General features: G+C 62.3%; 103 protein-coding genes, 4 tRNA genes and 3 pseudogenes (2 of these 110 cut by a window edge). 27 read left to right on the top strand and 83 right to left on the bottom strand.

Annotation, left to right across the window (positions count from 1 at the left end; all coding sequences use genetic code 11):
* Positions 1 to 294, bottom strand: the 5' portion of a protein-coding gene (locus C4K38_RS09190) for a GNAT family N-acetyltransferase (protein WP_053278078.1). It extends 186 nt beyond the left edge of the window; 294 of the gene's 480 nt are visible here — the first part of the coding sequence; it begins with the start codon at positions 292 to 294; its stop codon lies beyond the left edge, outside the window.
* 261 nt (positions 295 to 555) lie between these two features.
* On the opposite strand from C4K38_RS09190, the gene C4K38_RS09185 reads away from it, so the two are divergent.
* Positions 556 to 1,206, top strand: coding sequence for an HD domain-containing protein (locus C4K38_RS09185; protein WP_053278077.1), 651 nt, complete (start codon positions 556 to 558; stop codon positions 1,204 to 1,206).
* A 100-nt stretch (positions 1,207 to 1,306) separates the two neighbouring features.
* Here the strand turns inward: C4K38_RS09185 and C4K38_RS09180 are convergent, their stop codons facing one another.
* The 9 genes from C4K38_RS09180 to C4K38_RS09140 all read right to left on the bottom strand — a co-directional run bounded on the left by C4K38_RS09180 (position 1,307) and on the right by C4K38_RS09140 (position 10,080).
* Positions 1,307 to 2,287: a DUF3829 domain-containing protein gene (locus C4K38_RS09180; protein WP_053278076.1), complete on the bottom strand. Its 981-nt coding sequence runs from the start codon at positions 2,285 to 2,287 to the stop codon at positions 1,307 to 1,309.
* Positions 2,288 to 2,573: 286 nt separating this feature from the next.
* Positions 2,574 to 3,521, bottom strand: a complete 948-nt coding sequence (locus C4K38_RS09175) for a PfkB family carbohydrate kinase (protein ID WP_053278075.1) — start codon at positions 3,519 to 3,521, stop codon at positions 2,574 to 2,576.
* Entirely contained in the window at positions 3,514 to 4,980 is a 1,467-nt protein-coding gene (locus C4K38_RS09170; RefSeq protein ID WP_053278074.1) for a purine-cytosine permease family protein, read from the bottom strand. Before C4K38_RS09170 ends, C4K38_RS09175 begins: the two co-directional genes overlap by 8 nt.
* A gap of 160 nt (positions 4,981 to 5,140) precedes the next feature.
* Positions 5,141 to 6,139, bottom strand: coding sequence for an ADP-ribosylglycohydrolase family protein (locus C4K38_RS09165; RefSeq protein ID WP_053278073.1), 999 nt, complete (start codon positions 6,137 to 6,139; stop codon positions 5,141 to 5,143).
* Positions 6,136 to 6,849, bottom strand: a complete 714-nt coding sequence (locus tag C4K38_RS09160) for a GntR family transcriptional regulator (protein ID WP_053278072.1) — start codon at positions 6,847 to 6,849, stop codon at positions 6,136 to 6,138. The genes C4K38_RS09165 and C4K38_RS09160 overlap by 4 nt, the downstream gene beginning before the upstream one ends.
* A gap of 70 nt (positions 6,850 to 6,919) precedes the next feature.
* Entirely contained in the window at positions 6,920 to 7,483 is a 564-nt protein-coding gene (locus tag C4K38_RS09155) for a DUF1285 domain-containing protein (RefSeq protein ID WP_053278071.1), read from the bottom strand.
* 21 nt (positions 7,484 to 7,504) lie between these two features.
* Complete coding sequence (locus tag C4K38_RS09150; protein WP_009042857.1) at positions 7,505 to 8,107, bottom strand: DUF4823 domain-containing protein; 603 nt, start codon at positions 8,105 to 8,107, stop codon at positions 7,505 to 7,507.
* Positions 8,108 to 8,333: 226 nt separating this feature from the next.
* Positions 8,334 to 9,302 carry a GTP 3',8-cyclase MoaA gene (locus tag C4K38_RS09145; protein ID WP_025804332.1) on the bottom strand — a complete coding sequence of 323 codons (969 nt, stop codon included), beginning with the start codon at positions 9,300 to 9,302 and terminating at the stop codon, positions 8,334 to 8,336.
* Positions 9,303 to 9,441: 139 nt separating this feature from the next.
* Complete coding sequence (locus tag C4K38_RS09140) at positions 9,442 to 10,080, bottom strand: TetR/AcrR family transcriptional regulator (RefSeq protein ID WP_007928069.1); 639 nt, start codon at positions 10,078 to 10,080, stop codon at positions 9,442 to 9,444.
* Between the two features lie 78 nt (positions 10,081 to 10,158).
* On the opposite strand from C4K38_RS09140, the gene C4K38_RS09135 reads away from it, so the two are divergent.
* Complete coding sequence (locus C4K38_RS09135) at positions 10,159 to 11,292, top strand: aminotransferase class V-fold PLP-dependent enzyme (protein WP_053278070.1); 1,134 nt, start codon at positions 10,159 to 10,161, stop codon at positions 11,290 to 11,292.
* A 217-nt stretch (positions 11,293 to 11,509) separates the two neighbouring features.
* Here the strand turns inward: C4K38_RS09135 and C4K38_RS09130 are convergent, their stop codons facing one another.
* The 12 genes from C4K38_RS09130 to C4K38_RS09075 all read right to left on the bottom strand — a co-directional run bounded on the left by C4K38_RS09130 (position 11,510) and on the right by C4K38_RS09075 (position 21,395).
* Complete coding sequence (locus C4K38_RS09130; protein ID WP_053278069.1) at positions 11,510 to 12,295, bottom strand: TatD family hydrolase; 786 nt, start codon at positions 12,293 to 12,295, stop codon at positions 11,510 to 11,512.
* An 81-nt stretch (positions 12,296 to 12,376) separates the two neighbouring features.
* Entirely contained in the window at positions 12,377 to 13,363 is a 987-nt protein-coding gene (locus C4K38_RS09125) for a DNA polymerase III subunit delta' (RefSeq protein ID WP_053278068.1), read from the bottom strand.
* Entirely contained in the window at positions 13,356 to 13,988 is a 633-nt protein-coding gene (gene tmk / locus C4K38_RS09120) for a dTMP kinase (protein WP_053278067.1), read from the bottom strand. The genes C4K38_RS09125 and tmk overlap by 8 nt, the downstream gene beginning before the upstream one ends.
* A 19-nt stretch (positions 13,989 to 14,007) precedes the next feature.
* Positions 14,008 to 15,228, bottom strand: a complete 1,221-nt coding sequence (gene mltG, locus C4K38_RS09115; RefSeq protein WP_053278066.1) for an endolytic transglycosylase MltG — start codon at positions 15,226 to 15,228, stop codon at positions 14,008 to 14,010.
* A 3-nt stretch (positions 15,229 to 15,231) separates the two neighbouring features.
* The gene (pabC, locus tag C4K38_RS09110) at positions 15,232 to 16,047 is read right to left on the bottom strand and encodes an aminodeoxychorismate lyase (RefSeq protein ID WP_053278065.1); all 816 of its coding nucleotides are present in this window, start codon (positions 16,045 to 16,047) and stop codon (positions 15,232 to 15,234) included.
* Positions 16,047 to 17,291 carry a beta-ketoacyl-ACP synthase II gene (fabF, locus tag C4K38_RS09105; protein ID WP_053278064.1) on the bottom strand — a complete coding sequence of 415 codons (1,245 nt, stop codon included), beginning with the start codon at positions 17,289 to 17,291 and terminating at the stop codon, positions 16,047 to 16,049. The genes pabC and fabF overlap by 1 nt, the downstream gene beginning before the upstream one ends.
* A gap of 111 nt (positions 17,292 to 17,402) precedes the next feature.
* Entirely contained in the window at positions 17,403 to 17,639 is a 237-nt protein-coding gene (gene acpP / locus C4K38_RS09100) for an acyl carrier protein (protein WP_003175607.1), read from the bottom strand.
* A 196-nt stretch (positions 17,640 to 17,835) separates the two neighbouring features.
* The gene (gene fabG, locus C4K38_RS09095; RefSeq protein WP_053278063.1) at positions 17,836 to 18,576 is read right to left on the bottom strand and encodes a 3-oxoacyl-ACP reductase FabG; all 741 of its coding nucleotides are present in this window, start codon (positions 18,574 to 18,576) and stop codon (positions 17,836 to 17,838) included.
* A 16-nt stretch (positions 18,577 to 18,592) separates the two neighbouring features.
* Positions 18,593 to 19,531, bottom strand: a complete 939-nt coding sequence (gene fabD, locus C4K38_RS09090; protein ID WP_053278062.1) for an ACP S-malonyltransferase — start codon at positions 19,529 to 19,531, stop codon at positions 18,593 to 18,595.
* A gap of 126 nt (positions 19,532 to 19,657) precedes the next feature.
* Positions 19,658 to 20,668: a phosphate acyltransferase PlsX gene (gene plsX / locus C4K38_RS09085; RefSeq protein WP_081001446.1), complete on the bottom strand. Its 1,011-nt coding sequence runs from the start codon at positions 20,666 to 20,668 to the stop codon at positions 19,658 to 19,660.
* A gap of 3 nt (positions 20,669 to 20,671) precedes the next feature.
* Positions 20,672 to 20,854 carry a 50S ribosomal protein L32 gene (rpmF, locus tag C4K38_RS09080; RefSeq protein ID WP_003179396.1) on the bottom strand — a complete coding sequence of 61 codons (183 nt, stop codon included), beginning with the start codon at positions 20,852 to 20,854 and terminating at the stop codon, positions 20,672 to 20,674.
* Between the two features lie 13 nt (positions 20,855 to 20,867).
* On the bottom strand, positions 20,868 to 21,395 hold the full coding sequence (locus C4K38_RS09075) for a YceD family protein (protein WP_009047832.1): 528 nt from the start codon (positions 21,393 to 21,395) through the stop codon (positions 20,868 to 20,870).
* A gap of 105 nt (positions 21,396 to 21,500) precedes the next feature.
* On the opposite strand from C4K38_RS09075, the gene C4K38_RS09070 reads away from it, so the two are divergent.
* Positions 21,501 to 22,079 carry a Maf family protein gene (locus tag C4K38_RS09070; protein ID WP_053278060.1) on the top strand — a complete coding sequence of 193 codons (579 nt, stop codon included), beginning with the start codon at positions 21,501 to 21,503 and terminating at the stop codon, positions 22,077 to 22,079.
* A gap of 55 nt (positions 22,080 to 22,134) precedes the next feature.
* On the opposite strand, the gene sppA is transcribed toward C4K38_RS09070, so the two are convergent.
* The 3 genes from sppA to rluC are packed head-to-tail and all read right to left on the bottom strand — an operon-like array spanning position 22,135 to position 24,751.
* Entirely contained in the window at positions 22,135 to 23,124 is a 990-nt protein-coding gene (sppA, locus tag C4K38_RS09065; RefSeq protein ID WP_053278059.1) for a signal peptide peptidase SppA, read from the bottom strand.
* An 18-nt stretch (positions 23,125 to 23,142) separates the two neighbouring features.
* Positions 23,143 to 23,805: an HAD-IA family hydrolase gene (locus C4K38_RS09060; RefSeq protein ID WP_025804343.1), complete on the bottom strand. Its 663-nt coding sequence runs from the start codon at positions 23,803 to 23,805 to the stop codon at positions 23,143 to 23,145.
* Positions 23,795 to 24,751, bottom strand: a complete 957-nt coding sequence (rluC, locus tag C4K38_RS09055) for a 23S rRNA pseudouridine(955/2504/2580) synthase RluC (RefSeq protein WP_007928042.1) — start codon at positions 24,749 to 24,751, stop codon at positions 23,795 to 23,797. Before rluC ends, C4K38_RS09060 begins: the two co-directional genes overlap by 11 nt.
* A gap of 716 nt (positions 24,752 to 25,467) precedes the next feature.
* Between rluC and rne the strand changes: the two genes are divergently transcribed.
* On the top strand, positions 25,468 to 28,704 hold the full coding sequence (gene rne / locus C4K38_RS09050; RefSeq protein WP_053278058.1) for a ribonuclease E: 3,237 nt from the start codon (positions 25,468 to 25,470) through the stop codon (positions 28,702 to 28,704).
* Positions 28,705 to 28,807: 103 nt separating this feature from the next.
* On the opposite strand, the gene C4K38_RS09045 is transcribed toward rne, so the two are convergent.
* From C4K38_RS09045 to C4K38_RS08990, 12 genes are all read right to left on the bottom strand, one after another.
* Entirely contained in the window at positions 28,808 to 29,401 is a 594-nt protein-coding gene (locus C4K38_RS09045) for a nucleotidyltransferase family protein (RefSeq protein WP_053278057.1), read from the bottom strand.
* Positions 29,398 to 30,393 (bottom strand): XdhC family protein, encoded by a 996-nt coding sequence (locus tag C4K38_RS09040; protein ID WP_053278056.1) that lies wholly within the window; start codon positions 30,391 to 30,393, stop codon positions 29,398 to 29,400. The genes C4K38_RS09045 and C4K38_RS09040 overlap by 4 nt, the downstream gene beginning before the upstream one ends.
* On the bottom strand, positions 30,393 to 32,711 hold the full coding sequence (locus tag C4K38_RS09035) for a xanthine dehydrogenase family protein molybdopterin-binding subunit (protein WP_053278055.1): 2,319 nt from the start codon (positions 32,709 to 32,711) through the stop codon (positions 30,393 to 30,395). Before C4K38_RS09035 ends, C4K38_RS09040 begins: the two co-directional genes overlap by 1 nt.
* Positions 32,708 to 33,178: a (2Fe-2S)-binding protein gene (locus tag C4K38_RS09030; protein ID WP_016702177.1), complete on the bottom strand. Its 471-nt coding sequence runs from the start codon at positions 33,176 to 33,178 to the stop codon at positions 32,708 to 32,710. Before C4K38_RS09030 ends, C4K38_RS09035 begins: the two co-directional genes overlap by 4 nt.
* A gap of 253 nt (positions 33,179 to 33,431) precedes the next feature.
* Positions 33,432 to 34,451, bottom strand: coding sequence for a UDP-N-acetylmuramate dehydrogenase (gene murB / locus C4K38_RS09025; RefSeq protein ID WP_053278054.1), 1,020 nt, complete (start codon positions 34,449 to 34,451; stop codon positions 33,432 to 33,434).
* On the bottom strand, positions 34,448 to 34,912 hold the full coding sequence (locus C4K38_RS09020; protein WP_053278053.1) for a low molecular weight protein-tyrosine-phosphatase: 465 nt from the start codon (positions 34,910 to 34,912) through the stop codon (positions 34,448 to 34,450). Before C4K38_RS09020 ends, murB begins: the two co-directional genes overlap by 4 nt.
* Entirely contained in the window at positions 34,912 to 35,676 is a 765-nt protein-coding gene (kdsB, locus tag C4K38_RS09015) for a 3-deoxy-manno-octulosonate cytidylyltransferase (RefSeq protein ID WP_053278052.1), read from the bottom strand. The genes C4K38_RS09020 and kdsB overlap by 1 nt, the downstream gene beginning before the upstream one ends.
* A complete protein-coding gene (locus tag C4K38_RS09010) occupies positions 35,673 to 35,858 on the bottom strand; it encodes a Trm112 family protein (protein ID WP_007931663.1) in 186 nt (61 codons plus the stop codon). Before C4K38_RS09010 ends, kdsB begins: the two co-directional genes overlap by 4 nt.
* A 23-nt stretch (positions 35,859 to 35,881) precedes the next feature.
* The gene (lpxK, locus tag C4K38_RS09005) at positions 35,882 to 36,892 is read right to left on the bottom strand and encodes a tetraacyldisaccharide 4'-kinase (RefSeq protein WP_053278051.1); all 1,011 of its coding nucleotides are present in this window, start codon (positions 36,890 to 36,892) and stop codon (positions 35,882 to 35,884) included.
* The gene (locus C4K38_RS09000; RefSeq protein ID WP_009047818.1) at positions 36,892 to 37,320 is read right to left on the bottom strand and encodes a flagellar polar localization protein PocB; all 429 of its coding nucleotides are present in this window, start codon (positions 37,318 to 37,320) and stop codon (positions 36,892 to 36,894) included. Before C4K38_RS09000 ends, lpxK begins: the two co-directional genes overlap by 1 nt.
* The gene (locus tag C4K38_RS08995) at positions 37,317 to 37,952 is read right to left on the bottom strand and encodes a flagellar polar localization protein PocA (protein ID WP_025804353.1); all 636 of its coding nucleotides are present in this window, start codon (positions 37,950 to 37,952) and stop codon (positions 37,317 to 37,319) included. Before C4K38_RS08995 ends, C4K38_RS09000 begins: the two co-directional genes overlap by 4 nt.
* A gap of 102 nt (positions 37,953 to 38,054) precedes the next feature.
* The gene (locus tag C4K38_RS08990) at positions 38,055 to 40,286 is read right to left on the bottom strand and encodes a DNA internalization-related competence protein ComEC/Rec2 (RefSeq protein WP_053278050.1); all 2,232 of its coding nucleotides are present in this window, start codon (positions 40,284 to 40,286) and stop codon (positions 38,055 to 38,057) included.
* Positions 40,287 to 40,433: 147 nt separating this feature from the next.
* Here C4K38_RS08990 and C4K38_RS08985 point away from each other — a divergent pair, with 147 nt between their 5' ends.
* Positions 40,434 to 40,949 carry a DUF2062 domain-containing protein gene (locus C4K38_RS08985; protein WP_053278049.1) on the top strand — a complete coding sequence of 172 codons (516 nt, stop codon included), beginning with the start codon at positions 40,434 to 40,436 and terminating at the stop codon, positions 40,947 to 40,949.
* A 48-nt stretch (positions 40,950 to 40,997) separates the two neighbouring features.
* On the opposite strand, the gene C4K38_RS08980 is transcribed toward C4K38_RS08985, so the two are convergent.
* From C4K38_RS08980 to C4K38_RS08965, 4 genes are all read right to left on the bottom strand, one after another.
* Positions 40,998 to 41,777 carry an ABC transporter permease gene (locus tag C4K38_RS08980; protein ID WP_053278048.1) on the bottom strand — a complete coding sequence of 260 codons (780 nt, stop codon included), beginning with the start codon at positions 41,775 to 41,777 and terminating at the stop codon, positions 40,998 to 41,000.
* Positions 41,774 to 42,706 carry an ABC transporter ATP-binding protein gene (locus C4K38_RS08975; RefSeq protein ID WP_053278047.1) on the bottom strand — a complete coding sequence of 311 codons (933 nt, stop codon included), beginning with the start codon at positions 42,704 to 42,706 and terminating at the stop codon, positions 41,774 to 41,776. The genes C4K38_RS08980 and C4K38_RS08975 overlap by 4 nt, the downstream gene beginning before the upstream one ends.
* A gap of 132 nt (positions 42,707 to 42,838) precedes the next feature.
* Positions 42,839 to 43,462 carry a glutathione S-transferase family protein gene (locus C4K38_RS08970; RefSeq protein ID WP_053278046.1) on the bottom strand — a complete coding sequence of 208 codons (624 nt, stop codon included), beginning with the start codon at positions 43,460 to 43,462 and terminating at the stop codon, positions 42,839 to 42,841.
* Between the two features lie 42 nt (positions 43,463 to 43,504).
* Positions 43,505 to 44,164: a transglutaminase-like domain-containing protein gene (locus tag C4K38_RS08965; RefSeq protein ID WP_053278045.1), complete on the bottom strand. Its 660-nt coding sequence runs from the start codon at positions 44,162 to 44,164 to the stop codon at positions 43,505 to 43,507.
* A gap of 246 nt (positions 44,165 to 44,410) precedes the next feature.
* Here C4K38_RS08965 and C4K38_RS08960 point away from each other — a divergent pair, with 246 nt between their 5' ends.
* Positions 44,411 to 46,858 (top strand): acyl-CoA dehydrogenase, encoded by a 2,448-nt coding sequence (locus tag C4K38_RS08960; protein WP_053278044.1) that lies wholly within the window; start codon positions 44,411 to 44,413, stop codon positions 46,856 to 46,858.
* 84 nt (positions 46,859 to 46,942) lie between these two features.
* On the top strand, positions 46,943 to 47,350 hold the full coding sequence (locus C4K38_RS08955; protein WP_007931642.1) for a PA2817 family protein: 408 nt from the start codon (positions 46,943 to 46,945) through the stop codon (positions 47,348 to 47,350).
* A 76-nt stretch (positions 47,351 to 47,426) separates the two neighbouring features.
* On the opposite strand, the gene C4K38_RS08950 is transcribed toward C4K38_RS08955, so the two are convergent.
* The gene (locus tag C4K38_RS08950; protein WP_053278043.1) at positions 47,427 to 48,410 is read right to left on the bottom strand and encodes a LysR family transcriptional regulator; all 984 of its coding nucleotides are present in this window, start codon (positions 48,408 to 48,410) and stop codon (positions 47,427 to 47,429) included.
* 91 nt (positions 48,411 to 48,501) lie between these two features.
* On the opposite strand from C4K38_RS08950, the gene C4K38_RS08945 reads away from it, so the two are divergent.
* From C4K38_RS08945 to C4K38_RS08935, 3 genes are all read left to right on the top strand, one after another.
* Positions 48,502 to 49,128: a serine-tRNA(Ala) deacylase AlaX gene (locus C4K38_RS08945; protein WP_053278042.1), complete on the top strand. Its 627-nt coding sequence runs from the start codon at positions 48,502 to 48,504 to the stop codon at positions 49,126 to 49,128.
* A gap of 101 nt (positions 49,129 to 49,229) precedes the next feature.
* A complete protein-coding gene (locus tag C4K38_RS08940) occupies positions 49,230 to 50,000 on the top strand; it encodes a 2OG-Fe(II) oxygenase (RefSeq protein ID WP_053278041.1) in 771 nt (256 codons plus the stop codon).
* A gap of 1 nt (position 50,001) precedes the next feature.
* Positions 50,002 to 50,640, top strand: coding sequence for a LysE family translocator (locus C4K38_RS08935; RefSeq protein ID WP_016702183.1), 639 nt, complete (start codon positions 50,002 to 50,004; stop codon positions 50,638 to 50,640).
* Between the two features lie 76 nt (positions 50,641 to 50,716).
* Here the strand turns inward: C4K38_RS08935 and C4K38_RS08930 are convergent, their stop codons facing one another.
* Complete coding sequence (locus tag C4K38_RS08930) at positions 50,717 to 51,538, bottom strand: alpha/beta hydrolase (protein WP_053278040.1); 822 nt, start codon at positions 51,536 to 51,538, stop codon at positions 50,717 to 50,719.
* A 527-nt stretch (positions 51,539 to 52,065) separates the two neighbouring features.
* On the bottom strand, positions 52,066 to 54,942 hold the full coding sequence (locus tag C4K38_RS08925) for an ATP-binding protein (RefSeq protein ID WP_053278039.1): 2,877 nt from the start codon (positions 54,940 to 54,942) through the stop codon (positions 52,066 to 52,068).
* A 1,059-nt stretch (positions 54,943 to 56,001) separates the two neighbouring features.
* On the opposite strand from C4K38_RS08925, the gene C4K38_RS08920 reads away from it, so the two are divergent.
* On the top strand, positions 56,002 to 59,499 hold the full coding sequence (locus C4K38_RS08920) for a GLUG motif-containing protein (protein ID WP_053278038.1): 3,498 nt from the start codon (positions 56,002 to 56,004) through the stop codon (positions 59,497 to 59,499).
* Positions 59,500 to 59,631: 132 nt separating this feature from the next.
* Here C4K38_RS08920 and C4K38_RS08915 read toward each other — a convergent pair whose 3' ends face one another.
* The 5 genes from C4K38_RS08915 to C4K38_RS08895 form a co-directional block, all read right to left on the bottom strand.
* Positions 59,632 to 60,846: a sugar transporter gene (locus C4K38_RS08915; protein WP_053278037.1), complete on the bottom strand. Its 1,215-nt coding sequence runs from the start codon at positions 60,844 to 60,846 to the stop codon at positions 59,632 to 59,634.
* A gap of 279 nt (positions 60,847 to 61,125) precedes the next feature.
* Positions 61,126 to 61,201 (bottom strand) — tRNA-Gly (locus C4K38_RS08910).
* A 3-nt stretch (positions 61,202 to 61,204) separates the two neighbouring features.
* Positions 61,205 to 61,280, bottom strand: a tRNA-Glu gene (locus C4K38_RS08905).
* 104 nt (positions 61,281 to 61,384) lie between these two features.
* Positions 61,385 to 61,460, bottom strand: a tRNA-Gly gene (locus C4K38_RS08900).
* A gap of 2 nt (positions 61,461 to 61,462) precedes the next feature.
* A tRNA-Glu gene (locus C4K38_RS08895) sits at positions 61,463 to 61,538 on the bottom strand.
* 377 nt (positions 61,539 to 61,915) lie between these two features.
* Between C4K38_RS08895 and C4K38_RS08890 the strand changes: the two genes are divergently transcribed.
* Entirely contained in the window at positions 61,916 to 62,674 is a 759-nt protein-coding gene (locus C4K38_RS08890) for a hypothetical protein (RefSeq protein WP_053278036.1), read from the top strand.
* Positions 62,675 to 62,761: 87 nt separating this feature from the next.
* Here the strand turns inward: C4K38_RS08890 and C4K38_RS32875 are convergent, their stop codons facing one another.
* From C4K38_RS32875 to C4K38_RS08880, 3 genes and pseudogenes are all read right to left on the bottom strand, one after another.
* A complete protein-coding gene (locus C4K38_RS32875; RefSeq protein WP_371920939.1) occupies positions 62,762 to 63,466 on the bottom strand; it encodes a methyl-accepting chemotaxis protein in 705 nt (234 codons plus the stop codon).
* Between the two features lie 207 nt (positions 63,467 to 63,673).
* Positions 63,674 to 64,570, bottom strand: a pseudogene (locus C4K38_RS32870) (methyl-accepting chemotaxis protein); the annotation flags it as partial.
* A 363-nt stretch (positions 64,571 to 64,933) separates the two neighbouring features.
* Positions 64,934 to 65,695 (bottom strand): SDR family oxidoreductase, encoded by a 762-nt coding sequence (locus tag C4K38_RS08880; RefSeq protein ID WP_053278339.1) that lies wholly within the window; start codon positions 65,693 to 65,695, stop codon positions 64,934 to 64,936.
* Positions 65,696 to 65,928: 233 nt separating this feature from the next.
* On the opposite strand from C4K38_RS08880, the gene C4K38_RS08875 reads away from it, so the two are divergent.
* Complete coding sequence (locus C4K38_RS08875) at positions 65,929 to 66,936, top strand: NADP-dependent oxidoreductase (RefSeq protein WP_053278034.1); 1,008 nt, start codon at positions 65,929 to 65,931, stop codon at positions 66,934 to 66,936.
* A 91-nt stretch (positions 66,937 to 67,027) separates the two neighbouring features.
* On the opposite strand, the gene pyrF is transcribed toward C4K38_RS08875, so the two are convergent.
* A complete protein-coding gene (gene pyrF, locus C4K38_RS08870; protein WP_007931610.1) occupies positions 67,028 to 67,726 on the bottom strand; it encodes an orotidine-5'-phosphate decarboxylase in 699 nt (232 codons plus the stop codon).
* Positions 67,727 to 68,041: 315 nt separating this feature from the next.
* Between pyrF and C4K38_RS08865 the strand changes: the two genes are divergently transcribed.
* The 3 genes from C4K38_RS08865 (at position 68,042) to xopAW (ending at position 70,815) form a co-directional block, all read left to right on the top strand.
* Entirely contained in the window at positions 68,042 to 68,806 is a 765-nt protein-coding gene (locus C4K38_RS08865) for a response regulator (RefSeq protein WP_007931608.1), read from the top strand.
* A complete protein-coding gene (locus C4K38_RS08860) occupies positions 68,806 to 69,852 on the top strand; it encodes a sensor histidine kinase (protein ID WP_053278033.1) in 1,047 nt (348 codons plus the stop codon). The genes C4K38_RS08865 and C4K38_RS08860 overlap by 1 nt, the downstream gene beginning before the upstream one ends.
* A 114-nt stretch (positions 69,853 to 69,966) precedes the next feature.
* Complete coding sequence (gene xopAW / locus C4K38_RS08855; RefSeq protein WP_053278032.1) at positions 69,967 to 70,815, top strand: EF-hand domain-containing protein; 849 nt, start codon at positions 69,967 to 69,969, stop codon at positions 70,813 to 70,815.
* Between the two features lie 46 nt (positions 70,816 to 70,861).
* Here the strand turns inward: xopAW and C4K38_RS08850 are convergent, their stop codons facing one another.
* From C4K38_RS08850 to C4K38_RS08805, 10 genes are all read right to left on the bottom strand, one after another.
* Positions 70,862 to 71,914, bottom strand: coding sequence for an AI-2E family transporter (locus tag C4K38_RS08850; protein ID WP_053278031.1), 1,053 nt, complete (start codon positions 71,912 to 71,914; stop codon positions 70,862 to 70,864).
* An 83-nt stretch (positions 71,915 to 71,997) separates the two neighbouring features.
* Positions 71,998 to 72,819: a DUF4892 domain-containing protein gene (locus tag C4K38_RS08845; protein WP_172833181.1), complete on the bottom strand. Its 822-nt coding sequence runs from the start codon at positions 72,817 to 72,819 to the stop codon at positions 71,998 to 72,000.
* Positions 72,820 to 72,827: 8 nt separating this feature from the next.
* Positions 72,828 to 73,487 carry a glutathione S-transferase family protein gene (locus tag C4K38_RS08840; protein WP_053278029.1) on the bottom strand — a complete coding sequence of 220 codons (660 nt, stop codon included), beginning with the start codon at positions 73,485 to 73,487 and terminating at the stop codon, positions 72,828 to 72,830.
* A gap of 50 nt (positions 73,488 to 73,537) precedes the next feature.
* Positions 73,538 to 74,392 (bottom strand): alpha/beta hydrolase, encoded by an 855-nt coding sequence (locus C4K38_RS08835; protein WP_053278028.1) that lies wholly within the window; start codon positions 74,390 to 74,392, stop codon positions 73,538 to 73,540.
* Entirely contained in the window at positions 74,389 to 75,195 is an 807-nt protein-coding gene (locus C4K38_RS08830) for an alpha/beta fold hydrolase (RefSeq protein ID WP_053278027.1), read from the bottom strand. The genes C4K38_RS08835 and C4K38_RS08830 overlap by 4 nt, the downstream gene beginning before the upstream one ends.
* 114 nt (positions 75,196 to 75,309) lie before the next feature.
* A complete protein-coding gene (locus C4K38_RS08825; RefSeq protein WP_038580969.1) occupies positions 75,310 to 75,753 on the bottom strand; it encodes a hotdog fold thioesterase in 444 nt (147 codons plus the stop codon).
* A 30-nt stretch (positions 75,754 to 75,783) separates the two neighbouring features.
* Positions 75,784 to 77,451, bottom strand: coding sequence for an AMP-binding protein (locus C4K38_RS08820; RefSeq protein ID WP_053278026.1), 1,668 nt, complete (start codon positions 77,449 to 77,451; stop codon positions 75,784 to 75,786).
* Positions 77,452 to 77,676: 225 nt separating this feature from the next.
* Entirely contained in the window at positions 77,677 to 78,126 is a 450-nt protein-coding gene (sixA, locus tag C4K38_RS08815; RefSeq protein WP_038580975.1) for a phosphohistidine phosphatase SixA, read from the bottom strand.
* Positions 78,123 to 78,470, bottom strand: a complete 348-nt coding sequence (locus tag C4K38_RS08810; RefSeq protein ID WP_007931570.1) for a DUF4389 domain-containing protein — start codon at positions 78,468 to 78,470, stop codon at positions 78,123 to 78,125. Before C4K38_RS08810 ends, sixA begins: the two co-directional genes overlap by 4 nt.
* 18 nt (positions 78,471 to 78,488) lie before the next feature.
* The gene (locus tag C4K38_RS08805; protein ID WP_007931569.1) at positions 78,489 to 79,514 is read right to left on the bottom strand and encodes an NAD(P)H-dependent glycerol-3-phosphate dehydrogenase; all 1,026 of its coding nucleotides are present in this window, start codon (positions 79,512 to 79,514) and stop codon (positions 78,489 to 78,491) included.
* A gap of 194 nt (positions 79,515 to 79,708) precedes the next feature.
* On the opposite strand from C4K38_RS08805, the gene C4K38_RS08800 reads away from it, so the two are divergent.
* From C4K38_RS08800 to fabB, 5 genes are all read left to right on the top strand, one after another.
* Entirely contained in the window at positions 79,709 to 81,832 is a 2,124-nt protein-coding gene (locus C4K38_RS08800; RefSeq protein ID WP_053278025.1) for a TonB-dependent receptor plug domain-containing protein, read from the top strand.
* Positions 81,833 to 81,865: 33 nt separating this feature from the next.
* Positions 81,866 to 82,762 (top strand): ABC transporter substrate-binding protein, encoded by an 897-nt coding sequence (locus C4K38_RS08795; protein ID WP_053278024.1) that lies wholly within the window; start codon positions 81,866 to 81,868, stop codon positions 82,760 to 82,762.
* Positions 82,759 to 84,660, top strand: a complete 1,902-nt coding sequence (locus tag C4K38_RS08790) for an ATP-binding protein (protein ID WP_053278023.1) — start codon at positions 82,759 to 82,761, stop codon at positions 84,658 to 84,660. The genes C4K38_RS08795 and C4K38_RS08790 overlap by 4 nt, the downstream gene beginning before the upstream one ends.
* 248 nt (positions 84,661 to 84,908) lie before the next feature.
* On the top strand, positions 84,909 to 85,424 hold the full coding sequence (fabA, locus tag C4K38_RS08785; protein ID WP_053278022.1) for a 3-hydroxyacyl-[acyl-carrier-protein] dehydratase FabA: 516 nt from the start codon (positions 84,909 to 84,911) through the stop codon (positions 85,422 to 85,424).
* A gap of 11 nt (positions 85,425 to 85,435) precedes the next feature.
* Entirely contained in the window at positions 85,436 to 86,656 is a 1,221-nt protein-coding gene (gene fabB, locus C4K38_RS08780) for a beta-ketoacyl-ACP synthase I (protein ID WP_007931556.1), read from the top strand.
* A gap of 86 nt (positions 86,657 to 86,742) precedes the next feature.
* Here fabB and C4K38_RS32865 read toward each other — a convergent pair.
* The 3 genes and pseudogenes from C4K38_RS32865 to C4K38_RS08770 form a co-directional block, all read right to left on the bottom strand.
* Positions 86,743 to 87,339 (bottom strand): annotated as a pseudogene (locus C4K38_RS32865) (methyl-accepting chemotaxis protein); the annotation flags it as partial.
* 306 nt (positions 87,340 to 87,645) lie between these two features.
* A pseudogene (locus tag C4K38_RS32860) lies at positions 87,646 to 88,305 on the bottom strand (MCP four helix bundle domain-containing protein); the annotation flags it as partial.
* 200 nt (positions 88,306 to 88,505) lie between these two features.
* The gene (locus tag C4K38_RS08770; RefSeq protein WP_053278020.1) at positions 88,506 to 88,970 is read right to left on the bottom strand and encodes a DUF3859 domain-containing protein; all 465 of its coding nucleotides are present in this window, start codon (positions 88,968 to 88,970) and stop codon (positions 88,506 to 88,508) included.
* A 212-nt stretch (positions 88,971 to 89,182) separates the two neighbouring features.
* Between C4K38_RS08770 and C4K38_RS08765 the strand changes: the two genes are divergently transcribed.
* The 4 genes from C4K38_RS08765 (at position 89,183) to C4K38_RS08750 (ending at position 93,312) form a co-directional block, all read left to right on the top strand.
* Positions 89,183 to 89,599, top strand: a complete 417-nt coding sequence (locus C4K38_RS08765) for an OsmC family protein (protein ID WP_007931549.1) — start codon at positions 89,183 to 89,185, stop codon at positions 89,597 to 89,599.
* Positions 89,600 to 89,661: 62 nt separating this feature from the next.
* Positions 89,662 to 90,549, top strand: coding sequence for a pirin family protein (locus tag C4K38_RS08760; RefSeq protein ID WP_053278019.1), 888 nt, complete (start codon positions 89,662 to 89,664; stop codon positions 90,547 to 90,549).
* Positions 90,550 to 90,760: 211 nt separating this feature from the next.
* On the top strand, positions 90,761 to 92,137 hold the full coding sequence (locus tag C4K38_RS08755; RefSeq protein ID WP_053278338.1) for a pyridoxal-phosphate dependent enzyme: 1,377 nt from the start codon (positions 90,761 to 90,763) through the stop codon (positions 92,135 to 92,137).
* Complete coding sequence (locus tag C4K38_RS08750; RefSeq protein WP_053278018.1) at positions 92,134 to 93,312, top strand: trans-sulfuration enzyme family protein; 1,179 nt, start codon at positions 92,134 to 92,136, stop codon at positions 93,310 to 93,312. The genes C4K38_RS08755 and C4K38_RS08750 overlap by 4 nt, the downstream gene beginning before the upstream one ends.
* 93 nt (positions 93,313 to 93,405) lie before the next feature.
* On the opposite strand, the gene C4K38_RS08745 is transcribed toward C4K38_RS08750, so the two are convergent.
* The 4 genes from C4K38_RS08745 to C4K38_RS08730 form a co-directional block, all read right to left on the bottom strand.
* On the bottom strand, positions 93,406 to 94,134 hold the full coding sequence (locus C4K38_RS08745) for a dienelactone hydrolase family protein (RefSeq protein ID WP_053278017.1): 729 nt from the start codon (positions 94,132 to 94,134) through the stop codon (positions 93,406 to 93,408).
* Positions 94,135 to 94,201: 67 nt separating this feature from the next.
* Positions 94,202 to 96,106, bottom strand: a complete 1,905-nt coding sequence (gene htpG, locus C4K38_RS08740) for a molecular chaperone HtpG (protein ID WP_025805268.1) — start codon at positions 96,104 to 96,106, stop codon at positions 94,202 to 94,204.
* A gap of 88 nt (positions 96,107 to 96,194) precedes the next feature.
* On the bottom strand, positions 96,195 to 96,647 hold the full coding sequence (locus tag C4K38_RS08735; RefSeq protein ID WP_053278016.1) for a PaaI family thioesterase: 453 nt from the start codon (positions 96,645 to 96,647) through the stop codon (positions 96,195 to 96,197).
* Positions 96,644 to 97,120 carry a PaaI family thioesterase gene (locus C4K38_RS08730; RefSeq protein ID WP_053278015.1) on the bottom strand — a complete coding sequence of 159 codons (477 nt, stop codon included), beginning with the start codon at positions 97,118 to 97,120 and terminating at the stop codon, positions 96,644 to 96,646. The genes C4K38_RS08735 and C4K38_RS08730 overlap by 4 nt, the downstream gene beginning before the upstream one ends.
* Positions 97,121 to 97,278: 158 nt before the next feature.
* Here C4K38_RS08730 and C4K38_RS08725 point away from each other — a divergent pair, with 158 nt between their 5' ends.
* Positions 97,279 to 97,530 carry a hypothetical protein gene (locus C4K38_RS08725; protein WP_053278337.1) on the top strand — a complete coding sequence of 84 codons (252 nt, stop codon included), beginning with the start codon at positions 97,279 to 97,281 and terminating at the stop codon, positions 97,528 to 97,530.
* Positions 97,531 to 97,594: 64 nt separating this feature from the next.
* Here the strand turns inward: C4K38_RS08725 and C4K38_RS08720 are convergent, their stop codons facing one another.
* From C4K38_RS08720 to sdhC, 12 genes are all read right to left on the bottom strand, one after another.
* A complete protein-coding gene (locus C4K38_RS08720; protein WP_053278014.1) occupies positions 97,595 to 97,996 on the bottom strand; it encodes an MAPEG family protein in 402 nt (133 codons plus the stop codon).
* Entirely contained in the window at positions 97,996 to 98,733 is a 738-nt protein-coding gene (locus tag C4K38_RS08715) for a DUF599 domain-containing protein (RefSeq protein ID WP_053278013.1), read from the bottom strand. Before C4K38_RS08715 ends, C4K38_RS08720 begins: the two co-directional genes overlap by 1 nt.
* A gap of 174 nt (positions 98,734 to 98,907) precedes the next feature.
* Complete coding sequence (gene brnQ / locus C4K38_RS08710) at positions 98,908 to 100,221, bottom strand: branched-chain amino acid transport system II carrier protein (protein ID WP_053278012.1); 1,314 nt, start codon at positions 100,219 to 100,221, stop codon at positions 98,908 to 98,910.
* A 326-nt stretch (positions 100,222 to 100,547) separates the two neighbouring features.
* Positions 100,548 to 101,429: a succinate--CoA ligase subunit alpha gene (gene sucD, locus C4K38_RS08705; RefSeq protein ID WP_003223019.1), complete on the bottom strand. Its 882-nt coding sequence runs from the start codon at positions 101,427 to 101,429 to the stop codon at positions 100,548 to 100,550.
* Entirely contained in the window at positions 101,429 to 102,595 is a 1,167-nt protein-coding gene (sucC, locus tag C4K38_RS08700) for an ADP-forming succinate--CoA ligase subunit beta (RefSeq protein ID WP_007931510.1), read from the bottom strand. The genes sucD and sucC overlap by 1 nt, the downstream gene beginning before the upstream one ends.
* Positions 102,596 to 102,819: 224 nt before the next feature.
* Positions 102,820 to 104,256, bottom strand: a complete 1,437-nt coding sequence (gene lpdA / locus C4K38_RS08695; RefSeq protein ID WP_025805261.1) for a dihydrolipoyl dehydrogenase — start codon at positions 104,254 to 104,256, stop codon at positions 102,820 to 102,822.
* 112 nt (positions 104,257 to 104,368) lie between these two features.
* Positions 104,369 to 105,589, bottom strand: coding sequence for a 2-oxoglutarate dehydrogenase complex dihydrolipoyllysine-residue succinyltransferase (gene odhB / locus C4K38_RS08690; RefSeq protein WP_053278011.1), 1,221 nt, complete (start codon positions 105,587 to 105,589; stop codon positions 104,369 to 104,371).
* 42 nt (positions 105,590 to 105,631) lie between these two features.
* Entirely contained in the window at positions 105,632 to 108,463 is a 2,832-nt protein-coding gene (locus C4K38_RS08685; RefSeq protein WP_025805260.1) for a 2-oxoglutarate dehydrogenase E1 component, read from the bottom strand.
* Between the two features lie 276 nt (positions 108,464 to 108,739).
* The gene (locus tag C4K38_RS08680) at positions 108,740 to 109,444 is read right to left on the bottom strand and encodes a succinate dehydrogenase iron-sulfur subunit (protein WP_007931501.1); all 705 of its coding nucleotides are present in this window, start codon (positions 109,442 to 109,444) and stop codon (positions 108,740 to 108,742) included.
* A 12-nt stretch (positions 109,445 to 109,456) separates the two neighbouring features.
* Positions 109,457 to 111,229 (bottom strand): succinate dehydrogenase flavoprotein subunit, encoded by a 1,773-nt coding sequence (gene sdhA / locus C4K38_RS08675; RefSeq protein ID WP_053278010.1) that lies wholly within the window; start codon positions 111,227 to 111,229, stop codon positions 109,457 to 109,459.
* A gap of 3 nt (positions 111,230 to 111,232) precedes the next feature.
* On the bottom strand, positions 111,233 to 111,601 hold the full coding sequence (gene sdhD / locus C4K38_RS08670; RefSeq protein ID WP_007931497.1) for a succinate dehydrogenase, hydrophobic membrane anchor protein: 369 nt from the start codon (positions 111,599 to 111,601) through the stop codon (positions 111,233 to 111,235).
* Positions 111,595 to 111,981 (bottom strand): succinate dehydrogenase, cytochrome b556 subunit, encoded by a 387-nt coding sequence (sdhC, locus tag C4K38_RS08665; RefSeq protein WP_169915034.1) that lies wholly within the window; start codon positions 111,979 to 111,981, stop codon positions 111,595 to 111,597. The genes sdhD and sdhC overlap by 7 nt, the downstream gene beginning before the upstream one ends.
* Positions 111,982 to 112,332: 351 nt before the next feature.
* On the opposite strand from sdhC, the gene gltA reads away from it, so the two are divergent.
* Positions 112,333 to 113,622, top strand: coding sequence for a citrate synthase (gene gltA, locus C4K38_RS08660; protein WP_009047765.1), 1,290 nt, complete (start codon positions 112,333 to 112,335; stop codon positions 113,620 to 113,622).
* Positions 113,623 to 113,934: 312 nt separating this feature from the next.
* On the opposite strand, the gene C4K38_RS08655 is transcribed toward gltA, so the two are convergent.
* Positions 113,935 to 114,165 carry the 3' end of a cation acetate symporter gene (locus tag C4K38_RS08655; RefSeq protein ID WP_053278009.1) on the bottom strand. 1,428 nt of this gene lie beyond the right edge of the window, so the window shows 231 of its 1,659 coding nt (coding positions 1,429-1,659); its start codon lies off the right edge, out of view; it ends in the stop codon at positions 113,935 to 113,937.

Raw genomic sequence — 114,165 nt, 5'->3', positions numbered from 1 at the left:
GCCAGCGCCGCCGCCGCGCTGTGCAGGGGTGATGTAGAGGTCTTCCAGGTACAGGCAGTTGCTGCCCAGCCAGGTGGAATAGCTGAAGAAAAACACCGCGAAGCCGATCGGCATGCCGTCGCGCAGACAGATCAGGCCGTGGGCCGTGGCGCCCTCGCTGAACAGGCTGCGCTCGATGTCGGCGACGCTGGCGATGACCTCATGGCGCGCGCGTTCGTAATCGGCCAACTCCCTGATGAAGGCAAGGATTTGCGGTGCATCGCTGGGCACGGCTGGGCGGATTTCGACGGACATCGGCGGGTCTCGGTTGGAAGGCAGGCGGCCATATTAGATCGACAGGGGAAGGACATGCACGGGTATTTCACGGTGATGTGCCTGGAGGTCGTGGCGGGTGATTGTCCATGTCGGAATTGCCCGGCTCCTGTAACCCGTGCCGCAGACTTACCGGTCAGCCACCCAACAAAGGACGCTGGTGTGAGAGCTCCATGGGCTTTATCGCCGCCTTCGACAGCGGCTACAGTAGCGCGTTATTCACCCGCTGATGGCTCCCTCCAGATGACCGCCCACGCTTTTGCCCCCCTGCCCGATCTCGCCAACACCCTGCTGCCCCATGCGCTGGAGCCCGTCGACGACGGCGCCCACGACCTGTCGCACCTGCAGCGGGTATGGGCCAATGTGCGGCGCATCGCCAGGGAAGACGGCGGCGACTTGCAAGTGTTGCTGGCCGCTACCCTGCTGCACGATTGTGTCGCCGTGGAAAAGAGCTCACCGCTGCGCGCCCAGGCCTCGCGCCTGTCGGCGGAAAAGGCCTCGGCCCTGCTGCACCAGTTGGGCTGGCCCGAAGCGAAGATCGCCGCGGTGGCCCACGCCATCGAAGCCCACAGTTTTTCCGCCGCCATCCAGGCCGACACCCTGGAGGCGAAGATCCTGCAGGACGCCGACCGTCTCGACGCCCTGGGCGCTCTCGGCGTGGCCCGTACCTTCTATGTCGGCGGCCGGTTGAACCGAGCCTTCTACGATCCCCACGACCCGCATGCCGAGCACCGCGGCTACGACGACCTGAACTTCACCCTCGACCACTTCCACACCAAGCTGCTGCACCTGGCCGAGGGGTTTCAGACCCTGACCGGCGCGCGCCTGGCGCAGGTGCGGCATGCCCGCCTGAAGCGCTTCATGGACGAATTCATCGATGAGATCGGCGGCTGACTTACTCCGCCTCGCGCTAACTCCGAAGCCTGCAGGATCACAGCCGCCACGATCCTGGCCATGACCCTGTTGAATGCCGCAGGCCCCCTCAAGCACCGGCTCAGCAGGTCGGATGGTTGAAGCGATTGATCATATTGCCGTAGGTGCGGTTGTAGCGGTTGGCCGAGCGGACGATGCTCGAACTCTGCATCTGCGCCGACAGGTTCTTCATCGCGCCCTCGGGAGCGCGCTTGTACACCCCGTCCTTGACGTCGCGGATGATCGAACGCGACTGGCCGATGAACTCATTGATTTCCAGCATGCCACCACCGCACGACTTGCCGCTCTGCGCCGCTTGGGCGCTGACCTTGCCATTCCAGCCCGCGGCCGCGTCGGCCACCAGGGCCAGGGACTTCTCGAAGGCCGCCAGGGCCTGCGGATCGTTCGGCTCGGCGAACAGCGTCTCGGCATCCGCGGTGTTGAGTTTGCCGTAGTAGATCAAGCCGGCCCGGTAGTAGGCCGCGGTGTCTTTCGGCGCCTCATCGAAGGCCTGCTTGGTCAGCGCCAGGTCACGCGCCCCAAGGCCGGCGTAGAAGTCCTGCTCCTTGTCGCTGACCGCGGTCAGGGCGGCCAGATAGGCCTGGCTCTGCCGACGGGCCAAGTCGCCGTTGTCGCTCAGATAGCCCTTGGACGTCGCGTAGTTCTGCAGCTCATGACTCAGCGGCGAGAGGGTTTTCAGAGCCGCGGAAAAGGCCTGGGCCGCCTGATCCACTTCCGGGATCGGCGTACCGGCGGCCAGGGCGCTATCCAGGGCCCGGCTCAGGCGATCGATGAGGATATCGTTGCCGACGCTGAAAGCGGTGATCGGCGCCTTGCCTGCCAGGGCCGGCACCTCGTACTGCTGGTAACGCTGCAAGAACGTCTGGAAGGATTCGCTGATGCTGTTCGCCGCACCGACGTACTGGTTGTATTTGTCGATTTCCTGTTGCCGGGCATCGACCTGTGCCACAGGCTGGCTGACTTTCTCACTCTTATCGCCACAACCGGCCAGCAGTACGGTGCCACCCATCAGGGCCGCAGCCAAAAACATCCGAGTCTTCATTTTTTCATTCCTTGGAAAAGTGCACCGCGACCGCACGGCAACCGCAGCGGACCGGTAACAGCCTTGGGTTTGCGCGCAGGCATTGTGCGAGACTCCCCCCGCCCTGGCAAACCTCGGGCCGCCCTGGCCTGCCCCTTTTGCGCTGAATGCCGCGCTTCTGTGATAACGATCACAACCCTCTGGCGTCGATACCAAGAGCCCCATTCGTCCATTCCCGAGCACTTATCTGCTTTGTTCCCGCCCCAACACTCCGTGTAGGAGCGAACTTGCTCGAGATCACTCTCGTTCAGTCGGCAAATGCCTGCGCTGGAACACCATCCCCATTGACCAACGCATCCACCTCCGCCGTACCCGGCGCGGTGGCCGGCCCCCAGCGGGTCACCGCCAGGGCCGCCGCTGCGTTGGCACGGCGCGCCGCCTGCAGTGGCTCCAGCCCCTGCGCCAGGGCTGCGACAAAGACCCCGGCATGGGCATCGCCGGCACCGTTGCTGTCCACCGCCTGGACCTTGAAGCCCGGCACATGGGCGCTGTGGCGATGCTGGCTGACCCAGCAACCCTGCGGCCCGTCCCTGACCACCAGCAACACCTCCTGCGACAGCCCCTTATGCAGGCGCTGCAGGGCTTCGGCGATGGTCGAGGTCCCGGTGAAGCGCAAGGCCTCGATGCTGTTGCTGGTCCAGATATCGATACGCGGCAGTAGCCGGCGCATGGCCGCGGAGTCCGGCGAATCCACCAGCGGGCCCGGATCGAACGCCAGCCGGATCGCCCGCGGCAAGGCCAGCAGCCAGTCCAGCAAGGCCTCGGCCTTGCCGGCATGCAGCAGGCTGTAGCCGCTGACATAGACAGAGTCGTCGGCCTGCACCGCGACACCGGCCAGATCCTCGGCCGACAGCTGGCCTTCCGCCCCGATGTAGGAAATGAAGCTGCGTTCGGCCGAGGCTTCGGTCAGCGCCACACACAGACCTGTGTCCTCGGTGCGGCTGGCCTCGAGAGTGACCTGGATGCCCTCGGCACGCATCGCCTCACGCGCCAGATCACCGAAACGGCCGTTGCCGTGTCGCCCCAGGTACAGCACCGGCAAGCCGTTACGCTGGGCGGCGGCCATCACGTTGAAGCCGCCGCCGGCCTCGAAGCTGGCGGACTGCGCCAGTACGTCACCGCCGGAACTCGGCAAGCGGTCCACGGACATCACCAGATCGACGATGACCTGGCCGGTGTGCAGCATTCTAGGCATTGGCATTCTCGACAAAAGCGCCGCGGCGGTCCCTGGCCCCGCCCAGCACGGCATACACACCACCGGCCACCAGGAAGGTAACGATCCAGCCCAGGCCGTTATGGCCCAGCCAGGAGTCGGCCAGTGGCCCGGCGAACCAGATGTTGTCGGCAGTAGTGCCGATGGTGGTGAAACTGAAGCCCAGCACTATGGCCAGCGCCCAGGCACCGCAGGCCCGCCATTCGACACCACCGCGATACCAGTACGCACTGCTCGGGCTGACGTCCAGCAGGTCCTTGGGGCTGTAGTGGTGACGGTGGATCAGGTCGACCACGAAGATCCCGACCCAGGCGGTGAGAGGCACCGCCAGCAAGGAAATGAAGGTAATGAACGGCCCATAGAAACTCTCGGCGATCAGCATGAAGTAGATGGAGCCGGCGAAGATCGCCACGATGTCCACCACCACCGCATACACCCGCTTGACCTTGAGCCCCAGGGTCAGGGTGGTCAGGCCGGCCGAATACACCGAGAGGTTGTTCGACAGCAGCAGGCCGCCGAAAGCGGTGATCAGGTACGGCACCGCCATCCAGGTCGGCAGCATGTCGCGAATCGCCACGATCGGGTCGGTGGCCGAGGCCAGGTCGTCGTTGCCCACCGACAGCAGACCGCCCAGGGTAATCAGCAGCACCAGCGGAATGCCGGCACCAAAGGCCGCCGATGCCACCAGGCGCGAGGCCTTAACGCTGCTGTGCTGGTAACGCGACATGTCGGCGCCGGTATTGGCCCAGCCGATGCCGGTGCCCGCGGCCATGGTGCCGATACCGATGATCATCGCGCTCAACGGCGCCGGGGTCGCGTTGAATACCGCGCTCCAGTCGATGGTGGCGCAGAGGAAGCCGCCCACCAGCAGGTTCAGCGCGCCGAAGACATAGGTGGCCCACTTCTGGATCACCAAGAGGGTCGCATGGCCGAGGCCGGAGACGACCAGGGTCAGCAGCACGAAAATACCGATGAACACCAGGGTCAGCAGCGGCGCGCTCTTGGCTTCCACTGGCGAGCCGAACAGGATCGAACACAGTGACAGCAGGACGAAGGCGGCGGTGGTGGTGTTGACGGTTTCCCAGCCCACCCGCGACATCAGCGACACCAGGGTCGGGCCGATATTGCCGCGCACGCCGAAGATCGCCCGCGACAGTGTCAGGCTCGGCGCCCGCCCGCGACGCCCGGCGATGGAAATGATCCCCACCACCGCGAACGAACCGGCGGCGCCAAGGATGGCGACGATGATCGCCTGCCAGATCGACAGGCCGCGAAAGGCTACCAGGGTCGCCCCCAGCGGCAAGCCGAGGATGCTGATATTGGCGGCGAACCAGACCCAGAACAGTTGCAGCGGATGGCCGTTGCACTCGCCTTCCGGCACCGGCTCGATGCCACGGGTTTCCAGCTGCCCGGCGCTTTGCCCGGGGTTCGATGCACTCATGAAAAAGCTCCTGTTGCCTTTGTTGTGATTGTCGGCAATTTCGGAAGTCGATCAGACGTCCCGGCATTCCTCGCCGTATTCCTGCTATCCATGGCAAATAGGCCTCAGCGACGGCCCGCGCACAGGTGGTGGGAGCCTCGGTCATGCAGCCTCGCGGCCCTTAACGCAGGGCCAGCAGCCCCTGCACCAGAGGTTCGAGATCCAGGTCGTTGACCTGCTTGATCTGCTCGATCAAGGTGGCCGGCCAGCAATCCATCCCCTGGCAGGCACCGAGCATCGCGCCGAGGATGGCGGCAATGGTATCGGTGTCGCCCCCCAGGCTGGCGGCCATGCACAGCGCCTCGAACGCCTGCAGTTCGCCGATGGCCACCTGATGCGCCAGGGCAAAGGACACCACCACCGATTCCTGGGAAGCGACGGAAGTACCGATCAGGTCGTACAGCAGATCGGCCAGCAGCGCCTTGTCGCTTTCGACACTGAGGCTGCGCGCCCAACTGATGCGGGTGGCGATACGGCCGCCGGCCACCCAGTGGCCATGCCGCTCCGCCTCCTGGGCGATCTGCACGCCAATCTGCAAGGCATCGCCCAGCGGCACGCCATTGATCCCGGCGGACACCACCGCTGCTACCGCCGCCGCGCTGGAGATACCCAGCGTGGTGTTATGGGTCACCTGGCAAGCCTCCACCACCGCACGGATAAAGGCCTGGGCATCGTCGACATTCGCCGCGATGCCCACCGGGGTGACACGCATCGCCGCGCCATTGGTGGTGCCGTAGCGCCCGGCCTCTTCCGCGGTATGCCCGGCGAGGATCATTTCGATGGCACGTTTGGTCGACGGGCCCAACAGGTCCTGGGAGCCCTTGGCCTGCATCGCCGCTTCCCACTCGATCAGGCTGTGGGCCAACGCCGCCGGTTCGATCCGCCCCTTGCCCGCGACCAACAGGTCGCCGACCAGGATCGCCTGCTCGGTGTCGTCGGTGATCGAGCCCTTGGGCATGTTGGCGGCGATCGGCTGATCGGGGCCGGCGTCTTCCAGGCCCTTGATGGCCCCGAAGCGCTGCTTGATCTGCTGCCGGCTCAAGGATTGGGTCGGCATGCCCAGGGCGTCGCCCAGGGCCAGCCCGTAAAAAGCGCCCAGAGCGCGATCCAGGGGGATCATTTCTGCGCTCCGAATTCCAGGTGCAGGCGAAAGTGCAGCGGGTCGAGAAAACTTTCCACCTGTTCCATGAAACGCCCGCGGCGGTCATAGGTGGTCCGCAGGGCCTTGAGAAACACACTGCCGGCCGGACGCCCCAGCAGTCGTGCTTCTTCTTCACCCAGTGGCTCGGCGCCGATCCATTGATCGCCGCGCTCGCCGATGTAGCCGTAGGCGGCCAGGGTAATGGTCAGGGAATCATCGATCAGCCCTACTCGCGGCAGGCTCTCCAGGCCTCCAGTGGCGGGCATCAGGGAACGTTCAAGGGAAACCACGGTGCCGTCGGTAGAACGCCGGCGCCGGTCCAGGGCAATGAACTGGTCGGTGCCGAAATGGCTGAACAGGTCGGGACGTTGCACCGCCTCCAGACGCAGCACCTCGGTGTTGATCAGCGCCCCGCTGTCCGCCAGGGCCTGGGCCCAGCCGTTTTGCTGGTCCAACATCACACCGTCAAAGGTGACGATGGAGCCGACCCCGCTCTGGGTGGCGATGTAGTTGCGGCGTTTGAGTTCGGCCAGGGCCTCGCGCAAGGTGCCACGACTCACCGAGAATTCCTGGGCCAACTGATGCTCGCCCGGCAGCAGGAAACCGTCCTCCATGAGGCCGCTTTCGATGCGTCGGATCAGCTCATCGACCACGCGTTTTTTCTTGTCAAATCGAACATGTCTAATCATGTACAAATTGATACATGAAACAGAATCCTGGTCGCAAGATATTTATTCGATCAACAAGATGTTTCGGAACTCAGGGCTCCAGGCCGATCGGGAAGAACACCCCACCACTCCAGACGCCCAGCCAGTTCTGACCGTCGATCGGACGGCTCACCGCCAACTCCACCAGTTGGTAGAACACGTTGCGGTGCACCAGCGCTTCCAGGTTGCTGCGTACATGAACGTAAGGCGCCGGCTCCTGGGTCTGCGGATCGATCACCACCCGCAGCGGGTGTTCGCTACCGGCGCTGACCTGCTCGTCGACATTGGTGGTAAAGCGCAGGAGCTGGGCCTCGCCCTCCCCTTCGACTTCCAGGGTGACGGCGACAAAGGGCGCGTCATCGATCTTGATGCCGACCTTTTCCACCGGGGTGATCAGGAAGTAGTCGTCACCATCGCGGCGAATGATGGTGGAGAACAGCTTGACCATGGGTTTGCGGCCAATGGGGGTGCCCAGGTAGTACCAAGTGCCGTCGCGGGCGATACGCATGTCGATATCGCCACAGAAGTCGGGATTCCACAGGTGGACCGGCGGCAAGCCCTTCTCCGCCTTGGGAATCTGCGCCAACAGATCATTGGCTTTGCCCGGACCACTCATGCTGCTCTCCTCGTGCTTGGCTTAATCACTCAAGCCTAACAGGCTGCGGGCGTATTGTTCGAGCGGCGGGCCAAGCAGGTCTTCCGGCTTGTTGTCGTGGAACGTCAGTAAACCGCCACGACTGCGAATCCGCGCGGTGTCGATCAGGTATTGGGTACTGGTCTCGATCAGCATGATCTGAATCACGCCGTTGTCGATCCCCAGGCGATCCACGGCTTCCTGGTCGAACCATTCATCGGAGTTGCCGATGCGGTCGTCGGCCTTGGCGAAACGGGTGTACAGCAGGTAATGCGCCCCCACCTCACGGGCTTCGGCCATGGCCTGGTCCAGGCCTTCCGGCGCCCGGGCGCGGCGGACCATGGGGAAGTATTCGATAAAGCCCTTGAAGGCTTCCTCGGCCACCACGTTGGGACGCGGGTAGGCGCTGCCCGGCGGCGCAAAGGCGCCCTGGGCGATGAAAATGAACGAGTCCGGCTGAACGCGGAACGAGTTGGAGCGCTGGGTATTACTGTGATCGAGGAACCCCGCATCACTCATGTGATAGCGAACGCCCTCGCCCATATCGCTGACATTCATGCAGCCACCGAGCCCCAAAAAAGCCAGCAGCAAAACCAGGCTACGCATCCTTCCCTCCAGAAGCCGGTGACGGAAAACCGGCGAATGGCCACGAGATGCAGCTTCCGCGCCAGCTCGGGCGCCTGTAGCTGCTGCGGCAGATTACGCAGCAGCTGCAAACCCGCTGAATGCGATTGGTCTGAGAGAAATGGATTGTCTGGATTGGCGAGGGCTTCGCCCTCGATCGCAGCCTGCGGCAGCGGCTACAGGGGACGGGGATCAAGGAGATGGAGGTTTAGCCGCCGATGATTTTCATCACGGTCGCACCACCGGAGAACGCCACATCCTGCTTGTCGCCCAAGGCTTTGACCAGCAGGCGCTGCAAGGCCGGCAAGGCTTGATGGCGCGGCTTGTCCAGCAGGTCGCCGACGTAATGCCGGTTGCTCGACGACAGGCAACCGTGCAGCCAGCCGGTGGATGACAGCCGCAGGCGCGAGCAGGTCCGGCAGAACGGCACGCTTTCGTTGGCGATCACGCCGAAATGGCCCTGCCCCGGGATTTCATAACGCACCGCAGTGGCATCCACCGGTGCATCGGCCTGCAGGTATTCGTAGCGCTCGCCGATCAGGCTCAGCAACTGCTGCAGGCTGACGAACTGCTGCAGGAAGGCGTTGGAATCACTGGCCAGATGGCCCATGCGCATCAGCTCGATAAAGCGCAGTTCATAGCCACGCTCCAGGCAGTAGTCGAGCAGCGGCATTACCTGATCCAGGTTCTGCCCGCGCAGCGGCACCATGTTGACCTTGATTTTCATGCCCGCCGCGCGAGCCTGGTCCATGCCGTCGAGCACCGTCGCCAGATCGCCGCCACGCGCGATGCTGCGGAAGGCCGAGGCATCCAGGGTGTCGAGAGAAACGTTGATGCGCCGGATACCGGCATCCACCAGCAGCGGCAGCTTGCGTGCGAGCAACTGGCCGTTGGTGGTCAGGCTGATGTCTTCCAGGCCCATCTGCCCCACTGCCGCCATGAAGGCTTCGAGTTTCGGGCTGACCAGGGGCTCGCCGCCGGTGATGCGCAGGCGTTCGATGCCCGCCGCCTCGATCAGGTAGGCCACGCCGCGCGCCATGGCTTCGGCCGACAACTCGTCCTGGGCAGCCACCAGCCGCTTGCCATTGGGCACGCAGTAGGTACAGGCGTAGTTGCAGGCAGAAGTCAGGCTGATACGCAGATTGCGAAAACGCCTGCCTTGACGGTCAACGATCATGGATGACTCCGGCGAAGGAAGAGTGAACCGACCAAAACCTGACTCAAAAATCAGGTTTTGGCAAGTCCCATGCCTGAGTATATTCCTGGGACACTGCGCCATATAGAGAAATCATGGCGCCATAAGGCGACTGAATGAATCAGCTGCCGGAGCTATCGGGGTCGCGCTTGCGCTTGTTGCCCATGCGCACGCCGATGTCCATCAGGAACTGGAAGAAGCCTTCCTGGTCTTCCAGCACATTGCTCCAGAACGGCGAGTGGTACAGCGCCACCGCGCCGTGCACCAGCGCCCAGGCTGCGCAATAGTGGAAGTAAGGCGGCACGTCTTCGAGCTTGCCTTCGCTGATGCGGCCCTTGATCAACAAGGTCAGGCGTTCGAAGTTGGAAGCACGGATCTTGTGCAGCTCCTCGACCATTTCCGGAACCTGGTTGCCCTTGACCACCTTCTCTTCCAGGCGATCGAACAGCCGGTAACGCTGTGGATCACGCATGCGGAATTCGAAGTAGGCCCGGGACAAGGCTTCCTTATCCTTGTCGACATCGGCAGAGTGCAGCAGCTCGTTCAGGTCGCGCTCATAATCGAGCATCAGGCGCAGATAGATCTCCGCCTTGGACTTGAAGTGCTTGTAGATGGTCCCTTTGCCGATACCAACGGCATCAGCGATCATCTCGACGGTGACGCTGTCTTCACCTTGATCGAGGAACAGCTTGAGCGCGGTATCGAGAATTTCTTGCTCACGGCGACGAAACTCACGGACCTTACGAGGTTCTTTCTGCATAAGAAAAGGTCTGTCGGGGTCAAAATCGAAGCCGCGTATTATGCCTAAATTGCGCCAAAATGCACGGATCATCCGACCATGACTATGTTTCTTGATGAATTTGTACAGGCCCCGGGCCTGCGTTATTTAAACCATGCAGCTGTCGCACCCTGGCCGAATCGAGCCGCCGAAGCCGTGGCGCGCTTCGCCAAAGAGAACGTTTTACTGGGCGCGCGGGACTATCCGGACTGGATGGCCCTTGAACAACGCCTGCGCGAACGCCTGATGCGTCTGCTAAATGCACCGTCAACGGATGACATCGCGCTGGTCAAAAATACTTCGGAAGCGCTGTCATTCGTCGCCTTTGGCCTGTCCTGGGAAAAAGGTGACCAGATCGTCATCAGCGACGAAGAATTCCCCTCCAACCGTATTGTCTGGGAAGCCCTGGCCAGCCAGGGCGTGGAAGTGCTTCAGGTCAGCCTCAAGGGCGAGGATCCGGAAGGCGCGTTGCTGGCCGCCTGCGGGCCGCGCACCCGGCTGATGGCGATCAGCGCGGTGCAATTCGCCAGTGGCCTGCGCCTGGACCTGCAGCGCCTGGGCGCCGGCTGCAAACAGCAGAATGTGCTGTTCTGCATCGACGCCATCCAGCAGCTGGGTGCCCAACCCTTCGATGTCCAGGCCTATCAATGCGACTTCGCCATGGCCGACGGCCACAAATGGATGCTCGGGCCTGAAGGCCTCGGCGTGTTCTATTGCCGCAGCGAGCTGCGCGCGCAGCTCAAGCTCCATGAGTTCGGCTGGCACATGCTGGAACACATGGGCGATTACCGCCGCAGCGAATGGGAACCCGCCAAAAGCGCCCGACGCTTCGAGTGCGGCAGCCCGAACATGCTCGGCGCCATGGCCCTGGAAGCCAGCCTGTCGTTATTGGAAGAAGTGGGCATGGAGCATGTGGCGACATTGATCGCCGAACGGGTGCAGTGGCTTCAGGACGGCTTGAACGCTATCCCTGGCGTACGCCTGCACACCCCGCTCAACCCCGCTCGACGCGGCGGAATTTTTTCGTTCAGTATCGATGGCATCGATAATCAGGTGGTTTATGAGGCGCTGCAACAGCAGCAGGTGGTGTGCATCCCCCGCGGCCCCGGGGTTAGATTTTCACCGCATTTCTATACCGAAAAACGTGTGATCGACGAAACTCTCGCCATCGTGGCGGAAATCGCCCGGCAATGAGAACTCAAGCGAAGCGCTCGTATTCCAAATTTGTTTAAAAAACGAGCAAGGCCAACTGGACTGAATTCAATAGTGATCAATACTTGAAGTGTCGGCGTGACATCTCCCCCAAGTGAAGCGCCGATGAAGGTACCAAGGGATGGCGTGCCTTTGTTTTACTCCTAATGGTCTTAACCCGGATTCACCCCCCAGAACCCGGGTTTTTTTTGCCCGCAATTCAGCCCTTGACATGCGCCAGCGGGAACAGACGCTTGAAGTTCTCGGTGGTCTGCTCGGCAAAACGCTCGTAGGGCTCCCCACGCAGCATGGCCAGGAACTCGGCGACTTCGCGCACGTACTGCGGCAGGTTGGGCTTGCCGCGATAAGGAATCGGCGCCAGGTACGGCGAATCGGTTTCCACCAGCAAACGGTCGGCCGGCACCTGGCGCGCCACGTCCCGCAACGCGTCGGCATTGCGGAAGGTGACAATCCCGGACAGGGAAATATAGAACCCCAAATCCAGCGCGGCCTTGGCCATGTCCCAGTCTTCGGTGAAACAGTGCAGGACCCCGGCTTGCGGCAACGCCGCTTCGCGCAGCAGGGCCAGGGTATCGGCGCGCGCGCCACGGGTATGGACGATCACCGGCTTGCCGGTCTGCTGGGCGGCTTGCAGGTGCAGGCGGAAGGACTCCTGCTGCAACTGCGCCGCCTCCGGCTCGTAGTGGTAATCCAGGCCGGTCTCGCCGATGGCCACCACCCGCGGGTGGTTCAGCTCCTGCAGCAGCCAGTCGAGGGCTGGCGCGGCGCCGGGCTGGACATCCAGGGGATGGACACCGACCGAGCAATCGACATCGTCATAACGTTCGGCCAGGGCTTTGACGTCGGCCGCGTTGTCGGCACTGACGCCAATACACAGGAAATGCCCGACACCGCGCTGACGAGCCGCGTCCAGGGCGGCATCAAGGGAGCCGTCGTGCGCGGCGAGGTCGAGGCGATCGAGGTGACAATGGGAATCTACAAGCATAAGAAGCGACAACCACATTCGGTCAATGAACAAGCCGGCCCGAGCGGCAGCCGGCGATTCGGTTGGTTTCCAGGCGCCGCCTCAGTTGCGGGCAGGCAGTGCGGCCCACTGCACCAGCAAGGCTTCGAGCAACAGCACACGGTTGAGGTTGGCCTTGTTCAACACCTTCTGGCGTTGCGCAAGGATCCAGTCCTGGATCTCCAGAACCTTGGCCTGGGAGGATTTTTGCGCGAGGTACTGCACCACTTTGCGCATATCGGCCAACCCCAGCCCCTCCTCGTCCTGCGTCAGTTGATAACGCAGGATCAGGCTCGACCAGTCGCAGAACCAGTCGAACAACAGCAACAAGGGTATCGCATTCCAGCCTTCGGCCAGTTGGGTCGGCGATTGCTGCTGCTTGAGCAACTTCTTCACCCCATCGACCACCTGCGCCCGCTGCTCGCGCGCGCCCTGGGCTTGCAGGCTGACAGCCGCCAGAGGCGAACCGGCGGCCAGGGTCAACAGTTCGACCCGCTCCTCTTCCGAGCAATCCGGCAGGGCCTTGCTCAGCCATTGCAGGCTCATGGCCTCACTGGGCAGAGGACAGGCCTGCTGCACGCAACGACTCTTGATGGTCGGCAGCAAACGGCTCGGCTGGTGGCTGACCAGCAGCAACACCGTATCACCGGAGGGCTCTTCGAGGCTTTTCAGCAGCGCGTTGGAAGCGTTGATGTTCATCGACTCCACCGGCTCGATCAACACCACCTTGCGCCCACCCAACTGCGCGGTCTGCACCACGAAGCTGACCAGCTCGCGCACCTGGTCGACCTTGATCGCCTTGTCCGCTTCCTCCGGCTCCAGTACGTAGTTGTCCGGGTGGCTGCCGGCCTGCAGCAGCAGGCACGACTTGCACTGCCCGCAGGCATCCAGCCCGGCCGGGCGCTGGCACAGCAAGCACGCCATCAGGCGCTCGGCCAGCGCACGCTTGCCGATACCCGCCGGACCATGGAGCAGATAGGCATGGGCATGCTGGGCACGGCCCGCCAGTTGCTGCCAGAGCTCGTCCTGCCAGGGAAAGGCCTCAGCCACGGTGCAGCTCCAGCAATTTCGGCAACAGGGCGTCCAGCGCTTGCTGGACCTGGGACAGCGGTTGCGAGGCATCCACCAACAGGTAACGCGCCGGATCGGCCGCCGCACGCTTCAGGTAGGCCTGGCGTACCGCGTCGAAGAACACCCGGCCTTCCAGCTCGAAACGATCCAGGCGGCCACGGGCACTGGCGCGCGCCAGCCCCACTTCGACCGGCAGGTCGAACACCAGGGTCAGGTCAGGCCGCAGCTCACCCTGAACGAACTGCTCCAGGGTCGCGATGCGCTCGACGGACAAACCACGACCACCGCCCTGATAGGCGTAGGTGGAATCGGTAAAACGGTCGCACAACACCACTGCGCCACGGGCCAGTGCCGGGCGAATCACCTCGGCCAGATGCTGGGCGCGCGCGGCGAACACCAGCAACAGCTCGGTATCGGGATTCATGACCTCGTCACCGGGGGTCAGCAGCACCTCGCGGATCCGCTCGGCCAAAGGCGTGCCGCCCGGCTCGCGGGTCAGCAGCACCTCGATGCCGGCGGCGCGCAGGCGCTCGGCCAGGTATTCACGGTTGGTGCTTTTACCCGCGCCTTCCGGGCCTTCCAGAGTAATAAACAAGCCAGTCACAGGCAGTCCTTAATCAAAGTCATTGCGGGCTTTTCGGCTCGGGCTCGACGGGAGTTTCGACCGGTGCTTGCGGCGGTACTTTCGAGTTCACTTGGGGAGCCTCCTGAGAGGGCTCCTCAGGGGACTCCTGCGGAACCACCTCGGGCGCCGTATCGGGCGACGCCGCCGGAGTCGACTCCGGAGTCTCGGAAGCCGCCGGGCTGCCCGCCGGTGCCGGGCTGGAACGATAATCGGCGCGACGCTTGAGCTGGAACTCGCGCACGGCATTGTTGTGCGCATCCAGATCGTCGGAGAACACATGGCTGCCATCGCCACGCGCCACGAAATACAGACTGCTGCCCGGCACCGGGTTGAGCGCGGCATGGATCGCCTCGCGACCGACCATGGAGATCGGGGTCGGCGGCAAGCCACTGATCACGTAGGTGTTATAGGGGGTCGCTTCCTTCAACAGAGCGCGGGTCAACTTGCCGTTGTAACGCTCGCCCAGACCATAGATCACCGTCGGATCGGTTTGCAGCAACATGCCAACCTGCATGCGGCGCACGAATACCCCGGCAATCTGTCCGCGCTCCTGGGGCACGCCGGTTTCCTTCTCCACCAGCGAGGCCATGATCAACGCCTGATAAGGCTCGGTATAAGGCACATCGGCCGAGCGCTTGTTCCATTCCTTGGCCAGCACCTCGTCCAGGCGGCTGTAGGCTTTTTCCAGCAGCTCGGCATCGCTCATCCCGCGCACGAAACGATAGGTATCGGGAAAGAACCGGCCCTCGGGGAAAACGCCGCCATGACCGAGTTTTTCCATGACTTCGCTGTCACTCAACCCATTCAGGGTCTGTTCGAGCTTGTCATGCCTGGCCAGCGCGGCGCGCACCTGACGGAACGTCCAGCCTTCCACCAGGGTCAGGCTGTACTGCACCACTTCACCGCGCTGCCAGACCCCGATCAGGCCTCGCGCGGTCATCCCCGAGGTCATGCGGTATTCGCCGCTGTGCAGCGGCTGCCCTTCCATATTGAAGCGCCAGTACAGGCGCAGCCAGAACGCGTCCTTGAGAACGCCATTGGCTTCCATACGGTTGAAGGTACCGCCTGGCGTCGAGCCGGCTGGCACATCGAGCAATTGCTCTTGAGTCAGGTTGAGAGGCTGCTCCAGCGCCGAATTCAACTTCCAGGCCGAAGCGCCCAGCGCCAGACCTGCCAGAACCAGTCCGGTCTCCAGCAGAAGCAATAGTTTACGTCTCACAAATCAGGCATCCAGTAGCGTGCGGGCAATGCGTTGCAGTTTACGGGTGAGTCGTCCGGCCGACCAGCGCAGCGCGCCACAGGCAAGCACCGGCCAAATGCCATAAACGCTGTTGCAGACAAAGACTTCGTCAGCCTGTTGCAACTGTTCGAGACTGATGTCGGCGATTTCCGTGGGGATCCCCAACGACGCGGCCTGAAACAATATTTCAGCGCGCATCACTCCGGCGACGCCACAACGGCTCAAGTCGGCCGTGAACAAGGCACCGTCGCGCACCAGGAACAGATTGCTGAACACCCCCTCGATCACCCGTCCGGAAAGATCGAGCATCAAGCCTTCGGCATGCTCACTGTCCTGCCACTCGGAACGGGCGAGAACCTGTTCCAGTCGGTTGAGGTGCTTGAGGCCGGCGAGCAGGGGCTGCTCGGACAGGCGGGTGGTGCAAGGGAACAGTCGAATTCCCTGCTCGGCATGCGCCGCTGGGTAAGTGGCTGGCGCATTACCCTGGAGAATTCGCCGCGGCTGCGCCCGCGGGTCGGCGGCATAACCGCGCTGGCTGTCGCCACGGGTGAGGATCAGCTTGAGCACGCCCTCCCCCAGCAGCGAGGCGTAGGCCGTGAGTTCGCTGCGGATCAAGGCTTGATCGGCAGCGATGGCCAGGCGTGAACAGCCCTCGGCCAGACGCAGCAGATGCCGCTCCAGCAACAAGGGCTGGCCCGCCCTCACGGCGATGGTCTCGAACAGCCCATCGCCATAAGCCAGGCCGCGGTCCTTGAGCGACAGAACGTCAGCCGGCTGACCGTCGACCCAGCTGTCCATCAGCCGGCGAACCGGCGGAACACCAGGGAGCCGTTGGTACCGCCGAACCCGAAGGAGTTGGACAGCACCACGTCGATGTCCATGTTGCGCGCGGTGTGCGGCACGAAATCCAGGTCGCAACCTTCATCCGGCTCATCGAGGTTGATGGTCGGAGGCGCTGCCTGGCTGTTGATCGCCAGCACGCTGAAGATGGCCTCGATTGCGCCCGCCGCGCCCAGCAGGTGGCCAGTCATGGACTTGGTGGAGCTGACCGCCAGCTTGTAGGCGTGATCGCCGAACACGCTCTTGATCGCCTCGGCTTCCGCCAGGTCACCGGCAGGCGTGGAGGTGCCGTGGGCGTTGATGTACTGCACCTGCTCAACGTTCAGCTTGGCGTCGCGCAGCGCATTGGCGATGCAGCGCGCCGCGCCGGCGCCATCGGCGGGTGGCGAAGTCATGTGGTAGGCGTCGCCGCTCATGCCAAAACCGATCAGTTCGGCATAGATGGTCGCGCCACGGGCCTTGGCGTGCTCCAGTTCTTCGAGCACCAGCGCGCCGGCACCGTCGGACAGCACGAAGCCATCACGGCCTTTGTCCCAAGGGCGGCTGGCACGGGTCGGCTCGTCATTGCGGGTCGACAGCGCGCGGGATGCGCCAAAGCCGCCCATGCCCAGGCCGCAGGCGGCCATTTCAGCGCCACCAGCGATCATCACGTCGGCTTCGCCATAGGCAATGTTGCGGGCCGCCATGCCAATGCAGTGGGTACCGGTGGTACAGGCCGTGGAAATGGCGTAGTTCGGCCCCTGGGCACCCAGATGGATGGACAGGAATCCGGAAATCATATTGATGATCGAGCCAGGCACGAAGAACGGAGAAATTCGACGCGGGCCGGATTCATGCAGCGTGCGACTGGTTTCTTCGATATTGGTCAAACCACCAATACCCGAACCCATGGCAACGCCGATTCGCTCACGGTTGGCATCGGTCACTTCCAGGCCGGCATTACGCACCGCCTGAAAACCGGCCGCCAAGCCGTATTGAATGAACAGGTCGAGTTTGCGGGCCTCTTTGACCGACAGGTACTCCTCGACATTGAAGCCCTTTACCGAGCCGCCAAAACGGGTGGAATAGGCAGAAAGGTCGGTGTGTTCGATCAGACCAATGCCACTGCGGCCAGCCAGAATGCCCTGCCAACTGCTCGGAACATCCGTACCCAGTGGCGACAACATACCCATACCGGTGACTACGACGCGTCTACGCGACACAGCACTCTCCTTTTTTCTAATGACGACACTTTGCATCAGGCCTAAAGAAAAAACCGCACGCCGTTACGGCAGTGCGGTTTTTCCATGACAGCAAAAGACGACTAAATACGATTAAGCCTGGTGGCTGGTAACGTAGTCGATAGCTGCTTGAACGGTAGTGATCTTTTCAGCTTCTTCGTCAGGGATTTCGGTCTCGAATTCCTCTTCCAGAGCCATCACCAGCTCAACGGTGTCAAGGGAGTCGGCACCCAGGTCTTCAACGAAGGAAGCGGTGTTAACAACTTCTTCTTCTTTAACGCCCAGTTGCTCAGCAACGATTTTCTTGACGCGCTCTTCGATGGTGCTCATACCTTGTTTTCACTCCTAATGGACAAATTCAGGCAGCTGGCCAGTGGGTAAGTGTATAGAAAGGCTTTTCAGCTTTTCAACTGAAAGCTTCACTCCTCAAACCCTTTGGCCACCTGCCTATAAATTGATTGCAGCTTTATAACGGATTTTAGACAGCTCGTATGACATTTTTTTGAAGCAATCCGTCACATTTAACTCACATGTACATCCCGCCGTTCACCGGGATTGTAGCCCCGGTCACGTATGCCGCACCGTCGGACGCAAGAAAAGCGACCACTTGCGCGATCTCTTGAGCCTGCCCCAGACGACCCAGCGGAATTTGTGTTTGCAGCGCTTCACGCTGCGCGTCAGGCAAGTCGCGGGTCATGTCGGTATCGATGAAACCCGGGGTCACCGAGTTCACGGTAATCGACCGCGAGCCAACCTCACGCGCCAGAGCACGACTGAAACCTTCCAGACCTGCCTTGGCGGTGGCGTAGTTTACTTGGCCAGCGTTGCCCATGGCACCCACTACCGAACCGATACTGATGATTCGACCCCAGCGAGCCTTGGTCATGCCGCGCAGAACGCCCTTGGACAGGCGATACAGACTGTTCAGGTTGGTATCGATCACGTCGTACCACTCGTCGTCTTTCATGCGCATCATCAGGTTGTCACGGGTAATACCAGCGTTGTTCACCAGGATCGCCGGCGCGCCGAACTGCTCCTGAATGCTGGCCAGTACGGCAGCAACGGACTCGTCGCTGGTGACATTGAGCTCAAGGCCAGTGCCTTGAATGCCGTTTTCCTTCAACGTGGCAGCAATACCCTCGGCGCCCGAAGCGGAAGTTGCGGTGCCCACAACGATCGCGCCCAGGCGACCCAGCTCCAGCGCGATGGCCTGGCCAATACCGCGGCTGGCGCCGGTAACCAATGCAACTTTACCTTGCAGACTCATGCAGGCTTCTCCTAATTCAGGCCAACGCTGCGCGAGCGGCAGCGAAGGCATCTGGGGTATTCAGGTTAGAGGTCGATACGCCTTCGGCGCAGCGCTTGTTGAGACCCGCCAGGACCTTGCCCGGACCGCACTCGACCAGCTGGGTAGCGCCTTTGGCCGCCAGAGCCTGTACCGACTCCACCCAACGCACCGGCTTGTACAGCTGCTCCAGCAGGTCGCGCTTGAGGGTGTCGAGATCCGGCGCCACATCGGCGCTGACGTTCTGGACCAATGGAATCTGTGGTGCCTGCCAGTTGATGGCGGCAATCGACTCGGCGAAGCGCTCGGCGGCCGGACGCATCAGCTCGCAGTGCGATGGCACGCTGACCGGCAATGGCATGGCGCGCTTGGCGCCACGTGCCTTGCAACCCTCGATGGCGCGCTCGACAGCGGCCTTGGCGCCGGCGATCACCACCTGGCCCGGGGAGTTGAAGTTGACTGCACTGACCACTTCACCTTGCGCGGCTTCGGCACAAGCGGCCAGCACATCGGCATCTTCCAGGCCGAGAATCGCCGCCATGCCGCCCTGTCCTGCGGGAACGGCTTCTTGCATCAACTGGCCGCGACGCTCTACCAGCTTCACGGCTTCGCCCAGAGTCAGGCTGCCAGCGGCAACCAGCGCGCTGTATTCACCCAGGCTGTGGCCGGCAACGAATGCCGGGCGCGCGCCGCCTTCCGCCAGCCACAGACGCCACAGGGCGATGGAGGCGGTCAGAATGGCCGGCTGGGTTTTATCGGTTTGATTGAGCAGCTCTTCGGGACCCTCTTGGGTCAAGGCCCAGAGATCGTAGCCCAGAGCATCGGAAGCTTCTTTGAAGGTTTCGAGGATCAACGGGTACTGCGCGCCCAACTCGGCCAACATGCCGAGGGACTGCGAGCCCTGTCCTGGAAAGACGAATGCGAGGGATGCAGACATGTAACAAGCCCCTAATGATCTTGTCGTCGGAGAATTGACGCCACACCGCGGTGGACGCAAGAAACTGACAGTTGGATGGCCAATTGAACTGAGCGGTCACATTTAAGCATTTCCGAGCGCAAACGCCTAAAGCAACAGATCTTCGAGCCGGCCGTGCAGGCGCTCCGGGAGGTTTTCCTGGATCTCGATCAACGCCCGCTGAATCGCGCTCTGGAAGCCCTGAACCCCCGCCGAACCGTGGCTTTTCACGACTATTCCCTGCAAACCGAGAAAACTCGCACCATTGTGCCGCGCCGGCGCCAGATCGGCCTGCAGACGCCGCATCAGTGGCAACGCCAGGGCACCCACCACACGGGAAACCGCATTTTTCTTGAACAACGCCTCGATACGCGCCGCGATCATGGTCGCCAGCCCCTCGCTGGACTTGAGCAGGATATTGCCGACAAAACCGTCGCACACCACCACATCCGCCTCGCCGCGATACAAGCCGTCGCCCTCGACGAAACCGATGTAATTCAGACCCCGGGCATTCTGCAACAGGCTCGCCGCCAGCTTGACCTGCTGATTGCCCTTGATGTCTTCAGTGCCGATATTGAGCAATGCCACTCGCGGACGAACGATCCCCAGCGTCTCAGCCGCCACCGAACCCATGACAGCGAACTGGAACAGGTGCTCGGCGCTGCAATCGACGTTGGCCCCCAGATCCAGCAGCTGGCAATAGCCACGCTGGGTCGGAATAGCCGCCACCATCGCCGGACGATCGATGCCCGGAAGGGTTTTCAGCACATAACGCGACAACGCCATCAGCGCACCGGTATTGCCGGCACTGACACAGGCCTGGACCTTGCCATCGCGCAACAGCTCGAGCGCCACCCGCATGGAGGAATCCGGCTTGCCACGCAAAGCCTGGGAAGGTTTTTCATCCATGCCAATGACTTCAGCAGCGGGCACAACCGTCAGGCGCGCGCGATCCACAGTCGAATGACCGGAAATCAGTTCTTCTAGAAGGAAAGGTTGACCGACGAGGGCCAGGTGCAGCGAGGGGGTAGCAGACAGGCAAGCAAGGCTGGCCTGAACAATGCTGCGGGGACCGAAGTCCCCGCCCATTGCGTCAATCGCGATGACTTGAGCGGACAAGGATTACTCGTCAGCGCCCTTGTCGATCACTTTACGACCACGGTATACGCCTTCTGGCGATACGTGGTGACGCAGGTGAACTTCACCAGTGGTCTTTTCTACGGACAGGGTGCTAGCCTCGAGAGCGTCGTGCGAACGACGCATGTCACGGGCAGAGCGGGATTTTTTGTTCTGCTGAACAGCCATAATTGATTAACTCCTAAACGTTTGGGTCACGCTTTAACTGCGCCAATACACTGAACGGGTTGGACCGCGTTACCTCGTCCTCGCTCGGTTCGGGCTCATCGAGACCCGCCGGCTGCTGGCATTCTTCCGGATGATGAGCAGGCACGATGGGCAAGGCGAGCAAAAGCTCCTCCTCGATCAAAGCCTGCAGATCCAAAGGATCTTCGCCCAGTTCCAGCACGTCATAACCTTTCGGCAACGACTGGGTATTCGCACCCTCCTTCACCACAGCATAACTGCATTCGCTATGGATCGGCAGGGTGACCAGCTCAAGACAACGCTGGCAAACCATTTTGACTTCGACGTCGATGGAGCTGTGGATAACTACAGCTTTACGCTCGTCACGCTCGAAAACGAATTTAGCCTGCACCGTACCGACATTGTCGGAAAGCGGGTCGCAGAGTCTCTCCAAATCGGCCAGCAGCAGTTCACCTTGAAGGGTGGTGCCACGGTCAGCCAATTTGCGCGGGTCAACGTGAGGTGGAATCGGGTCATTCAACATAGGCGCAGCATTATAGGGATGCCCCCGGCCATGTCAAAGGAAATTCAGCCCTGTCCGTCACTTGCAAGCCCCGCTAGAATTCGCGGCCAGCCTCAGGAGATGCGCATGCTGCCTTTATTACTTGCCTCAAGCTCGGCCTACCGTCGCGAATTGCTCACCCGCCTGCGCCTGCCATTCACCTGCAGCTCACCGGATATCGACGAGAGCCACCGCCCCGGGGAATCCGCCACCGAGCTGGTCAAGCGCCTCGCCGAAGAGAAAGCCCGAGCGCTGGCCGCCACCCACCCAGGACACCTGATCATTGGCTCGGACCAGGTCGCGGTGCTCGGCGAGCGCATTATCGGCAAGCCCCACACTTTCGAAAAGGCGCGCGAACAGTTGCTCGCCGCCAGCGGCGCCAGCGTGACTTTTCTCACCGGCCTGGCCCTGCTCAACAGCAAGAGCGGCCGCTGCCAGGTCGAGTGCATCCCTTTCACCGTACACATGCGTGAGTTGAACCCCGCCCGCATCGAGCGCTACCTGCACGCCGAACAGCCTTATGACTGCGCCGGCAGCTTCAAGGCCGAGGGCCTGGGCATTAGCCTGTTCCGCAGCACCGAGGGCAGCGACGCCAGCAGCCTGATCGGCCTGCCACTGATCCGCCTGGTAGACATGCTGCTCGCCGAAGGCGTGGAAATCCCCTGACTGCCCACCCATAAAAAAGCCGGCCACAAGGCCGGCTTTTTTTGATGCAGCGCAATCAGCGCAGTGTCGGCCCCTGAAAGCCCATCCACATAGCCAGATGCTCGGCAACACTGGCACCCAGCTTTCTCGAGAAGCGATCGAAAGGCGACTCCTGAACAGTGAAATCCACCAACTCCTTCTCGCCGACCACATCCCGGGCAACCGAGCTGGCATTCCCCAGACCATCGACCAAACCCAGCTGCAGCGCCTGCTCGCCGGACCAGACCAGACCGGAGAACAGCTCCGGATGATCCTTGTCCTTGAGACGCTCGCCACGCCCTTGCTTGACGCTGGCGATGAACTGGCGATGAGTGGTATCCAGCACGCTCTGCCAGAACTGGGTTTCCTCGGGCTTCTGCGGCTGGAACGGGTCCAGGAACGACTTGTGCTCACCCGAGGTGTAGGTACGACGCTCCACACCCAGCTTTTCCATGGCGCCGACAAAACCATAACCGGCCGCCGTAACCCCGATGGAACCCACCAGGCTCGCCTTGTCGGCATAAATCTGGTCAGCAGCGCTGGCAATGTAGTAGGCGCCGGAAGCCCCCAGATCGGAAATCACCGCATAGACCTTGGTATCCGGATGCAGACCACGCAGGCGACGGATTTCGTCATAGACATAACCCGATTGCACCGGGCTACCGCCAGGACTGTTGATACGCAGCACAATGCCCTTGACTTTCGAATCCTCGAAAGCCGCACGCAAGCCGGTCACGATGTTGTCGGCGCTCGCCGACTCCTTGTCCGCGATCATGCCCGTCACCTCGATCAGCGCCGTGTAACCGGCACCGCGGGTAGCGGTTTTTTCCATATCCATCAACGGCGTAAACAGCGCCAGGGCCACAAGCAGATAAACAAAGGTCAGAAACTTGAAGAAAATCCCCCAGCGCCGTGAACGCCGCTGCTCTTGCACACCGGCCAGCAGGGTTTTTTCCAACAGTTTCCAGCTCTTGTCGTCAGCACTGTCGGCAGCCGATTTGCTCGGTGCTTTCCATTCGTCGCTCATGCCTTTACCCCAAAAGACTCAATTGCCCCGCTGGCTGAGCCAGGCATGCAATTGAGGAAAACTATCGATAGACAGGCGTGGCTCGTAAGCCTGCAAGGCCTCCAGCGATTGCGCGCCATAACTGACCGCAACCGATGCCATGCCTGCGTTGCGCGCCATCAGCAGGTCGAAGGAGGAATCCCCGACCATCAACGCCTGCTCGGGGCGCACCTCGCAATGTGCCAGGATCTGCTCGAGCATCAACGGATGAGGCTTGCTCGCGGTTTCGTCGGCAGCGCGGGTGATGTCGAAATAATCTTCCCAGCCATGAGCCTTCAACACTCGATCCAGGCCACGACGCGCCTTGCCGGTCGCTACCGCCAGATGATATCCCTCGCGCCGGAAAGCTTCGAGAGACTGCACCACCCCGGCAAACAACGGAGAAGGCTCAGCCTCGAGAGCGATGTAGTGATCGGCATAGTGCTGGCGGAAATCCACCAGCTCGGCATCGCTGATGTGCGGATACAGCGTACGGATCGCCTCCGGCAATCCCAGGCCGATGATGCCCTTGACCGCGAAATCATCGCACCGGGCAAACCCCGAGCGATCGGAGGCCACATGCATGGCCTCGACTATCCGACCAATGGAGTCGGCCAGGGTGCCGTCCCAGTCGAAGATCAGCAGCTTGTAATCAGGGTGCACTCAGGCGCTCCACAGTCTTGGCCCACATTTCATCCACCGGCGCCTGCAATTTCAGCTCGCCACCATCGGGCAGCGGCACGGTCAGCATGTAGGCATGCAGAAACAGACGCTTACCGCCCAGGTCACGAATTTCCTTGGTGAAATCGTCATCGCCGTACTTGCTGTCGCCAGCAATGCAATGCCCGGCATGCAAGGTATGCACACGAATCTGGTGGGTACGACCGGTCACCGGCTTGGCTTCGACCATGGTGGCGAAGTCACCGAAACGGCGCAGCACCTTGAATACGGTCAAGGCCTCCTTGCCCTCTTCGTTCACTTCGACCATGCGCTCGCCGGAACGCAGGTTGCTCTTGAGCAACGGCGCGCGGACCTGCTTGATCGAGGTCGCCCAGTTGCCGCGCACCAACGCCATGTAGCGCTTGTCGACACCATCGCCGCGCAAGGCTTCATGTAGATGGCGCAGCATGCTGCGCTTCTTGGCGATCATCAGCAGGCCGGAAGTATCGCGGTCGAGACGGTGAACCAGCTCCAGCTCCTTGGCGTCCGGGCGCAACTGACGAAAGGCTTCAATCACCCCGAAATTCAGACCACTGCCGCCATGCACGGCAATGCCAGCGGGCTTGTTGATCACGATCAGGGCTTTGTCTTCATAGACAATCGAAGCCTCCAGGCGCTGCAACAGCCCCTGCGCCACCGGCACAGGTTCGTCACGCTCCGGCACACGCACCGGCGGCACGCGCACGATATCGCCCGCCTGCAGCTTGTATTCGGGCTTGATCCGGCCCTTGTTCACTCGCACTTCGCCTTTGCGCAAAATGCGGTAAATCAAGGTCTTGGGCACGCCTTTGAGCCGAGCGAGGAGGAAATTGTCGATTCGTTGGCCGGCATATTCCGGCGAGACCTCAAGCAGTTGAACGCCTGGGGTCGAGGGGGCAGTAGTCGTCATGGCGCAAATGATAACAATTTTTTATGGAATTGAAGCACTTAATGATTACTGCTATAGTCGCGAACGCCGCCAAAAGCGGCCTGGACAGCGGACCAACGGCCAACAGCCGGCCCTGACCAACGCAATTCACCAGGATGCGAGGCCATCCTACGGGGCTTTCGCTACGAACGGTGGAGTTTTGCAGTTGTAACAAGCGCAGGTGACATGAGGCCTGAAGCACGCCGAAAAGCAGAGTTCCCACTCGCCTTTCGAGCAAATATTCACGGCCAGTTCACAAAGTGCAGTCAGCTACGAACGAACCCGAGCGAGCGCTTCGGAAACACCGCCTAAATTAGCCATGATGCGTGAGCTCCCCTTTCGGAGCTCACGGTAAATGCCAACCCGCTGCGGATTCTGCGCGCGGCAGCACCCGAATTATCAGGGATACGTGTAGGGTGGAGATGCACAACCGTCGGACTGTGTAGCATTAGGCTTTATCAAGACGCTTCATCTCGTCCACAGTCGCCGGTTGATTCCTCCTCCTGATTGAGCTTTTGCTTAAGAGGTGCCTTTTGTCACCCCAGCAAGCAGGACGCGTGAGTCGCGAGTTCGTCCCAACTGGTCGAGTCTCGCTAGACACTGGAGCGGCCAACCGCTCCTGACGCACCTGACACCGACCGTGAGAAGTCGTGTGTGCCGAACGCCGTTTCCGGCAGCCCGGAAACCGACGGTACTACATGAAAAGAATGCTGATTAACGCAACTCAACCCGAAGAGTTGCGTGTTGCACTGGTAGATGGCCAACGCCTCTACGACCTGGACATCGAATCCGGTGCACGCGAGCAGAAGAAGGCCAACATCTATAAAGGCCGTATCACTCGCATCGAACCAAGCCTCGAGGCTGCCTTTGTCGATTTCGGCTCTGAGCGCCACGGCTTCCTGCCCCTCAAAGAAATCTCCCGCGAATACTTCAAGAAAGCCCCCGAAGGTCGCGTCAATATCAAGGACGTCCTGAGCGAAGGCCAGGAAGTCATCGTTCAGGTCGAAAAAGAAGAACGTGGCAACAAGGGCGCCGCCCTGACCACCTTCATCAGCCTGGCCGGCCGTTACCTGGTGCTGATGCCGAACAACCCGCGTGCCGGCGGCATCTCCCGTCGCATCGAAGGCGAAGAGCGCAACGAACTGCGCGAAGCCCTGAACGGCCTGGTAGCCCCTGCCGACATGGGCCTGATCGTGCGCACTGCCGGCCTGGGCCGCAGCAGCGAAGAAATGCAGTGGGACCTCGACTACCTGCTGCAACTCTGGACCGCCATCAAAGAAGCCTCGCTGGACCGCGCAGCGCCTTTCCTGATCTACCAGGAAAGCAACGTGATCATCCGCGCCATCCGCGACTACCTGCGCCAGGACATCGGCGAAGTGCTGATCGACAGCGTTGAAGCCCAGGACGAAGCCCTGACCTTCATCCGCCAGGTGATGCCGCAGTACGCCAGCAAGATCAAGCTGTACGAAGACAGCGTTCCGCTGTTCAACCGTTTCCAGATCGAAAGCCAGATCGAAACCGCCTTCCAGCGCGTCGTCGAACTGCCTTCCGGCGGCTCCATCGTCATCGACCCAACCGAAGCCCTGGTGTCCATCGACATCAACTCGGCCCGCGCCACCAAAGGCAGCGACATCGAAGAAACCGCCCTGCAGACCAACCTGGAAGCAGCGGAAGAAATCGCTCGCCAGCTGCGCCTGCGTGACATCGGCGGCCTGATCGTCATCGACTTCATCGACATGACCCCGGCCAAGAACCAGCGTGCCGTGGAAGAGAAAGTCCGCGAATGCCTGGAAGCTGACCGCGCACGCGTCCAGGTCGGTCGCATCTCGCGCTTCGGCCTGCTGGAAATGTCCCGTCAGCGCCTGCGTCCATCCCTCGGCGAAAGCAGCGGCATCGTCTGCCCTCGCTGCAACGGCACCGGCATCATCCGCGACGTCGAATCGCTGTCGCTGGCGATCCTGCGCCTGATCGAAGAAGAAGCCCTGAAAGACCGCACTGCCGAAGTTCGCGCCCAAGTGCCGATTCCAGTCGCGGCCTTCCTGCTCAACGAAAAACGCAACTCGATCACCAAGATCGAACTGCGCACCCGTGCTCGTATCGTCATTCTGCCGAACGACCATCTCGAAACGCCGCACTTCGAAGTCCAGCGTCTGCGCGATGACAGCCCGGAAGCCAGCATCAGCCAGTCCAGCTACGAAATCGCCGCTGCCGCTGCCGAAGCCGAAGAAGTCCAGCCAGCCGCCGCGACCCGCACCCTGGTTCGCCAGGAAGCCGCCGTCAAGACCGCTCCAGCCCGCGCCAACGCACCGGTTCCAACCGAAGTTGCCGCTGCTCCTGTTGCCGCTCCGGCCGCCGTTGCCGAGCCAAGCCTGTTCAAGGGCCTGGTGAAGTCCCTGGTCAGCCTGTTCGCCACCAAGGAAGAGCCAGCCGCTCCGGTCGTGGTTGAAAAACCGGCCACCGAGCGTCCTGCGCGCAACGAAGAACGCCGCAACGGTCGTCAGCAGAGCCGCAACCGTAACGGTCGCCGCGACGAAGAGCGCAAGCCACGCGAAGAACGCGCCCCTCGTGAAGAGCGCGCACCGCGCGAAGCCCGCGAAGAGCGTCAGCCACGTGAAGTCCGCGAGGCTCGCGAGGAAGTCCAGGCCACCGCTCGCGAAGAGCGCGCGCCGCGTCCGCCACGGGAAGAGCGTCAACCACGCCCACTACGCGAAGACCGCAAGCCACGTGGCGAGCGTGAAGAGCGTGTGCGTGAACTGCGCGAACCGCTGGACGCCGCTCCTGCCGCTACCGCTGAAGAGCGCCCGGCTCGCCAGCCACGCGAAGAGCGTCAACCTCGCCCACCGCGTGAAGAGCGCCAACCTCGTGCCGAACAGGCCGCTGCCGTAGCTGAAGAAGAGCTGCTGCCGAACGAAGAACAACTGCAGGAAGAGGGTCAGGAGAACGCCGAGGGCGATCGTCCACGCCGCCGCTCCCGTGGCCAGCGTCGTCGCAGCAACCGTCGTGAGCGCCAGCGTGACGCCAACGGCAATGTGATCGAAGGTTCGGAAGAAAACAGCGAAGAGCCAAGCAGCGCCGATCTGGCCGCAGGCCTGGCGGTCACCGCCGCCGTTGCCAGCACCCTGATCAGCGCCCCGGCCGAAGCCCAGGCTCACGAGCAGGCCGAACGTGCGACCGCCGCTACCCAGGAAGCCGCACCGACCGTCGAAGCACCGGTAGTCGAGGCCACCACTGCGGTAGAGATCCCAGCAGCACCTGCTGTTGAAGTCGCCCAGGCCAGTGAAGAACAGCGCGAAGAACAGGCCGCGGAACCTGCAGTTGTTGCAGAACAACCTGCAGTAGTTGCCGAGCCTGTGGTCGAAGCACCAGTCGCTGAAGCACCAGCAGCAGAGCCAGCTCAGGAAGCACCTCGTGCCTTCGAGCGCGCCGCCGAGGCGATCGTTGCCGAAGCGCCTGCACCAGTCGCAGAAGTTGTGGCTGAAGCAGTCGTGGCTGCTGAACCTGTAGCTGTTGAACCCGTAGCTGCTGAAACTGTAGCCGCCGAGCCTGTGGTTGCCGCACCGGCAGCACCAGTTGAAGCACCTGCCGCCGAAGTGGCTGCGCCAGCTGTCGAGGCCGTACCGGTCAGCGCCCTGACCAGCACCGGTCGCGCGCCAAACGACCCGCGTGAAGTGCGTCGTCGCAAGCGCGAAGCCGAGCGTCTGCAGAAGGAAGCCGAACTGGCTGCCGCTGCCGCCGCTGAAGCTCCGGTAGAAGCCGTAGTGGCTGCCGAGCCTGCGCCGGTGGTTGCCGAGGTGGTCGAGGCAGCTCCTGCTGCCGAGCCAGCCATCGAGCAACCTGCCCCTGCCGCCGACGAAGCCCCGCGCTCCGTCGAAGAAGTGGTAGAGCACAAGCCCAAGGCCCTGGAAGAAGAGCACGAGCCTAAACCTCTCGTCTGATTCCTAGCCCGATAAAAAGCCCCGCCTAGTCACCCAGGCGGGGCTTTTTTATGCCTGCGATTCTTCGATCATCATGTTCGCTGCAAGAACGAGCACAGCGATCTCAACCGGTAAAAACCAACGCCTGCGGCATATCCACATCCCACAACACGCCCGCATCCGCCAGCGGCACCTCGACAACCTGCCCCGCGGCAAACAGCGGCCTGGCTCCTCGATCCCCGGACAGGCCCTGCAACGCCTGCCCAAAGGCCGCGCCAAAAGCCACCGGATGACCATAGGCACCGTCATGCACAGGTACCCGGATCATCTGCTCGCCCAACCCCCGCGCCACACTCTCGATACTCGACGGCAGGATAAAGGGCATATCCCCGAGCACCACCAGCCAGCCACTGGCATCGGCACAGGCCCCGACAGCGGTCGCGAGGCTGTCGCCCATGCCCGGCGAGTCCAGAAGCACCACTTGGCAACCATAGGCTTCAGCCAGGGCAATCACTTCAGGGCGATCCGGTGTTGCCACCAGGACTCTTCGGGCCAACAGCGCGGGCAAGTTCTTCAAGACCTGTTCGATTACCGGCCTGACCACGGCGTCTCGCCCCTGGCATGGAGCCAGCAACTTGTCCTGCTCGGCCCCAGCCGCCTGCCGATAACGACTGCCCTGCCCTGCGGCCAAGACCACCACGCACAGCGACTGACTCAAGCGCTCACCTGCGCAGTGACTTGAGACGGCTTTTTCTGCAGCAGGTCGATGCCGTTCTTGATGGCGACGATCTCCGACATCACCGACAAGGCAATTTCCGCTGGCGTATGGCTGCCGATATGCAGGCCGATGGGCCCGTGCAGGCGCTCGATGGCCTGCGGCTCCAGCCCCAGCTGGGCCAGATTCTCCCGACGTTTCTGACTGTTGACCCGAGAGCCCAGCGCCCCGACGTAAAACGCCCGGGAATTGAGTGCGGTCAACAGCGCCATGTCATCCAGCCTGGGATCATGGGTCAGCGCGACAATAGCGGTGCGCTCGTCGGTCTCTATGCTCAGCACCGCATCGTCCGGCATCCCCGGCACAAAACGCCCGTGCTGCTCTTCCCAGCCGTACACGAACTCCTTGCGCGGATCGCAGATCAGCACTTCGAAATCCAGCAGCCGCGCCATTTCCGCCACATACCGCGACAACTGCCCGGCGCCGATCAGCAACAACCGCCAGCGCGGGCCATAGATCGCCCGCAGGGTCGTCTCATCGAAGCTCAGCACGTCGGTCTTGCTGGCCGGTTTCAGCAGCACTTCGCCGCTGCCCAGGTTCAATTCCCGGGCGACAATCTCATGGGCCTCGCAACGGGCCAGCAGCTCGGCGACCCAGGCCGGATCGCCAACCCGCTCTTCGGTCAGGCGCAGGGTGCCGCCGCAAGGCAGGCCAAAACGCGCGGCCTCCTCACGGGTCACGCCATAGGTCACCCACTGCACCGGCGGCCCGTCCTGAGGCAGGCGGCCATCGTGCAGACGGGCGATCAGGTCGTCCTCGATACAACCGCCCGAGACCGAGCCGATCACCATGCCGTCTTCGCGCAAGGCCAGCATGGCCCCTGGCGGCCGTGGCGCGCTGCCCCAGGTCTGGACCACGCTGTACAAGGTCACGCCCTGCCCCGCGCGGCGCCATTCGAGCACGCTGCGCAGGACATTCAGGTCGACGCTGTCCATCAGGCCTTGCCCGCTTGTTGCCAGCCTTGCAGCTGGTAACGCACTGGCAGGTTGCGGATGCGCTTGCCGGTGGCTGCAAAGATCGCATTGCACAGGGCCGGCGCGATCGGCGGCACGCCCGGCTCACCGACACCGCCCAACGGCACATCGCCCGGCGGCGTCACCAGGTGCACGGCGACTTCCTTCGGCGCCAGGGACATGCGCGCCACTTCATACATATGGAAGTTGTCCTGCTGGACCTTGCCGTCCTTGAAGCTGATCTCGCCCACCACCGCATTGCCCAGGCCCATCACACAGGCGCCCTCGAACTGCGAGCGGATACGCTCGGGATTGATCTGCGGACCGCAGTCCACGGCGATATCGGCCTTGTGCACGATCAGGGTGCCGTCGTCCTTGACCTCGACCTCGATCACCGCCGCCACGTAGGTGACGAAGCTGTAGTGCACCGCCAGCCCCAGGCCGCGGCCCTTGGGCAGGCTGCGCCCCCAGCCCGCGGCCTTGGCGGCCGTCTCCAGCACGCCGCGCATGCGAGCGGTGTCGATCGGGTAACGCTCCGGCGACTCACCGTAGTTCCACTCTTCGCTCAGGGTCCGTGAATCGATCCGGCGATCCGGCCCCAGCAGTTTGAGCTGGTACTTCAATGGGTCCTGGCCCGCATTGTGCGCCAGCTCGTCGACAAAGCTCTGGATGGCGAAACCATGGGGGATGTTCGACACCGAGCGATACCAGCCAACCCGGGTATGCGCGGCGGCCTCGGGGTTTTCCAGGCGCACATTGGGAATCGCATAGGCCAGGTTGGTAAAGCCCATGCCCAGCTCAAAGGCGGCCTCATGGTTCATGCCCGGAGCGAACAGCGCAGTGATGCTCGGCGCCACGGTGCGATGCAACCAGCCGGACGGCATGCCGTCCTTGTTCAGGCTGGCCTTGAGGTATTCCGCCGACACGGTGTGGAAGTAGGAGTTGTGAATGTCGTCTTCGCGGGTCCATTGCACCCGCACCGCCTTGCCCGGCACTTCCTTGGCAAGGATTGCCGCCTCGATGATGAAGTCGGGCTTGGATTTACGGCCGAAGCCACCGCCGAGCAGGGTGATGTTGACCGTCACCTTGTCGAAGGGAATGCCCAGGCGCTCGGCGATACGTTCGCGGGTCACCTGTGGCGCCTGGCTCGGGGCCCAGGCTTCGCACTGGCCATCCTTGAAGCGCGCCACGGCGACCATTGGCTCCATCGGCGCCTGCGCCAGGTGCGGCAGGTAGTAGGAGGCCTCCAGGCTGCTGTCGGCGCTGCTCATGGCTTCATCGATGTTGCCGGTGCTGCGCACCACCTTGCCCGGCTTGAGCGCCGCGGCTTCCAGCTCCTTGCGGTAGGCAATCGAGTCGTAGCCGGCGTTGACGCCATCGTCCCATTCGATCTTCAGCGCCTCGCGACCCTTGATCGCCGCCCAGGTATTGCTGGCGATCACCGCCACGCCACCCAGCGGCTGGAACTCGGAAGGCAGCGGACGGCTGTCGATCTGCACCACCTTGATCACGCCCGGGACCTTCAGCGCCGCACTGCCATCGAAGGATTTGACCTTGCCGCCATAGACCCGTGGGCGCGCGACGGTAGCGAAGAGCATGCCGTCGAAATGCACGTCGGCACCATAGACCGCCTGACCGTTGACGATGTCCGCACCGTCGATGGCGCGGGTACCCTCCTTACCGATGTAACGGAATTCGCTCGGCTGCTTCAGGCGCAGACTATCGCGAGCCGGCACCGCCAGGGCGCTCGCCGCGGCGGCCAGGGCACCGTAGCCCAGTTCGCGGCCGCTCGGCTGGTGGACCACTTTATGCAACTGGGCCCGGCACTCGGCCAGTGGGACTTTCCACTGCTCTGCCGCCGCCTGCTCGAGCATGGTCCGGGCGGCCGCGCCGCAGCGTCGCATCGGCTCGTACCAATGGCGCATGCTGCGCGAGCCGTCGGTGTCCTGGTTACCGAAAAGCGCCTCGTCGCCCGGCGCCTGCTTGACCGTCACCAGCGCCCAGTCGGCCTCCAGTTCGTCGGCGACCACCATGCTCAGGCTGGTACGCACGCCCTGGCCCATTTCCGAACGGTTGCAAAGCACGGTCACGCTGCCATCGGCGGCGATGCTCACGTACACCTTGGGGTCGTCGACCCAACCGTTGGGCATGCCATCGGCACCGAACTTCTTCTCTTCGGCAAAGGCATCCTGCCAGCCCCAACTGGCCGCCAGCACCAGCGCACCGGTGGCACCGACGCCTTTGAGGAAACCGCGGCGGCTGAGGTTGCTCAAGGCAAAATCATTCGGCAACTGGCTCATGCCTTGGCCTCCTTCAGGTGGGTGGATGCCTGGCGGATGGCGGTCTTGATCCGGTTGTAGGTGCCGCAACGGCAGATGTTGCCGACCATGGCGGCTTCGATCTGTTCGTCACTGGGGTTGGGGTTGACCTTAAGCAAGGCGGTGGCCGACATGATCTGCCCGCCCTGGCAGTAGCCGCACTGGGCCACCGCGCTGTCCAGCCAGGCCTGCTGCACGACTTTGCCGACTGGGTCGCTGTGCAGGTTGTCGATGGTGCTGACGTTCTGCCCGACCACCGAGCCGATCGGCGTGATGCAACTGCGCGCCGGGGAGCCGTCGATATGGATGGTGCATGCGCCGCACAGGCCCATGCCGCAACCGAACTTGGTGCCGTTGTAGCCCGCCACGTCGCGGATAGCCCAGAGCAGCGGCATGTCCTCGGTGACATCCAGTTGGTGATCTTGACCGTTGAGTTTCAGGGTAATCATGGGCACGCCCGCATATTTTCCGTTTATGGGGTCGAGCAATCTGCCGTTGAGTACAACGACTTGCGGGAGCAGATCGACTCAGGCTAATGGGCTCTCTTATGAAGACGGGGAGTCTTCATCGGGCCTTTGGAGGTACAAATACTTGCATTGTTAGCAGGCTAAGTTAAGCCGCAATTAACAAAAAAGCCTTGCAGGGAGTGAACCCGTGCAAGGCTTTGGTGACGCGCTCTGAGCTTAGTTCAACTGAACGGGCTCAATAGAGATTGGGCTCCATCTCCAGCTGAACCTGGAAGCGCTCGACGATGTCCTGCTGGATCCTTCGCGCCAGGCTTAACAGCTGCAGGCCCGTGGCATGGCCATGGTTGACCAGCACCAGCGACTGCAAGCGATGGACGCCGGCATCGCCGTCACGAAAACCTTTCCAGCCCGCCTGCTCGATCAACCAGCCGGCCGCCAGTTTCACCTGCCCGTCCGGCTGTGGATAACCCACCAGCCCCGCGTGCCGCTGCCTGATCTCGGCTGCCAGCGCAGCGGACACCACCGGGTTCTTGAAGAAGCTGCCGGCATTGCCCAGCACGGCCGGGTCCGGGAGCTTCTCGCTGCGGATGCTGCAAATGGCGCGACTGACATCGCTGGCCGTCGGCTGCTCGATGCCCTGCTCGCTCAAGCGCTGGCGCACCGGGCCGTATTCCAGGTGCAGATGCTCGCTGCGGGCCAGGGCAAAACGCACCCGCAGAATCAGCCAGCGGCCAGCCTCTTGCTTGAACAGGCTATCGCGGTAGGCGAACTGGCATTGTTCCAGGCTGAAATCGCGCAGCTCGCCGCTCTGCCGATCCAGCGCGGTCAGGCCGGCGAACACATCCTTGATCTCGACCCCGTAGGCACCGATGTTCTGCATCGGTGCCGCGCCCACGGTCCCTGGAATCAGGCTGAGGTTTTCCAGGCCGGACAAGCCCTGCTCAAGGGTCCACTGCACGAACGGATGCCAGGTTTCGCCGGCCTCGGCCTCAACGACCACTTGCTGGCCATCGTCGCTCAGCAGGCGAATGCCCCGGGTACTCATGCGCAAGACCAGCGCCGGAATATCAGCGGTCAGCAGCAGATTGCTGCCGCCGCCAATCACCAGCAGCGGCAGTTGATGCTGCGCCGAATAGGCCAGCGCCTCGCGTACGTCGGCGTCGCTGTAGGCCTCGGCGAACAGCTGCGCCCGCACATCGACGCCGAAAGTGTTGAAGGGTTTGAGGGAAACCTGGGACTGCAGATGCAAGCTCATAGGCGCCCCTTCAGTTCGATCACCAGACGGTCGCTGGCGTATTCGATCTGGTCCAGTACCTGCTCGAAACCTTGCTCACCGTCGTAGTAAGGATCCGGCACCTCGTCCACCGCCGCCTCGTAGCGACGCAGGAACAGGTCCAGTTCGGCCTTGCCCTGGGCCGGCTGCAGCGCCTTGAGGTTGCGCAGATTGCTCTCGTCCATGGCCAGGATCAGGTCGTAGCGGGCAAAGTCCGCGCTGCTGACCTGCTGGGCACGCTGGGCCGACAGGTCGTAGCCGCGCAACAGCGCCGCGCGCTGGCTGCGCTTGTCCGGCGCCTTGCCGATGTGCCATTCGCCGGTCCCTGCGGACGCGACTTCGACCTGATCGGCCAGCCCCGCTTCGCGCAATTTGTGGCGCAACACGCCCTCCGCCGTCGGCGAACGGCAGATATTGCCCAGGCAGACAAACAGAACCCGCATCAGGCCTCCAGCAGGCGACGAACGCGCTCAAGGTCTTCGGCGGTATCGACACCACCAGGCGGCGCTTCCAGGGCATCGGCGACGTGGATACGCACGCCGTGCCACAAGGCCCGCAACTGCTCCAGTGACTCGGTGTTCTCCAGCCAGCACGGGCCCCAGCTGACGAAGTCATGCAGGAAGCAGGCGCGGTAGGCATAGATGCCGATGTGGCGGCGGTAAGGCACGCCTTCCGGCAGCAGGTCGCGGTTTTTCGCAAAGGCGTCGCGCGCCCAGGGCAAGGTGGCGCGACTGAAAGTCAGGGCCAAGCCATTGATGTCACTGACCACCTTGACCACGTTCGGGTTGAACAGGGTCTCGACGTCTTCGATCGGCTCGGCCAGGGTGGCCATGCTCGCCTCGGTGTGGGCGGCCAGGTTGGCGGCCACCTGGTCGATCACCGCTGGCGGGATCAACGGCTCGTCGCCCTGGACGTTGACCACGATGGCGTCCGCGGCCAGCCCCAATTGGCTGGCGACTTCCGCCAGGCGATCGGTCCCGGAGTTGTGGTCCTCGCGGGTCAGCACCGCTTCGGCGCCGAAGCCCTGGCAGGCCTCGACGATACGCACATCGTCGGTCGCCACTACCACGCGCTGGGCGGCGCTCTTGCAGGCCTGTTCCCAGACGTGCTGGATCATCGGCTTACCGGCGATCAACTGCAGCGGTTTACCCGGCAGGCGGGTGGAGGCGAATCGGGCTGGAATGACAACGGTAAAGGCTGTGGTCATTTATCCAGGCGCTCGTCGGTGCTGAGGGTGCGGGCTTCGCTTTCCAGCATGACCGGGATGCCATCGCGAATCGGATAGGCCAGGCCGGCGCCCTTGCTGATCAGCTCGGTCTTGTCGGCACTGAGCTTCAGCGGTCCCTTGCAGATCGGGCAAGCGAGGATATCGAGCAATTTGGTGTCCATGAGAATTCCCTGGATAGAAGCGTTTAAGGCAAAAGACGAGCGGGCAACAGGCGCATCAACTGTGTATCGAACCAGGCCACGAAGGCCGGGGATGGCACAGCATCCACCGCCAGGTACCACCAGTCGGCAGCCGCGAAGGCACGGCACTTCACCGCATCCTTTTCGGTCATGACCAGCGGCAGCGACGGGGTGAAACTCAGCGCCTGCGCGCTGTATTCGGCGTGGTCGGCGAAAGCATGCGGGACAGGCTGCCAGTGTAGCGTTTCAAGGGTAGTGAAGAAACGTTGCGGATTGCCGATGCCGGCCACCGCGTGCAGTGCCTGCCCCGGCGCGAAGTGCTCAAGCCCGCGGCGTTCGCCGCTTTGCAGATTGACCAGGGCGGTGGGCGCCAGGCGAAAGGCGAAGCCATCCTCGCGATCGTCGCTGGCGCCGTTGTAGAGCACCGCGTCGACGCTTTGCAGGCGCTCGACCGGCTCGCGCAGCGGCCCGGCCGGCAGGCAGCGTCGGTTGCCCAGCCCGCGCGCTGCGTCGATCAGCACCAGTTCGAGGTCGCGGGCCATGCGGTAATGCTGCATGCCGTCGTCGGAGAGAATCAGGTCCAGCGGCTCGGCGGCTAGCAAGGCCCGCACGGCGCGGCTGCGGTCGGGGTCGATCATCAGTGGCACGCCGGTGCGCTGGACGATCAGCAAGGGTTCGTCGCCAGCGACATCGGCGCTCTGCTCGGCGGCGACCCGCCATGGCAATTGCGGCGGCTTGGCGCCGTAACCCCGGCTGACCACGCCGACCCGCAGCCCGCTGCGCTGGCAATGCTCGATCATCCACAGGATCAACGGCGTCTTGCCAGTACCGCCGACGGTAATATTACCCACCACCACCAGCGGCACCGGCGGCTGGTAGACATTGCCCTCTCCGGCCAGGAAGCGTTCGCGCTTGCGCACCACCACCCGTCGGTAGAGCCATTCCAGGGGTCGCAGAAGGCTCAGCGCGGGGTGGCCGTTGTACCAGGCAGCGAGCAAACGATCGGACATGGCCATCAGGGTGCTGGCGCCGCCTCGACGGTGGTCATGCGCAGATGGCTGAAACCGAGCTTGCCGGCGGCATCCATCGCAGTAATGACGGCCTGGTGCTGGGTCTTGCCGTCGGCACTGATAGACAGCGGCAGGTTGGTGTCACCCGCCGACTCCTTCTGCAAGGCTTCGATCAGGCTGGCCAGGTCGCTCTTGGGCAGCACCTGGTTGTTCACCGAAAACACCCCGTCGGCGCTGATGGCAATATCCAGCTGTTTGGTCTGCTGGTCTTCGGCCGGCGAGCCGCTGACGGCCTCAGGCAACTCGACGCGCAACTGGGTTTCCCGGGTGAAGGTGGTGGTCACGACGAAAAACAGCAGCAGGATAAACACCACATCGATCAGCGACGCGAGGTTGATATCGATGGTTTCCCGTGGCTTGCGGCGGAATTTCACGCTTTGCCCTCGGCCAGATCGACGTCGCGGTCGCCTTGCACCACTTCGACCAGTTTGATGGCTTCCTGCTCCATACCCACCACCAGTTCATCGACCCGGCGTTGCAGGAAACGGTGGAAGAACACCGCCGGGATACCGACCATCAGGCCGGACGCGGTGGTAATCAGCGCCTTGGAGATACCACCGGCCAGCACCGCGGCGTTGGTGGTCATGCCCGACCCCATGAACGAGCTGAAAATATCGATCATGCCCAGCACCGTACCCAGCAAGCCCAGCAGCGGCGCCATGGCGGCGATGGTGCCGAGGGCATTGAGGTAGCGCTCCAGTTCATGAATGACCCGGGCGGCGGCTTCCTCGATGCACTCCTTCATGACCTCGCGGCCATGCTTGGAGTTGGCCAGGCCGGCCGCGAGGATTTCCCCCAGAGGAGAATGGGCGCGCAGTTCCTTGAGTTTGTCCTTATTGAGTTGCTTGTCCTTGATCCAGCGCCAGACCTGCCCCAGCAGATGCGGCGGAGTAACACGGCTGGCCCGCAGGGTCCACAGGCGCTCGGCAATGATGCCGACCGCGGCAATGGAACTCAGAATGATCGGCAACATCATCCAGCCGCCGGATATGACCAATTCCCACACAGTGACAGTCCCCTCGAAAAAGTGCGCCACTCTAACATAGGGGCCGAATGCACCGAAGAACCTGATGTCGCATGCCTTCAGGCTTTAATAACTCCCGGTTATTTAAGGAGATAGTGGCCATTTGCGCCAAAAGCGTCGCTGCGCCCGCAGGCTCGTCGGTTCGGTGTAGGTACCCAGCATCAACCGCAGCGCTCCTTGCTCCGCACTGTCGTAAATAACGGTCCCTTGCTGGCGATAACGCTCGACGACCTGCGGGTGCGGATGCCCGAAGCCATTGCCGTGCCCCCGGGAAATCAGCACCGCCGAAGGCGCAAGGGTCTTGAGCAAGGCCGGGGACGACGAACTGCGGCTGCCGTGGTGCGGCGCCTGTAACCAGTGGGTCTCGACAGCCAGCGGGGTATTCAACAGCGCACGTTCCGCCTGGGCATCGATATCCCCGGTCAGCAGCAATCGCTCGCCCTTAGCCTCGACCTGCATCACGCAGGACTTCTGGTTACCGTTCTGCGCACCCGCCCATTGCCACAGGGAAAAACGTACCCCGTCCCATTGCCACTGCTCGCCGCTGGCGCAAGGCTCTGCCGGCAAATAGGCCGGCAAGCCCTCGGGATCGCCGCTGACCAGCCTGGCCACTGGCAAGCCGCGCTGGATAGCGTCGGCGCCACCGGCATGATCGGCATCGGCGTGGCTGAGCAGCATCAGGTCAAGGTGCTCGACGCCCAGCTTGCGCAAGGACGGCAGCACCACCCGGGCGCCCAGATCGGAGTCGCCAAAACGCGGACCGGCGTCGTACAGCATTGCGTGCTCGCGAGTCCGCACCAGCACCGCCAGGCCCTGCCCGACATCCAGCTGCCAGACTTCCGCCTCGCCGTATGGCAGCGTGTTTCTCGGCGGGAACACCATCAACAGCAGCATCGACCATCCCAAGGGACGCAGCGGCACGCCCGCGGGCAGCAACAGCAGAAAGGCCCCCAGCGCGCTGATGCTCCAGGCCCAGAGCGGTATGGCCGGCGCTACCCACGCCGGCCATTGGGCAGCCAGCAGTGCCAGACCGCGAAACAGCACGTCCAGCAAACCACCGGCCAGCCAGAGCAGCCCTTCGCCCAGGTAAGGCACCGCCAGGAACAAGGTGCCGAGCAACGCCGGTGGCAATACCAGCAGGCTGATCCAGGGTTCCGCCAGCAAATTGGCCAGCGGCCCGCTGAGGCTGATGGGCAAACCCAGCGCCAACAGCACCGGGCATAGGCCGATGGCGATCAACCATTGGATGCGGGTCCAGGACTGCCACCAGCGCCAGCCTCCCAGGCGCCCGCCGAAGATCAGGATCAGCACCGCCACCGCGGTAAAGGACAGCCAGAATCCTGGCTGCAGACTGGCCAGCGGCTCGAACAACAGCACCGCATTCAACGCCAACAGGAACGGCCACCAGGCGCCCAGGTGACGAAAGCGCAGGCGCCAGATCAGCACCAGGGCAACCATCACGCAGGCACGACGCACCGGCACATCGAAGCCCGCCAGCAATCCGTACCCCAGGGCCGAAGCGAACGCCAACCCACAGGCCCAGGGCAGCCAGGGCCAACGTCCCGGCCACAGGCCGTAACGGGCCAGCCCCGCCACCAGGGCGTACATCACGGCGGCCAGCAAGCTGATGTGCTGCCCGGAAATCACCATCAGATGCACGGTCCCGGTGTCTTGCAGGACACGCCAGTCTTCCCGGCTCAGCCCCGAGCCGTCACCCAGTACCAGCGCCGCCAGGCCACCAGCGCGCCCATGGGCATCGACTTGCAGCAAGCGCTGGCGAATGCGCGCACGCCAACTCTCCTGCGTCGCGGCCAGCAGCTGCCCATCCTTGACCGTGCCCGTGGCGCCGATGCGCTGGGCCAGCAGCCAGGCTTCATGATCGAAGGCTTGCAGATTGACCAGGCCGACGGGCCGCTTGAGTTTCACCGCCAGGCGCCAGCGCTCGCCGCTGTGCACCGGTGGCCCGCCATACCAGGCCAGGCGCAAGCGTTGGGGGATCCGTCCGCGCCGCGCCCGTCCGCCTTCCAGCTCGAAACGCACCACGCCCTCAGCCTGCTGCGGCAGCCCCACCACCCGGCCTTCAAGCCATCGGGTCTGTCCGTCGAGCGGTTCCGCCAAACGATCGTCCAGCGCCCATTGCGCGCTGATGCAGGCCCACGCCAGGCCCAGCAGAAAAAAGGCCAATGGATAGGTGCGAAACGGCAGCAGCATCAAGGCCACCACCGGCAGTACGGCCAGCCATCCGATCGCTGGCAGCGCCGGCAAAAAGCGCAGGCTCAGCAGCCCCGCCGCCAACGCCAGCATCCCTGTGCGCATAAGCCCGTCCTTGAGCAGTTTTGAGTGTTCCCACTCTCTGGCTTAGCTCAGCGGACCGGGCGCCAGCTTTATCATTTGTCACAAAGTCTGAATGGGCGCCTTTTAGAATCCGGGCATACTTGCCGCCTGAACTGACCGAGAAGCCTTATGCCCCGGCGCCTATTCAAACGTTACATGCCAGATCCGACCAGCATCAGGGAACACAAGTCCTTACGCTTTCTTGGCACGTTGCTGCATGACCCCAACCTCTGGCACCTCAACCGGCACTCCGTGGCGCGCGCCATGGCGGTCGGCCTGTTCGCGGCCTTCATGCCGATCCCGGCGCAAATGCTGCTGGCCGCCGTGCTGGCCATTTCCGTGCGCGGCAACATGCCGATTGCCGTGAGCCTGGTCTGGCTGACCAATCCGATCACCATGCCGCCGGTGTTCTTCTGCACCTATCAGATCGGTGCCTGGCTGATGAACGTGCCCGCCAGGACCTTGCCCGACGAGCTGACCTGGGAATGGATCAGCGGCGAACTCTCGACCCTCTGGCAACCCTTCCTGCTGGGCTCGGTGGTGGCCGGCCTGGTGCTGGGCGCCCTCGCCTATTGCCTGACCATGCTGTACTGGCGCTGGTGGGTCGGCCGGCAATGGCGCCGTCGCAAGCAGAGCCGGCTGTAGAAACGCAAACGGCCTCCCGAGGGAGGCCGTTGTTATTTCTGTGCGAGCTTACTGGCGCATGCCGCGACCGCTGACCAGCAGGCGGGCACAACCGAAGTACAGGACCAGGGTGGCTACCAGCATGAAGGTAATGGCCACGCTGATCTGGATGTCGGAAACCCCCAGGATGCCGAAACGGAAAGCGTTGACCATATGCAGCACCGGGTTGGCCAGCGACACCGTCTGCCAGAACGGTGGCAGCAGGGTGATGGAGTAGAACACGCCGCCCAGGTAGGTCAGTGGCGTCAGCACGAAGGTCGGGATGATCGAGATATCGTCGAAGTTGCGTGCAAATACCGCGTTGATAAAGCCCAACAGCGAAAAGATGGTCGCGGTCAGGACCACCACCAGCAAGGTAATGCCCAGGTGATGCACTTGCAGGTGGGTGAAGAACAGCGACAGCAGCGTCACGATCACGCCCACCGCCAACCCCCGCAGCACACCACCCAGGGTGTAGCCGACGAGGATGGTGTGCGGCGACACCGGCGACACCATCAGTTCCTCGATGGAGCGCTGGAACTTGCTGCCAAAGAAACTCGAGACCACGTTGCCGTAGGAGTTGGTGATCACCGACATCATGATCAGGCCCGGGACTATGTACTCCATGTAGGTGAAACCGCCCATGTCGCCGATCTGCCGGCCGATCAGGTTGCCGAAGATCACGAAGTACAGAACCATGGTGATCGCCGGCGGCAGCAGAGTTTGCGGCCAGATCCGGGTAAAACGCCGGACCTCTCGGTAGACGATGGTGTTCAGCGCGACAAGGTTGGGCCGTAGCTCGGAACTCATACCGCCACCTTCGACAGGTTTTTCTCCACCAGGGACACGAACAACTCCTCAAGGCGATTGGTTTTGTTACGCAGGCTCAGCACTTCGATGTTCTGCTGGGCCAACTGGCTGAACAGCGCGGTGATGCCCACGGCCTTGTCGACCTGGACTTCCAGGGTGTGGCTGTCCACCAGTTTGCTCGGATAGCCGATCAATTGCGGCGCCACCTTCATGTCGGTCTTCAGGTCGAGCACGAAGGTTTCCACATGCAGCTGGCTGAGCAGCTGGCGCATGCTGGTGTTCTCGACGATGGTGCCGTGGTCGATGATGCCGATGTTGCGGCACAGCTGCTCAGCCTCCTCCAGGTAGTGGGTGGTGAGGATGATGGTGATGCCTTTCTGGTTCAGCTCGGTGAGGAAGGTCCACATCGAACGACGCAGCTCGATATCCACGCCGGCGGTTGGTTCGTCGAGGATCAACAGGCGCGGTTCGTGCACCAGGGCGCGGGCGATCATCAGCCGGCGCTTCATGCCGCCGGACAGCGAGCGCGACGGCACATCGCGCTTGTCCCACAGCCCGAGCTGGGTCAGGTACTGCTCGGCCCGCTCCTTGGCGACCTTGGTCGGGATACCGTAGTAACCGGCCTGGGTCACAACGATGTCGAAGGTCTTCTCGAACTGGTTGAAGTTAAATTCCTGCGGCACCACGCCGATGCAACGCTTGAGCGCGGCGGGCTCGCGGTCCAGGTCATGGCCGAAGACATTCACCGTGCCGCTGGTCTTGTTCACCAGGGTCGAGAGGATGCCGATGGTGGTGGATTTGCCGGCGCCGTTGGGGCCGAGCAAGGCGAAGAAGTCACCTTCAGCGACATCCAGATCGATACCACTCAGGGCCTGGAAACCGTTGCCGTAGGTTTTGGTTAGCTGCCGGATGGACAGAGCGGAACTCATATCGGATTTACGCACCAAGAAGGGAGAACATTATAGGTAAGGGCGGATCGCCTGCATTGCAACGGCGCCGGATACACCCAATGGTGCTTGCCGACGCCGCACAAGTACAGTCACCTGTATTGATAGTCAGTATTAAGTCAACGCGGTCATCACCGCCTTGCGATAGGCCGGACGCTGCTGCAGGCGTGTGTACCAGGCTTGCAGATTAGACAACGGCGGGCGCTCGATGGGCATTTCGAACCAGGCATAAATGAAGCTGCCCAGCGGGATATCGCCCATGCCGATTTCGTCACCGGACAGGTAGGGATGTTCGGCCAGGGCCTGGTCGACCACCGCCAGCAGTTCGCCGCAGCTGTTCAGCGCGGCATTGATCTTGTCCCAGTCCTGCTGCTCCGCCGGCGTGCGCAGCACTCCCCAGAACAGGTGGCGGAAGGGTTCGGCAAAGGTCGAGGTGGTCCAGTCCATCCACTTCTCGGCCGAGGCCCGCGCCCGCACATCGCTCGGGTACCAGGCCGTACCAGTGGCATGGCGCGCGGCGAGATAACGCACGATGGTGTTGGATTCCCACAGCACAAAGCCGTCGTCCTCGATCAGCGGAATCCGCCCATTGGGATTCAGCGCCCGATATTCCGGGGTATCCACCACGCCGAAAGCACCACCGGCATCCACCGCCTCGTAGGTCAGGCCGAGTTCTTCGGCGCACCACAATGCTTTCCTGACATTCGACGAGTTTTTCCGACCCCAGATCTTCAGCATGACCGCTCCTCAGTGATGAATGCCGAGGCAGTCTACGCCGGATCAGGCCTGACTCAAATCACCCTGCATGTCGCCCAGCAGCAGCGGCATCTGCTCGGCGAACAGATGCGGATAGCAGGTTTCCAGGTGTTTGAAGAAGAAGGTCTCGGGGACGTCGGCGAATTGTCCGTGGTCCAGCACGTACTCCATCATCTGCTCGCCCTGGCGGTTGAAGGGGTGGAATACGCTGTCATGGCGACCATCGAACTCCAGGGGCGCCACATCGTACATCTCACAGAGTTTCCGGTTGAACGCCGGCGTGGCCTTGACCCAGCGCCCTTGCAGGTACAGCTCGGTATAACCGTGCATGGCAAAAACGTCACTGCGCAGCAATTCCAGTAAACGCGGGGTCGACAGGTGATTGCGCACGTCCGCCAGGCCGATCCGCGCGGCGATCCCGCAATGCCGCGCACAGCCGGCGAGCAGTGTGGCCTTGGGCACGCAGTAACTTTCACCAATGGCCAGGGCATGGCTGCCACGCAGGGTCTCGGGGTCGCGACTGAAGGTGTAGGGGTTGTAGCGCACGGTTTCGCGCACCGCGTAATAGAGGCTCACCGCCTGCTCCAGCGGATCGCTGCTGGCGCCACGATGAGTTTCCGCGAACTCCACCACCGCGGGGTGGTCACTATCGATGAAGCGGCTGGGACTCAAGTACTCGTGCATGAGGATGATCTCCGAGTGAAGTCCCGAGTCTAACGACGGCCTGGCCACAGCGATAACGACGTTTCGGCCAAACATCAGAGGCTGCCGCCTCGAGCCTGACAAGATCGACAAGCTGCTGACCCGATGCCTGACGCGCTGCGTCCGCTTCTTCTTACCGCTTCAAGCGCACTGCCCTGTCACCCCATTTGTCGGATGCCGACTAAGCTCTTTGGGTGATTTTGCCCCTGGCTTCACGGAGGATTAAATATGCTGTTGTTGTGGATACTGGTTCTGCTGGTCGGTATTGCCTATCTGGCCCACCGCCGCATCGCGCCCCTGCCCGCCTTGGGCGTGGTGGCCGTCTACCTGCTGGCCATGGGCGCCTTCAGCCGTGCACCGGGTTGGTTGCTGCTGATCTTCTGGGTACTGCTGGCCGCGGTGGCGGCGCCCTTGCTACTGCCCGACCTGCGCCGCAAGTACTTCAGCGCCCCGCTGTTCAGCTGGTTCCAGAAAGTCCTGCCGCCGATGTCACAAACCGAACGCGACGCCATCGATGCCGGCACGGTCTGGTGGGACGGTGAACTGTTCAGCGGCCGTCCGGACTGGGACAAACTGCTGGCCTACCCGAAAGCGCAACTGAGCGAAGAGGAACAGGCCTTCATCGATGGCCCCACCGAAGAGCTGTGCGCCATGGTCAGCGACTGGCAGATCGGCCAGTCCATGGACCTGCCGCCCGCGGCCTGGGAGCACATCAAGCAACACGGCTTCTTTGCCCTGATCATCCCCAAGGAGTTCGGCGGTAAGGGCTTCTCCGCCTATGCCCACTCGCAAGTGGCGATGAAACTGGCGACCCGCAGCGGCGACCTGGCGTCCACCGTGATGGTCCCCAACTCCCTTGGCCCGGCCGAATTGCTGCTGCATTACGGCACCGACGAACAGCGTAACCACTACCTGCCGCGGCTGGCCCGTGGCGACGATATCCCCTGTTTCGCCCTCACCGGCCCGCTGGCCGGTTCCGACGCCGGCGCCATGCCCGATACCGGGGTGATCTGCAAAGGCCAGTGGCAAGGCGAGGAAACCATTGGCCTGCGCCTGAACTGGGAAAAGCGCTACATCACCCTGGGCCCGGTCGCCACCCTCCTCGGCCTGGCCTTCAAGGCCTACGACCCGGACCACCTGCTGGGCGAGGATGAAGACCTGGGGATCAGCCTGGCGCTGGTTCCGACCGACACCCCCGGGGTGGAAATCGGCCGCCGCCACCTGCCGCTCGGCGCCGCCTTCATGAACGGCCCGAACTCGGGCAAGGACGTGTTCATCCCCCTGGACTTCCTTATCGGTGGCCAGGAAATGCTCGGCAAGGGCTGGATGATGCTGATGAACTGCCTGTCGGTCGGCCGCTCCATTTCTCTGCCGGCCGTCGGCACCGGCGCGGCCAAGTTCACCAGCCTGGTGACCGGCCAATATGCCCAGGTGCGCGAGCAGTTCAACGTCCCGCTCAACGCCTTCGAAGGTATCCAGGAAGCCCTGGCCCGCATCAGCGGCAACGCCTGGCTGATGGACAGCGCGCGCATGCTCACGGCCAACGCCGTCGACCTGGGGGAAAAACCCTCGGTGCTGTCGGCGATTCTCAAGTACCACCTGACCGAACGCGGCCGCGAGTGCATCAGCCATGCCATGGACGTGCACGGCGGCAAGGCCATCATCATGGGCCCGAACAACTACCTGGGCCGCAGCTGGCAAGGCGCGCCGATCTTCATCACCGTGGAAGGCGCGAACATCCTCTCGCGCAACCTGATGATCTTCGGCCAGGGCGCCATTCGCTGCCATCCATTCGTGCTCAAGGAAATGGCCCTGGCCGGTCGCGAAGACCACGATCAAGCGCTGGTCGAATTCGACGGCCTGCTGCTCAAGCACATCGGCTTTGCCGTGAGCAACGCGGCCAGCACCCTGGTGCTGAACCTGGGCCTGGGGCACTTGGAACAGGCCCCGGGGGACAAGCTCAGCCAGGGTTATTTCCGCGCCCTCAACCGCCAGGCCGCGGCCTTCGCCCTGCTGGCCGACCTGAGCATGATGCTGCTGGGCGGCGAACTGAAGCGTCGCGAACGCCTGTCGGCACGCCTCGGCGATGTGCTCAGCCACCTGTACCTGGCCTCCGCCGCCCTCAAGCGTTACCACGACCTGGATTCGCCGGAGCACCTGCGGCCACTGTTCACCTGGGCCATGGAAGAAAGCCTCGGCCACTCGGAACGGGCGCTGGACGAACTGCTCGACAACTTCCCCAACCGAGTGCTGGGCTGCCTGCTGCGGGTGGTGGTATTCCCGTTCGGCCGCCGCCACAAAGGCCCGTCCGACCAGCTGGACGCCGAGGTCGCCGCGGTCATCGGTCGGGCCAAGGGCGACCCGACCCTGGAAGAACTGCTGGCTGGCTGCTACCGCCCACAATCGGCAGAGGACCCGGTCGGCGCCCTGCAACAGGCCTTCGACTTGTTGAGTGCCAGCCATCCCCTGCAGAAAAAACTGCACGAGGCGCTGAAAAGCGGCCAGGTCAAACCGGTCGCCGGCGAACATGCCATCGACGCCGCGATGGAAGCCGGCGTGCTGCAGCCGGTGGAAGCCCAGACCCTGCGCGAGGCTGAAGCCGCCCGCCGCAAAGTCATCGATGTCGATGACTTCACCAAGGAAGAGCTGACCCTGAGCGAAGGGAAAACCCGCTAAGGCGCAAGACCGTCAGGCGGATTATGAAACCGGGCGCGGGGGCTATATACTCCCGCGCCCGTTTTGCTGTTGAGGACTCATGTCATGTCCAACGTCGTCGCCGATCATCTCGTCCTGCTCGACCATTTGCGCAGTATCCTGGTCGCCGTGGGTGAAGCCGAGCAGGTTCCCGAAGAAAGCCATGCCTTGTTCCTGGAACGCTTCGACGAACTGCGCGCCTCGCTGCCGATCGATCCGATCGAAAGCCAGTACCTGGGCCAGGATCTGCTGTGCCAGGTAATGCAGCGTTATCCACAGGTCGCCCATCTGGTACCGCGCGACCTGCTGTGGTTCTTCGCCGGAGATTGCCTGCACTACATGCCCGACGAAGAAATCGACCTGTACCAGGCGCTTGAAGAGCGCCGCTACGAGGCCGAACAGAACGATGAGCCGTTCGACTGGAACCAGGAAAAGCAGTTGCTGGCGCTCTCCGCCCAGGACAGCAAGCACTGAGTCCGGCCCGGACACTACAAAGGCCCGCACGGTTGAACCGGCGGGCCTTTTGTTTTTCTGCCCATGAGCGGCTGGCTCAACCGGCGCCATCGCCTTCGGGCTGTTCGTAGCCTTTGGCCTCCTGCTTGCCCTGCCGGCTCAAGGTCGGCTCCTTGGCCAGGCACTCCACCAGGTAATCGATGAATACCCGCAACTTCGGCGGCAGGTAACGGGTCGGCGAATGCAACAGCCAGGCACCGCCATGGTAGGAAGCGAGAAACGTCCAGTCCGGCAGTACCTGCACCAGCAAGCCCTGCTCCAGGGCATGCCGCGCGGTAAAGTACGGCAAGCTGCCGATGCCGATATGTTCCAGCACCGCCCCCAGCCGGACCCCGGTGTGATTGGCCGCATAACGCCCACGCACACCGACGGTCACCGACTTGCTGCCCTTCTTGAACTTCCAGCGTGCGTCGCTGGGGGTTTCGCCCAGGTAAATGCAACTGTGGTTGAGCAGATCATGGGGATGGCTCGGCGTCCCGTGCTCGGCCAGGTACTGCGGCGTGGCACACAGCATATGGTCGATGGTCAGCAACTGGCGGCCGACCAACCCCGCCGGCGGTCGATCGGTGATGCGGATGGCCAGGTCCACGTTGTCGTCGATCAGGTCGATGTCGCGATCTTCCAATAACAACTCGACATCGACCTTGGGGTAACGCCGCAGAAACTCGGGCATATAAGGATGCACGACAAAACGCCCGACCGCCTTGGGCACGCTGATCCGCACCAGCCCTTCGGCTTCGTGGGTGAACTGACCGCTGATTTCCATCACCGACTTGGCGGCGCTGACCATCTCGCTGCAACGCTTGAACACCTCCTCGCCCCCTTCGCTCAAGCGCAACTTGCGCGTGGTGCGTTGCAGCAGGCGGGTCGCCAGCGCCTTCTCCAGACGGGAAATGCTGCGGCTTACCGCAGACGGTGAAGAGCCCAGCTGGCGGGCGGCCTCGGAGAAGCTGCCGACCTCGACGACCTTGACGAAAATCGCCATTTCACCCAGCAGCGGAAGGGGAAGATTTATGCTCACAGCGCAACAGTCCTTTGAGGTTTGAACGGATTATCACGCAATTCCGCCACGCCATATAATTAAAAATGACATTTTAATAAGGGCACGGAATATGACGCTTCGCCTCTTTTTTCATAATGATGAACTCAAGGCCAACGTTGAAGTGCTCGAATGCACCCCGCAGGACAACGAGTTCGCGGTGGTCTTGCGTGCCACGATTTTTCATCCCCAGGGCGGCGGCCAACCCTGCGACACCGGCTGGATCGGCGAGAGCCAGGTATTGCGCGTGGTCCAGGAACCCGAACGGATCGTTCATTACGTCAGCCAGCCGGTGCAACCGGGCATGGTCCAGGTCCAGGTCGATGAACAGCGCCGCCAGTTCAATACCCGCATGCACTCGGCCGGGCACCTGATCGGCCATTTCGGCGAAACCCGCGGCTGGGTCCCGGTCAAGGCCCATCACTGGCCTGGCGAGGGCCGCGTGTCCTTCAAACCCGGCGACAGCCCGCAGGAACTCGACGTCGACAGCCTGCAAAGTGGCATCGATCACTGGATTGCCGCCGACCTGCCGCGCCTGGTCTCGCTGCGCGAAGGTTCGCGGGAAATCGGTTTCGGCGAGCTTCCCGCCTATGGCTGCGGGGGTACCCACGTGAAGCGCCTGAAGGAACTGGGCAACGTCACTATCGCCTCCCTCTCGCAAAAGAAAGGAATGCTTTCGGTTCACTACGACGTGGACTGATTCATCGGCGATGTCGCCTTGCACATCACGCGACGCATCGCCTGACACAGGGGAAACCCGCGTGCGCGGGTTCGACGACTATCGGATAGAGGGATCTGCAGATGATGCTTGACGTCGAGCGTCTCGATGAGACGTGCATACAGAAACTGGCCCAGGAACAAGTGCTCGCCCTGCGCATCAAGAACTTCCTGCCGCACGCCCAGGCGATCCAGCTGGGTGACAAGATTCTCGCCCCCGGCTTCGAGGGCTATATCAATGCCCCCAGCATCGGGCGCATCGGCATGGCGTTTTATGAAGCGGAAAACCAGCCGCTGCTGATCGAGGATTATTTCGAGCGCGCCACCGCCAACATCGACGAACTGCGTTCGCGTTGCTCACCCTATGCCTCTCCCGTCGACACCCTGCGCTGCATGCTCGACGAGTCTTGGCCAGCTGGCGCCCACCTGGAAAACCTGTACGGGCGCAAGATGTACGTCGGCCTGTCCCGGGTGGTGAAACCCGGCGTGTGCTTCCTCGCCCATCACGACATTTTCGCCAAGGACGCCCCCGACAGCTTCCAGGCCCACAGCCTGGAAGCGCAGTTCGCCTGCAACCTCTACCTGAACATGCCCGACGCAGGCGGCGCCCTGCAGATGTGGGATCACGATATTTCGCCAGACCAGTTCGACGACATGCGCGGCGACAGCTACGGCATCGATCCCGCCCTGCTCGGCACACCCTCCCTGGAAGTCCGCCCGGAGCCTGGGGATTTCATCATGTTCAATTCAAGGCGCATGCACGCCGTCACCCCGGGGGTGGCCAACCCGCGCCTGAGCCTTTCCTTTTTTGTCGGTTATCGCGGCAGCTCGTCCCCCCTGACCTTCTGGAGTTGAAATGCTTTCCAACTATCTAGGCGAATTCCTGGCCCTGGCCACCATCCACTTTCTCGCCGTGGTGGCTCCTGGGCCTGACTTTGCCGTGACCATCCGCCAGAGCGTGCGCTTTGGCCGGGTGGTCGGGCTGTGCACGGCCATCGGCATCGGCGCGGGGATTTCCGTGCATGTGCTGTACACACTGTTGGGGGTCGGTGCGCTGATGCACACCACGCCATGGCTGCTGAGCGTGGCCAAGGTGGTGGGCGGTGCCTACATTCTTTATCTCGGGGTCAGCCTGCTGCGCAGCAAACCCAAGACATCGATCGAAGGCAGCGATGCGGGCAACGATCAGGCGCAACGGCAGACCTTGCCCAAGGCCTTCATGACCGGTTTTCTGACCAACGCCACCAACCCCAAGGCCACGCTGTTCTTCCTGGCAATTTTCACCACGGTGATCAGCGCCACCACACCGCTCAAGGTGCAGGCGCTCTACGGTGTGTGGATGTGTTGCGTGAACGCGCTGTGGTTCGTGATCGTCGCGCTGTTCTTTTCCAGCCCGCGGGTGCGCTTGCTGTTCATGCGCATGGGCCACTGGTTCGAACGGACCATGGGGGTGATCCTGATTCTGTTCGCCGGGCGCCTGATCCTGTCGATGTAAGCATCCCTACGCCCTGCCCGATCGAGCCGCCAGCAACTGGCGGCTCGATCCAGACTTGCTCAGTGCAGATTCACGATCAGTTGGCGAATGACAGGGCCTGAAGCAAGGCCCCCTCAGGTTTCGCCATTTCATCCAGTACCGAAAAGTGCGTGCAGCCCGGGACATGAATTAGCTGCACAGGCTCTCCGTGAGCCAAGGCTTGCCTGGCGTATTCATCGGACTGGCGGACCAGTTCCGACAGTTCATCGGCGCCCACCGCTACCCATGTATGGGCACCCTTGTCGATATGGTGCAGCGGGCTATACGTATCAATTTCCGCATCCGAGAGACTCAGCTTCTCGTTCAGCCAGCTCAGGCTGATAGGTTCCAGGTCGACCAGTGCGCTGATGGCCAGGACATCCGTCACCCATGGGTGAGAGCGGAACTGCAGCGCCAGGTGTCCACCTGCCGAGTGCCCGCTCAACACCACCTTGTGCCCTGCAATACCCAGCTGATCGGCGTCGACCTGGAGATGCTCGAGCAGGCTGCCAATCTCGCTGACGATCTGCGTCATCGAGGCTTGCGGCGCAAGGGTATATTCGGCCAGGACGACATTGAACCCCGCCGCCAGGGGGCCGGCGGCGATGAATGCAAAATCTTCCTTGCTGCAATTCTGCCAATACCCGCCATGGATGAAGATGAAGGTCGGGGCGTCGGCTTTTCCACAGGGCAGCCAGTCATAACGCTGTCGAGGCCCCGTGCCATAAGGCAGATTGAGGCGACCGGCCATAGAGGCATAGAAACTGGCGCTACGCGCCTGCAAGGCTGCGTAGATACCGGGGAAATCCGGCACTGCTTGCGTATTGTTGTACGCCGCATCGAGTTGGGCTTGATTCATGTCGCGATAGAGAATGGTCATTGTCATCTCCGATGGAAGGAATGTTTGAAGGGGCTTGGTCAGCGATCTGCGGTTCGTTCGGACCTATCCGTCATTGGCCAGGGTGACTTCAGGGGATCGGCTTCGCTGTCCACGGCTGCTCTCTGTGAGAGGAGTGCCACGCGTGGTTGGGGGCTGCAGGCAGGGAGGTGGGCAGAACGCGGCTCGAATGCGCTAAAGAGTGAGTGGAGCCCATATCAGACGTAAATCAGTCGAATCTTAAATTTACCAAGATTTATCTTACCGACTTAAGTGAACGAGGCAGCGGTAGACCCAAGTGAAGCACGGGGAGATGTGTAGACGGGGCATGCAGGCCAGCGCGATGCTGGAGGCGGCAGGCTTCAAGGCAGGTATGGCGAGGCGCTTCATGCTATCCGGAGCAGCCAGCCGCGCTTTTCTGGCCACCTTGGTGACCAGTGCGAAAGCCGGCGCGGGGCCAGCTCAACCAGCGCCGCCATCGTCCGTGATGGGATAGTCAGAATGCTTTCCCGGTGACAGGTTCGTCGTGCTCAATCCCGCCCAGGGGCTCGCTGGGTATTCTCCAGCGCTTGTCGCAACACCTGCTGCGTCAACGGTTTGAACACCACATCATCCATCCCGGCGGCCAGGCAGCGCTGGATTTCCGCATCCTCGGCACTGGCGGTCGCACCGAGGATCCAGCAGCGCCGGCGCCCCTCCTCGCGCTCCTTCTGGCGGATGCGCAGGGTCAAGTCATAGCCGCCCAGGCGCGGCATCTGGCTGTCGGTGATCAACACATCGTACTCGGCAGCCAGCCAGGCTTCCCAGGCCGCCTGCCCATCCTCGACCAGCGTCACGCGATGCCCCAGAACCAGCAGTTGCTCTTCCAGCGTCAGCCGGCTGAACGCATTGTCTTCGGCGACGAGGATGTTCAGCAAAAGCGGCTCCGTGCTCGCCTGCGGCACTTCTGCCGCGGCTTCGGCGGGCGCCTCGGCCAGGGGCAACTGCAGGGTCACGCTGAAGCAGGAACCGATATCCGGCTCGCTGCTCAGGACGATCTTGCCACCCATGAGCTCGACCAGCCGCCGGGTGATATTCAGCCCCAGCCCACTGCCAAAGGTTTGCCCGGCCTGGGCCGAACTGACCTGGGAGAATGGCTGGAACAACCTGGCCTGATCCTGCTCCGAAATACCGATACCGCTGTCGATGACCTCCAGCACCAGCTGCAGATGGTCTGCCTCCCGGCTGCCCGAGGCGTGCAGCGTCACCCTGCCCCGCTCGGTGAACTTGATGGCATTGCTCAACAGGTTGAACAGCACCTGTTTCAGATGCAGCGGGTCGATCAGCACCCATTGCTCCATGTCGCCCGTGAACTGCATCTCGAACGCCAGGTGCTTCTGCCGCGCCATGCCAACCACCAGGGGCGCGATCGCTTCGATCTGCGCCTTGAGCTGCACCGCTTCGGGCGCGGAATCGATCATGCCGGACTCGATCCGGGTCAGGTCGAGCACATTGCCGAGCAGCAACAGCAGCCCCTGCGCCGCCTCTTGCGCGATCGCCAGCGAAGCCTGGTCCAGCTCGCCCCGTTCGGCCTTCTGCTGCACCACTTCCTGCAGGCCGATGATGGCATTCAGCGGGGTACGGATCTCATGGCTCATGGTGGACAGGAAGACGCTCTTGGCCTCGTTGGCCGCTTCGGCCTTCTCCCGCGCCAGCGCCAGCTCGCCTTCGGCCTGGCGGGTCTTGCGCACTTGGCGGGTCAGGTAGAACCCCCAGATCAGCGACAGCAGGACCAGCAAGCCGAATACGCCGCCGAGCCGCAGGATATTGCTGCGATGGTCACGCCAGAAGTGGCTGCCCGTGGTAGAAATACGGGGCTCCCAATGCGCCACGATGTCCGCCACCTCCTCCGGGGTGATAGCGACCTGAGCCTTCTCCAGGATGCTGCGCAACTCTTCCTGCCCCTTCAGCACCCCAAGGCTGACCGGCCGGGAGAACTCGTCAAGAATGCCGATCACCCGCAAGCGGTTGTTGAAACGCTGCGCAGACAGGAAACGGCCGGTGTAGTCACTACCAATGAACGCGTCGCTACGCCCGTCATCGACACTGCGCATGGCCTCCAAAAAGTTGGGATAGATCTGTAGCCGGATATCTGGATAGTCCTGCTGGATGATCGGGTTGATGAAGTAGCCGGGGACGCTGGCCAGGCGCTTGCCTTGCAGGTCTTCAAGGCTATGAAAAGGGCTGCCCTGGGTGCGTGCGGATCGTGGTCCGGCCATCAGCACGACCGAGCTCCTCAGATAAGGAAGGAGAATATCCATATCGGCCTCGGTATCAGGATCTGCCGACGTGACCGAGGTCATCAGGGTCTGGCCCTGGGTTATCTGCGTTTTCGTCTCGGCATAGTTCTGCGCCCGGACAGGGCGGAACGTCAGGCCGCTTCGCTGGCTGATCAACTTGAGATAGTCGGGGCCGATACCCCGTACCTGCCCACCACTATCCAGTTGCCCCAATGCTCCAAGAGAGTCACTGACGCTCACCGGGATTTCCGGGTGTGCCGCCAGCCAACGGTTCTCGGCGGGCGTCAGTGTCACGCGCTGCTGGGTCAGGCGCAGGCTGCTCCCTGCACTCCAATTGCGCAGAATATTTTCGCTATGACGCGAGCGTATGGACGGCAAGGCTCGTTCGATCACGCCATGCAATCGCGTATCGGAGGCTCGCACCAGGAAGCCGAAACCACGACTTTCCACCGGAGCGAAGTTTTCGATATGCAGGTCCAGCAGGTAGTTGATGTTGATCAGGTAGTGAGCCGACACCGCATCGTCGATCACCCCATCGACCTCACCCAGGCTCAATGCCTCGAGTGCGCGCAGCGGCGAGACAAAGGGCAGGACCTGGCTGTTCGGATAAACAGCGGAGACTTTTTCCTCGACACGATAGCCGGCAAATACGCCCAGCCGGGCGCCGGTTTTCTCTGGGTCGAAAGGGCGGCCCTCGGCTGTTACCAGCACGGGTTGGTTCGGCTCATAGGCCTGGGTCAGTAGCAGGCCGTTGTCCTCGGCATCCACTGCGGAGCCACCGCCGACCAGGTCGATCTCACCATTGTGCAACGCGGTCAACGCCGCTTGCCGGGAAGCAAACAGGCAGACGTGGGACGGTATCTCGAACAGCAAGGCCAGGTAGTCCGCAGTGATTCCCTGAAAGCGATTGACGTCGAGCATGCCCAGCGGCGGGTAATCGGGCAGTGCCACCCCGATCGTGAGCGGACCTCTGCTTGCCAGCCACTGGCGGTCTGCTTCGCTCAGCCATGGTCGGCTGGTCACTGCCACCCTTGCAACGAGGGAGATATCTGGTTCCTGCGCGAGCAGTAGCGGCGATGAAACAAGTAACAAGCAGAGAACGACAGCCCGGCAACACGCTGGAATCATGGAATACCTTCCTGGAAATCGAACCCCGGCAACCTGCGCAAGCGGGGCGTTGCCCCATGAACAACAGCGTCACCCTCTTATGGAGAGTGCCGCTTTGATCTGTGGCAATAGGGGATGGATCAAGAGTGATCCGTCGGTATTCTAGCCGCGCGCCGGCTGTTGTGAAATCAGCGACGAGAGCCTCTCTCGAACGGCCTTCTATTTGGTCTCTGGCGCGCTCGGAAAAGCTGGATAACAGCGAGCTGGCGACAGAGATCCGGCCGGGCTGGGAACAGGTCAACGAGCAAAAGGAGTCAACAATATGATCACCCACCTTGTGCCCCCATCAACCTGACTAACGATAAAAAACAGCACAAGAAGTTTCCAAGTTTGGAAACCAAACGAACACAAACCAACTCCCCCCAAAAATAAACTATCGCTCCACCATTTATATCCAAACTTCAACTTCGACAATCTCCCCACAGAACATACAGCGACGCTGAAATCCTCCAGCAGCGCCAAAGCAAGAGCAGCGCTGGTTATCCACACCCCCGCCGACTCTGCCTCCTTACAGGCGTGAGTCAGGACAGGTCTCACAGCAACGAGCAACACCCTCCCGCCTTACTTTTCAAACCGGAAAGGGCTAACCACCAGTTAAGAAAGTTCTGGTTTTTTTGCCCCCTCCCTTTTGCTTAATTAAGCACCCCGGCCCAGCCAGCAAATACAAGCGATCCTCAGAAGGCTCCACAGCCGCGCCAATTAATACTTCAAGCAAACAAATCAATCGAACATCGAAAGTACGGAACGCCCTTTAAAAATCATGACTAGATAAAGCTCTTCATGAGACTTCCGAACAGCCGCTCCCAAGTACACGCAATCAGAGGTGATCAACAGTGTATTGGCTCACCACCTGGCAGGCCAGGCTCTCTCCCCTCCTTCCAGCCTCCCCTCCCATGGCCTGGGAGGGCTGACACACCGCCTCTCACGATCGCTTCGGAGCAGGCCGTCATTCCTGCTCCGCACCCGTAGTACCCCATTCTGCTGGGGGGATCAGCAGAGTATTCATATAGAGGACGCACCATGAACAAAAGCTATGCATTGATCTGGAACCAGGCCACTGGTTGCTGGAACGTCGCCAGCGAAGGGACCCGGCGCCGAGGCAAATCAAGCCGACTCAAGGTCGTGATTGCCGCCGGCTTCTCGCTGCTGGGCCTGCTGGCCCAGGCCCCGGCCTTTGCCCTGCCGGGTGGCGCCGCGGTAGTCGCGGGCGAGGCCGGCATTCGCACCACCAACGACGGCAAGCACATGACCGTCGAGCAGCAAAGCAACAAAGTGATCGCCAACTGGAACGACTTCAGCGTCGCCGGCGACGAAAGCGTCAGCTTCCATCAGCCCGGCAGCCAGTCGGTGGCCCTCAACCGAGTGGTCGGTACCCAGGGCAGTGATATCCAGGGCCGCATCAACGCCAACGGCAAGGTGTTCCTGATCAACCCCAATGGCGTGGTCTTCGGCAAGTCCGCCCAGGTCAACGTCGGCGGCCTGGTGGCCTCCACCCAGAACATCAGCGACAAGGACTTCCTCGACGGCACCTACCGCTTTGCCGGCAACTCCAGCGCTGCCGTGAGCAACGCCGGGCAGATCACCGCCAGCGAAGGCGGCAGCGTCGCCCTGCTCGGCGCCCAGGTCAGCAACAGCGGGGTGATCCAGGCGCAGATGGGTAGTGTCGCGCTGGGCGCGGGCAAGGACTTCAGCGTCAACTTCGACGGCAACGGCCTGCTCAACCTGCAGGTGAAGGGTGCCGCGGTGGATGCCCTGGTGCAGAACGGTGGCCTGCTCAAGGCTGACGGCGGCCAGGTGTTGATGACCGCCAGCAGCGCCAGCAGCCTGCTGAAAAACGTGGTGAGCAACCAGGGCGTGATCGAGGCCAAGACCTTGCAGAACAAGGCCGGCAAGATTGTCCTCGACGGTGGCGACAACGGTATCGTCCAGGTGGCCGGACGCCAGGACGCCAGCGCCCTGGGCGGCCAGGGCAACGGTGGCGTGGTGGAAAACCGCGGCGCTCGGGTCGAAGTGCAACTGGCCTCGCAAGTGGACACCCGCGCCGACAAGGGCACGACCGGTACCTGGAAGATCCGCTCGAACGAGGTGAGCGTTTCCAAGGCCGAGAATCCATCCATGCGTGGACTGGTCATTGACGGCGGGATCAACGGCAACAACGGAACTGGCGGCAATATCGGCACTGCCCCGACACTGCATGCCGATACCCTGGCCCAGAACCTGGCCCGGACCAACGTCGAACTGAGCAGCAAGGGCAACCTGTCGGTCAACAAGGCGGTTTCCTGGAGCAGCGGTAACAAACTCGGCCTGACCGCCGAACACGGCGACGTCCAGGTGAATGCGGCATTGACCGCCACCGGCGCCGGCTCAGCCCTGGCCCTGAATGCCGCGCAGGGCGGCATCCGCCTGAACGACAATGTCGCGCTGACCGGATCGGGAGCCAGCCTGGAGCTGAATTCCAAAAACGGCCACAGCCTCAAGGATGACAAGCGCGTCACACTCTCCGGTGCGGATGCCCGCTTCAGCGCCAACGGCGAGGCCTATCAGGTGGTGCAGAACCTGAAACAACTGCGCGATATCGAAAGCAACATGAATGGCCGTTATGTACTGGGTAACCAGATCACCGGCCAAGGCCGCTTCAAGACGCTTGGTGAAAACAAATCTTTCACCGGCAAGCTCGATGGCCTGGGCAATACCATCAGCGACCTTTCGATCTATGGCACCACCGCCTTTGTCGGGCTGTTCGGCGCGAACCTGGGGCAGATCGGCAACCTGAACCTCGAACGCATTTCAACCAGTGGCTCCTCCTCGAGCCAAAGCATCGGCACCCTTGCCGGGTTGAATATGGGCAGCATCCGCAATGTCAAAGCCAAGGATATACGGGTGACCGCGGGGGCTTATTTCAACTCCCTGGGCGGCCTGGTCGGTCTCAACCTGAACGGCGACATCGCCAACGCCTCGGTCAGCGGCCAGGTGATCGGCAACAGGTACACCCTTGCAATGGGTGGTCTGGTGGGCGAAAGCGTCTCCAACCCCGATGGCATGGCAAGAATCACCAATAGCCATGCCGATATCACCCTCAGGGGGCAAATGAAGGATGATTTCGGAAACGCAGGTGGGCTGGTGGGTTCGAACCGCGACAGCATCATCGCCAACGCCTCCAGCACTGGCACGATCAACCTCGCCGGCGCCAACCTGAATATCGGCGGCCTGGTCGGGGAGAATACTGGCAATGGCCGCATCAGCAACTCCAGCTCCAGCACTAATGTCTCGGGTAGCCAGGCGCGTCGGATCGGTGGCCTGGTCGGGTTCAACCAGGGTTCGCTGGTCAACGTTCACGCCAGCGGCGAGGTCACCGGCAATGGCACGGAAGCGATCGGCGGCCTGGTGGGCAAGAATCAGGGTGGTTCGATTGCCAACAGTTCTGCCAGCAGCAGCGTGTCCGACCTGTATGGTAAAAATGTGGGTGGCCTGGTTGGCCACAACCAGGACGGCCGCATCGATAACGCTTCGTTCTCCGGCACAGTGAAAGGCGGCAGGAATGCCAATATCGGCGGCCTGATCGGCACGAACCAGAACAGCTCGGTCAGCAACAGCTCGGCCAAAGGCAGTGTGTCTGGTCTGTACGGCAGCAATGTGGGTGGCCTGATTGGCTACAACCAGAACAGCCGTATCGATAATGTGACAGTCACCGGCATGGTGAAGGGTGGCGACAAGGCGAACATCGGCGGCCTGATCGGCTATAGCGAAAAGTCCTTCATCGCTAATGCCTCTTCCACCTCCCAATCTGTTACAGGCGGTGATGATGCCCGTATCGGTGGTCTCGTCGGCCATAGCCTGAATGACACTATCGCCAACTCATCGGTATCTACCACCGTGACCGGCTACTACCGCAGCCGGATCGGCGGCCTGGTCGGTTACAGCAAAAATACCGATATCACCAACGCCTCGGCATCCGCCATGGTGAAGGGCCGCGACGATAGCCTCGTCGGCGGTCTGGTCGGTCACAGCCAGGATAGCCGTATCAACAATTCCTCGGCATCGGTCACGGTGAGTGGCGACAAAAATAGCCAGGTCGGCGGCCTGGTCGGCTATAGCCAAGGTAGCGATATCAACGATGCCGTGGTATCCGCCACGGTGAGCGGTGGTACAACCAGCCTGGTCGGCGGTCTGGTCGGCAGGCTGCTGGGCAAGGCCAGCAACGTCTCCGTCAAAGGCTCGGTCAAAGGCGGCGTTCAAAGCAGCGTGGGAGGTCTGGTCGGGCAGAATGAAGGAGAGATCCGCAACGCCACAACCACCAGCGACGTCAGCGGCGGTTATGGCGCGCGCCTGGGTGGGCTGGCGGGAATGAACTTCGCCAAGATATACCAGTCGTCAGCAGGCGGCAAAGTCGATGGCTCTGCCTCCGCCGGACAATTCTATGGTGGCCTGGTCGGCATCGACTTCTGGCCGGAGACGCAATCCCTCAATAGCGTCTTTGGTGAAGCGACCAAGGTGCCGCCGGTTGGCCTGCAGTTCTGAGAGTAGAAACCCTGCCCGCCGTTATAGGGGGCAGGGTTTGATGTCTGAGTGAAAAAAGAGGGGCAATGATTCAGCCGAATCATTGCCCCTCTTTTTTTATCTGGCGCCTCTCGACGCCCTCCTCCTGGGACTCTACTTTTCGGCCGCGGTCTCAGCAGGGTCGACACCCAAAATGCTGGACCGGGTGAGGCAGTAGATGGATGCGCAGTAGAACAGCAGCGCCAAGGTCGCCAGCAAGCCGCCGGCCAAGCCGACATAGGCGAACCCGAGCTGGCCCCCTACCCAACTGCCAAGCAGCGCGCCACCACCGATGCCGATGTTGTAGATCCCCGAAAACAGCGCCATTGCCACATCGGTCGCGTCCGGCGCGAGCACCAGGACCCTGGATTGCAGCGCCAACCCGAAGCCCATGATCGCCATCCCCCAGATCAGGCTGAGCCCACCCAGATACGAAACCTCCCCGCTCAACGGCAACAGCAAGGCCAGGCACAGAATGAGCAAGGCCACCGTCACCAGCAGAAAGCGCTGCGGGCTGTAGCGGTGAAACCTGCTGAACAGCAGCGAGCCAAAGATACCGGCCCCGCCGAACAGCAGCAGGATGAGGGTCACCACATCGCCACTCAAGCCGGCGACCACCTTGATGAAAGGCTCGATATAGCTGTAGGCCGTGAACTGCGCGGTGACCACCAGGGCCGTCAACACATAGAGCGCTACCAGCGCAGGCCGCTTGAACAGCACCGGTAGGCTTCTGAGAGAACCCGAGTTCTGGCTGGGCAACAACGGCAGGCTCCTGGCCAGCCAGAACACCAGCGCAGTAGCCAGGCCAGCAATCACGATAAAGGTGGTCCGCCAGCCCATGGCCTCGCCCAGCAACCTACCGAGAGGAATACCCAGCACCATCGCCAGGGAAGTACCGGTGGCCAGCAGGCCCAGGGCCTGGACCTGTTTTCCCGGTGGTGCCAGACGCACCGCCAGGGAGGCGGTGATGGACCAGAACAGGGCATGGGACAAGGCCACTCCGATCCGACTCAGCAACAGCATGCCGAAACTCGTGGCCAGCCCCGACAGGATGTGACTGGCGATAAACATCCCGAACAGCACGAGCAACAGCTTGCGCCGCTCGACGTTACGCGTCAGCAACATGACCGGCAGCGAAGTCAGGGACACTATCCAGGCATAGAGCGTGAGCATCAGGCCGACCCGGGCCGTCGACAGATCGAAGCTGCTGCCGATCGAGCTCAGCAGCCCGACGGGAACGAACTCCGTGGTGTTGAACACAAAGGCCGCCAAGGCCAATGCGATGACCGCCCGCCAATTACCCTTAGTTGTCGCCACGGAGATACTCATTTAAAGGTCGCACCACTCTATCGATGGTCAATCAGGTCCATGCCGTCGCAAACCCTGTGCCAAATACGCACTCACAAAGGTTGGGCGCAGGGTCAGGAGCATGCAGGCGCCGAGCAGCATCTGCGCAGCGTACAGGACAAGGGGAAAAGCAGCGTCATCCCGAGCTACAGGGAACAATGGAGCTAGGCTCGGCCACTGCCGGCAGAAACGAAAAAAGGGTCCCGAATGGGACCCTTTTTCGATGAGCTACAGACCTTTGAGAATCTGTAGCTCTATGTTTGGAGCGGGAAACGAGACTCGAACTCGCGACCCCGACCTTGGCAAGGTCGTGCTCTACCAACTGAGCTATTCCCGCAAATGGCGTCCCCTAGGGGACTCGAACCCCTGTTACCGCCGTGAAAGGGCGGTGTCCTAGGCCACTAGACGAAGGGGACACGCTACCCGGAACACATGGTGTGTGTTTCGGTGTCCAGTTCCGCATCCGAAGACTTGGCTCTGGTTTCACTCAGCCCCGCCCGAAAGCAGTGCCGTTTAAAATTGGAGCGGGAAACGAGACTCGAACTCGCGACCCCGACCTTGGCAAGGTCGTGCTCTACCAACTGAGCTATTCCCGCATTGGCGTCCCCTAGGGGACTCGAACCCCTGTTACCGCCGTGAAAGGGCGGTGTCCTAGGCCACTAGACGAAGGGGACACACTACAACATTCACTCCCTGCTGCGTTTCGCTGTGTGCTTTACGCTGCAAGTGGCGCGCATTCTATGGATGGATTGGAGGGTCGTCAACCCCCTGATATAAATTTATTTAAATCAATGACTTCGGGGTGGTTTGCGAGCCCTTTCGGGCATTTGTGCAGCCTGTGCCTTGACGCCTATATTCTGACACTCGACAAGGCGCTATAGTCCACATCCTTAGGTGATGGCAATATGAAACCAGCCAGACATTTCCTATATAAGCAGAGAATCGGCCTGTTTCTGCTCGTCGACCTGCGCTAGGCGCCCCAAGGCTAAGTCACTACACTCGCCACTCGTACGCGAACCCCAGAAAGAGGTCTTACACGGTGACACCACTCATGATCACCCTGCTAGTAGTAGCCGGGATCGTAATATTGATCGCCATTGGCTACATGAACCATGTGGTGGAAAACAACAAACTGGAAAAGGCCCGGACCAAGGTCGAACTCAATGACCGCCTGCGCCGCTGCGGCGAAATCACCGAGACCTTCCCCGGCCAGTTCATGTCGCCGGCGCTCAAGCTGCTGATAACCCGCCTGGAGCTCAACGTCGTTCAGCGTCTGTTGAACCTGAACAAGTCCGATACCGCGCTCAAGGCGCGTATCGCCGAGTTGAACGCGCTGGTCGGCCAGGGCGAATCAATCCCGGTCAACAACCCGCCCTGCCCGATCCAGACCGAGGCCAAGGCCAAGGACGTGCGCTTTCTCCTGGAAGCCCTGCATGGCCAGGTGACGCGCGCCGCCCAGGATGGTTTCCTGCCGGCCAACGAAGCCAAGCACTGGATCCGGGAGATCCGCCACATCCTGGTGCTGCTGCACATCGAGTTCTTCAACAACCTCGGCCAGTACGCCCTGCAACAGGAACAACCCGGCCAGGCGCGCCTGGCGTTCGAGCGCGGCGTGCAGTATCTGCGCAAGCAGCCGGATCCGGCGACCTATAGGGAACAGCTGGAGTACCTGGAGAAACTCCTGGCCCGCTCCAACGCGATGGTGTTGACCACCACCCAGCCGGTCGAAGGCGAGGTCAACCAATTGACCGAAGGCCTGAAAGTGGTCGAAGCCGACGCCGACTGGAAGAAGAAAGCCATCTACGACTGACCGGCAACGGCCGCGCGAGCAACTCGCGCGGCACGGTCGATAAGGCTGCGTCCCTGGCGGCGCAGCCTGTGGCAAGCATCCGCGGCATTACAACCGGAAATGCCCGACCATCCCCTTCAACTCCGCCCCCAACTGCGCCAGCTCGATGCTCGACGCCGCATTGCCTTGCATGGCCAGCGACGACTGATCGGCGCTAGCGCGGATGCTGGTGACGCTGCGATTGATCTCTTCGGCGACTGAACTCTGTTGCTCGGCGGCAGCAGCGATCTGCTGGTTCATCTGCTGAATCAGCGACACCGCCGTGGCAATGCTGCCCAGCGCGCTTTCGGTCTGCAGCGCATCGCTGACCGCCAGCTTGACCAGTTCGCCGCTGCTCTGGATCTGCTGCACCGAGGACTGCGCCGCCGAACGCAGGGCACTGACCAGGCGCTCGATCTCCTCGGTGGATTGCTGGGTGCGCTTGGCCAGGGCCCGCACTTCGTCGGCAACCACCGCGAAGCCCCTGCCCTGCTCGCCGGCGCGCGCCGCTTCGATGGCCGCGTTCAGCGCCAGCAGGTTGGTCTGCTCGGCGACACTCTTGATCACACTGAGCACCGTGCCGATGTTCTGGATCTCGGCGCTGAGGCTTTCGATGCTGGAGCTGGCACTGGTGGCTGAATCCGCCAACTGCTCGATGCGCTGCATGCTCTGGCGCACCACCTGCTGGCCGCTTTCGACCTTGTCGTCAGCGGTCTGCGCCGCCTGCGCGGCTTCTTCAGCGTTGCGCGCGACATCGTGCACGGTGGCGGTCATCTGGTTCATCGCCGTCGCCACCTGTTCGGTTTCTTCCTTCTGGCTGCTGACTTCCAGATTGGTCTGCTCGGTCACCGCCGACAGCGACTGGGCGGAGCTGGCCAACTGCTCGATACCCGCCTGCAGGCCGCTGACAATACCGCTCAGGCCACTGCCCATCTGTTGCATGGCCAGCATCAACTGGCCGATTTCATCCCGGCGCGTCACCTCCACCGTCGCGCTCAGGTCGCCGGCGGCGATCTGCTGCGCCACGCGCATCACGCTGCGCAACGGAGTGACGATCAAGCGGGTAATGATCCAGGCCGCCAACACGCCCACCAGCAATGCCAGGGCCGAGGACGCGATGATCAGCAACGAGTTCTTTTTCAGCTCCGCCTGCATCGACTGATCCTGCGCGTCGTACGCCTGGTCGACCCGCTCCATCACTTGCGTGGCGCGCTCGTGCAGCTGCTGATAGACCTTTTTCTCCTGTGCCAGCAAGCCGGTGTATTCGGCAAGCTTTTCGCTGAAGCTACCTATATGCCCGACCACCTCGTTGAGTACGGTCTGATAACCGGCGTCCTTGACCACAGTCTTGAGCTGCTCGGCCTGGGCCAGGGCCTGGTCGGCCTGCTCGATCTTGCCCTGCTCGACTTCTTCCTCGCCCTTGCGGCTCTGGTCCAGGCGCACCCGGGCTTCGTTCATGGCTTGCAGCATCAAGCGCGAGACCTGGCTGACCTGATTGGCCTGCTCGACGAACTCGCTGCCCTCCTTGCCGGCGGACTCCTTGAGGCTATAGGTGCCGTCGTCGGCCAGACCGGCCTGCAGCACGTCGAGGTTGTTGGCCACGCTGGACACCGACCAACTGGCCATTTCCAACGCCAGGTCCTTGGCCTGGGTCAGCTCGACGAACTCGTCGAAGGCCTTGCGGTAGGCCCCCAGCGCCTGCTCGACGTCGGTCATTACCGGCACGTTCGCCGCCGAGCGCTCCTTGAGCTGCGCCGCCAGGCCCAGCAGGCCATCGACGCCCTCGTGCAAGGCGTCTGCGGTTTTTGCGTCGCCGTGCAAGGCATAGTTCTGCTCGAGCAGACGGACCTTGAGCAGGCCGCTGTTGAGCGACGACATCTGCTTGAGGCCATCGAAACGCTGGCTGATGGTCTGCAGGGACCAGACGCCTATGGCGGCCACCAGCGCCGTCAGAAGCAGCACCAGGGTGAAACCGACACCCAGTTTTTTCGCCATGCCGAGGTTGGCAAAACGTCCGTTCGTGGCCGAATTCATTGCGCTCAGTCCCCTTCCAGTCCCCAATGGCGACAGGGCCATTGTCCAGCTTTGCAGGTTCGCAACGGGCTGTACTGGAGCACAAGTCTCTGGCGTCGGAATAATGGCAAAAAGCTACGTTCAGGTCGTTTTCAGAATGGTCGAGGTCGATCCGGTACAGCCCTGGCAATGCTCGCTCACCAGGGCCGTCCATAAGGCACGCCAGCCTCAGATGGCGGTGGCGCCACCGTCGACCGCCAGCGCATGGCCAGTGGTGAAGGCCGCGCCGTCGCTGCACAGATACAGCACCGCGCTGGCGATCTCCTCGACCTTACCGATCCGCCCGACCGGGTGCATGGCCGCGGCGAATTCGGCTTTCTTCGGATCGGCCTCGTAGGCACGGCGGAACATATCGGTATCGATCACCGCCGGGCACACCGCGTTGACCCGGATTTTCTTCTTCGCGTACTCGATGGCCGCCGACTTGGTCAGGCCAATCACCGCATGCTTGGAGGCGGCATAGATGCTCATCTTCGGCGCCGCGCCAAGGCCAGCCACCGATGCGGTGTTGACGATAGCCCCGCCACCCTGGGCGAGCATCAGCGGCAGCTGATGTTTCATGCACAGCCAGACGCCCTTGACGTTGACCGCCATGATCGCGTCGAACTCGTCCAGGGTGCCGTCCGCCAGCTTGCCCTTCTCGATTTCGATCCCGGCGTTATTGAAGGCATAGTCGAGGCGGCCGTAGCGGCTCACCACCTGCGCCATCAGGTTCTGCACATCCGCCTCGTCGGTGACGTTGCAACGCACGAACGACGCCTCGCCACCGGCGGCGCGAATCAATTGCACCGTGCCCTCGCCACCGGCGACGTCCAGGTCGGCCGCCACCACTTTCAGGCCCTCCGCGGCGAAAGCCAGGGCCGTGGCCCGGCCAATACCCGCCGCTGCGCCGGTGACCAAAACGACCTGGCCGGAAAACGTCATGCTCATGGTGATGCCCTCGATGGAATGCATGGATCGGATTCGCCCAGTCTAGGCACAGGCAATGAGCACGCGGCAGCACTATCAGAGGGCCGGTTGCCCACTTATCCGCGATGGTGATGAAGGCCCCCATAGGACCATCACGTCTCTGGATCGACAGCTATTCGCTACAGCGGCAAACCTTGCGGCATCAGGGCTGAAGGTCTATCAACTAGGGTTCCATTGATCCTCGAGTGCCTGCCATGACCACCCAGACCAATCGCCAGTTCCTGCTCGCCAAACGCCCGGTGGGCGCGGCGACCCGCGAAACCTTCACCTACCAGCAGGTTCCCGTCGGCGAACCGGCGGCTGGGCAGATCCTGGTGAAGAACCAATACCTGTCCCTCGACCCGGCCATGCGCGGCTGGATGAACGAAGGCAAGTCCTACATCCCGCCGGTGGGCATCGGTGAAGTGATGCGCGCCCTGGGCGTGGGCCAGGTGATCGCCTCGAACAACCCCGGCTTCGCCGTCGGCGACTACGTCAATGGCGCCCTGGGGGTACAGGACTATTTCCTCGGCGAGCCCCGCGGCTTCTACAAGGTCGATCCAAAACTGGCGCCACTGCCGCGCTACCTGTCGGCCCTGGGCATGACCGGCATGACCGCCTATTTCGCCCTGCTGGACGTCGGCGCGCCAAAAGCCGGTGAAACCGTGGTGCTGTCGGGCGCGGCCGGCGCGGTGGGCAGCATTGCCGGGCAGATCGCCAAGATCAAAGGCTGCCGAGTGGTCGGCATCGCCGGCGGCCAGGACAAATGCAAGTTCCTGATCGACGAACTGGGCTTCGACGGGGCCATCGACTACAAGAGCGAAGACATTCACGCCGGCCTCAAGCGCGAATGCCCGAAAGGCGTCGACGTGTATTTCGACAACGTCGGCGGCGACATTCTCGATGCCGTGCTCAGCCGCCTGAACTTCAAGGCCCGGGTGGTGATCTGCGGCGCCATCAGCCAGTACAACAATAAGGAAGCGGTCAAGGGCCCGGCCAACTACCTGTCGTTGCTGGTCAATCGCGCGCGCATGGAAGGTTTTGTGGTGATGGACTATGCGGCCCAGTTCGCCGCCGCCGGGCAGGAAATGGCCGGCTGGATGGCCAAGGGGCAGCTCAAGAGCAAGGAGGATATTGTCGAGGGGCTGGAGACTTTCCCGGAAACGCTGGCCAAGCTGTTCAGCGGCGAGAACTTCGGCAAGCTGGTGCTGAAGGTCGATTGAACATCGAGGGCTGAAAAGCATCGCGGGCAAGCCTCGCTCTCGCTCCTACAGAAGATGAGGAGCGAGGCTTACCCGCGATTGTCTTTGCGGCTTACGCCAGCTCGGCCACCACAGCCGCCAGGGCCTTGGCCGGGTCCGCCGCCTGGCTGATCGGACGGCCGATCACCAGGTAATCGGAACCAGCATCCAGCGCCTGGCGCGGGGTGAGGATGCGCCGCTGGTCGTCCTGGGCGCTGCCCGCCGGACGGATCCCCGGGGTCACCAGTTGCAGCGACGGGTGCGCGGCCTTCAGGGCCTGGGCTTCCAGGGCCGAGCAGACCAGGCCGTCCATGCCGGCCTTTTCCGCCAAGGCGGCCAGGCGCAGCACCTGCTCCTGCGGCTCGATATCCAGGCCGATACCGGCCAAGTCTTCACGCTCCATGCTGGTCAGCACGGTCACGCCGATCAGCAGCGGTTTCGGGCCGCTGCGCTGGTCGAGCACTTCGCGGCAGGCCGCCATCATGCGCAAACCGCCGGAGCAGTGCACATTGACCATCCACACACCCATCTCCGCGGCAGCCTTGACGGCCATCGCGGTGGTGTTGGGGATGTCATGGAATTTCAGGTCGAGGAAGACTTCAAAACCCTTGTCGCGCAAGGTGCCGACGATTTCCGAAGCGCAACTGGTGAACAGTTCCTTGCCGACTTTGACCCGGCACAGCTTGGGGTCCAGCTGATCGGCCAGTTTCAGTGCGGCGTCACGGGTGGGAAAGTCCAGGGCGACGATGATAGGAGTCTGGCAAGCGGACATGAAGGGGCTCTCAGGCAAGTCGAAATCGGCGCGGATTGTAGCGCAAGCGGCGGCGCTCCGGGACCCGATGATCGGTAATTCATCACCAACGGCAGCTCCCGTATCGATAAAACCACGCAAATGCCCGAGCCTGGCGGCAATTGTGTCGAGCCCGATACACTCCCGACACGCCGACAACAACCAGCCCGGCTACCCTCGCCAGCCGCAACACCCCCGAACAGCACTTCCAGCCCCAGGGCCGGACGCCTATGCTGAAGCCACCACCTCGCCGCCCCTCTTTGTGGTAGGCAGCCTACCTGGCAGACGATCGCACGCATGCACAACATTCCAGCTCCCCTCAATGACGATCAGAAAGCACCTGGCACGGGTGACGACAAGCGCTGGAACACCCGGGCGCTGATCGTCGACGACGATGTACCGATCCGCGAACTGCTGATCGACTACCTGGCCCGCTTCAATATCCACGCCACCGGCGTGACCGACGGAGCGGCGATGCGCCAGGCCTTGCAGGCGGAACACTTCGACGTGGTGGTGCTCGACCTGATGCTGCCTGGCGAAGACGGCCTGTCCCTGTGCCGCTGGCTGCGCACCGAGTCGGACATCCCGATCCTGATGCTCACCGCCCGTTGCGAGCCCACCGACCGGATCATCGGCCTGGAACTGGGGGCCGACGACTACATGGCCAAGCCCTTCGAGCCCCGGGAACTGGTGGCGCGGATCCAGACCATCCTGCGCCGGGTCCGCGACGACCGCACCGAACAGCGGGCCAATATCCGCTTCGACAACTGGCGCCTGAACAGCGTGCTGCGCCAGCTGATCTCCGCCGACGGTCTGGTGGTGCCGCTGTCCAACGCCGAGTTCCGCCTGCTCTGGGTGTTCATCGAACGCCCGCGCCGGGTGCTGAGCCGCGAACAGTTGCTGGACGCCGCCCGTGGCCGCTCCATCGAAGCCTTCGATCGCAGCATCGACCTGCTGGTCTCGCGCCTGCGGCAGAAGCTCGGCGACGACCCGAAATCGCCGCAGCTGATCAAGACCGTACGCGGTGAAGGCTACCTGTTCGACGCCCGAGACATCGGCTGATGCGTGGGCGCTTCGATACGTTGTTCGGCCGCCTGTTCGGGGTGTTGCTGATCGCGATCGTGCTCGCCCACCTGCTCGCCTTCTTCTGGTTCCGCCTCTACGGCCCGCCTCCTCCGCCTCCGCGCCCGCCGGCCGGTGAATTCAGCGGCCAGCCGCTGCCCGGCGGCGGTCGTTTCGAGCCGCGACCGCCGCGCCCCTGGTTCGGCGGGCCGATCGTGCCGCTGACCTTCCAGTTCATCTCGCTGATCATCGCCGCCTGGTACGGCGCCAAGCTGCTGACCCGGCCGATCCAGCGCCTGAGCGATGCCGCCGAGCGCCTCAGCGAAGACCTCGACAGCCCGCCGCTAGACGAGTCCGGCCCGCGGGAAGCGCGACAGGCGGCCCACACCTTCAACCTGATGCAACGGCGCATCCAGGAGCAGGTCAAGCAGCGCGGGCGCATGCTCGGCGCGGTTTCCCATGACCTGCGCACGCCCTTGTCGCGCCTCAAGCTACGACTGGAACAGATCGAAGACCACAAGCTGCAGGGCCAGATGAGCCAGGACCTCGACGACATGATCAGCATGCTCGACGCGACCCTGAGCTACCTGCATGAACAACGCACCAGCGAGGCGCTGCAGTGGATGGACGTGCAGGCGCTGGTGGAATCGCTTTGTGAAAACGCCCAGGACCAGGGCGCCGACGTGCAGACCAATGGCCATTGTTCGCCCCTGCAAGTGCAGCCGATGGCCCTGCGCTCCTGCCTGAACAACCTGCTGGACAATGCCCTGCGTTATGCCGGGCATGCCCGCATCAGCCTGCAGGACAGTCGCGAGCAGGTGCTGATCCGGGTCATCGACCATGGCCCGGGCATCGCCGAAGACCAGCGCGAAGCAGTGTTCGAACCCTTCTATCGGCTGGAAGGCTCGCGCAACCGCAACTCCGGCGGCGTCGGCCTGGGCATGACCATCGCCCGCGAGGCCGCCGAACGCCTGGGCGGGCAACTGCACCTGGAAGAAACCCCAGGCGGTGGCCTGACCACCGTGGTGCGCCTGCCCCGCGTCTGAACCGCCCGTGTGTACCGACCGGTACAAAGCTCACATACCCACGACACCTCGCCGCCCGAGGCTGCATAAGCCGGTACACCCACCGGCCTTATCCATCCGCAGGGAGTGAGCCCCATGATCGGTAGCGTCAGTAACTACTCCAGTTACATCAGCTCCAGCAGCACTACCACCCAAAACGCCCGCAGCCAGCAATTCCAGAAAGAACTGCTGGCCAGGCTCGACAGCAACAGCGACGGTTCGGTCGATCAGGATGAGCTGAGCAGCGCCCTCTCGCAGAAAAGCGACAACGGCATCCTGGTCAGCCTGAGCAAGAATTTCAGCGATCTGGACAGTGACGACAGCGGCAGCCTGAGCAGCGAAGAAATGGCCGCCATGGCCCCGCCTCCGCCACCACCACGGGACCAGCCGCCAAGCACCGAACTGGCCGACGCCCTGATCAGCGCCCTGGACAGCGATGGTGACGGTGCGATCAGCAGCGACGAGCTGAGCAGCGGCCTGACCAGTGCTGGCAGCAGCGCCGACAGCAACCAGATTTTCTCGGCCCTGGACAAGAACCAGGACGGCAGCGTCAGCCAGGATGAGCTGGTCGCCAGCCTCACCCCGCCACCACCGCCACCGCAGCGGGCCTCCAGTGATGAGCTGTTCAGCCAGCTCGACGCCGATGGCGACGGCAGCATCAGCTCCGACGAGTTGACCAGCGCCCTGCAGGCCAGCACCGACACCAGCGCGGCCTTGCTCAAGGTGCTCGACAGTGACAGCAGTGGCGGTGTCAGCAGCGACGAACTCAAGGCCGCCCTGCAGGCCGGCCGCGGCCAGGACAACGGCCCCCGTAACAGCGGCACCCAGAACGATCAGGCCCGGGTGACCGAAGCCCTGAGCAAGATGATCGCCAACCTGAGCCGGCAGTATCAACTGGATAACGTGGCGAGCAGCGTCGGCAGCAGCATCAACGTCGCCGCCTGAGCGCTACAGGGGGAGAGCGGGCACGGATGCCCGCGTTCTGCATGAATCAGCGCTTGTCTTCGACTCGCGCCTGGCTGGCGCTCCAGTCGGTCAACAGGCTGTAGGCCACGGCCAGCAGAGTCGGGCCGATGAACAGGCCGATGAAGCCGAACGCGATCAGCCCGCCGAAGACCCCGAGCAGTACGATCACCAGCGGCAGGTTGCCGCCCCGGCTGATCAGGTAGGGTTTGAGCACGTTGTCGACGCCACTGATGATGAAGGTGCCCCAGATACCGAGGAACACCGCCATCCCGTATTCGCCCTTCCAGGCCAGCCAGGCGGTGGCTGGAATCCACACCAGCGGCGGCCCCATGGGAATCAGGCTGAGCAGGAAGGTGACGATCCCCAGCACCAGCGCGCCCGGCACGCCGGCGATCAGGAACCCGATCAGGGCCAGGATCGCCTGGGCCGCCGCGGTGCCGATCACACCGTTGACCACCCGCTGCACCGTACCGGCCACCAGCTCGATGTAGTAGCCGGCGCGGTCGCCAATCAGGCGCTCCAGCAGCCCATGGACGAACATCGCCAGGCGCGGCCCGTCGCGATAGAAGAAAAACACGAAGACGATGCTCAGGGTCAGTTCGAGAATCCCGCCACCGATCTGCGCGCTGCGGGCCAGCAACCAGTTGCCGACCTGCCCCAGGTAAGGCTTGACCGCCATCATCATCGCCGCGCCCTGCTGGTCGATGCTGTTCCACAGCCCCACCAGCCGTTCACCGACGAAGGGCACGCCAGCCAGCCAGCTCGGCGCTTCGGGCAGGCCATCGACCTGCACATCCTTGATAAAGGCGGTGGCATCGCGCACATGGTCGGCCAGGTTGAAGCCGAGCCAGACCAGCGGCGCCGCCACCAGCAGCATCCAGCCCAGGGTCAGCAAGGCCGCGGCCAAGGACTCGCGGCCATTGAGCCAGCGGGTCAGCAGGCGCATCAGCGGCCAGCTGGCAAACGCCAGGACCGCCCCCCAGAACAACGCGGACCAGAACGGCGCCATGACCCAGAAGCTGGCGCCGAACAGCACCAGCAGCAGGATCTGCACCAACAGGCGATCATTATTGAGCATGTAGGTTCTCGAAAAAGGTCAACTCACCAAGCGTAGGCGAAAGGCGCATCGCCCGTTCGCCTACGCCCGTTCAATGCAGCAATTCAGCGCAGCAGTTCAAGGCGCAAGCCAGGCGCCTCGCTGCCGCCGGTCTCCATGCGTGCCGCGCGCACGCCCTGGCCGATCAGGGCCTGGCGCCAGGCTTCGGCATTCGGCCCGGAAACACTGACCCGCAAGGTGGTGTCGAGGTTCAACCCGCGCGACAGCAAGGTCAGCCAGGAGGGCTGGGGTTCGCCGCCAAGCTTGGGCAGGTCCAGCTCGCCGGTGTCCTTGAGCTGACGCAACAGGGTGGCCGAGGTCGGCAACAACTCGCCCAGGGGGGTACTGGCGTCGAATTGCTCGACATGCAGGTACGCCCGGCGATTGCCGCGGGTAATGCTGTACAGGGCCACCAGCGAGTTGTCGTTGGGCGCGGCGCGGCGCAACAGCAGGTAGGCCTGCTGGGCATCGGCGCCATACAGCTTGGCGTTGCCGAACACCTCGTTGGCCCACAGGCTGCTTTCCCCGCAATCCCGAGCCTGGCACCAGAACAACAGTTCGGCGCCCTGCCCCTGCAAGGCTTCGCGGGCGGCGGTAAAGGCCGCAATCGAGGAGTGCTCCGGTGGCAGCTCGTAGGTCACCGAAGTGGTGGTACCGCGAGCGCCGACCTGCCCATCGAAACGCAGCTGGCCGCTGATCTTGCGAATCGAGCCCATGGGATAGATCCGCTCCATCTCGGCCGGCGGGCGGTAGTCGACGATCTGCGCGTCAGGCATGCGCGGCACGATCGGCAAGTCATGGCTGCCGGGCAAGTCGGCGGCGAACAGCAAGGGACTGGCACAGGACAGGCTGGCACAAGACAACAGCAGGACACTGAATAAACGCATGGGTGCTCTCATCGGATCAGCATGGCCTGGGCGCCCTTGATGACACTGGCGTCATCCGTGCGCTGCGGAACCAGCAGCCCGCGCTGCACTGCCGGACGTGCCTCGAGGGTCGCCATCCAGCGTTGCAGGGCCGTCAGCCCCTCCACCGGAACCCCGGACCATTCATGGCCACGCACCCAGGGAAAGGTGGCGATATCGGCAATGCTGTAGTCGCCGGCAAGGAATTCGACTTCCTGCAAACGGGTGTCGAGCACCTCGTACAGGCGCCGGGTTTCATGCTGGTAACGATCGATGGCGCCCTGGAGCTTTTCCGGAAAGTAGCGGAAGAACACATTGGCCTGGCCCTGCATCGGGCCGATGCCGCCCATCTGGAACATCAGCCACTGGATCACCCGGGAGCGGCCCTTGGGGTCGCTAGGCAGCAGCTGCCCACTGAGTTCAGCCAGGTAGATAAGAATCGCGCCGGACTCGAACACGGCGAAATCGCCGTTGGCGCGGTCGACAATCGCCGGAATCCGGCCATTGGGGTTGATCTTGAGAAAGCCTGGAGCCTTCTGTTCCTTCTTGTCGAAACTCAGGGCATGCACCGTATAGGGCAGGCCGAGTTCCTCGAGCACGATAGAGACCTTGTGGCCATTCGGGGTCGCAGCGGTGTAGAGATCTATCATGGTTGTCTCCCATTTCAACCCGCCCAGCCTCGACAGTTGCCCGCTGCAAGTCAAGAAACGGCGAAAAACCTATTGAAACAGTCTGCAACAAGGATGGCACCGGCTTCGTCGTTCAGGTGCAGGTGATGGCCACCGGGCAGCTGTTCCCGGCTAAAGGGTAGCCGCTCCAGCAACTCCGGGTGCTTGGCCAGCATGCCGTCGGCCGCCACCACCAAGTGGGCCGGACAGGCCAGGCGCTGGACGAAGGTCATGGCCTGTTCCTGGGTCAGGCGCAACGGCGAGGCCAGGGTCAGGCGGCTGTCGCTGCGCCAGGTGTAGCCCCCCGGGACCGGCATCAGGCCGCGTTGCGCGAGCAGTTCGGCGGCTTCGCGGCTGACCGCGACCACGCCCTTCATCCGTGCCTCGATGGCGCGGTCCAGGCTGGCGTAGACCGGCTTGCGCTTTTCCCGCAGGTCCAACTGGGCCTGCAAAGCCATACCCATGCGCTCGGCGGCATTCTCACCGGTGGCGGTCGGCGGAATCACCCCGTCGATCAGCGCCAGGTGGCTCACCCGCTCGGGCAACGAGCCGGCCAGCACCAGCGAGACGATCGCGCCCAGGGAATGCCCGAGCAGGCCAAAACGTTTCCAGCCCAGTTGCTCGGCGACCTGCAACACGTCGTACACGTAATCCCAGAGCGCATAACCGGCGCCCAGGGGCCGGTGCCCGGAATGGCCATGCCCGGCCATGTCCAGGGCGACGATGCGCAAGCCACGCAACCTGGGCGCCAGCCGCGCGAAGCTGTTGGCGTTGTCCAGCCAGCCGTGCAAGGCAATGACCGGCAGACCGTCCTCGGGGCCAAACAGGTGCGCCGCCAACTCGATATGCGGCAGGCTCAGGCGGACTTCTTCTACCGCGGCGCTCATGCGCAGCTCCGTTCGGCGCGGGCTTCCCAGCGGCTGAAGAGTTTTTTCAGCAGGGCGGCGGTGTCCTGCGGGCGCTCCAGCGGGAACATGTGCCCGCCCGGCATGCTCAGGGATTCGCCATGGGGCATGCGCCCGACACTGCTGGCGTGGTGCTTCATCACCACCCGGCTCTGCCGCCCGCGCACCACCGCCAGCGGTACCTTCAACTGCCGGGGGCGACCCGGGCTGGTGTGCGGCACGCCGCGATAGATGCTGATCTCGGTGGCCGGATCGAAGCGCAGCCGCAAACGGCCGTCGACCTGATGCAGGCCGTGTTGCAGGTAGGCGTCGAAACACTCGGGGTCGAAGCCGCGAAACAGGGTCTTGCCGGCAAAGTAGTTGCGCGCCGATTCCAGGTCGCTGAACTCCTCGCGCCGGCCCAGGGTCCGGCCGGCGGGGGTCAGGCGGTCGATAAAACCGAAACGCTTGGCGGCGCGAATCACCCATTGATCAGCGCGGGTCAGCACCGGCGAATCGAGCATCACCACCCCGCGATACAGCTCCGGGCAACGCAGCGCCGCATGCAGATGCAGGACGCCGCCGAAGGAATGGCCGACGCCCCACACCGGCTCGGCCTGCTGTTGCAGATGGTGGATCAGTTCGTCCACCAGGTTCAGCCAGTTGTCGTCCGCCGGAAAGCGCGGATCGTGGGCGTGCTGCTGCAAATGCGCCACTTGATATTCAGGCGCCAGGGCGGCGAACAACTTGCCGTAGGTCCCCGAGGGAAACCCGTTGGCGTGAGCGAAAAACACCTGTTGCGACATACCGGCTAACTCATGAACAAAAAACGATGGCTGATTGTCCGCACGCCATTACCCGACGGCAATGACAGTAACGGTCAAGAATGATGACACTCCGCTTCAGCCTATGGGTACCACTCAGCGTGCCGGCGGCGTCTGCCCCAGCGGCACCACCGCCATGGTCAGGCGCGATACACAGCTAGCCTTGCCTTCGTCGCTGCTCAGGCGGATGTCCCAGACATGGGTGGTACGCCCGATATGAATCGCCCTGGCCACCGCCGTCACCCGGCCGGAACGCAGGCCACGCAGGTGGTTGGCATTGATTTCCAGGCCCACGCAGTAGAACTTGCTGGCATCGATGCACAGGTAGCTGGCCATGGAGCCGACCGTTTCCGCCAGCACCACCGAGGCACCGCCGTGCAGCAGGCCATAGGGCTGGTGGGTGCGATGGTCGATCACCATGCTGGCGGTCAGGGATTCGTCGTCGAAGGACTCGAAGCGGATATCCAGCACCTCACCGATGGTGTTTTTCTGGATCGCGTTCAGTTGCTCGATGTTCGGGGTGGTACGCCATAGGCTCATCACTGCATCCTTTAGGGTGGTTATCCGCGCTCAATCCTGCCACAGCACCGCTTCGGAGTGCTCGCTCCACTCTTTGAAGCGCTCGCCGTAGGCGGCTTCGATGACATTGCGCTTGATCTTCAGGGTCGGGGTCAGAAAGCCATTTTCCACTGCCCAACTGTCCTTCACCACCACCAGGCGGTGCAAGCGTTCATGTTTGTCGAGCGCGCCGTTGACCTCATCGAGAAGGCTTTCCAGGCTCGCATGCAAGCCACCACGGGCACCGCCGGAGGCGTCCTGCAAACCGGCCGCGGACAACACGCACAAGCCCAGCGGCGCACTCAGGCCATCGCCGACCACGCACACCTGCTCGATCCGCGAATGCACCGCCAGCCGGTTCTCGATCGGCGCCGGGGCCACGTACTTGCCCTTGCTGGTCTTGAAGATTTCCTTGAGCCGCCCGGTCAGGCGCAGATTGCCGTCGGCGTCCTGCTCACCCTTGTCGCCGGTGCGCAGGAAACCATCCGCAGTGACGGTTTCCGCGGTCTTCTGCGGGTCCTTGAAGTAGCCGAGCATGGTCGCCCCGCTGCGCACCTGGACCTCTCCGGACTCGTCGATCCGCACCTCGACGTCCGGACAGGGCCGGCCGATCCAACCGGGTACATGCTGGCCGCTGCGACCGATGTGGGAATAACCGCAGCTTTCGGTCATGCCGTACACCTCCAGCACGTCAAGGCCCAGGCGCTGGTACCAGTTCAACAAAGTCTGCGGCACCGGCGCAGCGCCGGACAAAGCGACCCGCAGGGCATCCAGCCCCAGCCCGGCCAGCACCTTGTGCCCGACCCGTTTGCCGATGAAGGGCAGGCCCAGCAGGAAATCCAGGCGCCTGGCCGGGATCTTGCCGTACACGCCCATCTGGAACTTGGTCCAGATCCGCGGCACGCCGAACAGCGCCGTGGGTCGCGCCCGCTGCAAGTCGGTGAGAAAGGTCTCAAGGCTCTCGGCGAAGAACACCGTCTGCCCGGTGTAGATCGCCGCCAGCTCGACGAACATGCGCTCGGCCACATGGCACAGCGGCAGGTAGGACAGTAGCCGGTCGGTCGGCCCAAGGCCGAACAGCTGGGTGCCGCGCGTCGCCGCAAAACCCAGGGTGCCGAAGCTGTGCATCACGCCCTTGGGCAGGCCGGTGGTGCCCGAGGTGTAAATGATGGTCGCCAGTTGCTCGGTGGCGGGATTGGGGTCGTCCTGGATCGGCGAGCACTGCTGCAACTGGTCCCAGCTGAAGTCGAAGCGGCCTTCGGGGCAGATCGGCAGGCTGATGGTCGGCAACCCGGGTTTCACCCCGGGGGCCATCGCCGGCCAGTCATCGAGCTTGCCGATGAACACCAGGGCCGACTCGGAATGCTCCAGCACCTGGGCCACCGAATCGGCGGTCAGGTTGGGATACAGGGGCACGGAAACGTGACCGGCCATCCAGATCGCCAGGTCGGCGATGATCCAGTGGGCACAGTTCTTGGAAATGATCGCGACATGACTACCCGGCGGCAGCTCGCGGGCGCGCAACCAGTGGGCGGCGCAGCGGGCCTGGTGGCCGACCTCGGCCCAGGTCAGCTCTTCAACCCGGCCACCACCCAGGGGCTGGACCAGGAAACGTTGGCGGGGATGACGAGCTTCGCGCTCGTAGAACACTTCCAGCGGCAAACGAAAAGCAGCAGACATGCGACTCGCTCCTTTGTTTTTGTTCTGATCGTGAGGCTAGCCAACCAAGCACTTGCTCGGGCGACTATTCCACGCACAAAGAAACGCTGCAAGTTAAGAAATGTAGCGAAAAGAACAGATCGTCGTAGGAGCGAGGCTTGCCCGCGAAAGGCCGCGACACGGAGTGCCTGAAACTACGCGGTACCCTTTTATCGCGGGCAAGCCTCGCTCCTACATCTTAGGGGCTCAGGGATTCTTGATGCTGTTGAGGGTCATCAGGCCGGCCAGCGGCCAGTCGCCTTCGAGCTCCGCCAGGCCCGCCGTGTGCATCGGCTGGGGATTGCGCAGATGGCCGTGCTGCAGAAGGCCGATCAGGTTGCCCACCAGCGGCTGGTGGCTGACCAGCAGCACGTTGTCCGCCGAGTCGAGCTGGGCGACCACCGACAGCGGGTTGTTGTCCGGCGTCAGCCAGGACACTGTGCGGATTTCCGCTTCGAAGCCCAGGGCTTCGCGCACCAGCTTCGCCGTCTGCTGCGCCCGCGCATAAGGGCTGGCGATGATCGCACTGAGCGGCTGGCCGATCAGGTGCGCGGCGCTGCGCAGCGCTTCCTGGCGGCCATGCTCGGTCAGGTTGCGCTCGGCGTCGCTGCGCGCATGCGGCTCGGCTTCACCATGTCGCAACACCCAGAGCTTCACAGCTTGGGCTCCTCGTCACGGACCGGATGGGGCGCCGGTGGCACCACATGCGGCGCTTCGCCTTCAGGGGCCCGCGGGGCCGGCCAGTCGGCGAACGGCCAAGGCTTCTGGTCGGTGTGGAAACTGCCGAAGCGACCGATCTGCGCCAGGAACTGGCTCAGGCTGTCGCCGAAGTTCATCAGGCTGGCACTCGGCGAGCCGTATATCAGGCGGTAGATCAGCTGCACCAGCACCAGCGCGCCGAGGATGAATTGCGCCACTTGCCAGACCAGCACGAACACCAGCATCCACAGCACACGCAGGAGGATGGATTCGTACTTGGCTTCGGAATTCGTATCGTTCATGTCTCGCTCCTGTCCTGCTCAGTTGAAACCACTGGTGGAGATAAAGTCGACATCGGTTTTCGGCTCGCCACGCATCAGCAGCTCGATGACCTGATTCAGCGTGCGCCCCTCAAACAGGATGGCATGTAATCCGGCCACCAGCGGCATATATACGCCCACTTCCTGGGCCTTGACCTTGAGCACCTTGAGGGTGTTCACGCCTTCGGCCACCTCGCCGAGCCGGTCCACCGCCTCCTCCAGGCTCAGGCCCTCGCCGAGGGCGAAACCGACCTGATAGTTGCGGCTCTTGGGCGACGAGCAGGTGACGATCAGATCGCCGACCCCCGCCAGGCCGAGGAAGGTCATCGGGTTGGCGCCCTGGCTGACGGCGAAACGGGTCATTTCCGCCAGCGCCCGGGTAATCAGCATGCTCTTGGTGTTTTCCCCCATGCCCAGCGCCACGGCCATGCCGGCGATGATCGCGTAGACGTTCTTCAACGCCCCGCCCAGCTCGACGCCGAAGCGGTCGGCACTGGCATAGACGCGGAAGGTACGGCCATGCAGGGCCGCCTGCACGCGCTGGCAGAGTTCTTCGTCTTCGCTGGCGACCACGGTGGCGGTCAAGGCGTGTTCGGCCACTTCACGGGCCAGGTTCGGCCCCGACAGCACACCGATCCGCGCTTGCGGGGCGATATCTTCGAGGATTTCGCTCATCAGCTTGAAGGTCTGCGCCTCGATGCCCTTGGTCAAGCTGACCAGCAGCTTGCCGGCGAGCAGCTGCGCATGGGGCGCCAGCACCGAGCGCAGGGCGCTGGAAGGCAAGGCGACAAAACACAGGTCACTGTCGTTCAGGGTGGCCAGAAGATCGGTCACCGGCTCCACCGCCGGATGAATCTTGATGCCTTTGAGGTAACGCGGATTCTCGCGATGAATGCGAATGGCCTCCGCCTGCTCCGGGTCGCGCATCCACTGCCGCACCCGATGACCGTTCTCGGCCAGCAGATTGGCCACGGCGGTACCAAAGCTTCCGCCTCCCAGGACCGCGATAGGGCGCTGTTCAGTCATATGCAATCCGTCAATCCATACAGTGGCGATGGCGGCATTATACGGGGCGGCCCTGCGGCGGCCAGCCCCGTGAACAATTAGGCACAAATGCCGGGAAAACACCGATTTGAACCTGGAATGTCGGGGTTATCGACTGGAAAACCCGGTCATCTCGGTTAACATGCGCGGCAATTACCCGTTATCAAGGCTGTGCCGTGTATCCTGGCCCTCCCCTCTCCCGCCCATCGCTCTTGCTGGCGCTGCTTTGCAGCACCCCGGCGCTGGCCGACGATCTGTTCCTGGACAGCCAGCCGCTGCCGGAAATCCTCACCGCCACCCGTCTGAAACAGTCCCCCGCGGCCGTGCCCGGCAGCATGACCGTGCTCGACAGCGAACTGATCAACGCCAGCGGCGCCCGCGACATCAGCGAACTGCTGCGCCTGGTGCCGGGGATGATGGTCGGCAATATCAGCGGCAACCAGGCCGCGGTGAACTATCACGGCACCAATGCCAGCGAAGCGCGGCGCATGCAGGTGCTGATCGACGGGCGCTCGGTGTACCGGGCGGGCCTGGCCACCGTGGACTGGAGCGATATCCCGGTGGCCATGGAGGACATCGAGCGCATCGAGGTGTTCCGCGGCCCCAATACCGTCAGTTACGGCGCCAACGCGCTGATGGCGGTGATCAATATCATCACCCGCTCGCCCGCCAACAGCCACGGCACGCGGGTCAAGGTCACCCGCGGCCAGCGCGGTATCAGCGACTGGTACGCCAGCCAGGGCACCGGCTGGGACACCGGCGACCTGCGCCTGTCGCTCTCCGGGCAGGAGGACGACGGCTTCGACAGCGATCGCAACGGCGCCGACTACCGCGACAGCCGGCGCTTGAACCGCTTCAGCCTGTCGGTCAGCCAGATGCTCAACGAGCAGCAGAGCATCGACTGGCAGCTCAGCGCCAAGGAAGGCAGCAACCAGCGCCCCTATACCTACCGCCCGGTGTTCTCCGGTATCACCTCGGCCGGCTACAACTCCGATGTGATCGCCAAGGACTATGCCGCCTCGCTGCGCTGGAACCTGGACATCAACCCGGACCACAGCCTTTATATACAAGGCTCGGCCCAGCACTGGGACCGCCAGCAGAACTGGCGCGCCTGTGACGCCGAAGTGTCGTTCAGCCCGGAACTGACCCGCCTCTGGCAGCTCAACCCGAACTACGCCGAACTGCTAGCCCGGCACATGGACAATTTCACCGGCTCCGGCGCCCCACCAGGCACCGCGGCCGAACAGGCCCTGGCCAACCAGGTGCTGACCCAATGGAAGGACGGCGCCAAGCGCACGGTCTGCGGGGATATCGACCAGAGCGCCCGCGAGTCGCGCTACGACCTCGAACTGCAGGACACCCTGAGCCTGTCCGACGGCGTGCGCCTGGTCAGCGGCCTGAACTATCGCTACGACCGCGCCGATTCGGAAACCTATTTCAACGGCACCCTCGACGACAGCACCTGGCGTGCGTTCGGCCAACTGGAATGGCGCGCCACCGAGCACTGGCTGCTGCAGGGCGGCGCCATGTTCGAGGACTCGCAGCTGAGCGGCAGCTCGCTGACCCCGCGGGTGGCGGTCAACTACCTGATCAACCCGCGCCATGGCCTGCGGGCGGTGTATTCGGAAGCGATCCGCTCGCCGGACATGTTCGAGAACAACGTCAACTGGAGCTACCGGGTCACCAAGCTGAGCCCGACCGCCTACGGCCAGCCCAGCGCCCAGTATTTCGTCAAGACCCGCGGCCCGGGCAACCTCGACCAGGAGCGCATGCGCTCGCGGGAGCTGGGCTACAACGGCTTTTTCGCCGATCTCGGGCTGAACCTCGATGTGAAGCTGTTCTACGACGAAATCAGCGGGATGATCAGCGAGCCGCTGCGCAACAACCAGTACATCGCCAGCAACAGCAACAGCTCACGCTTCGCCGGCACTGAAACCCAGCTGGACTGGCGCCTGAACCCGGCGGACCGGCTGCGCCTGACGTACGCCTATGTCGACGCCGAGGCCAGCAACCCGCTGGACGAGCAATTGACCGCGCGCCACAGCGGCTCGGCGGGCTGGTTGCGCGACTGGGGCCAGGGCTGGTCCAGCGCCCTCTTCTATTATGGTTCCAGCGCGCTCAACGGTTACCGCTTCGAACGGGTCGATACCCGCGTCGCCAAGCGTTTCCCCCTGGGCAAGGGCAGCCTGGAGCTGGCCGGCGTGCTCCAGCAACGGCTCGACGACGAGCCCACCACCTTTGTCGACAACAACTATGACTCGCACCACGTCCTCTACTTCAGTGCGGAGTTGACGTTCTAGCATGAGCCACCGTCAGTCAGGGATGACGCCACCTTGAACCGTTTCCGGGTTCGCCTGCTGCTGTTCTGTTGCCTCTGGGGTGTATTCCCCGCATGGGCGGCCCAGGTGTTGCTGACCGGCGCCGAAGACAGCGCCGGCGTACAGGCCTTTGCCCAGGCACTGGCGCAACAGCGGCCACAGGACGACGTACGCTTCGAACCCCTGGCCAACCTGCCTGCCCCCGGTCAATTGCCAGCGGGCACCCGATTGATCCTGCTCGACCCGGCCAGCCTCGAATGGCGCCAGCAGGACGCCCAGGGCCCGGCCACGCTGGTGCTGCGCATCGGCCGGATCCAGGCCCAGCAGCGCCTGGGGGCAACGCCCTCGCCCCGGCTGAGCCTGTTATGGAGCGACCCGCCGCTGGCTCGGCAATTGCAACTGATCCGCAAGATCCTCCCCCAGGCCCGGCGGATCGGCGTGCTCTACGGCGCCGACAGCGAATTCCTGCTCAAGGAACTGCACCAGGCCGCCCATCCCCTGGGGCTGGAAATCATCGCCGAGCGCTGGGACGACACCAATGACAGCCGCCCGTTGCAAAGCCTGTTGAAAAGCAGCGACGTCCTGCTGGGTCTGGACGACCCGCAGCTGTACAACCCGAAAACCGCGAAGAATCTGTTATTGAGCAGCTATGCCCGGCAGCTGGCGCTGATCGGCCCCAATGCCGGCTTCGTCAAGGCCGGCAGCCTGGCCAGCACCTACAGCGACCAGGACGACTGGCTGCAGGTGCTCGACGACTTGCTGGACCGGCCCACGACCCACTGGCCGCGTACCCTGTATCCGCAACCGTTCAAGGTGTTGAGCAACCCGCAAGTGGCACGCTCCCTGGGTGTCGAACCGATTGACGAGCAATTGGTGGCGACCCAGCTGGCCGAAGGAGAAAAACGCCCATGACCTTCCGTCGCCGTTGGGACATCAGTACCCGCACCCAGATCATCTGCCTCGGCCCGGCGCTGCTGCTGACCCTGCTGCTGATCAGCTTCTTTACCTTCGTGCGGATCCAGGACCTGCGCCAGGAGCTGAACCACACCGGTCAGTTGATCGCCAACCAGCTGGCGCCGGCCACCGAGTACGGGGTGATTTCGGGCAACAGCGAAGGCCTGGAAAGCCTGCTCAAGGCCACCCTGTCCACGCCCCATGTGCGCTTTCTCGAAGTCCAGGACAGCCGCAACAAGATCCTGGTGTACGTCGAGCAGCCTTCGGAGACCCACAGCCGCTCGCAGCAGGTGGAAGTGTTCCAGGCCCCGGTGCGCCTGCAACGCATCCAGCTCAACAACAATTTCTTCCAGGACGACCCGGGCGCCAGCACTACCCCCAACGCGGACTACCTGGGGCGGGTGATCGTCGGCATGTCCAACGACGCCTTCAGCCAGCGTCAGCAGGAAATCCTGTTCAAGGCCGGCATCCTCGCGCTGTTCGCCCTGCTGTTCACCTTCCTTTTGGCCCGCCGCCTGGCGGCCAGCCTGTCGCAGCCGATCAGCGCCATGGGCACCGCAGTCAAGGCCATTCAACAGGGTGACTTCAAGACCCCGCTGCCGATTGTCGACGATGCCGAGCTGGGCGATCTTTCGCGGCACATCAACAACCTCGCCGCCGGCCTCGAGCAGGCCAGCCGCGAGCAGCACCAGGCCATGGCGCAATTGATCCAGACCCGCGAAGAAGCGGAGCGGGCCAATAACGCCAAGTCGGACTTCCTGGCGATGATGAGCCATGAACTGCGCACGCCCATGAACGGCGTACTGGGCATGCTGCAACTGCTCGAAACCACCGAGATGACCGATGAGCAGCACGAATACGCGGCGCTGGCCTCCGAGTCCACCGAGCACCTGCTCAAGGTGATCAACGACATCCTCGACTTCTCGCGCATCGAGCGCTCGGCCCTGGAGCTGGAGCACATCCCGTTCAACCTCGCCGAACTCATCGGCAGCTCGGCCCAGGCCTTCCAGCACAGCGCCGCGCAGCGCGGGCTGGACCTGCAACTGCGGCTGCCGCCCGGCATGGAGTCGCTGCAAGTCAAGGGCGACCCGACGCGGATCCGGCAGATCCTGGTGAACCTGATCGGCAACGCCTTGAAGTTCACCGAACAAGGCAGCGTCACCATCGAGCCGCAATGGCAGGCCCTGGACCATGAACTGCTGTGGTTCACCTGTACCGTGCGCGACAGCGGGATCGGCATCAGCCCGCAAAGCCTGGAACTGATGTTCAACGCCTTCCAGCAGGCCGACAGTTCGATTTCCCGGCGTTACGGCGGTACCGGCCTGGGGCTACCGATCGCCCGCACCCTGGCCGAACGCATGGGCGGCACCCTGCGCGCCCAGAGCGAGGAAGGCCGCGGCTCGGTGTTCACCCTGGAGATCCCGCTGGCGCTGTACCAGCAAAGCCTGCCGGTGCTGGCCCCGCGGGTGCACAGCGGGCATACCCATGGCGAGGGGCGCAACGTGCTGTTGGTGGAAGACAACCCGGTCAACCAGACCGTGATCCAGGCCATGCTGCGCAGCCTGGGCTTCACGGTCAGCATTGCCACCGACGGTGCCCAGGCCATTCGCAGCGCCGAAAGCCTGATCTTCGAGGCGATCCTGATGGATTGCCGGCTGCCGCTGATCGACGGTTACGAGGCCACCCGGCAGATCCGCCAACTGCCCGGATGCGCCGACCTGCCGATCATCGCCTTGACCGCCAACGCCTTGCAGGGCGACCGCGAAGCCTGTCTGTCGGCGGGCATGAACGATTACCTGGCCAAGCCGTTCAAACGCACGGATCTGCAGCAAATTCTCCAACGTTGGGTGCAGTAGCGGCCATTTATCGACCATCTGCGACTGGCGTGAAGGGCGAAAGTGCGGCAGTCTTAGGCACCCGAACAGGCCCCTCACAGGGCCTGTATAATAATTTCAGTGCACAAGTGTACATTCATGTCCCTTGTGCTGTGACTTTCACCACAACGCAATAGTCTATGAGTAGGCTGCCGGCTCGAGGCATGAACGCTTCGATCGGCCGGGAAGATTTGCCCCACCCTGCCGCATGGGACTATTGAGGAGCTCGCATGACCAAACAAAACGCCTTTACTCGGGAAGATCTGCTGCGCTGCAGTCGCGGTGAGCTGTTCGGCCCAGGTAACGCGCAACTGCCCGCCCCGAACATGCTGATGGTGGATCGCATCGCTCATATCAGCCAAGAGGGTGGCAAGTACGGCAAAGGTGAATTGGTCGCCGAGCTGGATATCACCCCCGACCTGTGGTTCTTCGCCTGCCACTTCGAAGGCGATCCGGTGATGCCGGGCTGCCTGGGCCTCGACGCCATGTGGCAACTGGTCGGCTTCTTCCTGGGCTGGCAAGGCCTGCCGGGCCGCGGTCGCGCCCTGGGTTCGGGCGAAGTGAAGTTCTTTGGTCAGGTGCTGCCAACCGCCAAGAAAGTTACCTATAACATTCATATCAAGCGCGTCCTCAAGGGCAAGCTGAACATGGCCATCGCCGATGGCTCGGTCAGCGTCGACGGCCGCGAGATCTACACCGCCGAAGGCCTCCGGGTCGGCGTTTTCACCTCCACTGACAACTTCTAAGGGTTATCCGCATGCGCCGCGTCGTTATCACTGGTCTGGGCATCGTTTCGTGCCTGGGCAATGACAAAGAGACCGTCTCCGCTAACCTGCGTGCAAGTCGCCCTGGCATCCGCTTCAACCCGGAATATGCCGAAATGGGTCTGCGTAGCCAGGTTTCCGGCTCCATTGACCTCAACCTCGAAGAGCTGATCGATCGCAAGATCTATCGCTTCGTCGGCCACGCGGCGGCTTACGCCTACCTGGCCATGAAAGACGCCATCGCCGATTCCGGCCTGACCGAAGAGCAGGTTTCCAACCCGCGTACCGGCCTGATCGCCGGCTCCGGCGGCGCCTCGACCCTGAACCAGATGGAAGCGCTGGACATCCTGCGCGAGAAAGGCGTCAAGCGCGTCGGCCCATACCGCGTAACGCGGACCATGAGCAGCACCGTTTCCGCCTGCCTGGCCACTCCGTTCAAGATCAAGGGCCTGAACTACTCCATCGCTTCCGCCTGCGCCACCAGTGCTCACTGCATCGGTACCGCCATGGAACAGATCCAGATGGGCAAGCAGGACATCGTGTTCGCCGGCGGCGGTGAAGAAGAACACTGGAGCCAGTCGTTCCTGTTCGACGCCATGGGCGCCCTGTCCAGCAAGCGCAATGACACCCCGGAACAAGCCTCCCGCGCCTACGACGCCGACCGTGACGGTTTTGTCATCGCCGGCGGTGGCGGCATGGTAGTAGTCGAGGAGCTGGAACACGCCCTGGCCCGTGGCGCGAAGATCTACGCCGAAATCGTTGGCTACGGCGCGACGTCCGACGGCTACGACATGGTGGCGCCAAGCGGCGAAGGTGCAATCCGTTGCATGCAGATGGCCATGTCCACCGTCGACGCACCGATCGACTACCTGAACACCCACGGCACCTCGACTCCGGTCGGCGACGTCGCGGAAATGAAAGGTGTGCGTGAAGTGTTCGGCGACAAGGCTCCAGCCATCAGCTCCACCAAGAGCCTGTCGGGTCACTCCCTGGGCGCCGCCGGCGTTCACGAAGCGATCTACTGCCTGCTGATGATGGAAGGCAACTTCATGGCAGGTTCGGCCAACATCGACGAGCTGGATCCGGAAGTGGCCGATATGCCGATCCTGACCAAGACTCGCGAAGACGCCACCATCAACACCGTGATGAGCAACAGCTTCGGCTTCGGCGGCACCAACGCCACCCTGGTCCTGAAGCGCTGGCAGGGCAAGTAAGCCCCGCTGCTTCGCCACATGAAAAACGCCCCGACTGGTTCGGGGCGTTTTTTATTGGGCGATTGTTTTCCCTGGTATCAAAGCACTTACACCGAAAAGCGCGCCACCAGGGTGTTCAGGTCCACCGCCAGTCGCGACAGCTCCTGGCTCGCGGCGCTGGTCTGGTTGGCCCCGGCCGAGGTCTGCATGGCCAGGTCGCGGATGTTCATAAGGTTGCGGTCCACCTCCCTGGCCACCGCCGCCTGCTCCTCCGAGGCGCTGGCAATCACCGTGTTGCGCTCGTTGATCAGGGTGATCGCCCCGGCGATTTCCTCCAGCGCCGCCCCCGCCGCCTTGGCCAGCTCCAGGGTCGAGCGGGCCCGGCTGTTGCTCTGCTGCATGGAGCTGACAGCCTGGTCGGTGCCCTGCTGAATGCCGCCGATCATCTGCTCGATTTCCTGGGTCGATTGCTGGGTGCGATGAGCCAGTGCCCGTACCTCGTCCGCCACCACCGCAAACCCGCGGCCGGCATCCCCGGCCCGTGCCGCCTCGATGGCCGCATTCAGAGCCAGCAGGTTGGTCTGCTCGGCCACCGAGCGAATCACATCGAGCACCTTGCTGATGCCATAGACCTTCTGCGCCAGCTCTTCGACCTGGGAGGCGTTGGCGGTCACGTCGTCGGCCAAGGACTCGATGGACTGCACTGTCTGCCGCACCTGCTCACGCCCATGCTGGGCAATCAGGTCGGACTGACGGGAGGCTTCGGATGTCGCCACGGCATTGCTGGCCACCTCCTCCACCGCGGCGGTCATCTGGTTCACCGCCGTCGCCGCCTGCTCGATTTCCTGGCTCTGCTGATGCAGGCCACGGGTGGCGTCCTCGGTCACGCAATTGAGCTCCTCCGAGGCAGAGGCCAACTGGCTGGAAGAGTCGGCGATGCGCCGGATGGTCTCCCGCAGGCTGTGCTGCATGGCCTTGAGCGCCTGTAGCAGGCGCGCCGGCTCATCCTTGCCGCTGATGCGGATGTCCTCGGTCAGGTCGCCACCGGCCACCACTTCGGCCACGCTCAGCGACTGCGAGAGCGGCAGCACAATGCTGCGGGTGAGCAACAGGGCCAGGACAATGGTCATCAGGCCGGCCACCACGATCATCACCACCACCCAGACCTTGGCGCTGTTGAACACCGCCCGGGCCAGCTCGGTGGCCAGGTTGGAATTGTTCCGGTTCAGGGCTACCAGTTCGTTGAGGGTACCCGCCAGGTCATCGGCCAGCTGGCTCATTTCGCCATTGACCACCGCGACCGCATCCTCTAGCCGTCCCTGTTGCGACAGCGCCATCACCTGGTTCTGGTGCTCGAGGTAACGTTTCTCGGCGGCTTTGTAGCGATCGAACAGTACGCGCTCTTCCGGCAGCACAATCAGCGCGTTATAGCGCTCCTGGGCCACCTTCATACCGCTCTTGATCTCATTGAGCTTGCTTTCGTTCTGCGCCAGGGCCTGGGGGCTGCGGTTGAGCAGCAAGCGCATGGTCAGCGCGCGGACCCGCAGCAGGTCCTGATTCATTTCGCCCACCGACATCACACTGGGCAGCCAGTTGTTGTCGACCTCGTCGGACTGCGCACGCATGTTCGACATCTGCAGCAGGGCGAACGCCCCCAGGCCGAACACCATCAGCGCCAGCAGACCGAAGCCCAGGCCCGCGCGCGGTGCAATGTTGAGACTCCTGATGCTCATTCTCCGGTTCCTTCCAAAAGCGCTGCATTCGCCATGCAGCGGGCTGCTGTTGAAAGTATCGGGTCCCGGAAAATTTGCTTAAGACGAAAACGTGATATCAAAACGCCCAAGCACTCCGATGCCTGGGCGTAAACGATTCAGCGTACAGTAAAACGCTGCTGAACCAACAAACGGTCACCCTGGAACACCATGAAACGCCACTCGCCGGGGATCACTTCATGACTCTCGGTGAACTCGTAGGCCATGATGTCCTGCGGCGCGCCCGGCACCAGTTTCTGGGTCACTTCGAGCTTGTCGTGACGCTTGCCATCCGGGGTACGGATACCTGGCGTGAAATACAGCAGGGTCAGCGGCACATCCTCGGCCACCTTGCCGGCCAGCTGATAACGCAGGCCGAACTTGGTGCCCAGCCGCGCGGGCACTATCTCGGTCTGCTCGATATTCTCGTTGCTGCGCCGCAGCACCCGCTCACCCGACTGCAACGCGGCCTTCGGCCCCTCAAACACACCATATTCCACCGGTCCTTCGACACGGACTTCAGCATTGGCAAGGCCACTGAGCATCATCAGCGCCGCCAATGCGCTTAAACGGGTGAGGTGCATATCGCGCTCCTTGATTGAGATGGCGCGAGCCTATGACGCAGGCATGACAGGCTGATGACAAACCTGCATCGCTACCCTCGACCCTCGACGGGCAGAGCGTGTCCCTGGCAGCACGAAGTAGAAAAAGTGGAACGCACAGACAGCGTAATGCTCTATAACTGCACCACCTTTCAACCTCTGTTCCGACTGCTCACCACTGCCCGAGGTCCGCCATGACTATCACCGTCAACACCGAATCCAGCGAAGGTTTCCGCCACAGCATCCAGATCGATGACCACCAATTGTTCGCCGACCTGCCCAAGACCCTGGGTGGCGAAGGCTCCGCGCCGGAACCCCACGACTTCTTCGATGCCGCCCTGGGCGCCTGCAAGGCCCTGACCCTCAAGCTGTATGCGCAGAAAAAAGAGATTCCGCTCACGGGCGTCACGGTCGAGGTCAAGCACGACAACAGCCAGGAGCAGAAAGGCAAATACGCGCTGCACGTCAAGCTGACCCTCAAAGGCGTGCTCACCGACGCCCAGCGTGAAGAACTGCATCGCGTCGCCGACCGCTGCCCGGTGCACAAGCTGATGACCACCGCCGAGGTGAGCATCGAGACCCACCTCTCCGAAGGCGCGTTCAGCCAATAGCGCCAAGGGTTGCACAAGCGGGTTATGCTCCCGGGCATAACCCGATCAGCCTGGAATGCACCATGAACACACCGCTCGTGATTCGCCCTCGCGCCGAGGACGTTGAAGGCCAACCCATCCTGCGTCCGCTGCCCTCGGCCCAATGCCGCAGTGTCGGGCCCTTCGTGTTTTTCGATCACATGCTGCAAACCCGCTACCCCGCGGGCAAGGGCATGAATATCCGCCAGCATCCGCATATCGGCCTGTCGACCCTGACCTATCTGTTCCAGGGGCAGATCCAGCATAAGGACAGCCTGGGTTCCGATCAGGTGGTGAACCAGGGGGATGTCAGCTGGATGACTGCCGGCAGCGCCATCGCCCACGTCGAACGCACCCCGCAGGCGCTGATCGACAGCGACTTCAGCATGCACGGCCTGCAAGTCTGGCTGGCCTCCCCCAAGGCCCATGAACAAGGCCCGGGGCACTACAGCCACCACCCGGCCGCGACCCTGCCGGTCAGCGACAACCTTGGGGTCAAGATCCGCATGATCGCCGGCAGCGGTTTCTGCCTGGAATCGCCGGTCCCGGTGCTCTCCCCGACCCTGTATGCCGAACTACAGCTTCAGACCGCGACCACCCTGCTGATCCCCGCCGAACACGAGGAGCGCGCCCTGTACGTGCTCGAAGGCGACGCCCAGCTGGATGGCGAGCCCATAGAGCCCCATGCGCTGGTGATCCTGCCGATCGGAACCACCCCCACCCTGTTCGCCGACAGCGACTGCCACGCCGTGCTGTTCGGCGGCGCGCCGCTGGACGGTCCACGGCGGATCAACTGGAACTTCGTCTCCAGCGACCCGGCCCGTATCGATGAAGCCCGCCAACGCTGGGCCGCCGGCGACTGGCCGAGGGTGCCGGGAGAAAGCGAACGAATCGAATTGCCCAAAGGCAAAGGCTCGCCGTCACCCCTGTAGCGGCTGGCGTTCGGCGGTTCGGAACGGGCCAAACACCGGCCAGTCTCCACCGCCGCCTGGTTGCGCAACCAGGTACCGACCGACCGCGAGCGGTTGCGGGTAGCCGGATCCCGGCCTATGGTCCAAGCGATGCATTGCCTGCGACCGCCGCGCGATGATTCGCCGTGGGTCGCTGTCCATCCAGCGCAACTTTGCGCAGCGAGGTGACCACATGCCAAACGACTCCCGTCCTGCCGTGCTCGAACTGATCGGCAACACGCCGCTGGTGCGTGTCAGCCGTTTCGATACCGGCCCCTGTACGCTGTTTCTCAAGCTTGAATCGCAAAACCCCGGAGGTTCGATCAAAGACCGCATCGGCCTGGCGATGATCGACGCCGCCGAGCGCGACGGCCGCCTGCGACCCGGTGGCACCATAGTCGAGGCCACCGCCGGCAACACTGGCCTCGGCCTGGCCCTGGTCGGTCGCGCCAAGGGCTACCGGGTGGTCCTGGTGGTGCCGGACAAGATGTCCACCGAGAAGGTCCTGCACCTCAAGGCGATGGGCGCCGAAGTGCACATCACCCGCTCCGACGTCGGCAAGGGCCACCCTGACTACTACCAGGACATGGCCGCGCGACTGACCAAGGAGATTCCCGACGCCTTCTTCGCCGATCAGTTCAACAACCCGGCCAACCCGCTGGCCCACGAGTGCAGCACGGCGCCGGAAATCTGGGCCCAGACCCAACATGATGTGGACGCCATAGTGGTCGGCGTCGGCTCGGCCGGCACCCTGACCGGCTTGACCCGGTTCTTCCGCCGGGTGCAGCCGGACCTGGAGATGGTCCTGGCCGACCCGGTGGGCTCGGTGATGGCCGAATACAGCCGCAGTGGCACCCTGGATACGCCTGGCTCCTGGGCGGTGGAAGGCATCGGTGAAGACTTCATTCCGTCCATTGCCGACCTTTCCAGCGTGCGCAAGGCCTACTCCATCAGCGACGAGGAAAGCTTCGAGCACGCCCGCCAACTGCTGCGCGCCGAGGGCATTCTCGGCGGCTCTTCGACCGGCACCCTGCTGGCCGCGGCACTACGCTACTGCCGCGAGCAGACCGAGCCGAAACGGGTGGTCAGCTTCGTCTGCGACACCGGCACCCGCTACCTGTCGAAGGTCTACAACGACCAATGGATGAACGATCAGGGCCTGCTTGCACGCAAGCGCTACGGCGATCTGCGCGACCTGATCGCGCGACGCTTCGAGGACGGCCGGGTAATCAGCGTCGGGCCGGACGACACCCTGCTCACCGCCTTCCAGCGCATGCGCCTGGCCGACGTCTCGCAACTGCCGGTGCTGGTGGACGGGCAGCGGCTGATCGGGGTGATCGACGAGTCGGACATCCTGCTGGGCGTGCACGAAGACGCTTCGCACTTTCGCAAGACCGTGGCCAGCGCCATGAGCGATCAGTTGGAAACCCTGCCTCCCAGCGCCAGCCTGGCCGAACTGGAGGCGGAACTCGACCGTGGCTTCGTGGCGATCATCGCCGACGCCTCGGGCTTCCACGGCTTGATTACCCGGGTCGACATGCTCAATCACTTACGGAGATCGCTAACATGAGTCAACAGGATGAAACCGGCGCACCGCGTGCCTTCGCTACCCGGGTAATCCATGCGGGGCAAACGCCGGACCCTTCCACCGGGGCGCTGATGCCGCCGATCTACGCCAACTCCACCTATGCCCAGCAGAGCCCCGGAGTGCACAAGGGGCTGGACTACGGGCGCTCGCACAACCCCACGCGCTGGGCGCTGGAACGCTGCGTGGCGGACCTCGAGAGCGGCACCCAGGCCTTCGCCTTCGCCTCCGGGCTGGCGGCGATTTCCAGCGTGCTCGAATTGCTCGACGCCGGCGCGCATATCGTTTCCGGCAATGACCTGTACGGCGGCACCTTCCGCCTGTTCGAACGGGTGCGCCGGCGCAGCGCCGGGCATCGCTTCAGCTTCGTCGACCTGTCCGACCTCTCGGCCTTCGAAGCGGCGCTGCAGGACGACACCCAGATGGTCATGGTCGAGACCCCGAGCAACCCCCTGCTGCGCCTTACCGACCTCGCCGCCATCGCGCGCATCTGCCGCGCCCGGGGCATCATCTGCGTCGCCGATAACACCTTTGCCAGCCCGTGGATCCAGCGCCCGCTGGAACTGGGCTTCGATATCGTGCTGCACTCGACGACCAAGTACCTCAACGGCCACTCCGATGTGATCGGCGGTATCGCGGTGGTCGGGCAGAACCCCGACCTGGCCGAGCGCCTGGGCTTCCTGCAGAACGCCGTGGGGGCCATCGCCGGGCCGTTCGACGCCTTCCTCACCCTGCGCGGAGTGAAAACCCTGGCGCTGCGCATGGAACGCCACTGCAGCAATGCCCTGGAGCTGGCGCAATGGCTGGAGCGCCAGCCCCAGGTGGCGCGGGTCTACTACCCGGGCTTGCCGTCACATCCGCAGCACGCCCTGGCGCAGCGGCAGATGCGCGGTTTCGGCGGGATGATCTCCCTCGATCTGAACTGCGACCTGGCCGGTGCCAAGCGTTTTCTCGAAAACGTGCGGATCTTCGCCCTGGCCGAAAGCCTGGGCGGGGTGGAAAGCCTGATCGAGCACCCGGCGATCATGACCCACGCCAGCATTCCCGCGGACACCCGGGCGCAGCTCGGTATCGGCGACGCTCTGGTGCGTTTGTCCGTGGGAGTCGAGGATGTGGAGGACCTGCGCGCCGACCTGGCCCAGGCGTTGACGCGGATCTGAATGGCTGACAGACACAAAAAAGCCCGCCTGGCGTATAAGGCGGCTCACTGAGAGCCGCATTGCGTTGCCAGGCGGGCTTGCCGTTCCCGGGGCTCAGCCCTTGAACACTTCATCCAGCAGGTTGTGCATCGAGGTGAAGGCACGGCCCGCGGTCTTGGCGTCGTACATCATCGTTCCCGGCACATTGGCGTGCGGATCGGTGAAGGAATGCACCGCGCCGCCGTAGCTCAGCAGTTGCCAATCCACGCCCGCGGCGTTCATTTCCTCTTCGAAGGCCGGCAACTGCTCTTTCGGCACCAACGGGTCGGAGGCGCCATGCAGCACCAGCACCGCGCCCTTGATGTTCCGCGCGTCGGCCGGGTTCGGCGTATCCAGGCTGCCGTGGAAGGACACCGCGGCTTTCAGGGGCGCGCCGCTGCGTGCCAGCTCCAGGGAGCAGCAACCACCGAAGCAGAAGCCGAAAGTGGCCAGCCTGGCCTTGTCCAACGCAGCTTCCCGCTGGCTTTGCAGCGCCTCGAAGGCTGCCTGCATGCGCTTGCGCAGCAAGGCCCGATCATTCTTCAGCGGCATCATGGCGGCGCCCGCCTCGTCGCCGTTGCTCGGACGGACCTGTTGCCCGTACAGGTCGGCGATCAGCACCACATACCCCTTGGCGGCCACCGCCTCGGCAATCTTCTCGGCACCGGCGCTGACCCCCATCCAGTTCGGCGCCATCAACAGCCCCGGACGCGGCCCTTTGTGGCTGGCATCGAACGCCAGGCGGCTTTCATAGGATTGACCATCAATCTGGTAGACCAGGGAACGAACAGTGACTTGGCTCATTTCAGACTCCTGATTCAAAAACACCGGAATGAAAAAACCCGCCGAAGCGGGTTTTTATACAACGCAGTTAAACCGACAGTTCAACCAGCAGCTTGTTCAGGCGGCGCACATAGGCGGCCGGGTCTTTCAAGCTGTCGCCGGCAGCCAGGGCCGCCTGATCGAAGAGGATGTGCGACAGATCGCCGAAGCGCTCGTCGCTCCGCTCGCCGTCGAGTTTCTCGATCAACGGGTGAGCCGGGTTGAATTCGAAGATCGGCTTGGAATCCGGCACCTTCTGCCCGCTGGCCTCGAGGATCTGGCGCATCTGCAGGCCCAGGTCCTGCTCGCCGATCGCCAGGATCGCCGGGGAGTCGGTCAGGCGGTGGGAAACCCGCACTTCGCTGACGCTCTCGCCCAGGGCGGTCTTGATCCGCTCCACCAGGCCTTCCTTGCTCTTGGCGACTTCTTCCGCGGCCTTTTTGTCCTCTTCCGAGTCCAGGTTGCCCAGGTCCAGATCACCACGCGCCACGTCGACAAAGCTCTTGCCGTCGAAGTCGCTCAGGTAGCTCATCAGCCACTCGTCGATGCGGTCGGTCAGCAGCAGCACTTCGATGCCTTTCTTGCGGAAGACTTCCAGGTGCGGGCTGTTCTTGACCTGCGCGTAGGTTTCGCCGGTGAGGTAGTAGATCTTGTCCTGGCCTTCCTTGGCGCGCGCCAGGTAGTCGGCCAGGGAGACATTCTGCTCGCCGTCGTCGCCCTGGGTGGAGGCGAAGCGCAGCAGGCCGGCGATCTTTTCCTTGTTGGCGAAGTCTTCGGCCGGGCCTTCTTTCATCACCTGGCCGAAGTTTTTCCAGAAGCCCTTGTATTGCTCAGGCTCGTTCTTCGCCAGTTTTTCCAGCATGTCCAGTACGCGCTTGGTCAGCGCCGACTTCATGGAGTCGATGATCGGGTCTTTCTGCAGGATTTCCCGCGACACGTTCAGCGACAGGTCGTTGGAGTCGACCACACCCTTGATGAAGCGCAGGTACAGCGGCAGGAAGGATTCCGCCTGGTCCATCACGAACACACGCTGCACGTACAGCTTCAGGCCTTTCGGCGCTTCACGCTGGTACAGGTCGAATGGCGCACGGGCCGGCACGTACAGCAGCGAGCTGTATTCCAGCTTGCCTTCGACCTTGTTGTGGCTCCAGCTCAGCGGGTTCTCGAAATCGTGGGCGATGTGCTTGTAGAACTCCTGGTATTCCTCGTCCTTGATCTCGGTGCGCGGACGGGTCCACAGGGCACTGGCGCGGTTGACGGTTTCCCATTCCTGCGCAGGCTTCTCTTCACCCTCAGCGGCAGCGGCCTCTTTCGGCAGCTCGATCGGCAGGGCGATATGGTCGGAGTACTTCTTGATAATGTTGCGCAGGCGCCAGCCATCGGCGAACTCGTCTTCGCCGGATTTCAGGTGCAGGACGATACGGGTGCCGCGGTCGGCCTTGTCGATGGTCGCGACTTCGAACTCGCCCTCGCCCTTGGAGGACCAGTGCACGCCTTCGCTGGCAGCGAGGCCGGCACGACGGGTGAAGACATCGACCTTGTCGGCGACGATGAAGGCGGAATAGAAGCCCACGCCGAACTGGCCGATCAGGTGCGAATCCTTCTTCTGGTCGCCCGTGAGGTTTTTCATGAAGTCGGCGGTGCCGGACTTGGCGATGGTCCCCAGGTGGGTGATCACATCTTCCCGGCTCATGCCGATGCCGTTGTCTTCGAGGGTGACGGTCTTGGCGTCCTTGTCGAAGCTCACACGGATTTTCAGCTCCGCGCCACCTTCCAGCAACTCAGGCTTGGACAGGGCTTCGAAGCGCAATTTGTCGACAGCGTCAGAGGCGTTCGAGATCAGTTCGCGAAGGAAGATTTCCTTGTTGGAATACAGCGAATGGATCATGAGGTGCAGCAGCTGCTTTACCTCGGTCTGGAAGCCCAGGGTTTCCTTTTGAGTTTCCACACTCATGGTCATCAAACTCCAATCAGATGGCATAAGCCGCGCCCGGAGGGCTTACGGCGGGATGTCCACAGAGTTGGGGGCTCTACCTGAGATTTCAAGGGCCTGGACTTTCTTCAAGCTTGAAATGTGCTCGGGCGGTGGCAATCGGCTCCTCCGCGCTGCTCTGCCAGGCGGTGATGGCCACGTTCGCCACCCGCCGGCCCTGGCGGCAGACCTGGCATCTGGCATAGGTATCGCGAAATTGCCCGGCCCGCAGGTAGTCGAGGGAGAAGTCGATGATCTTCGGCACTCCGGGCGAACCGGTGCCAATCAACAGATGCAGGGCCGCCGCCAGCTCCATGAAACCGGCGATCACCCCACCGTGCAGGGCCGGCAGCAACGGGTTGCCAATGTTGTCGCGGTTGGCGGGCAGGCGAAACAGCAACCCATCGCCCTGCCGCGAACACTCGATACCGATCAGCCTGGCGTAGGGAATCAGCTGCAGCAGTGCCGCGTAATCGCCTTGCTGGTGGGCATGCCGCACTTGCTTCTGGAAATCGTCGCTCATGGCTGCTCACCCTTGATGGCGCCGGCAAAATCTTTGCTGCCCTTGAGGCCCTTGCCCATGCGCATGAAGGTGCCCACCACATGGGCAACGGGGTGCTCGGGATCGTCCTGGTAGGCAAAACCGCGAGTGAAAATCACATCGGTGGTCACCCGATAGCACTGGGCAAAGCCATATACGCTTTTGCCCGGCTCTGCCGGGTGCATGTAATCGACACGCAAGTCCAGGGTCGGACAGACTTCGAATTCCGGCAGGACGCACAAGGTGGCCATGCCGCAGGCGGTGTCCATCAACGAGGTCAGCGCGCCACCGTGGATCACCCCGGTCTGAGGGTTACCGACTATCTGCGGGCTGTAAGGCAGCATCAGGGTGATGCCGTCTTTTGAAGCGCTGTGCACGCTCATTGCCAATACCTGGCAATGGCGCAGCGCCGATAAAAACCGCGTCGCACGCTCAAAAACAGGGTTTTGCTCCATAAGGCAACTCTCTAGTTGGTGTCAAAACCGCTCGGTTAACGGGACAGCTAAAAGTTCCATATTGCTGGCACTTTATATATCTTTCGCTTTCAAGGAACTTAACCTGTAGAGCCATGCTCGAAAGGCCAGAAGATATCTTCAATAAGGAGAAACACCCCATGCGTAAGACTTTAGCTATTGCCCTGATGCTGACCGCTTCCCTCGGTCTCGCTGCCTGCGATAAAAAATCCGAGGACAAAGCTCAAGATGCCAACCAACATGCTGAGCAAGCTCAACAGAAACTGAACGAAGCTCAGGATAAAGTGAGCGAAGCCGCAAAAGAAACCGTCGATGCAGCCAAAGATCAGGTTGAATCGAGCAAAGCAGCTGTTGAAGAAGCTGCCAAGGAAGCCGCTCCTAAAACCAACTAATCCGGTTTTAGTGCAGCAAAAAGAAAGCCCGCCTAGTGCGGGCTTTACTTTGTCTGGAATAACTCTACGCCAACAGGCGGCGAAAAATCGGACTAAGCATCAGCAACATTGAACAGAGCAGACCGATAAACCAGACCAGACTGCGCTGCCAGGCAAGATCCGCCCAATAACACAGCAGATAGATAACTCGCGTAATGACAAAGACGATCGCCAGGCCGTCGATCAACCAACCCTGAGTCTGGGTGGTATGGGCCATCAGGACCCCGACCGCGAATAACATGAAGGCTTCGAAGCTGTTCTGGTGCGCCGCCACCGCCCGGGCACCGAACCCGGTGAGCTGCGCCTGTTGCTGGCGTGGCAGGTGATTGTTGTAACCGCCCTGCTCTTTCATGGCCCTGGCCACCGGCATCCGTGCCACATAAATCAGCAGCGCGCTGATAAACACACACCAGAACGCGATACTCATCAGGCAATCTCCTTGTTCACCTCGGGCAATGGCGCCTCTGTAGGGGTATAGACCATCACGTCCAACACGTCGGAATGAAACTCCCGGCGGTACAGCACCAGCACCACGCCCGCGCTCATCAGCATGAACAGCCAGGGGCTGACGAACCAGGCCAGCATGCTCATGCCGAAGTAATAGGAACGCAGGCCGAAGTTGAACTGGTTGGCGGCCATGGAAATCACCCGCGCAGCCCGCAGGGCAAAGGCTTTGCGCTCCTGTTCGGAAACATGTCGCTCACCGATCATCGGTGCCGAGCCTACGAGGATGGCGGCGAAGTTGTACTGGCGCATGCACCAGCTGAAGGTGAAGAAGGCGTAGACGAATACCAGGGCCAGGCACAGCAGCTTGATCTCGGACATGCCCTGGGAGGCCTGCTGCACCATCGGAATGTCGGCCAGCAGTGATACCGCGCGTTCGGAAGCGCCGAGCACCGTGAGGATACCGGCGAGGATAATCAGGGTGCTGGAGGCAAAAAACGAGGCATTGCGCTCCAGGTTGCCGATCACGCTGGCGTCGGCGATGCGGTTGTCGCGCAGCAGCATGCGGCGCATCCAGTCTTCCCGGTACAGGTGCAGCACGCTGGCCAGGCACGCGGTGTCGCGGCCCTTCCAGGTGGCGTAGCGGGTATAGCCGCCCCAGCAGATGACAAACCAGAGTGCGGCGATGAGATGGATCAGGTTGGCTTCGACGAACGACATGCAGGTTCCCGGATAGGCGTTGGCAGAGTGCGGATACAACTGGCACTGCTTCGACGTTGATCGAGGAAAAAAGACACCATCCGTCGCCCATAAAAAATGCCCCGTATCGCTGGATACGGGGCATTTTTTTGGCTACTCGGTGCCCGCTTGTGACGGGCCCCGGCAGATGGCGGTTTAGGCCAGCGCTTCGCTGCGCTTGCCCAGCAGGCGGTCGCAGACCACCGCGACCACCAGGGTCATGACCGAAGGCACCAGCCACGCCAGGCCCTGCTCGCTCAGCGGCAGGTGCATCAACTGGGTTGGCATCCAGTCCGCCAGGCCGGCGCCCTTGAGGGCGTCGATCAAGCCGAACAGGAAGGACACCAGCATCACCGGACCGACGATGCGGCCCTGCTCATGCCAGAAGTCCTTGCAGAAGCTCAGGGCCACCAGGGCGATGCACGGCGGGTAGATGGCGGTCAGCACCGGGATGGAGAAAGCGATCAGCTTGGTCAGGCCCAGGTTGGACACCAGCAGCGAGAACGCCGCCAGGATGATCACCAGGGTCTTGTACGACAGCGGCAGTACGCGGCTGAAGTACTCGGCGCAAGCACAGGTCAAACCAACCGCGGTCACCAGGCAGGCCAGGGAAATCAGCACGGCCAGGAAACCACTGCCCAGGGAGCCGAAGGTGTGTTGCACGTAAGCATGCAGCACCGCCGCGCCGTTGGTGGCGCCGGCCGCGACTTCGTGGCTGCCCGAACCCAGGCGGAACAGGCTGACATACACCAGTGCCAGGCCGACGCCGGCAATCAGCCCGGCGATAATCGCGTAACGGGTGATCAGGCGTGGCGACTCGACACCGCGGGAACGGATGGCGTTGACAATGACGATGCCGAACACCAGCGCGCCCAGGGTATCCATGGTCAGGTAACCATTGATGAAGCCTTGGGAGAACGGCGCCGCGACGTATTCGGGAGTCGCCACACCGATATCACCGGCCGGCAAGGCGAACGCGGCAATGCCCAGTACGGCCAGGGCGATGATCTTCAGCGGCGCAAGGAAACGCCCAACGGTGTCCAGCAGGCGTCCCGGGTAGAGGGAGATGAAAAACACCAGCAGGAAATACACCGAGCTATAGAGGAACAGCGCCAGCGGGCTTTCACCGGTCAGCGGCGCCAGGCCTACTTCGAAGGATACGGTCGCGGTACGCGGCGTCGCGAACAACGGGCCGACCGCCAGGTAGCAGACCGCCGCCAGCAGGCCACCGGCGATTTTGCCGATCGGGCTGCTCAGCGCGTCCATCGCGCCGCCGACCTTGGCCAGAGCCACGACGGTCACCACCGGCAGGCCTACCGCGGTAATCAGAAAACCCAGCGCCGCGATCCAGACGTTAGGTCCGGACTGCAAGCCGACGATAGGCGGGAAGATGATATTGCCGGCCCCGACGAACAGGGCAAAGGTCATAAAACCCAGTGCCAGAATGTCCTGGCCTTTCAACACTTTCATTAAGGAAATACCACACTACTGAATCGGAATTTAGAGAGGGATTTCCCTTATGGGTGAGGGAAATGCTGTCGATCCGTATAGGACTGACCCGTTTAGCGCGCAGCTTCCTTGTGGGACGCAGACGCAAAAGAGGCGGCTAGACTACCGAATTTGTAAGACAAACGCACTGTTAGAGGGCGATCTGTCCGATAAGCGACATTTCCGTGTCGCGTTTATATAGATAAATAGCCGTTTGCCATTATCGCTGGCCCTTCCCGACAGCCAGAAAGCACAAAGGCCACCCGAAGGTGGCCTTTGTCAGCAGAGTTGCAAGCTAAGCGCGAGGCTTACTTGACAGCCCAGCCAGTCAGCTCGGCCAGGGCCTTGCCGATGTCTGCCAGCGAACGCACGGTTTTCACGCCTGCGTCTTGCAGAGCAGCGAATTTCTCGTCTGCAGTGCCTTTGCCGCCAGAGATGATTGCGCCAGCATGGCCCATGCGCTTGCCCGGAGGAGCAGTCACACCAGCGATGTAGGAAACAACCGGCTTGGTCACGTGAGCCTTGATGTAGGCAGCCGCTTCTTCTTCAGCCGAACCGCCGATCTCGCCGATCATCACGATCGCTTCGGTCTTCGGGTCTTCCTGGAACAGCTTCAGGATGTCGATGAAGTTGGAGCCTGGGATCGGGTCACCACCGATGCCGACGCAGGTGGACTGACCGAAACCGGCGTCAGTGGTCTGCTTAACGGCTTCGTAAGTCAGGGTGCCGGAACGGGAAACGATACCGACCTTGCCTGGCAAGTGAATGTGACCTGGCATGATGCCGATCTTGCATTCGCCTGGAGTGATCACGCCTGGGCAGTTAGGGCCGATCAGGGTAACACCCAGCTCGTCGCACTTGACCTTGGCATCCAGCATATCCAGGGTAGGAATGCCTTCGGTGATGCAAACGATCAGCTTGATGCCGCCGAAAGCCGCTTCCAGGATGGAGTCCTTGCAGAAAGGAGCTGGAACGTAGATCACGCTGGCGGTGGCGCCAGTGGCAGCTACAGCGTCTTTCACGGTGTTGAAGACAGGCAGACCCAGGTGCTCGGTGCCGCCTTTGCCCGGAGTTACGCCGCCAACCATCTTGGTGCCGTACTCGATGGCTTGCTGGGTGTGGAAACTACCTTGCGAACCGGTAATACCCTGGCAGATAACTTTGGTGTCTTTATTGATCAGGACGCTCATTATTTGCCCTCCGCAGCTTTGACAACTTGTTGAGCAGCGTCGGTCAGGCTGGTAGCAGCGATGATGTTCAAGCCGCTTTCTGCCAGTACTTTAGCGCCCAGTTCAGCGTTGTTGCCTTCAAGGCGAACAACAACCGGGATTTTCACGCCGACTTCTTTCACTGCACCGATGATGCCTTCGGCAATCATGTCGCAACGAACAATGCCGCCGAAGATGTTGACCAGTACTGCAGCGACGTTGGTGTCGGACAGGATGATCTTGAAGGCTTCGGTCACGCGCTCTTTGGTAGCGCCACCACCTACGTCGAGGAAGTTGGCTGGCTTGCCGCCGTGCAGGTTGACGATGTCCATGGTACCCATGGCCAGGCCGGCACCGTTGACCATGCAGCCGATGTTGCCTTCCAGGGCCACGTAGTTCAGTTCGAACTTGGCAGCGTGCGCTTCGCGCGGATCGTCCTGGGACGGATCGTGGAAAGTCTTCAGCTTAGGCTGACGGTACATGGCGTTGGCGTCGATGTTGATCTTCGCGTCCAGGCAGTGCAGATCGCCATCAGCCTTGATCACCAGCGGGTTCACTTCCAGCAGTGCCAGATCGTGGTCCTGGAACAGTTTGGCCAGACCTACGAAGATCTTGGCGAACTGAGTGACTTGCTTGCCTTCCAGGCCCAGCTGGAAAGCCAGCTCGCGACCCTGGAATGGCTGAGCGCCAACCAGTGGATCGATAGTGGCCTTGAGAATTTTTTCTGGAGTGTCGTGAGCGATTTTCTCGATGTCCACGCCACCTTCGGTGGAAGCCATGAACACGATGCGACGGCTCGAACGGTCGACGACAGCGCCCAGGTACAGCTCTTTAGCGATATCAGTGCACGATTCAACCAGGATCTTGGTGACTGGCTGACCATTGGCGTCAGTCTGGTAAGTCACCAGACGCTTGCCCAACCACTGTTGAGCGAATGCTTTAGCGTCTTCTTTGCTGCGAACCAGCTTTACGCCGCCCGCTTTACCGCGACCACCGGCGTGAACCTGGGCTTTGACAACCCACTCGGAGCCGCCGATCTTGTCGCAAGCTTCTGCTGCTTCTTCCGGGGTGTCTACCGCGTAGCCTTTGGATACTGGCAGGCCGTATTCAGCGAACAGCTGCTTACCCTGATACTCGTGAAGATTCATGCTTTTTACCGTCTTCGTTAGGTACTGCGCATTCGGCGCTGCGCTCTTGATGAGTGCCGCGCCACCTGTGACCGCTCCTCACCGGACTCCCCTGCCCCGCATCCGCAGCCTGGGCTGCGGCACAACGCCTGAAGATTCCCGTGAGGTCGAGTCCAGCGGACGTTCCGCGGTGAGTCTTGCTCGCAAGGCTCACGACGGGCAATCCGCCGTGGTTTCTTATTGTCTTAACGCTTTTTGCGGTTGGCGATGTGGATGGCGCCGCCATTCACTGCCAGTGCTGCTTCGTGCAGGGCTTCGGACAGGGTCGGATGGGAGAAAACCATCATGCCCAGGTCTTCGGCGCTGGTGCCGAATTCCATGCCGATCGCACCTTGCTGAACCAGTTCCGCCGCGCTCGGGCCGATCACGTGGACGCCCAGTACGCGGTCAGTCTTGGCATCAGCGATGACTTTTACGAAACCGCCGGTGTCGTTGGCTGCCATGGCACGGCCGCTGGCTGCGAACGGGAAGGTGCCGACGTTAACTTCAACGCCTTCAGCTTTCAAGGTCTGCTCGGTTTTACCGACCCACGCGATTTCCGGGTGAGTATAAATAACCGAAGGGATCAGGTCATAGTTCATCTGAGCCTTGTGGCCCTTGATGCGCTCGACGACCATGATGCCCTCTTCCGAGGCCTTGTGAGCCAGCATCATGCCGCGAACCACGTCGCCGATCGCGTAAACGCCCGGTACGGTGGTGGCGCAGTGATCGTCAACGTGCACGAAACCACGCTCGTCGAGGGTCACGCCGCAATCGGCAGCCAGCAGATCAGTGGTCACCGGACGGCGACCAACGGCTACGATCAGCTTGTCGAAAGTGATGTTCTGTTCGCCGTTGGCATCAGTGTAGGTCACCACCACTTCTTCGCCGTTGACCTTGGAGCCGGTGACGCGAGCGCCCAGCTTGATGTCCAGACCCTGTTTGGTCAGGGTTTTCAGCGCTTCCTTGGAGACGGCGGTGTCGGCAGCCATCAGGAAGGTGTCCAGGGCTTCCAGGACGGTCACTTCAGCGCCCAGACGGGACCATACCGAACCTAGTTCCAGACCGATCACGCCAGCGCCGATCACGCCCAGACGTTTTGGTACGGATTGGAATTCCAGGGCGCCGGTGGAGTCGACGATCACTTTCTGATCGACCGGAGCTGGTGGAATGTCGATTGGACGGGAGCCTGGCGCCAGGATGACGTTCTCGGCTTCGATCACTTCCACCGAGCCGTCTGGCTTGGTGACTTCGACTTTCTTGCCGGCCAGCAGTTTGCCGTGGCCCTGGATGGAGGTCACGCCGTTGGCCTTGAACAGGGTGGCAACACCGCTGGTCAGGTTTTTCACGATGTTGGCTTTGCGGCCGACCATCGCAGGTACGTCCATGGACACGCCAGCGTGGCTGATACCGTGGATTGCGAAACCGTCTTGGGCTTCGTGGAATTTCCAGGAGCTGTCCAGCAGCGCCTTGGAAGGGATGCAGCCGACGTTCAGGCAAGTACCGCCGAGGGCCAGTTTGCCCTCCTTGTCGGTATATTTCTCGATGCAGGCAGTCGTGAGGCCGAGTTGCGCAGCTTTAATGGCAGCTACATAGCCGCCTGGGCCTGCGCCAATCACTACCACGTCGAATTTCTGAGTCATGTGTCATTCCTTCTCGAATCAAACCGGACGGCCCCTTGTGGAGGCCGTCGTGGGACGAAGCTGTTCGTTTCGGCGAAAGGCCGATCATCGCTGATCGGCCCATGCTACGAAATCAGATATCCAGCAGCAGACGAGCCGGGTCTTCCAGCAGGTTCTTGATGGTAACCAGGAAGGTCACTGCTTCTTTGCCGTCGATCAAACGGTGATCGTAGGACAGAGCCAGGTACATCATCGGACGGATAACCACCTGACCGTTGATCGCCATAGGACGCTGCAGAATGTTGTGCATGCCCAGGATCGCCGCTTGTGGCGGGTTGACGATCGGAGTCGACATCATCGAACCGAAAGTACCACCGTTGGTGATGGTGAAGGTACCGCCGGTCATCTCTTCCATCGACAGTTTGCCGTCACGGGCTTTCTTGCCGAAGGTGGCGATGCCGCCTTCGATTTCAGCCAGGCTCATCAGTTCGGCGTTACGCAGAACCGGAACCACCAGACCGCGGTCGCTGGACACGGCAACACCGATGTCGGCGTAGCCGTGGTAAACGATGTCGGAACCGTCGATCGAGGCGTTAACCGCTGGGAAACGCTTCAGCGCTTCGGTGGCAGCCTTGACGAAGAACGACATGAAGCCCAGGCGTACGCCGTTGTGGGACTTCTCGAACAGATCCTTGTACTTCGAACGCAGGGCCATGACTTCGGTCATGTCGACTTCGTTGAAAGTGGTCAGCATCGCCATGTTCGACTGGGCTTCGACCAGACGCTCGGCAACCTTGGCACGCAGGCGGGTCATCGGAACGCGCTTCTCGACGCGGTCGCCGACAGCGAATACCGGAGCAGCGGCGGCTGGAGCAGCGGCCTTGGCAGGCGCGGCAGCCGGAGCGGCTTTCTTGGCAGCAACGGCTGCAACCACGTCTTCCTTGGTCACGCGACCGCCTTTGCCGGTACCGGCAACGGAAGCGATGTTGATGCCGTTCTCTTCAGCCAGCTTACGCGCGGCAGGAGCAGCGATTGGATCTTCTTCGCCTTCGGCGGCAGGAACTGCAGCCTGAGCGGCAGCTGGTGCGGCAGCGGCTGGAGCAGCAGCGGCAGCAGCGCCTTCAGCGATGGAGCCCAGTACTTCGTCGGACAGAACGGTGTCGCCTTCGTTCTTGACGATAGCGCCCAGCACGCCGTCAGCGGTGGCCAGAACTTCCAGCACGACCTTGTCGGTTTCGATGTCGACGATCAGTTCGTCGCGCTTGACGGCGTCGCCCGGTTTTTTGTGCCAGGTGGCAACGGTGCCATCGGCAACCGATTCCGGGAAAGTGGGGGCTTTGATCTCGATAGCCATTATCTGTGGTTCCTTAAATTCGGTTTCAGGTGCGCGAAGGCGTTAAACAGTGAAAGCATCTTGCAGCAGTTTTTCCTGCTGCTCGGCGTGCATCGATGCATAACCACAAGCTGGGGCAGCAGAAGCGTCACGACCGGCGTACTCGAGTACGAGCGACTTGTTGTGACCGCTGATGATGCGACGCATGTGATGCTGGCTGCAGTACCAGGCACCCTGGTTCATTGGCTCTTCCTGACACCAAACGATGTGTTTGAGGTTCTTGTACGGAGCCAGGACTTCGATCAGGTCGTCCTCAGGGAATGGGTACAGCTGCTCGATACGCACGATGGCGATGTCATCACGGCCTTCAGCACGGCGTTTTTCCAGCAGGTCGTAGTAGACCTTGCCGCTACACAGAACGATGCGACCTACATCTTTTGGATCCTGGGCATCGATTTCCGGAATAACGGTCTGGAACGAACCTTCCGCCAGATCTTCCAGGGTCGAGATGGCCAGTTTATGACGCAGCAGCGATTTCGGAGTCAGGACCACCAGCGGCTTGCGCAGCGGGCGAATCACCTGACGACGCAGCAGGTGGTAGATCTGGGCCGGGGTAGTCGGCATGCAGACCTGGATGTTGTGCTCGGCGCACAGCTGCAGGTAACGCTCCAGACGAGCCGAAGAGTGCTCCGGCCCCTGACCTTCATAACCGTGCGGCAGCAGCATGGTCAGACCGCAGAGACGGCCCCACTTGTGCTCGCCACTGGTGATGAACTGGTCGATTACCACCTGGGCACCGTTGGCGAAGTCGCCGAACTGGGCTTCCCAGATCACCAGCGCGTTTGGCGTGGTGGTCGAGTAACCGTATTCGAACGCCAGTACGGCTTCTTCGGACAGGAACGAATCGTACAGATCGAAACGTGGCTGGCCGTCGTACAGGTGCTGCAGCGGAATGTAGGTGCTGGCGTCTTTCTGGTTGTGCAGGACCGCATGACGGTGCGAGAACGTACCGCGGCCGATGTCCTGGCCGGTCATGCGAATCGGGTGACCTTCGAACGCCAGGGTCGCGTATGCCATGGTTTCGGCATAACCCCAGTTGATCGGCAGGCCGCCGGCTTGCATCTTCTGACGGTCTTCGTAGATCTTCGCGACCTGACGCTGAACCACGAAGCCTTCCGGCAGCTCCAGCAGCTTGGCGGACAGTTCCTGCAGGGTCTTCAGATCGAAGGTGGTGTCGTGACGCGCAGTCCAGGCGTGGCCCAGGTACGGACGCCAGTCCACGAACAGCTCTTTGTTCGGCTCTTTGACCAAGCTCTTCACGACGTGCAGGCCGTTATCCAGCGCGTTGCGGTATTCGTCGACTTTCGCCTGAACACGCTCGGCGTCGAGCACGCTACCCTGGACCAGACGATCGGCATACAGCTCACGGGTGGTGCGCTGCTTGGCGATCTGCTGGTACATCAGAGGCTGGGTGCCGCTAGGCTCGTCCGCTTCGTTGTGGCCGCGACGACGGTAGCAGACCAGGTCGATCACCACATCGCGCTTGTATTGCATGCGGTAGTCGATGGCCAGCTGGGTCACGAACAATACGGCTTCCGGATCATCACCATTCACATGGAGGATCGGCGCCTGGATCATTTTCGCGACGTCGGTGGCGTACTCGGTGGAACGCGAGTCCAGCGGGTTGCTGATGGTGAAACCGACCTGGTTGTTGATCACGATGTGCACGGTACCGCCGGTCTTGAAACCGCGGGTCTGCGACATCTGGAAGGTTTCCATCACCACGCCCTGACCGGCGAATGCCGCGTCACCGTGGATGGAGATTGGCAGAACCTTGTCACCGGTCTGGTCGTTGCGACGATCCTGACGGGCGCGTACCGACCCCTCGACCACTGGCGAAACGATTTCCAGGTGGGACGGGTTGAACGCCATGGCCAGGTGAACTTCACCGCCTGTGGTCATCACGTTGGACGAGAAGCCCTGGTGGTATTTGACGTCACCGGAGCCCAGCTCGACCTTCTTCTTGCCTTCGAACTCGTCGAACAGCTCGCGCGGGTTCTTGCCGAAGGTGTTGACCAGGACGTTGAGGCGACCACGGTGGGCCATGCCGATCACGACTTCCTTGGTGCCGTAGGAACCGGAACGCTGGATCAGCTCGTCGAGCATCGGGATCAGGCTTTCGCCGCCTTCCAGGCCGAAACGCTTGGTGCCCGGGTACTTGGTGCCCAGGTATTTTTCGAGGCCTTCAGCTGCGGTGACGCGCTCGAGCAGGTGACCCTTGATATCCGTGGAGTAGGTCGGACGGCCGCGTACGCTTTCCAGACGCTGCTGGAACCACTGGCGCTGCTCGGAATCGGTGATATGCGTAAATTCAGCGCCGATGGTGCGGCAATATGTCTGCTGCAACGCTTCGTGAATTTCGCGTAGGCTCGCTTCCTCTTTGCCGATGAACAGGTCGCCGGCACGGAAGGTCGTATCAAGATCGGCATTGGTCAAGCCGTAATGATTGATTGACAGGTCTGCAGGTGCAGGACGCTGCCACAGCCCCAGCGGGTCAAGCTGGGCTGCCTGGTGGCCACGCATACGGTAGGCCTGGATCAATCGCAGCACTTCAACTTGCTTCTTCTCGTGCTCGCTGCTCACGCTACCGGCGGATACCGGCTGGGCGCGGCGCTGGTTCTTTGCCAGCAACACGAAATGATCGCGGATTGTCGAGTGCGAAACATCGATGGCAGTGCTGCCGTCGGTAGGCAACTTCTGGAAGTAAGTGCGCCACTCTTCTGGCACAGCGTTAGGGTCGTGCAGGTAGAGCTCGTAGAGCTCTTCCACATAGGCAGCGTTACTACCGGATAGGTAGGCGCTGTTCCACATGCGCTGCATCACGCTTTCTTGCATGCTTGGTCACCCTCGGTTAGGGGAACACCACCGGCGAAGACACCGAGCAAACTTGCAAAAGTCCGAGTGCAGCGACCAAAACAAGCCACTTAGGATCACGCTGATAGTCCGGGTACCAGCCCGGATGCCCCTGCTTGTCTCATTTCTTCAAAATACGAGCGGCAACTTTGTGAGCTGCTGCTCAGCTTAAAACTACGGCGCCGGTTGAAGCCTGCGCCGTAGCCTCTACGGGTACAGCGGTCCTGCCTTTACAACAGCTGGGTTACAGCAGCTGAATCACACGCCGCTCGAGAGCAGCATGTTACGTATGTGACCGATGGCCTTAGTCGGGTTCAGGCCTTTCGGACAAACGTTGACGCAGTTCATGATGCCGCGGCAGCGGAATACGCTGAACGGATCATCCAGCGAAGCCAGACGCTCGGACGTCTTGGTGTCGCGGCTGTCTGCCAGGAAGCGATAGGCTTGCAGCAGAGCAGCTGGACCCAGGAACTTGTCCGGGTTCCACCAGAAGGACGGGCAGGAAGTCGAGCAGCAAGCGCACAGGATGCACTCGTACAGACCATCGAGCTTTTCGCGCTCTTCAGGGGACTGCAGACGTTCGATGGCCGGAGCCGGCGTGTCGTTCTGCAGGAATGGCTTCACCTTCTCGTATTGCTTGTAGAAGATGCTCATATCGACGACCAGGTCACGGATAACCGGCAAACCTGGCAGCGGACGAACAACCAGCTTGTTGTTCTTCACCACGGCAGACAGCGGCGTGATGCAGGCCAGGCCGTTCTTGCCGTTGATGTTCATGCCGTCGGAACCGCAAACGCCTTCACGGCAGGAGCGACGATAGGAGAAACCTTCGTCCTGCTCTTTGATCAGCGCCAGTACGTCCAGCACCATCAGATCCTTGCCACCGGTGTCGACCTGGAAAACCTGGGTTTTCGGCGCGGAGTCGGTGTCAGGGTTGTAACGATAAACTTCGACTTGCAACATATCGATCACCCTTTAGTAAGTCCGGACTTTTGGTTCAAAAGTCGGAACAGTCTTCGGCGAGAAGTTAACGGCACGCTTGGCAACGCGCTTCTCACCCGGGAAGTACAGGGTGTGGCACAGCCAGTTTTCGTCGTCGCGGTCTTCGAAGTCTTCACGGGCGTGGGCGCCGCGGGACTCTTTGCGCACTTCGGCAGCGATGGCGGTGGCTTCGGCCACTTCCAGCAGGTTCTGCAGTTCCAGTGCTTCGATACGCGCAGTGTTGAACGCCTGCGACTTGTCGTTGATCTTGACGTTGGCGATGCGGGTACGCAGCTCGGCCAGCTGGGCGATGCCCTTCTGCATGTATTCGCCGGTACGGAATACGCCGAAGTAGTTCTGCATGCAGCTTTGCAGCTCGCGACGCAGGGTAGCCACGTCTTCGCCATCGGTACGCTCGTTGAGAGCGGACAGACGCGCCAGGGCCGCATTGATGTCGGCGTCGGTGGCGTCGTCGTAGTCGATACCGTCGGTCAGGGCTTTTTCCAGGTGCAGGCCAGCAGCGCGGCCGAATACCACCAGGTCGAGCAGCGAGTTGCCGCCCAGGCGGTTGGCACCGTGAACCGATACGCAAGCCACCTCACCCACTGCGAACAGACCATGAATGATCTCGTCCACGCCTTCAGCGTTCTGAGTGATCGCCTGACCATGAATGTTGGTCGGTACGCCGCCCATCATATAGTGGCAAGTCGGAACAACCGGAACCGGAGCAACCACCGGGTCAACGTGAGCGAAAGTCTTGGACAGTTCGCAGATACCTGGCAGACGGCTGTGCAGCACTTCCTCGCCCAGGTGGTCGAGCTTGAGCATCACGTGGTCGCCATTCGGACCGCAACCGTTGCCGGCGATGATTTCTTTAACCATCGAACGGGCAACAACGTCACGACCGGCAAGGTCTTTGGCGTTCGGAGCATAACGCTCCATGAAACGCTCGCCGTGCTTGTTGATCAGGTAACCACCTTCACCACGGCAACCTTCGGTAACCAGTACACCGGCGCCGGCGATGCCGGTCGGGTGGAACTGCCACATTTCAATGTCTTGTACCGGCACGCCGGCACGCAGCGCCATGCCTACACCGTCACCGGTGTTGATCAGAGCGTTGGTGGTGGATGCGTAGATACGACCCGCACCGCCGGTCGCCAATACGGTGGCTTTCGCGCGGATGTAGGTGGTTTCGCCGGTTTCGATGCAGATCGCGATCACACCGACGAACGCGCCGTCCTGGTTCTTCACCAGGTCAACGGCGTAGTACTCGTTCAGGAAGGTGGTGCCGGCTTTCAGGTTGCCCTGATAAAGGGTGTGCAGCAGTGCGTGACCGGTACGGTCGGAAGCTGCGCAGGTACGGGCAGCCTGGCCGCCTTTACCGTAATCCTTGGACTGACCGCCGAAAGGACGCTGGTAGATACGACCGGTTTCGGTGCGGGAGAACGGCAGACCCATGTGGTCCAGTTCGAAAACTGCGGCCGGACCTTCCTGACACATGTATTCGATAGCGTCCTGGTCACCGATGTAGTCGGAACCCTTGACGGTATCGTACATGTGCCAGCGCCAGTCATCGTTCGGGTCGGCCGACGCGATGGCGCAGGTGATGCCGCCCTGAGCCGACACCGTGTGCGAGCGGGTCGGGAACACCTTGGTGATCACTGCAGTCTTGTGGCCGCCCTGGGCCAGCTGCAATGCGGCACGCATGCCGGCGCCGCCGCCGCCAATGATGATGGCGTCGAAAGAAATCGTTGGAATGTTAGCCATGAATCAGATACCCCAGAGAATCTGCACACCCCAGACGAAGTAGGCGAACATTGCAACGCCGCATACTGCCTGGAAAAGGAAACGTACTGCAGTCGCCGATTTGCCCAGCGCCATCGGCGTCAGGTAGTCGGTCGAAATGGTCCACATGCCGACCCAGGCGTGAGCGCCCAGAGCAACCATGGCCAGCAGGCTGAAGATACGCATCCAGTTGTTGGAGAACAGTGCGTGCCATTGCTCGTAGCCAAGGCCCGGGTTCGCAACGAGGTATCCGATCAGGAAGATGAAATAAGCCGCGAGAACGACCGCAGACACACGTTGTGCCATCCAGTCATAGAGGCCCGAACGCGACAGGTTCGTGACGTTAGTTACCATATCCAAACTCCTGCCAGAACGATTACCACCACGGATACGGCGATAACGATTTTAGAGCCCAGCTTGCCGCCTTCCAGCGTCTCACCGATGCCCATGTCCATGATCAAATGGCGCACACCGGCAACCAAGTGATACAGCAAGGCGGACAGGATGCCCCAAATCACTAGCTTGGCTAGCGGACTGGTCAGACACGCTTTCACCTCGCCGAAGCCTTCCTCGGAGCTGAGCGACTTGTCCAATGCATAAAGCATGATGGCAAGGCTCACAAAGAGGATGACACCGGAAATACGGTGAAGGATGGACGTGTAAGCAGTGACTGGGAGTTTGATGGTCCTTAGGTCTAGGTTTACAGGTCGTTGGCTATTCACGGCTTTTTTCACACTGAAGAGCCCCTAACAATCAGGGCAAAGTTGTTGGGGAGTGCACTGGTCAGGTACCCACCACCCAGGGAGTGACGACCCCCATCAAACCGGGCCCGAAAGCCCATGGCGGTCGGTGGCCGAGTATAGACAGTTAGGCTACTAATGACAACGCAATCCCCTTCCCCTAATAGCTCATTGCGTTAGGCGGATAAAAGGCGTAAATGGCGGGGAATTTCGAGGAAAAAGTCCGGTTAAAGCCTTCTGGGGCAAGACTTTAGGCAAATTGACATTCGGATTTATCTCACTATAGTGGTGCGGGCCCTGCGTGGGGGGTCTGTCTGATGATTTCAAGCATAAATAGGAGGCCACATGGCTGACAAAAAAGCGCAGTTGATCATCGAGGGCGCAGCCCCCGTCGAGCTGCCCATTTTAACCGGCACCGTTGGTCCCGATGTAATCGATGTTCGGGGCTTGACGGCCACGGGCCGCTTCACCTTTGACCCGGGTTTCATGTCGACCGCCTCCTGCGAGTCGAAAATCACCTATATCGACGGCGACAACGGCATTCTGTTGCACCGCGGCTACCCGATCGAACAGTTGGCTGAAAAGTCGGACTACCTGGAAACCTGCTACCTGCTGCTCAACGGCGAGCTGCCGACCGCAGAACAGAAGGCCCAGTTCGTCAGCAACGTGAAGAACCACACCATGGTTCACGAGCAGTTGAAGACCTTCTTCAACGGCTTCCGTCGCGACGCCCACCCGATGGCCGTCATGTGCGGCGTAGTCGGCGCCCTCTCGGCCTTCTACCACGACTCCCTGGACATCAATAACCCGCAGCATCGCGAAATCTCCGCGATCCGCCTGGTTGCCAAGATGCCGACCCTGGCCGCGATGGTTTACAAGTACTCCATGGGCCAACCCATGATGTACCCGCGCAACGACCTGTCGTACGCGGAAAACTTCCTGCACATGATGTTCAACACCCCGTGCGAGATCAAACCGATCAGCCCGGTGCTGGCCAAGGCAATGGACCGGATCTTCATCCTCCATGCCGACCACGAGCAGAACGCATCGACCTCCACCGTACGCCTGGCGGGCTCCTCGGGTGCCAACCCGTTCGCCTGTATCGCTGCCGGCATCGCCGCACTCTGGGGCCCGGCTCACGGCGGCGCCAACGAAGCGGTACTGACCATGCTCGACGAAATTGGCGATGTCTCGAACATCGACAAGTTCATCGCCAAGGCCAAGGACAAGAGCGATCCGTTCAAGCTGATGGGCTTCGGTCACCGCGTCTACAAGAACCGCGACCCACGCGCCACCGTCATGAAGCAGACCTGCGACGAAGTACTGAAAGAGCTGGGCATCAAGCACGACAAACAACTCGAACTGGCCATGCGCCTGGAAGAGATCGCCCTGACCGACCCGTACTTCATCGAACGCTCGCTGTACCCGAACGTCGACTTCTACTCGGGGATCATCCTCAAGGCCATCGGCATTCCGACCAGCATGTTCACCGTGATCTTCGCCCTGGCGCGTACCGTCGGCTGGATCTCGCACTGGAAAGAAATGCTCTCCAGCCCTTACAAGATCGGCCGTCCTCGCCAGCTGTACACCGGCTACGAGTCGCGCGACATCACCAAGCTGGAAGATCGCAAGTAAGACCTGTTGCCTTGCGCTAACGTCTTGACTGCACCGGATACGGCCTCTTTATAGAGGCCGTATTCGTTTGTGCTCCCCTCCCCTGCCATTTCCCTGTAGCAGCCCGCATTCGGCCGCACAGCGGATGTGGAACGCCAACTCCACACCACTCTCACGCTGAACGAGCTTGCGAGCGCTGCACACTCGATCGCAGGCTGCGCCAGCGGCTACAGAAAGCGGATACATACCTGAAGCAACAAAAATGCCCCTGTCTCTCGACAGGGGCATCGGTTTGCAACTCAGCTTATATATAGAAGCCGATACACAGGGGCCTTAGTGCGATACCGCTCCGCTGGCGCCCAGGCCGGTCTGCGAGCGTACGAATTGCGGGAAGAACAGCGCCCGCTCATTGTCAGCCGCAGTGGACTTGTCGGTGATGGAGAAGAACCAGATCCCGATAAAGGCAATGACCATCGAGAACAGCGCCGGGTACTCGTAAGGGAAGATGGCTTTCTCATGCCCCATGATCTGCACCCAGATGGTCGGGCCGAGGATCATCAGGCC

The organism is Pseudomonas chlororaphis subsp. piscium (genome assembly GCF_003850345.1).
Taxonomy (GTDB): Bacteria; Pseudomonadota; Gammaproteobacteria; order Pseudomonadales; family Pseudomonadaceae; genus Aquipseudomonas; species Aquipseudomonas piscium.
The sequence above is the reverse complement of the archived record's forward strand: the minus strand, read 5'-3'. Positions and strand labels throughout refer to the sequence as shown.

Coding starts and splice junctions, on each gene's coding strand:
- C4K38_RS09185 (WP_053278077.1), top strand. CDS start 556: ATGACCGCCCACGCTTTTGCCCCCCTGCCCGATCTCGCCAACACCCTG.
- C4K38_RS09180 (WP_053278076.1), bottom strand. CDS start 2,287: ATGAAGACTCGGATGTTTTTGGCTGCGGCCCTGATGGGTGGCACCGTA.
- C4K38_RS09175 (WP_053278075.1), bottom strand. CDS start 3,521: ATGCCTAGAATGCTGCACACCGGCCAGGTCATCGTCGATCTGGTGATG.
- C4K38_RS09170 (WP_053278074.1), bottom strand. CDS start 4,980: ATGAGTGCATCGAACCCCGGGCAAAGCGCCGGGCAGCTGGAAACCCGT.
- C4K38_RS09165 (WP_053278073.1), bottom strand. CDS start 6,139: ATGATCCCCCTGGATCGCGCTCTGGGCGCTTTTTACGGGCTGGCCCTG.
- C4K38_RS09160 (WP_053278072.1), bottom strand. CDS start 6,849: ATGATTAGACATGTTCGATTTGACAAGAAAAAACGCGTGGTCGATGAG.
- C4K38_RS09155 (WP_053278071.1), bottom strand. CDS start 7,483: ATGAGTGGTCCGGGCAAAGCCAATGATCTGTTGGCGCAGATTCCCAAG.
- C4K38_RS09150 (WP_009042857.1), bottom strand. CDS start 8,107: ATGCGTAGCCTGGTTTTGCTGCTGGCTTTTTTGGGGCTCGGTGGCTGC.
- C4K38_RS09145 (WP_025804332.1), bottom strand. CDS start 9,302: ATGATCGTTGACCGTCAAGGCAGGCGTTTTCGCAATCTGCGTATCAGC.
- C4K38_RS09140 (WP_007928069.1), bottom strand. CDS start 10,080: ATGCAGAAAGAACCTCGTAAGGTCCGTGAGTTTCGTCGCCGTGAGCAA.
- C4K38_RS09135 (WP_053278070.1), top strand. CDS start 10,159: ATGACTATGTTTCTTGATGAATTTGTACAGGCCCCGGGCCTGCGTTAT.
- C4K38_RS09130 (WP_053278069.1), bottom strand. CDS start 12,295: ATGCTTGTAGATTCCCATTGTCACCTCGATCGCCTCGACCTCGCCGCG.
- pabC (WP_053278065.1), bottom strand. CDS start 16,047: ATGGACAGCTGGGTCGACGGTCAGCCGGCTGACGTTCTGTCGCTCAAG.
- acpP (WP_003175607.1), bottom strand. CDS start 17,639: ATGAGCACCATCGAAGAGCGCGTCAAGAAAATCGTTGCTGAGCAACTG.
- fabG (WP_053278063.1), bottom strand. CDS start 18,576: ATGAGTCTGCAAGGTAAAGTTGCATTGGTTACCGGCGCCAGCCGCGGT.
- fabD (WP_053278062.1), bottom strand. CDS start 19,531: ATGTCTGCATCCCTCGCATTCGTCTTTCCAGGACAGGGCTCGCAGTCC.
- rpmF (WP_003179396.1), bottom strand. CDS start 20,854: ATGGCTGTTCAGCAGAACAAAAAATCCCGCTCTGCCCGTGACATGCGT.
- C4K38_RS09075 (WP_009047832.1), bottom strand. CDS start 21,395: ATGTTGAATGACCCGATTCCACCTCACGTTGACCCGCGCAAATTGGCT.
- C4K38_RS09070 (WP_053278060.1), top strand. CDS start 21,501: ATGCTGCCTTTATTACTTGCCTCAAGCTCGGCCTACCGTCGCGAATTG.
- sppA (WP_053278059.1), bottom strand. CDS start 23,124: ATGAGCGACGAATGGAAAGCACCGAGCAAATCGGCTGCCGACAGTGCT.
- rluC (WP_007928042.1), bottom strand. CDS start 24,751: ATGACGACTACTGCCCCCTCGACCCCAGGCGTTCAACTGCTTGAGGTC.
- rne (WP_053278058.1), top strand. CDS start 25,468: ATGAAAAGAATGCTGATTAACGCAACTCAACCCGAAGAGTTGCGTGTT.
- C4K38_RS09040 (WP_053278056.1), bottom strand. CDS start 30,393: ATGGACAGCGTCGACCTGAATGTCCTGCGCAGCGTGCTCGAATGGCGC.
- C4K38_RS09035 (WP_053278055.1), bottom strand. CDS start 32,711: ATGAGCCAGTTGCCGAATGATTTTGCCTTGAGCAACCTCAGCCGCCGC.
- C4K38_RS09030 (WP_016702177.1), bottom strand. CDS start 33,178: ATGATTACCCTGAAACTCAACGGTCAAGATCACCAACTGGATGTCACC.
- murB (WP_053278054.1), bottom strand. CDS start 34,451: ATGAGCTTGCATCTGCAGTCCCAGGTTTCCCTCAAACCCTTCAACACT.
- C4K38_RS09020 (WP_053278053.1), bottom strand. CDS start 34,912: ATGCGGGTTCTGTTTGTCTGCCTGGGCAATATCTGCCGTTCGCCGACG.
- kdsB (WP_053278052.1), bottom strand. CDS start 35,676: ATGACCACAGCCTTTACCGTTGTCATTCCAGCCCGATTCGCCTCCACC.
- C4K38_RS09010 (WP_007931663.1), bottom strand. CDS start 35,858: ATGGACACCAAATTGCTCGATATCCTCGCTTGCCCGATCTGCAAGGGA.
- lpxK (WP_053278051.1), bottom strand. CDS start 36,892: ATGGCCATGTCCGATCGTTTGCTCGCTGCCTGGTACAACGGCCACCCC.
- C4K38_RS08990 (WP_053278050.1), bottom strand. CDS start 40,286: ATGCGCACAGGGATGCTGGCGTTGGCGGCGGGGCTGCTGAGCCTGCGC.
- C4K38_RS08985 (WP_053278049.1), top strand. CDS start 40,434: ATGCCCCGGCGCCTATTCAAACGTTACATGCCAGATCCGACCAGCATC.
- C4K38_RS08980 (WP_053278048.1), bottom strand. CDS start 41,777: ATGAGTTCCGAGCTACGGCCCAACCTTGTCGCGCTGAACACCATCGTC.
- C4K38_RS08975 (WP_053278047.1), bottom strand. CDS start 42,706: ATGAGTTCCGCTCTGTCCATCCGGCAGCTAACCAAAACCTACGGCAAC.
- C4K38_RS08970 (WP_053278046.1), bottom strand. CDS start 43,462: ATGCTGAAGATCTGGGGTCGGAAAAACTCGTCGAATGTCAGGAAAGCA.
- C4K38_RS08965 (WP_053278045.1), bottom strand. CDS start 44,164: ATGCACGAGTACTTGAGTCCCAGCCGCTTCATCGATAGTGACCACCCC.
- C4K38_RS08960 (WP_053278044.1), top strand. CDS start 44,411: ATGCTGTTGTTGTGGATACTGGTTCTGCTGGTCGGTATTGCCTATCTG.
- C4K38_RS08955 (WP_007931642.1), top strand. CDS start 46,943: ATGTCCAACGTCGTCGCCGATCATCTCGTCCTGCTCGACCATTTGCGC.
- C4K38_RS08945 (WP_053278042.1), top strand. CDS start 48,502: ATGACGCTTCGCCTCTTTTTTCATAATGATGAACTCAAGGCCAACGTT.
- C4K38_RS08940 (WP_053278041.1), top strand. CDS start 49,230: ATGATGCTTGACGTCGAGCGTCTCGATGAGACGTGCATACAGAAACTG.
- C4K38_RS08935 (WP_016702183.1), top strand. CDS start 50,002: ATGCTTTCCAACTATCTAGGCGAATTCCTGGCCCTGGCCACCATCCAC.
- C4K38_RS08930 (WP_053278040.1), bottom strand. CDS start 51,538: ATGACCATTCTCTATCGCGACATGAATCAAGCCCAACTCGATGCGGCG.
- C4K38_RS08925 (WP_053278039.1), bottom strand. CDS start 54,942: ATGATTCCAGCGTGTTGCCGGGCTGTCGTTCTCTGCTTGTTACTTGTT.
- C4K38_RS08920 (WP_053278038.1), top strand. CDS start 56,002: ATGAACAAAAGCTATGCATTGATCTGGAACCAGGCCACTGGTTGCTGG.
- C4K38_RS08915 (WP_053278037.1), bottom strand. CDS start 60,846: ATGAGTATCTCCGTGGCGACAACTAAGGGTAATTGGCGGGCGGTCATC.
- C4K38_RS08890 (WP_053278036.1), top strand. CDS start 61,916: ATGATCACCCTGCTAGTAGTAGCCGGGATCGTAATATTGATCGCCATT.
- C4K38_RS32875 (WP_371920939.1), bottom strand. CDS start 63,466: ATGACCGCCACCGTGCACGATGTCGCGCGCAACGCTGAAGAAGCCGCG.
- C4K38_RS08880 (WP_053278339.1), bottom strand. CDS start 65,695: ATGAGCATGACGTTTTCCGGCCAGGTCGTTTTGGTCACCGGCGCAGCG.
- C4K38_RS08875 (WP_053278034.1), top strand. CDS start 65,929: ATGACCACCCAGACCAATCGCCAGTTCCTGCTCGCCAAACGCCCGGTG.
- pyrF (WP_007931610.1), bottom strand. CDS start 67,726: ATGTCCGCTTGCCAGACTCCTATCATCGTCGCCCTGGACTTTCCCACC.
- C4K38_RS08865 (WP_007931608.1), top strand. CDS start 68,042: ATGCACAACATTCCAGCTCCCCTCAATGACGATCAGAAAGCACCTGGC.
- C4K38_RS08860 (WP_053278033.1), top strand. CDS start 68,806: ATGCGTGGGCGCTTCGATACGTTGTTCGGCCGCCTGTTCGGGGTGTTG.
- xopAW (WP_053278032.1), top strand. CDS start 69,967: ATGATCGGTAGCGTCAGTAACTACTCCAGTTACATCAGCTCCAGCAGC.
- C4K38_RS08850 (WP_053278031.1), bottom strand. CDS start 71,914: ATGCTCAATAATGATCGCCTGTTGGTGCAGATCCTGCTGCTGGTGCTG.
- C4K38_RS08845 (WP_172833181.1), bottom strand. CDS start 72,819: ATGCGTTTATTCAGTGTCCTGCTGTTGTCTTGTGCCAGCCTGTCCTGT.
- C4K38_RS08840 (WP_053278029.1), bottom strand. CDS start 73,487: ATGATAGATCTCTACACCGCTGCGACCCCGAATGGCCACAAGGTCTCT.
- C4K38_RS08835 (WP_053278028.1), bottom strand. CDS start 74,392: ATGAGCGCCGCGGTAGAAGAAGTCCGCCTGAGCCTGCCGCATATCGAG.
- C4K38_RS08830 (WP_053278027.1), bottom strand. CDS start 75,195: ATGTCGCAACAGGTGTTTTTCGCTCACGCCAACGGGTTTCCCTCGGGG.
- C4K38_RS08825 (WP_038580969.1), bottom strand. CDS start 75,753: ATGAGCCTATGGCGTACCACCCCGAACATCGAGCAACTGAACGCGATC.
- C4K38_RS08820 (WP_053278026.1), bottom strand. CDS start 77,451: ATGTCTGCTGCTTTTCGTTTGCCGCTGGAAGTGTTCTACGAGCGCGAA.
- C4K38_RS08810 (WP_007931570.1), bottom strand. CDS start 78,470: ATGAACGATACGAATTCCGAAGCCAAGTACGAATCCATCCTCCTGCGT.
- C4K38_RS08805 (WP_007931569.1), bottom strand. CDS start 79,514: ATGACTGAACAGCGCCCTATCGCGGTCCTGGGAGGCGGAAGCTTTGGT.
- C4K38_RS08790 (WP_053278023.1), top strand. CDS start 82,759: ATGACCTTCCGTCGCCGTTGGGACATCAGTACCCGCACCCAGATCATC.
- fabA (WP_053278022.1), top strand. CDS start 84,909: ATGACCAAACAAAACGCCTTTACTCGGGAAGATCTGCTGCGCTGCAGT.
- fabB (WP_007931556.1), top strand. CDS start 85,436: ATGCGCCGCGTCGTTATCACTGGTCTGGGCATCGTTTCGTGCCTGGGC.
- C4K38_RS08770 (WP_053278020.1), bottom strand. CDS start 88,970: ATGCACCTCACCCGTTTAAGCGCATTGGCGGCGCTGATGATGCTCAGT.
- C4K38_RS08765 (WP_007931549.1), top strand. CDS start 89,183: ATGACTATCACCGTCAACACCGAATCCAGCGAAGGTTTCCGCCACAGC.
- C4K38_RS08760 (WP_053278019.1), top strand. CDS start 89,662: ATGAACACACCGCTCGTGATTCGCCCTCGCGCCGAGGACGTTGAAGGC.
- C4K38_RS08755 (WP_053278338.1), top strand. CDS start 90,761: ATGCCAAACGACTCCCGTCCTGCCGTGCTCGAACTGATCGGCAACACG.
- C4K38_RS08750 (WP_053278018.1), top strand. CDS start 92,134: ATGAGTCAACAGGATGAAACCGGCGCACCGCGTGCCTTCGCTACCCGG.
- C4K38_RS08745 (WP_053278017.1), bottom strand. CDS start 94,134: ATGAGCCAAGTCACTGTTCGTTCCCTGGTCTACCAGATTGATGGTCAA.
- htpG (WP_025805268.1), bottom strand. CDS start 96,106: ATGAGTGTGGAAACTCAAAAGGAAACCCTGGGCTTCCAGACCGAGGTA.
- C4K38_RS08735 (WP_053278016.1), bottom strand. CDS start 96,647: ATGAGCGACGATTTCCAGAAGCAAGTGCGGCATGCCCACCAGCAAGGC.
- C4K38_RS08730 (WP_053278015.1), bottom strand. CDS start 97,120: ATGGAGCAAAACCCTGTTTTTGAGCGTGCGACGCGGTTTTTATCGGCG.
- C4K38_RS08725 (WP_053278337.1), top strand. CDS start 97,279: ATGCGTAAGACTTTAGCTATTGCCCTGATGCTGACCGCTTCCCTCGGT.
- C4K38_RS08720 (WP_053278014.1), bottom strand. CDS start 97,996: ATGAGTATCGCGTTCTGGTGTGTGTTTATCAGCGCGCTGCTGATTTAT.
- C4K38_RS08715 (WP_053278013.1), bottom strand. CDS start 98,733: ATGTCGTTCGTCGAAGCCAACCTGATCCATCTCATCGCCGCACTCTGG.
- brnQ (WP_053278012.1), bottom strand. CDS start 100,221: ATGAAAGTGTTGAAAGGCCAGGACATTCTGGCACTGGGTTTTATGACC.
- sucD (WP_003223019.1), bottom strand. CDS start 101,429: ATGAGCGTCCTGATCAATAAAGACACCAAAGTTATCTGCCAGGGTATT.
- sucC (WP_007931510.1), bottom strand. CDS start 102,595: ATGAATCTTCACGAGTATCAGGGTAAGCAGCTGTTCGCTGAATACGGC.
- lpdA (WP_025805261.1), bottom strand. CDS start 104,256: ATGACTCAGAAATTCGACGTGGTAGTGATTGGCGCAGGCCCAGGCGGC.
- odhB (WP_053278011.1), bottom strand. CDS start 105,589: ATGGCTATCGAGATCAAAGCCCCCACTTTCCCGGAATCGGTTGCCGAT.
- C4K38_RS08685 (WP_025805260.1), bottom strand. CDS start 108,463: ATGCAAGAAAGCGTGATGCAGCGCATGTGGAACAGCGCCTACCTATCC.
- C4K38_RS08680 (WP_007931501.1), bottom strand. CDS start 109,444: ATGTTGCAAGTCGAAGTTTATCGTTACAACCCTGACACCGACTCCGCG.
- sdhA (WP_053278010.1), bottom strand. CDS start 111,229: ATGGCTAACATTCCAACGATTTCTTTCGACGCCATCATCATTGGCGGC.
- sdhD (WP_007931497.1), bottom strand. CDS start 111,601: ATGGTAACTAACGTCACGAACCTGTCGCGTTCGGGCCTCTATGACTGG.
- gltA (WP_009047765.1), top strand. CDS start 112,333: ATGGCTGACAAAAAAGCGCAGTTGATCATCGAGGGCGCAGCCCCCGTC.